Source organism: Vibrio nitrifigilis (assembly GCF_015686695.1).
Lineage (GTDB): Bacteria > Pseudomonadota > Gammaproteobacteria > Enterobacterales > Vibrionaceae > Vibrio > Vibrio nitrifigilis.
Window position 1 is genome coordinate 1 of sequence record NZ_JADPMR010000001.1, and the last position, 115,343, is coordinate 115,343.

The window sequence follows — 115,343 nt, forward strand, 5'->3', positions numbered from 1 at the left end:
ATGGGGAAAGTAAGCTTTAAGGGCTTCCGATAGCATAACCATTTCCCCAATACGCTTTATCAAAGAGGGGTAAGATAACTCCCCGCGTCACCGTTACGGTCAGTTTCAATGACAACATGCCCAAATGTATTCACGGTTATAGTATCTAAAACGGCCATAGAATGCATGTCAGGATCGTGGTAATACCGTTTTAAATAAACGTCGAGCAGAAGCAACGGTTTTAGGGCCATTCATTTGCGCTCGGTTTTTGGCGCAAAAATTTAGCATTAAAAATTCAGATTCTAATGCGTCGGTATAGGGCACTAATAGCGTCCATGCGGATCCACTATAGTTCACGGACTATCCTTCCTGTAGTGGATACAAAATGTTCTTAAGTGTTGAGCGATTCTCCCCTGTCATCCCACTCTGACCTGGGGAGGTCACATCATTAGAAGTCACCGACCACAGCGTTATCGCTTTCATCATTGTTTTAATCAATCGGTGCTTATATTGTCGTCTTTCTTAGTGCATAGTAAAGGCAGCTAGCATCAAACAACCAGCAGTTAACGGGGCTACATTACCCATGCCTTTAGGCTAAACACAAACCAAGAAAAGCCCGACACAAAAGTAGTCGGGGCTATGATTCTCAACTCGCAGCAGTCCGGCCACAAAAAAGCTCCATGCATCATCCATAATAGCGGCATTGCCCTTTGCCATATCCATCCATCGCCTTCCTAGCGGTGTCCTTTGCATCCATACTGCGACCTCAATCCGGAATCGCGCACATCACTTGTTCCTTGAGCGGTGTCCTTGCCATCATCCTGATGGTACTCCGCTAATCCTTAGGTGTGTCCATGCTCATCCCTGCAATCAACTTATCCATGTTGATTGAAAGTATCCGTACTGAGTCCTAATACTTCCTTGCTACGACAATTCCTGTTATCGATGCTTCATCCCAAAGCCGCCACTGTTCCGTAGCAATTTATCCTTGTCAGTATCCTTCCGACCCGTTCAATCTACCGCTCTGAGTATTTAAACAATGGACTCAGAGCACAAAATTCTGTGTCAGTTTTATTAAGTAGATATTAAACAAATAAAATCATATAGTTAAAGTAATATTCAGTTAAATTACCCTATTTAAAAATGATTTTTCTTACAACACATGTGAGAGATCTCTTACAAGTAAATACCTCTTTTGCTCTAAGCCATTCGTTTCACTCATATTAAAAACCTGTGCACACCTCACGAACTACCGAAGTTATTTGGGATTATGAGGCTTCACCGTTAGAATAACAGCTAGAGTTTTGGCTACGCTGGCCGCAAAATTACATCAAAGGGAACCATTATGCTCACAAAAGATATCTCCGATGAGCTTAAACAGATTTTTTCTAGTATTGAAGCGCAGGGAAAAACCCCTACGGTTGCTTTAGTAAAAGCTCGTCTTAGTAGTTCAGTGCCAATACCTGCAATTATCTCCGCTATAAAATCTTGGAAAAGCGCAGCCCGAATTCCCAAAGTCGAAATTGCGGCGCAAATAGAAAAAACGGCTGAAGAAAAAATCACCCAACTCGAGCAACAAGTCCAAGACTTAACCCAACGTGTCATCGCATTAGAAGCACAATTATCAGGAAACAAAGAATGAATATTTGGGTCGATGCAGACGCGTGTCCAAAAGTTATCCGTGACACGTTAATCCGTGCCGCAGAGCGAACAGGTATCGACTGTACGTTCGTAGCCAATCATGCAATCCCGTTACCGCAAAGACAAAACATCCACCGCCTACAAGTACAAAGTGGGTTTGATGTGGCTGATAATGAAATTGTGCAACGTTGTGAATCTGGTGATTTAATTATCACAGCTGATATTCCGTTAGCAGCGGAAGTCCTCGCCAAAGGTGCTCATGCACTTAACCCTCGAGGAGAGCTCTACACGAAAGAAACGATTGGCGCTCGTTTAAACATGCGCGATTTTATGGATACATTACGCTCGAGCGGCATTCAAACAGGGGGACCTGCAGGCCTGTCACAAACCGATCGTCGAGAATTTGCCAATCAACTCGATCGTTTTCTGGCGAAAGCCAAACGGTAATCTACAAGCTGTAAATTTAAAACAGATCGTATTTACATAAAATAGCCCTACAACGTCTTGTTGTAGGGCTATTTTTGGGCTTGTTATGGCATTAGCAAGTATTGCAAAAAGCCGATCATGAATCAGGTCTTCGAGTCGATTCATAGTCAGCAGTCATATTGGAATTAACGTTGCACTGCTTTAAAACGTGGATTCGTTTTGCAGATAACGTACATACGACCACGACGTTTTACGATTTGGCAATCTGGGTGACGATTTTTAGCACTTTTTAATGATTTTACGACTTTCATTGTGATCTCCTAAAATTTAGCTGCGCTAGCGTTGCACAGCCCAAAATTTATCTTCAACTTCAGATACACTTCGCTCTTCTGCATTCTTTACAGCGCAGCAAAAGCAGTAATTCGTCCTATCCCAAAGCGCATGCCAAATTCGCTAAATCGACATCACTATCAAAGGATAACTAAGGGATAGCACGTCACTCTTAACTAAATTGACCAAAACGTTTTTTGAATTTCGCAACACGGCCTTGTTGTTGAGCAACACGTTGTTTACCAGTGAAGAATGGGTGTGATTCAGAAGACACCTCAATAGTCACATATGGGTAAGTTTCACCTTCATACTCAATCGTTTCTTTAGTTTGTACTGTAGAACCCACAACAAAGTAATGATCAATGCTGGTATCGTGAAATACAACTTTACGGTATTCCGGATGAATGCCTTCTTTCATGGTATCCTCATCTGCGTTTCAAATTGTTATGTTATAACATATTAAGTGATAAGCATTATCAACAACTCTCAATTGATTGCAAGGGATTTATTAAAAAAATTGTGATATTTTTTCTGGCATTTCTATATTGATGATCGATCATATGTTCGAAGTACACCCCATAGCTTTCGTTGAAAGCCCTTACAAAGAGAAGTTTGCTGTTCCTCGTCAGCCGCGGTTAGTGCCAGCAGCAACCGCTCGCATCCGTTTGGTTGATGAACTTAACTGCGCAGAAGCAGTGCGTGGACTTGAACAATTTAGTCATTTATGGCTTTTATTTTTATTTGATCAAAATTTAGCTGCAGGATGGAAGCCAACCGTTCGCCCGCCTCGATTAGGTGGTAATGAAAGAATTGGAGTACTTGCCTCAAGAGCAACATTCCGCCCCAATGGCATTGGTATGTCGGCAGTCGAACTTAAAGGGGTAATAAAAGAAGGCAATCAATATTACATCGAAGTAGGCAGTGTCGATTTGGTCGACAACACCCCAATTGTCGATATCAAACCATATATTCCCTACTCGGATTCCATTCCAGAAGCCATTGGCGGTTACGCTTCACAACAGCCAAATACGATCAGTGTGGCCTGGAGTAACGAAGCAACGCTGTCTATTTTGGCTCGAACTAACGGTGTACAAGAGCAGCAAGTTATTGAACAAGTACTGGCGCAAGACCCGCGCCCCGCTTATAAGAAAAACAAACCTGACAGTAAAGAATATGCAGTAAATTTGTTCGATTTAAATGTGAAATTCACCGTTCAGGACAACTTAGTAACAGTTACTGCGATTGACCCCTTTTGACAAAAGCATTTGACTGATATTATTAGCGGCTAATAACCCATTTATCGTCGCTAGTAACACGATAAATCCCCTCAACTTTGATGAACGGATACCATAAATGCGTACCAGTAATTATCTTCTTTCTACTCTGAAGGAGACTCCAAACGACGCAGAAATCGTAAGCCACCAGCTTATGTTGCGTGCAGGTATGATCCGTAAGTTAGCTTCAGGTCTTTATACTTGGCTACCTACTGGTCTGCGCGTACTGCGTAAAGTCGAAACAATTGTTCGTGAAGAAATCGACAATGCCGGGGCAATCGAAACGTTAATGCCCGTAGTGCAGCCGTTTGAACTGTGGGAAGAAACTGGACGTTCTGAAAAGATGGGGCCAGAGCTATTACGCTTTACTGACCGTCACACTCGTCCTTTTGTACTCAGCCCAACAGCAGAAGAAGTGATCACTCACCTTGTTCGTAATGAAGTGAGTTCTTACAAACAACTTCCGCTGAACTTGTACCAAATCCAAACTAAATTCCGTGATGAACGCCGCCCACGTTTTGGTGTGATGCGTGCACGTGAATTCTGCATGATGGATGCCTACAGTTTTGATATTGACAAAGAAGGCCTACAAAAATCTTACGATGCTATGCATACCGCTTACTGTAATGCGTTCGATCGTATGGGTCTTGATTACCGTCCAGTATTAGCAGATAGCGGTGCTATCGGAGGTAATGGTTCACAAGAATTCCACGTGCTAGCAGAAAGCGGTGAAGATCTTATCGCCTTCTCAACTGAGTCAGACTACGCAGCAAACCTTGAAAAAGCAGAAGCAGTAGCTCCTGCAGCAGAAGCAGCAGCACCGACTCAAGAGATGACGCTAGTTGAAACTCCAAACGCGAAAACCATTGCAGAGTTGGTAGAACAACACGGCCTACCGATTGAAAAAACAGTGAAAACTCTGTTTGTTAAGGCATCTGACGCAATCGACGCACCGATCGTAGCGTTGATAATTCGTGGCGACCATGAATTAAATGAAATCAAAGCTGAGCACTTAGAAGAAGTCGCATCTCCGCTAGAAATGGCTGAAGAAGCAGAAATCCGCGCTCTAATCGGTGCAGGCCCAGGTTCTCTTGGCCCTGTAGGCCTAGAACTACCAGTGATTGTTGACCGCACTGTTGCAGTAATGAGCGATTTTGGCGCTGGCGCAAACATCGACGGTAAGCACTACTTCGGTATTAACTGGGGTCGCGACGTTGAGCTAGGCAAAGTAGCAGACCTACGTAACGTGGTAGAAGGTGATCCTAGCCCATGCGGTAAAGGCACACTGATGCTAAAACGTGGTATCGAAGTCGGTCACATCTTCCAGCTAGGTAAAAACTACTCTGAGAAAATGAACTGTGGCGTGCTTGGTCCTGATGGCAAAAACGTTATCCTAGAAATGGGGTGTTACGGTATCGGTGTTTCCCGTGTGGTTGCATCTGCTATCGAGCAAAATAACGATAAATACGGCATCATTTGGCCTGACGCTATCGCGCCATTCCAAGTGGCTATCGTACCAATGAACATGCACAAATCTGAGCGCGTAAAAGAAGCTGCAGAAAAACTGTATCAAGAACTGAAAGATCTTGGTGTTGATGTGCTGTTTGATGACCGTAAAGAACGTCCAGGTGTGATGTTCTCAGACATGGAATTGATTGGTGTACCTCACACTATCGTCATTGGCGATCGCAGTATGGATGAAGGTAACTTCGAATACAAAAATCGTCGCACTGGTGATAAAACACCAATCGCAATGACTGATATCGTTGAGCACATTAAAGCTCAATTGGCGTAATAATCTTTTAACGCCATACTGATAAAGGGCTGGGAGTTTCCGGCCCTTTTTTATACATATCACCTAACCCAATGGTGTCACCCTCTTCTCCACAGCTGAGCCTCTTAACATACAAACCTAACCCCCTCATTAATCCTAGGTTCAGGCTCCAATTGCTATATTACTGACATTAAATCAAACCTATTGTTTGATATAGCATGTATGGCATGAGGTGAACTATGGATTTAAAAAGTCTTCTTAATCAGGCACTCAATTCAGATCTTGTTAAACAAGGAAAGCAAAAAGCGGCTGAACTCAGTCATAAAACCGATACAAATCAATTAAAAACCTTTGGTCTAGGCGCAGCCAGTGGTGGCTTGGTTGGTGCATTACTTGGCTCAAAAAAGACCAAAAAAATGGGGAGTACTGCATTAAAAGTCGGTGGTGCGGCAGCTTTAGGCGCTCTGGCCTATAAAGTTTACAACGACTATCAAGCTAAACAAAAAATACCGAACCCAACGATTACTTTTGATGAGCACAACCCTCGACATGAGCTGATCATCCTCAAGGCTGTCATTGCTGCAGCAAAAGCCGATGGGCATATCGATGCCAGTGAACAAGAAAAAATCAATCAAGCCATGGATGAATTAGGCGCAGATGCTTCCGTACAAGCATTAGTTGAAGAAGAACTCAGTAAGCCGATTGATCCAGTAGAGATCGCTTCTTTGGCGCGTTCTCCAGCACAAGCGGCCGAAGTTTATTTAGCCTCCGTACTGGTTGCGGACGAACAAAACTTTATGGAAAAAAGTTATCTGGCAGAACTGGCGAATCAGCTTGAGTTAGATAAAGAGCTCATAACAGAACTGACCAACCAAGCTAAATCTCGCTAGGAGCGATGAAAATATCACCTAGCCATCTCAACGTGAAGGTTCTATCCTTGTCTTCACTGATGGCTCAGGTATAGTTGAGAGCAGTTATCATTTATTGATTTTTGTAAGGCGCTATCATGCAAGTTTATGATTGCTGTACATTAGTACGAGAGCTCTACGCTCAAATAGGCAGTGGTGAACAAGGCTACATTCCCAAGGCCATTGAATGTGCCGTTAGAGCACTCAATGATATAGCCGGCGATGATTCACTGCCACAACCTACCCGTGACAAAGCGGCTTTTGCCGCAGCAAACTTGCTTATTTCTGATTTTGAGGACCAGTAATGAACTTATCCAACTTTGAAAATATGGACCCAATCTTAGTGTTCAGTCTCATTAATACCAAATTACGAGATGATTTTGATGGAGACTTGGACAAACTAGCAAGCTACTACGATATTAACCGCGCTGCGTTAGAGGCAAAACTCTCCAAAGCAGGGTTTGATTTTATTCCAGAAGCTGGGCAATTTCGCTAATCTTCTGCACATAAAGAAAAGCCGCAAGTAAGCACATTTGCGGCTTTTCTATGTCAAGCTAGGTATATAATTGATTAAGAGACTTGTACATCATAGTCGGTAGCATAGCGACGCAACTTACAGTTATTCCCTTCTTTACAACCACAGCTTAGACAACGCTGAGACTCGTCGCTGACTTGAATAGGCGTAAACCCAGTTTCTACTTCATCAAAAGTGTTTAACCGTCGATTCATATCTATTTCTGGCATTTTTGCACGAAAAATTCCCTGCAACGCACGCTGATAGTTTGCTTCTTTCACTTGAGGATTATTACCTTGAGCGATGCTTTTCAAGCTTTCTTTCAAGCGTTCAACATGATCAGTACGGACTAGATTTTGGGTTCTTGGCACATTACGAGAACGGAACGAACGAGTATACAAACGTTCCATATCACCACCAAGAAACTCATCTATCCCTTGCGCGGCAGAACGAGCATCCGCGATAGCTTCTATCGCTGTTGCTGGTCCGCGGCGAAAATCACCAATACCAAAGATATTCCCTACGCCAGAGAACATATTCACTTCATCAACATTGATCGTATTCCAGCGGCTCATATTCAAATGGATATCTTCACCCTCAAGAAAACGTGTATCTGTTTGCTGTGATACCGCCGCAATCACTGTATCAAACGCTTCCGTAATGGTTTCACCTGTTGGTTCAGGTCGGCGACGACCACTGGCATCTGGCGCGCCTAGTTGCATTTTCTCCAAGACAACTTGTGTTACCCGCCCATTTTCATCCGCTATATTCTCCACGGGATTGGTGAGAAACTGGAACGTCACGCCCTCATGTTCCGCTTCATCCACTTCATAAGGTTCTGCAGGCATGGCATCACGTGTACGGCGATAAATGAGAGTCACCTCAGCACCACGACGCAATGCTGTTCTCGCACAGTCCATTGCCGTGTTACCGCCGCCGATTACTGCGACTTTCTTACCCACGTCTAACTTGCGGTCCATGACGTTATCTTTCAAAAAATCAACGCCTAAGAAACAGCCTTTTAAGTTGCTCCCCTTATAACGCATATCGCTGGCTTGTGACGCGCCAACCGCTAGACAAACCGCATCATAATCAGCACTTAAGGAAGAAAGCGTAAAATCGTCACCCAACGATTGGTTAGTGTGCAGGATAACGCCACCACGGCATAAAAGGTCAATTTCTTTATCAAGCACTGCTTTAGGTAAACGAAATTCTGGAATGCCATAACGTAACCATCCACCCGCTTTAGGCATAGATTCAAAAATATCTACGTTATAGCCTTCACGTGCTAAGAAATAGCCGCAGCTTAGTCCGCCGGGGCCGGCTCCCACAATGGCAATTCGTTTGTCTTTTAGCGCTTTGCGTTCTGGTTGATAAGTATCTTGCGTTGCGATGTCATAATCGGCGGCATAGCGTTTTAATTGTCGTATGGCGAGTGGTTGATCCACATTATTCCGTAGACACCCATGCTCGCAGAAAGCAGGACATACACGACCAATCGACATAGGCATCGGTAACGTATTTTTGATGATTTCAACCGCTTTATGAAATTCATTTTTGGCGATTAAAGAGAGATAAAGCTGCACATCCACTTTCGCTGGGCATGCTATTTGACAAGGAGGCAAACTACAAGTGATATCTGGGTTCGCGAGAATCGACTCAAGAATATGTTTGCGCCTTGCCTCTAATTGAGGGCTATTGGTTACGACAACCATACCCTCTGTAGGATGGAGTTCGCAAGCAGGAACAACACCTTGCCCCGATACTTCAACATCACATAGGCCGCAATGACCATGAATGCCTTCCGTGCCACATAGGCATGGAATCATCACACCACAATTCTGAGCCGCTTGGAGTAGCGACAGTTCCGCTTTAACTTGGTAAGGTTTTCCGTTAAGAGTAATACAGACCATAATTTCCTCTGACTAGACTGACAAAGGGGAAATACATCCGCAGTCCGTTTTATTTAAGATGGACTGTATGCGATATCCATTCGCCTCATTTTCTTTTCACCCTGACACCAAACTCTTTATGAGTGAATAAATGAAGTCTTCAGATACCCTCGTTTTTATGTAGTGGCACGCGTTCATCTCTGCTTAATGTCACCATTTAACGTTATTTTTACTGGTATTTCCCGATAATTACTGCACAGTGAGAAACTTGACTTGATTTTCTATGCAGGTAGACGCATTAATAAATAATTGCTTCATTCTTGCACAGCATTTACGGATTACTTTGACCTCGCTCAATAAACATTATCGACTCTTGTTCCCCCTTGCAGAAACAAGACCTAACTCATTGTTTTAAAACACCAAGCCCACTTTAATTTTCGATATTCCATATTGGTCTATCACCTATATATTTCATTTATATACATAACATCTCGGGAGCCTGTTAGCCACTTGCGGTAGCTGCAGAGAATGCCAATGCATCAATGACCACCAAACCAAACAGCATGCTCGATCAGGTCCTTCTCCTTCTAGGGGGAGTTAGAGGGGGTGTACAAACCGGGGACATACTTTACAAAATGATCTGGAGACTTCGTTTACATAAGTTAAAACTCATAGTTAGGAGGACTAACTATGGCTTGGAAAGAGACTTGTGTTATGGATTTAAAAATCAAATTTATATCCGACTGGCTATCTGGTAGATACACTAATACATTGTTATCAAGTAAGTATTCTATTAGTCGTCCAACTGTTGATAAATGGATTGCGCGTTATTCTCAATATGGCCCTTCTGGACTTTATGAGCGAAGTCGCCGTCCCGCTTCATCGCCTAATCAAACACCACCGGCTATATCAGACAAGTTATTGGCATTAAAAAGGTCGCATCCTCATTGGGGACCGAAAAAAATTAATGATCTCTTCAAGATAGAATACCCACGACTTCATTGCCCAGCAGATAGCACAACCGCACACATTTTTTCTCAAGCTGGTTTAGTCAAACCGAGACGGATAAAGCGTTCTGTCACTCCTTATTCTGCAAACCTGACTAAGTCGACTCAACCAAATGATGTTTGGAATATCGACTTTAAAGGGCAGTCTTTATTGGGAAACTCACAATGGTGTTATCCATTAACTATTACTGATGATTTCAGTCGATTTTTAATTGGTGTGGACGGTCTTATGAGTACAGGTTTCCAAGGCGTGCATGCGGTAATGGAAAGACACTTTCATGAATTTGGATTACCACTAGTCATTAAAAGTGATAATGGTGTTCCTTTTGCATCAAAAGCACTGGCAGGGTTAAGTTATCTTTCAATTTGGTTCATCAAATTGGGTATCACGCCAGAAAGAATCGCAGTAGGAAAACCAACACAGAACAGCAGGCATGAACGTATGCATCGTACATTAAAAGCAGAATCAATGAACCCGATGCAGCATACGTTAGAAAAGCAACAGATGAGTTTTAATCAATTTAGAGATAACTATAACTACCTGAGATCACATGAAGCTCTAGGCAGAACAAGACCTGCAGAACATTATGAATATTCACCAAGGATTTATGTTCCCAATAAGTATGAAATCAACTACGACCTTGATATAGAAATAAGAAAAGTCAGACATAGCGGGGAAATTAAATGGAAAGGTCAATTAGTGTACGTCCACTCTGCTTTAACCGGCGAATCAATTGGGCTTCGTCAGCTTAATAATGATGTCAGTGAAGTCTATTTTTCCTTCATGAAAATAGGATTATTGGATGAAAGACAGAAGAGAATTGTTCGACTAAGCTAGGGACAGGTGTAAACCATGTCCCCGGTTTAAAACGTAAACGATGTCCACTTTGTACAGGGTTACTTCAGCGATCTCTCAGAAAAATATATCTCTAAATCATCTAGTTAAAAAACACACTTCAACACTGTACTCACCTAAGCCACGGACTCGCTGTAATCCCCCTCCCCAACCCTCCCCAAAGGGAGGGAGCCAGTTCATCACTTGCTGTAACAACAACGAACACTGCAGCCCCACGACCAACCCTCCACTTGTTGTAACAGCAACGAACACCGCTGTATCAACGATCAGCAAACACAAAAAAGCCCCGCTAATTAGCGGGGCCTACTTTGTCTCTTACTTAATGAATATTGGAATTAACCAAGATTCTTACGTGCGTTTTGGAACATACGCATCCAAGCACCGTTTTCACCCCAGTTATCTGGGTGCCATGAGTTCGCGACAGTACGGAATACACGTTCTGGGTGCGGCATCATGATAGTCACACGACCATCTTGAGTCGTTAGACCTGTGATAGCGTTTGGTGAACCGTTCGGGTTGTTTGGATATTGTTGCGTTGCGTTACCGAAGTTATCCACGTAACGAACTGCTACTGTGCCTGATTGTTCAATCGCCGTTAGGTGCGCATCATCACGAACTTCTACACGACCTTCACCGTGAGAAACTGCGATAGGTAGTCGAGAACCTGCCATGCCATCGAAGAAGACAGAATCAGATTTCTGTACTTCAACAAGTGCGAAGCGAGCTTCAAAACGCTCTGATTCGTTGCGAACGAAACGAGGCCATAGGTCAGCACCTGGGATAAGATCTTTCAGGTTCGACAGCATTTGACAACCGTTACATACACCTAAAGAGAACGTATCTTCACGGTGGAAGAAGTTTTGGAACTGTTCACGCGCTTGTGCGTTAAATAGAACAGACTTCGCCCAGCCTTCGCCAGCGCCTAGTACGTCACCGTAAGAGAAGCCACCACAAGCCACAAGACCGTTGTACTCATCCAATACCGCTTTACCAGTCAGGATGTCGCTCATGTGAACGTCGACAGCATCGAAGCCAGCACGGTCGAATGCGGCTGCCATTTCAACGTGAGAGTTCACGCCTTGCTCACGCAAGATAGCCATGCGAGGTTTCGCACCAGTCGCAATGTATGGTGCAGCAATATCTTCGTTTACGTCAAAGCTTAGTGACACGTTCAGACCTGGGTCTGTGTTGTCTTTCTTCGCTGCGAATTCTTGGTCTGCACACGCTGGGTTATCGCGTAGTGCTTGCATTTTGTGCGTCGTTTCCGCCCAGATAGTACGTAGCTCTGTACGTGAACGGTCAATCACAACGTCGCTGCCAGATTTGATAACGAAGGCGTCAGTTGCTTCTACTTGGCCAATCACGTGTGAACACGCTTCTAGACCAAATTGCGCTAGAGTTGCCAATACATCATCAAGTTCAGTGTTGGCTACTTGAACCACTGCACCCAACTCTTCGTTGAATAGCGCAGCCAGTGCATCATCACCCAGTTTCGCGATATCCGCTTGGATACCACAGTGACCTGCGAACGCCATTTCAGCTAGAGTCACAAACAAGCCGCCGTCGCCTTTATCGTGGTAAGCAATCAGTTTGTCGTTGCGAACCAAGGTTTGGATAGCATTGAAGAAGCCTTTTAACTGTTCTGCGCTGTCTACGTCAGCAGGTTTGTCACCAAGTTGTTTGTAAACTTGAGCAAGCGCTGTTGCACCTAGACGGTTTTTACCGTTACCAAGGTCGATAGCGATTAGGCTGGTTTCGCCTTTGTCAGTGCGAAGTTGTGGTGTCACAGTCTTACGCACATCTTCAACACGACCAAATGCAGTAATCACAAGAGATAGCGGAGAAGTCACTTCTTTCTGTTCGCCATTCTCTTCCCACTTGGTCTTCATAGACATCGAGTCTTTACCTACAGGAATCGTTAGACCCAGTGCAGGACATAGCTCTTCACCGACTGCTTTCACTGCTTCGTACAAACCAGCATCTTCACCAGGGTGACCTGCTGGAGACATCCAGTTTGCAGAAAGCTTAATGCGTTTTAGATCGCCAATATCAGTCGCTGCCATGTTGGTTAGCGATTCAGCTACAGCTAGACGAGCAGAAGCACCGAAGTCTAGCAGAGCAACAGGAGTACGTTCACCCATTGACATCGCTTCGCCGTGGTAAGTGTCGTAACTTGCTGCAGTCACAGCACAGTTCGCCACTGGTACCTGCCAAGGGCCAACCATTTGGTCACGAGCAACCAAGCCCGTTACGCTGCGGTCACCAATGGTGATAAGGAAGGTTTTCTCAGCGACAGCAGGAAGACGAAGTACACGATCAATCGCTTCGTTGATTTCGATACCAGAACGATCAACTGCCGTACCAGTCACTTTCGCCGTCGTTGCTTCACGAGACATTTTTGGCGGCTTGCCAAGTAGAATGTCCATTGGCATGTCGATTGGTGTGTTGTCGAAGTGTGAGTCTTCTAGAGTTAGATGACGCTCCTCCGTTGCCGTACCAACGACTGCGTATGGTGCACGTTCACGTTTACAAATCGCATCGAAACGCTCCATGTTTTCTGGCGCAACAGCCAAAACATAACGTTCTTGAGATTCGTTACACCAAATTTCTAGAGGGCTCATACCCGGTTCGTCGTTTGGTACGTCACGTAGTTGGAATTTACCACCACGGCCGCCATCATCGACAAGCTCTGGTAATGCGTTAGAGATACCGCCTGCGCCCACATCGTGGATAAACGCGATAGGGTTCGCTTCACCCATCTGCCAACAACGGTCGATCACTTCCTGACAACGACGTTCCATTTCTGGGTTTTCACGTTGAACAGAAGCAAAATCCAAATCTTCAGCTGATTGGCCAGACGCCATTGAAGACGCAGCACCACCGCCAAGACCGATGTTCATTGCAGGTCCACCCAGTACGATTAGGCTAGCGCCAACTGGGATCTCTTTTTTCTGTACGTGTTCATCACGGATGTTACCCATACCACCAGCAATCATGATTGGCTTGTGGTAACCACGGATTTCGTCACCAGCGTGAGAGGTGACTTTTTCTTCGTAAGTACGGAAGTAACCCAGTAAGTTTGGACGACCAAATTCGTTGTTAAATGCCGCGCCGCCAAGAGGGCCTTCTAGCATGATGTCTAGCGCATTAACGATACGACCTGGTTTACCAAAATCGGTTTCCCAAGGTTGAACAAATTCAGGAATACGTAGGTTAGATACCGAGAAACCAACCAGACCAGCTTTCGGTTTACCACCGATACCAGTCGCGCCTTCATCACGGATTTCGCCGCCTGAACCTGTCGATGCGCCCGGCCATGGAGAGATAGCGGTTGGGTGGTTGTGCGTTTCCACTTTCATCAAGATATGCGCATCTTCATGGTGGTAACCGTATTCGTTGCTGTCTGGGTTCGGGAAGAAACGACCCACTTTAGAACCTTCCATTACTGCCGCGTTATCTTTGTATGCAGATAGCACGTAATCTGGGTGAGTTTCCATGGTGTTCTTGATCATCTTGAACAGCGACTTATCTTGCTTCACGCCATCGATAGTCCAATCTGCATTAAAGATCTTGTGACGACAGTGCTCTGAGTTTGCTTGAGCAAACATCATCAGTTCAATGTCGTTCGGGTTACGACCAAGCTTAGTGAAGTTCTCAACTAGGTAGTCAATTTCGTCTTCTGCAAGAGCAAGACCAAGGGAAACGTTTGCTTCTTCAAGCGCAACACGACCACCATTTAAAATATCAACTGGAGTCAATGGTGCTGGTTCTGCGTGGCTAAATAAAGCTTCTGCGGCTTCAAGTTCAGTAAACACCACTTCCATCATACGATCGTGGATAAGCGCTTTAACCGCTTGAACTTGTTCGTTAGTCAGAGGTTGCTCTGATTGAATATAGTAAGCCGTACCGCGTTCTAAACGTAATACAGCATCTAGACCACAGTTGTGTGCAATATCTGTTGATTTAGAAGACCAAGGAGAAATAGTGCCTGGACGAGGAGTCACAAGAAGTAGCTGACCTTGAGACTCGTGTTCTTGAATTGTTGGGCCGTAAGTTAACAGCTTTTCAAGCTTTTCAATTTCCTGACTGTTCAGTTCAGTGCTAAGGTCAGCAAAGTGCATAAACTCAGCATAGATATCTGTCACAGGTAGGTTTTGTTCACGGCAAGTCTCAAGCAATTTTTGAACTCGAAACTCTGAAAGAGCTGGGGAACCACGCAAAATTCTCATGTGCTTAGGTCTCTATTAACTAGTGAATGAGATAGAAATTGGAATAAATTTAATTTAAACAGTAAGTTAAAGATTAAAAACTAAACATATACCAATTTCATCTCTGCTATGCGTGCGCATTATAGAGGATTTTTTTTTGTGACGTAACACCAAAAGCAACCGTTTGCGTCATTTTTTTTATGAATTTTGAAATTTGCCCGTTTTGACGACAAATCGTACACCCTTTCACCAATCCACAAAGAATGCACAAAAATAGGAGGGGTCTCTATCCCTTTAAGTCATTAAAAAAACTGACTAATTAGAGGTATTTTAAATCGGTGGTGCGTGATCTTACATCATATTTAACGCGACAATATGACAAAAACTCTGCGTTAATGGGTATACTTACCGAACACAACATACATGGCGTATTGGTGTGTCAGAACTTTGCCAAAAGAGCCGCCTTTGATATAAAGGCCACAATAGCAGTAAAGAGATACCGAATTAATGACAAAGCTTTCTTCCGATACACTGAGCCGCACCCTGCTTCTCATTTTCATCACCCTTTTGTTAGCAGGTTGCCAGATCGACTCAGATCCGAAAAGCGAACTCGACCAAATTCGTGAGCGTGGCGTTTTACGAGTGGGAACACTTAACAACCAACTCTCCTACTATATTGGTACAGATGGTCCAGCCGGGTTAGATTACGAGCTTACCCGTGAATTCGCACGTGAATTAGGTGTGAAATTAGAAATAAAACCAGCCTATCGCCTTTCTAGTTTGTTCCCCGCATTAAAAAACGGCGAAATCGACATCATCGCGGCGGGATTAAGCCAATCGCCCGAGCGCGTTAACGAATTTCGAGCAGGCCCAGCTTACTACTATGTGTCGCAGCAATTGGTGTATCAAAAAAATCAGTGGCGACCACGAACGATTGAGCAATTGATCGATCACCAAGACGAATTAGACAAAGAAACCGATGGTAAGCCTATTTTAAGTGTCGTTGAGGATTCTCATTTTGAGAGCACCTTATCGATGCTCAAACACACCTATCCCAATTTTCGCTTTAATGTCGATAAGAACTCAGACATTAATGATCTTCTTAAGCAAGTCTCCCAAGGTGACCTAATGTTCACCATGGCCGACTCGGTACAGGTCTCTCTCGCGCAACGTGTTTATCCCGATCTGGCCGTTGCCTTTGAAATGACAGAAGACCAACCTATCTCTTGGTTTATGCGTAAATCTGATGACGAAAGCCTTTACGCATTGATGATCGAGTTTTTCGGCAACTTAAAGCAGTCGGGGTATCTTGCCTCTTTGGAAGAAAAATATATTGGCCATATCGGTACGTTCGATTACGTGGATACGCGAGCATTTATTCGCGCCTTAGATACACGCCTGCTGAAGTGGGCTCCACTATTTCAAAAATATTCCGGAGAATTTGATTGGCGTTTAATCGCGGCAGTTGCCTACCAAGAATCACATTGGAACCCGCGAGCAAAATCACCAACAGGCGTACGCGGTATGATGATGCTAACCCTACCAACAGCACGCAGCGTGGGTGTTGTTAATCGCTTAAATCCAGAACAATCGGTGCGAGGTGGCGTATCCTATTTGCATCGGATGGTCAGTCGAATCCCAGATACGATTCCTGAACACGAAAAAATTTGGTTTGCGCTAGCTTCATACAATGTTGGTTACGGCCATATGATGGATGCTCGCCGCCTCACCAAACTACAAGGTGGCGATCCTAACTCATGGACAGACGTAAAAGACCGCTTACCTCAATTGCGCCAAAAACGCTATTTCCGTGAGACACAATACGGTTACGCACGGGGTGATGAAGCACTTGTCTATGTGGAGAATATTCGCCGTTATTACCAAAGTATTATTGGTCATTTGGAACAGAAACAGATTCTTCCGACCGATGCGAGCACTGATGATTTAACGGTCATTTCCGTTGCCCCGATTACTGATGATGAAACAGTGCTAGGTGACGACCAAACGGATCAAAATGATACTCAACAAGATGAAGATGTGACCACATCCGAAAAAGCCCAATAAAAACCAGAGTTGTCACATAATTATCACTTGATCTTTAGCAATAAAAGCCATACAAAGGTATTGAGCTCGCAAGAAATTGCCCCCATATAGGACATAGCTTGCGAGCCTTTTTGTATCGATATCTATAACTTTGATACATATTCATTATTAACAGATAGCAATATAAACAGATAATAATAAGCCAGTTCAGAATCTCTTCTTTTTGAACATTTCGGAAGCACGACAGATTACGCGCCTCAAGATGGAATACCATTATTTGAGCAACGACGTAGTGCGTGTAAGGAATGAACAAATCTGACTTAGTATTCATCACTGATAATACGGCAAACATCAGCCCACACGAGATGTAACGCGTGGGTGCCATACCAGAAAAGAACGGTAACCGTATCACTGATAAATCTGTCTTAGGGAGTATCGCAAGTAAAAGTGCAAAAAGGCGCGTTCAACCCTAAAGGATAGATAAACAACAGCTGGTACACCGATGAATGTTGTACAGAAAGACACTAGGCCAGTGGGAGGTCTGAAACGATAGAGTTTTATATCTGTGCTTAAACATAGGAGGTTGTTATATGCTTAAACGTAGACAACAATCAAAACTCTTTAAAAAAGCCGTATCAGCCAATCGTCGTCGTCGCATGTTAGCGAACAATAAGAAAAAAGTGATTGCTCGTCATAGAGCGTTCGTACAATTTGTCTGCTGATACTTATAGACCCGCAAACATCTACCTTTGAGTAGATGTTTGCTCACTACCCTTCTTTTTCATTACCTTGTTTATTTTCCTGTTCTACTAAACGCAATTTCTCTGCCTGTCTTTTCGCTTTAATCTCTTTACGACGACGTTTAAAGAACTGTTGTAATTGTGCTCGACACTCTTCTTCTAATAACCCAGACTCAATAGTGGCGTAATGGTAAGAGGCTTGACTATCAAATAGGTTAAGCACCGTTCCAGCTGCACCCGCTTTTAGATCAGGCGCGCCATACACAATACGTTTAACCCGGCTATGCAACAGAGCCCCTGCACACATCGGGCAAGGCTCAAGCGTGACATAGAGCGTCGTATCCAACAGACGATAATTTTGCAAGGCTTGTCCCGCGGCGCGAATGACCTGAATTTCTGCATGTCCAGATGCATCATGACTGCCTACAGACTGGTTTCGTCCTTCAGCGATAATGTTACCATCTTTGACCAACACAGCCCCCACCGGCACTTCTCCCTCCAGTTCCGCTTGATGAGCTAGCTCCATGGCTCGGCGCATAAAAGCGACATCTTGTTGTGAAAATGGGCTAACATCTTGTGTCATAGTGGTCTCTCTTCATTTGGGAGCGCGATTATACCGATTCCCCAACATTTTAACCAAACCGTTTTCATTCTGGTTTCTTGCGCTTAAGCATCGGTTAAATGCTCAGCTAAATAATCGAGCATTAAGCGAATCTTAGGAGATAATAACCGATTCTCGGGATATAACGCCCACACTCCTTCCCGGTCATCTTTTAAATTACTGAGCACCTCTTGTAAACGCCCGCTTTGTAAGTAGTCACTTACATAATAATCGGGCAATTGGGCTAACCCCATGCCTTTAAGAGTGGCATCAAGCAACACGTAGCCGCTATTACAGTTAACTCGCCCACTGACTTTCAGATTTCGTGGATAACCATTCACCTTAAACCGCCAATGATCGTAAGTGCCCACTAAGCACTGATGATAATTCAGCTCAGATAAAGTATGAGGAGTACCGCTGTGCGCTAAATATTCTGGAGTAGCACAGACATATAACTGGCGATTACATAACTTACGTGCAATAAAGCTAGAATCCTCGAGTTGACCAAGGCGTATTGCCACATCAACTCCCTGCTCAATTAAATCGAGCTTTTTATTGGTGAGAATCAGTTCAAGTTGTAACTCGGGATAACTCAAAAGAAAGTCATGCAAAATTGGGGCGACTTTACGTTCACCATAGGTGACCGGAGCGGTCACTTTAATTTTTCCTTTCGGCGTTGCTTGCATTTGCGTGACTGCAAATTCTGCTTGTGCCAACCCTTCAACCAATGAGCGACACTGCAAATAATATAACTGCCCAGCTTCACTCAAAGAGACTTTGCGGGTTGTTCTTTGCAACAGCTTAACCCCCAGCCTTTGCTCTAATGCATTCACACGCCGACTAACATTCGCCACAGACGTCGATAATCGATTTGCTGCCTGAGTAAAACTCCCAGTATCAGCCACAGTGACAAACTCATTTACCCCTTCCCAACTTGCCATAATCCCATTCATTATTACTAATATGTAAAAGTTATTCTCATTTTGCCCTAATTATCATTCAAATTGGAATAACTATACTGATATCTATCCAAAGTAAGATGCATTCGTCGCATCACGTCACATTATATCAATGAGGGATTACACCATGTCTGAGGATAAATTCATTAAATCACGAGCGGCCGTCGCTTGGGGGCCAAACCAGCCACTCAAAATTGAAGAAGTCGACGTAATGCTGCCGCGCAAAGGCGAAGTATTAGTAAAAATCATTGCTACCGGCGTATGTCACACCGATGCATTTACTTTATCTGGTGATGATCCTGAAGGCGTATTCCCAGCGATCCTTGGTCATGAAGGTGGCGGTATTGTTGAAATGGTCGGTGAAGGCGTGACTAGCGTCGAAGTAGGCGATCACGTAATCCCACTTTACACCGCAGAATGTGGTGAATGTAAATTCTGTAAATCAGGCAAAACCAACCTTTGTTCTGCAGTGCGCGAAACTCAAGGTAAAGGCCTAATGCCAGATGGAACAACTCGTTTTTATAAAGATGGTGAGCCTATTTTCCACTATATGGGCTGTTCAACATTTTCTGAATACACCGTTCTACCTGAAATTTCACTCGCTAAAGTAAACAAAGCTGCACCACTTGAAGAAGTGTGTCTGCTTGGCTGTGGTGTAACAACAGGTATGGGTGCGGTGCTAAACACAGCAAAAGTTCAAAAAGGTGATACAGTCGCTATCTTCGGTCTTGGCGGCATCGGTCTTTCTGCCATCATCGGTGCAAAAATGGCTGGCGCAAGCCGCATCATCGGTATCGATATCAATGAAAGCAAATTTGAACTAGCGAAAAAGCTAGGCGCAACCGACTGCATCAACTCTAAAAACTACGATAAACCAATCCAAGAGGTAATCGTTGAAATGACTGATGGGGGTGTAGATTTCTCCTTTGAATGTATCGGTAACGTTAACGTGATGCGTTCTGCTCTTGAGTGCTGTCACAAAGGCTGGGGGGAATCCGTTGTCATTGGTGTCGCTGGCGCAGGCCAAGAGATCTCAACTCGCCCATTCCAATTGGTAACGGGTCGGGTATGGCGCGGTAGTGCATTTGGTGGCGTGAAAGGTCGTTCACAACTACCAGGAATCGTAGACCAATACCTAAACGGTGAATTTGGTCTGCAAGAATTCATCACTCACACCATGAGCCTTGATGAAATTAACGATGCCTTTGACCTAATGCACAAAGGCGAAAGTATTCGCTCAGTGATCCACTTAGTAGAACAGCAATAAAGCTTAAGCCATACCGTCAATGCGGTATGGCTAATTTGCTTACCGCTCAACTTCAGCAACGAATAGGATTGGATTATGGATTTAACCAATTTAAGCCAAGCGAAAGTGTTTGGCGGCTGGCACAAACAATATCAACACCATTCAGCTGTGCTCAACTGTGACATGCGCTTTGCCGTATTTCTTCCTCTTAAAGCCACATCTTCATCCCCTGTTCCCGTTTTATATTGGTTATCAGGCTTAACCTGTACTGATGAAAACTTTATGCAAAAGGCCGCGGCATTCCATAAAGCGGCAGAACTTGGTATCGCTATCGTGGCACCGGATACTAGCCCGCGCGGTGAAGGTGTACCCGATGATCCCGAAGGCAGTTACGACTTTGGTTTAGGCGCAGGTTTCTATCTTAATGCCACTCAAGAACCATGGAAGAAAAACTACCAAATGTATTCTTATGTGGTGGACGAGTTACCTAAGCTTATCGAAGCCAATTTCCCAATTACCGACAAACGTGCCATTGCTGGCCACAGCATGGGCGGACATGGGGCATTAACTATCGGCATACGTAATCCAGAACGTTATGTGTCCATTTCAGCATTCAGTCCAATTTGTCATCCAACAACGGTTCCTTGGGGTGAAAAGGCATTTCGTCACTATCTAGGAGAAGATAAATCAACGTGGCAACAATACGATGCCGTTGAATTACTCAAACACGCTTCGACTAAACTGCCTATTTTGGTAGACCAAGGTGATGCTGATGGCTTTTTAGAAGAACAGCTAAAACCACAAACATTAGTTGACGTTGCCCAAAAGCAACAAGTACCGCTGACGCTGCGGATGCAGCCAGGGTATGACCATAGCTATTTCTTTATTCAAACTTTTATTGGCGAGCACTTAGAATTTCACGCAGCTCGTTTGCTCGCTGAAGATTAACCATCTTGAGATAAAGTAGGACGATATATCGGCAAAACACCTCGTTGATATATCGTTTTTATTTCTATTGATTGTTCGCCAAACTGTTTATCGTTCCAACTTACCTTCAACTCGACTAACTTAAGATGAGCGTTCATCAAAGGGCTGACTCGCCAGTTCATCGTGTAAGTATCCACGACTGAATGGCCCGAATGTAACCGTTCATCAAACCATGTTTCTGAATAACTTTGCCGTTGCCACTCAGACAACTGTTCGTGAGCAACTTGGTACGCCTGCTGCTTAACCAGTGCCGCATCCTGATGTTGCAACAAATAAAGATGACTCTTCATTAAGCCCAGCACACTAAGTGAAATGAGCAACATCGTCACTAATACTTCGATTAGTCCTATTCCTTGATGGCGTTTAATATTCATAAAAGCCACCTTGGATTTGATACGCGATATCATTATGCCAATGTATCTGCTGCTCAACACGATAGTGTCCAACCAGACTTTCAAGTTGGCTATCTTGCCAATGTAACGACCCCTCTAGACCATATGATTGGCACACATCCAAATTGAAGTTTCTCCCCTGCTGCTTCAAGCCCTCTTTAGCACAGTTGACCATTCCTAAAGCCTGCCAGCGAGAATTCATCAATTGACCATAATTTTTAGCCTGCTTTAAGTGAAACAATTGCGTTTGGTAAGCCGTTGCAGTCAGAGCAAGTAATGCCATTAAAAGCAGGCTCACCACCAAAAGTAATGCTGCGCCACTCTGTTTCGATAAATATCCGGTCCTTGCTACCACGACCTTACCCCTTCTGGCGTAACAAAATATCCGTTCGTCACCCATTGGCTCCAATGGTTTGAAAACGCTATGTCAGGGTGTGACGTCAATGATGCTCGGTAATTAACTGTTATCGATTGACGAATCTCCATGCCTTGAGAAATAGCCTGACTATCGACGACAAAATCTTTTAATTTTATGTAGCTACCGTCGAATATTTGGTAACAAGGAGCGGTGCGGGTAGATTGAACGACTTCGCTGAAACTCAATAAAATGGCAGATTCCCGTTCACAAACGAGCAAGTTCTGATTTTCGGGATCATAACGATAAACAACATGAAAATAGGCAGCGGTGGTTACTTCATCAGGTTGAAAGTAGACCACACCAAAAGAGCGATGATCATTGCTGACCGCTACAACATGTGTGACATCTGTAAACGTGGCAGCTTTCCCCTCCTGCGAATTGTAACCCGCTCTATGCAGATCAATCGTTAAAGAGTGCAATGATTGCTCAACATGCTGTTGCAATACGAGAGGTTGTTGAAGAGTCAGTAACGAATGATGAGTTTGAAGAAAATAAGCGGATAAACTGGTTAACGCGAGTGAAGAAAGGGCAAGAGCCACCAAAATTTCCAATAATGAAAAGCCTTGAGATTTAGCAACTAGGATAACCATATACGGATTCCTCTTTACCACAAATTCGTAATCGGCCACCACCGTAAGAAGTAATAAGTTTCAATGCCTTATCTGAACTAATGAAAAACTCAAAGTGGCCATTACTTAGCTTTCCTCTTTGACCAAATAGTAATAGCTGCGCCTCAGCATATCGGGCATTAAGCGCCACATGAGGATACCTTGCACCATCTAAAATCAGTAATGGCTTACTGTTGAGGTTAGGGTTTTGCTCCGTTAATTCCAGCAACCATGCAGAGGTTCCATTAGTTCGAATTATCGAAATAGTGAGCGTTTGCCGTTGCTTTATCGACATGGCTTTTGCCGTATTAACAAATGCCGCTAGATCATGGGCTACGGACGTCATTCTCGTCTGTTGTAATAGATACCCCGAGCCCAGCCCACCAAGTAGCATTAATAAACTCACCACACATAGGCCAATCAATAGTTCCAATAAAGTAAACCCGCGACGCATTTCTCAGAAATCCTCACCACAACTAAAACGCAATCCACTAAAGTATCAGCCTATCAATAATGGTCTGGTTTAACGGCAGGTAAGAAAAAGGGCTGGAGATGATTCGTAAAAATGGCTGTAACGACGTATCCAATCAATCTCAGGGCATGACGCTGATCGAATTGTTGATTGTTGTGATCATTATCGGTGTATTAACCTCGGTGGCTTATCCAAGCTATAGCCAATATGTAAAGAAAAGCTACCGGCAACAAGTCATAAACGATATGGCAAGAATTCAGCTGTATATCGAGCAAAATAGGGAAAATCCAGATGCGATTATGGACAGCGGAATCTGCAACCAATTCTGCCGCACATCACCAGAACGTTATCGTATTGAAATAACAATATCACCTGATGACTACCTTATTTCTGCCATTCCTCAGGAAAGTAGCGGCCAACGTACAGATCGTTGTAATGGTGATACATACACTAGGTTAAGCCTTGCGGAATCTGGTGAGATTCACCCAGAAAAATGCTGGCAATAGCCAGGAAAGTCACCAAGATCAAAAAAGACCAGAGCGTTGCCGCACCTGGTCTTTTAGTATCGGATGGATACGATATCAATATTTAGCTAGTTAGGTCATCGAAGAATTTCTTCACACCTTTGAAGAAGCCTTCCGACTTGGGTTTGTGCTTATTGCCGTCCTCCCCCAAGCAAGAATCCTCCAATTCACGAAGCAATTCTTTCTGGCGAGCACTTAGCTTCACTGGGGTTTCAACTACCAGCTTCACAATCAAGTCACCTTGAGCTCCACCACGTACACTCTTAACCCCTTTACCACGCATACGGAACATACGGCCAGTTTGCGTTTCTTCAGGCACTTTCAAGTTAACTCGACCATCAAGAGTAGGTACTTCCACTTCACCACCTAATGCTGCCATACCAAAGCTAATTGGCACTTCACAATGTAGGTTGTTACCGTCACGTTCAAAAATCGCATGTTCTTTTACATGAACTTGAACATACAGGTCACCGGCTGGTGCGCCGTGTTCTCCAGCTTCACCTTCGCCTGATAAACGAATACGGTCGCCAGTGTCCACACCTGCTGGAATTTTAACGTTAAGTGTTTTCGTTTTTTGTACGCGACCTTCACCATGACAAGCATCACAAGGGTCTTTAATGATACTGCCTTTACCATGACAAGTTGGACAGGTTTGCTGCACAGTAAAGAAGCCTTGGCGCATCTGCACTTGACCATGACCATGACAAGTTGGACACGTTTGCGGTTGAGAGCCTTTTTTAGCGCCCGAGCCATGACATACTTCACACTCAACGAGCGTAGGAACTTCGATCTCTTTTGTGCAACCACGTACAGCTTCTTCGAGAGTGAGTTCCATATTGTAACGAAGATCTGCGCCACGTTGAGCACGGAAACCACCGCCGCCACCGCGACGACCACCGCCAAAAATATCACCAAATACATCGCCAAAGATGTCGCCAAAGTCCGCGCCACCGCCACCGAAGCCGCCGCCAAAGCCACCAGCACCACCACCGCCTTGTTCAAAGGCTGCATGGCCGTATTGGTCATACGCTGCTTTTTTCTGTGGATCGGTCAGAATTTCATACGCTTCTTTTACTTCTTTAAACTTATCCGCAGCACTTTCATCACCCGGATTACGGTCTGGGTGGTACTTCATCGCTAGACGTTTGTACGCCTTTTTAAGATCGCGCTCTGAGGCATCACGGCTAACGCCTAATACTTCGTAAAAATCACGTTTCGACATATTCTTAGTCACCAATTATTACTGCAAACGGGCTGAGCCGCTCGGTGTTTGTATTGATATAGATAAAGCATCTTGTCGGTCAATCCGACATACTTTTGCTCACATTTGCCTTATCTATAGCCACACTATGTGGACAAACATACGGGCGTAAGAGTTACCTCAAACGCCCGCATCAAACTTCATCACTCTTCATAAATCATAAAGAGTTATCGAAGTAGAAGCCTGTTTTAGAGGGTAAGTCCAGTCATAAAATCATGAACTTACCTAAACAAGCGCCTCGTTACTAACGATTATTTTTTATCGTCGTTAACTTCTTCGAATTCAGCATCAACAACGTCGTCATCAGAAGATGCAGATTGTTGTTCGCCTGCTTCAGCGCCTTGCTCTGCTTGAGCTTTTTGCTGAGCGATTTCCATTAATTTTTGAGATGCAGTCATCAGCGCTTGAACTTTCGCATCGATTTCAGCTTTGTCTGAACCGTTACGAGCTGTTTCAAGTTCTTTTACAGCTGCTTCAATTTTTTCTTTGTCTTCTGCTGGTAGAGCATCGCCTGCTTCAGCAACTTGTTTGTTTGTTGCGTGAATCATTTGGTCAGCTTGGTTACGTGCAGTCGCTAACTCTTCGAATTTTTTATCTTCTTCTTTGTTAGCTTCTGCTTCTTGAACCATTTTTTCGATGTCTTCATCACTTAGGCCACCGGAAGCTTGGATAGTGATGTTTTGTTCTTTACCAGTTTGTTTGTCTTTTGCAGACACGTGCAAGATACCATCCGCATCAAGGTCGAAAGTCACTTCGATTTGAGGCATACCACGTGGTGCAGGGTTAATGCCTTCTAGGTTGAACTGACCAAGAGACTTGTTGTAAGTCGCCTGCTTACGTTCACCTTGCAGTACGTGGATAGTCACTGCGCTTTGGTTGTCTTCTGCAGTTGAGAACACTTGGTGCGCTTTTGTTGGGATAGTTGTGTTTTTCTCAATCAGTTTAGTCATCACACCGCCCATGGTTTCGATACCAAGAGACAGAGGAGTTACGTCAAGAAGAAGAACGTCTTTTACGTCACCAGCAAGTACACCACCTTGAACTGCAGCACCCATTGCTACTGCTTCATCAGGGTTCACATCACGGCGAGCTTCTTTACCGAAGAATTCAGCAACCGCTTTACCAACCATAGGCATACGTGTTTGACCGCCAACCAAGATTACGTCAGTCACGTCACCTACAGATAGCTCTGCATCTGCTAGAGCTACTTTCATAGGCTCTAGAGAACGTTGTACTAGGTCTTCAACAAGAGACTCAAGTTTTGCACGAGTCACTTTGATATTCATGTGTTTTGGACCTGTTGCATCAGCAGTGATGTAAGGTAGGTTTACATCAGTTTGTTGTGCTGAAGACAGTTCAATTTTCGCTTTTTCTGCAGCTTCTTTAAGACGTTGCATTGCAAGCGGATCGTGTTTAAGTTCGATACCTTGCTCAGCTTTGAACTGCTCGGCCAAGTAGTTGATCAAGCGAGTATCAAAGTCTTCACCACCTAAGTGAGTGTCACCGTTGGTTGAAAGAACTTCGAATGTTTTCTCGCCATCTACTTCATCGATTTCGATGATTGAGATATCGAATGTACCACCACCAAGGTCGTATACAGCGATAGTGCGGTCACCGCCTTTTTGGTCAAGACCATAAGCAAGAGCAGCTGCTGTAGGTTCGTTGATGATACGTTTAACTTCTAGACCAGCGATACGGCCAGCATCTTTTGTTGCTTGACGTTGAGCATCGTTAAAGTAAGCAGGTACAGTGATTACTGCGCCAGTCACTTCTTCACCTAGGAAATCTTCTGCAGTTTTCTTCATTTTTTTCAAAACTTCTGCAGAAACTTGAGGTGCAGCCATTTTTTCACCGCGAGCTTCAACCCATGCATCGCCATTGTCAGCTTTAACAATTTTGTAAGGCATGATTTCGATGTCACGTTGAACTTCTTTATCTTCAAAGCGACGACCGATCAAACGCTTAATTGCGAATAGCGTGTTTTCAGGGTTTGTAACAGCTTGGCGTTTTGCAGGTTGACCAACCAGAGTTTCACCGTCTGTGTACGCGATGATAGAAGGAGTTGTACGTTCACCTTCTGCATTTTCAATTACGCGAGGTTTGTCGCCGTCTAGTACAGCAACACACGAGTTAGTAGTACCTAAGTCAATACCAATGATTTTACCCATCAGGCTATCTCCGAATAATTCAATTGTTCGTTTGGCTATATCCCCTTATGTGGGGATGGAGAATGGGCTTTCAACCCTTACTCACAAACTAAACTTTTAAGTTTGCTTCTCTATGCCCACATAGATAAGGGCATAAATATCCTTTTCAAGGGAACCAATGAAAAAAAAACCAATTTCTTCGTTTTTTTTCGCCAGATTCTCCGTGAAAGATGAATAATTCATCAATCTTAATCATTAAATGGAGGCTAATTGCTTTTTTTAAAGGATCTTTGAATGATAAAAATGAAATAAATGGCTAGGTTTTCCTCTAAAAATAATGAATCAAAAAACAATAGATACCCTCCTTTATTTATCACGTAACAAATTTTTTCATCCCTAATTTAGGTAAGACACATCCCTAATTTACCCCTACCTTATGTTGCCTTAGTACAAAAATTCGATTTTGTTCCACGCAAAATCGTGATCCAAACCGATTCTTTATTATCAAAAAACTGACTTTTCTATCATTTAAATGATTTTGATATTGATAATAATTCTCATTGCATTTATCGTTCAAAAATTGTCTATTCAATATCACTAATAAGGAAAGTCAGTAATGAACGATCAGTTCACCTCTCCAGCTTTCGGTAAACCGAGTTATCTTAAGTGGATCATCGCATCTGTATTAGGAACAGCGCCTCTCTTTTATGCTCCCCTCGCTGTCTCTGCAGAAAACACCAATTCGGTAGAAGCGATGGACACCATCACCGTTACTGGCGAAAAAACCAACAAAGATTTAAAACACACCACAACTGCCGTAACCGTTATTGATTCAGACCAACTTGCAAATGGTCAATACAAACAAATTAACGACATCGTCACTTTGGCACCAAACGTGGTTTCAGAGGGATTTGGTAACATTACCATTCGCGGTATTTCTGGTACTGGCGCAGCGACTGGTCAATATGCTTACCTAACTGGTAGCCGTTCACGAGTTGCTACTATTGTTGATGGCGTAACTCAACGTTGGACAGGTTATAGCTACTCTCCATCAGGTCTTTGGGATGCCAAAAGTGTTGAAGTATTGCGTGGTCCACAATCCACTTCACAAGGGACTAACGCGATTGGTGGTGCACTGGTTCAAACCACTAACGATCCAACTTATGAATACGAAGCCGCAGTTCGTGGCGGTTTAGAAAACTACGAAAATGGCAACTTTAAAAAGAACATGGCAGTCATGTTCAATGCGCCTATTATCGATAATGAATTGGCATGGCGTGTTGCTGTCGATGGTTCAACTGGTGAAGGCTGGTTAAACTACGCTCAAAATGATGATGAGCTAGACACTGGCCCGGATGTCAATGATGCTAAAAACTTAAATGTTCGCTCTAAGTTACTTTGGGAACCTAGCGCGATCCCTGGTCTATCCGCCAAACTGACTTACAACTACCATAAGTATAAAGGTGAATTCCTGACTTGGGTAAATGACAGTGATGACGATTACGGCTCTCAAACTCAAACTTTAGCCAGCACCCAAAACGGTAACACTCGTATTCAGGATACGTCCATCCATACAATTGCCACCGATATCAATTATGATTTTGATAATGGTATTTCTAACTTACTGCACATGGATTACCAGTTAGATCATATTACGTTCTACCAATATCCATTAAATAAAACTCAGTTAGATAACAAACTATATACCTTCACGTTGGATGACCGTGTTAACTTTGCAGTACCTGGTTCAGCATGGTCTGGCATGACTGGTTTGTATTTCCAACATGAGAAAAATAATTTTACTGTTGATAATGCGATGAGTTCCTACACCAGTTTTGATAGCTCGGCGAAAAACCAAGTATCTGCTATTTACGGAGAAGCAACTTACGCACTTACTCCTGTATGGAATTTGATTGGTGGTGGTCGTTTAGAGCACAACACCACTGACCGTGACATGGTGTACAACCCAAGAGGAACATCTGCGCACGATATTGATCAAGATGACAGCGACACCATATTCCTGCCTAAAGTCGGTATGACTTACGATGTCACCGACAGCACCACAGTGGGTGGTAACATTCGTCGTGGTTATAACGCAGGTGGAGCAGGTGCGACTATGTCCACTGGTGTTTACTATCAATATTCAAAAGAAACGGTTTGGGCTTATGAGTTAACCTCTAAAACTCAGTTTGGTAACCGCGCAAGCTTAGCAACAAACTTGTTCTATAACGATTACAGTGATTACCAAGCACAATCAAACTCAATCATCACTAACGTTGATTCATCACACACATACGGTATCGAACTAGAAGGGACGTATTGGGCAACCGATAACCTAATGCTGCGTACTGGTGCCGGTTTGATGAACTCTAAAATCGACAATAACAACGCAGGTGACGGTGACGAACTACCATATGCACCACACACTAACGTAAGTGTTGGTTTCACTCAGTACATTGGCGAAAACTTCTCGTTCGGAGCTGATGCGAAATACGTAGGTGAATACTACTCAGATCTAGATAACGACAGCGACTACAAAGCTGGCGATTACATGACTGCTGATGCACGCCTAAGTTACACTTGGGGTAATTTAACTATCGATAGCTACATTAAAAACCTTGCTAACGCAGATATTATCCTACTTAAATCAAGTAGCCCTGTACGCGCTTCTGTAGGCCAAACCCGTACTTACGGCTTGAACCTTACTTACAAAATGTAATTAATTGACTGCCTGTCAATAAAACTAAAGGCGACTGCATTCATTGCAGTCGCCTTTCTTGTTGGTATTCATACCCATTTCACTGTTTTCAGCCAATAAAAAAGGCTAGGTAATTTTCCTAGCCCTTTCCGTCAGCTCAGTGTTTGTTCGAACAAAAAGTTATTTAGACACCATAACCATTGCTGGACGAATCACACGACCATTCAATTCGTAGCCTTTTTGCATCACAAACATCACTGTATTTGGTTCATGATCTGGGCTTTCTTGAATCGACATTGCCTGATGAAATTCAGGATTAAAGGTTTCACCTTCAGGGTTGATCTCTTTAACGCCAAATTTAGCGATAGTATCAACGAAAGTTTTGTGTGTTAGTTCAACACCTTCAAGTAGTGGCTTCACTACTTCATTTTCAGCGTCAGCGGCTTGAATCGCACGCTCTAGGTTATCGACAATCGGCAGTAACTCTTCTGCAAAACGATTCAACGCATATTTACGTGCTTTATCGATTTCTTGCTCTGTACGACGACGCATGTTTTCCACGTCCGCCTTCGCACGAAGTACAGACTCTTGCTGTTCCTTCACACGATCTTCACTAGCCAATAACGCCGCTTCTAACTGAGCAATTTTATCTTCTTGCTCATCAACGACTTCACCTTCTTGGGCAGCCTCTTCATTCCAATCGATATCAGCATCAGTACCTACGGCTTCAGCTTCAACCTCAACCGCTTGCTCTTGCTGCAGCTCTTCTTCTTGGATTTTGTTTTCTTCGTTGCTCATGATATCTCCAGAATTCCACTCTCTATGTGGTTAGGAATTGAATTCTCGTACGTTTCGTGACACAAAAATTCGCATAAAAGTATGACTTGCCTTTATTATGGGGATGAAGATTTCTGATTCAAGCCTAAATAGGTTGGAAAACACATGAAAAAACCATTTGAAGTGATCGCCATCATTGGTAAACCACGAGATCAGCACGCAATTCAAACGCACAGTGAACTTTACCAGTGGTTAACTTCCCTTGGTTATCCTGTATTTATTGATGACCGTTTGGCCGATATATTACCGGACATACCAGAAAAGCAATTTGCGCCTATTTTAGATTTAGGGAAGAAGGCCGATTTAGCCATCGTGGTTGGTGGCGATGGAAACATGTTAGGCGCTGCCCGAGTGCTCTCTCGTTTCGATATATCCGTTATTGGTGTAAACCGAGGTAATCTTGGTTTCTTAACCGACCTTAATCCCGATGAAGTATGTGAAGGTCTAAAAAATGTGCTTGATGGCGAATACCTTGAAGAAGATCGCTTCTTGCTCGAAGCCGAAGTACATCGCCACGGACAAATTAAAAGTCATAATTCAGCGTTGAACGAAGCCGTGTTACATCCGGGTAAAATTGCCCGCATGATTGAATTTGAAGTGTACATTGATAATAACTTTGCATTTTCACAACGTTCTGATGGATTGATTGTCTCAACACCTACAGGTTCAACCGCTTATTCACTCTCCGGCGGTGGCCCTATTTTATCGCCAAGCTTAAATGCGATCACATTGGTGCCAATGTTTCCACACACCTTGTCGTGTCGCCCGTTAGTCGTGGATGGTAATCGCCGAATTAAATTGGTCGTTTCGCCGAACAACTCTCTCAATCAAGAAGTGAGCTGTGATGGGCAAGTGACACTTCCTGTTTCACCGGGTGATGAAGTACACGTCTATCAAAGCCCCAATGTATTAAAATTGATTCATCCAAAAGATTACAACTACTACCACGTGTTGCGAAACAAACTGGGTTGGTCAAGCAAACTGTTTTAACAACCACATTCGCCGCTCATTAAAACAAAAGAAGGACTTTGGTCCTTCTTTTGTCATTTTGAGCCAGTTCACACTTTTATAATCCGTGTGATTTCTCTGCTCAATAAACCAGAAAAATTTCATCTGATCATCTTTACTGTATAAAGAAACAGTATATACTGTTTTCTTATACAGTATTGTTCAACTATACAGGTGCAATAAAATGCTGGCTCATCTAAGTGTAAATAACTTCGCAATTGTGAAATCTTTGCAACTTGAACTCGCATCAGGCATGACCACCATTACAGGTGAAACCGGTGCGGGTAAATCTATCGCTATTGATGCTTTAGGCTTATGTCTTGGCGCACGCGCCGAAGCCAGCATTGTCCGACAAGGTGAAGACAAAACTGAAGTCTGCGCCACCTTTATTCTCGATAACAACGTCAACGCTACCCGCTGGCTTGAGGATAACGACCTTCTTGACGGTAACGAATGTATTTTACGTCGCACCATTACCAAAGAAGGACGTTCTCGTGCGTTTGTTAACGGCAGCCCAGTGCCACTTTCGCAACTGAAAGCACTTGGCCAGCTACTGATCAATATTCATGGTCAACATGCTCACCAGCAATTGATGAAAAATGAATATCAGCTCACCATGCTTGATCAATATGCAGGCCACACTGAACTGTTGAAAAAAACACGCCTCAACTACCAAGATTGGCGCCAAGCCAACAACCAATTAAAACAACTCAAAGAGAATAGCCAGCAAAACCTAGCTCAGCTACAACTCCTCGAATACCAAATTAAAGAGCTCAATGAACTTGCCATTGGTGAAGAGGAGTTTGCTGAACTGGAACAAGAATATAAACGCTTATCTAATAGCGGCGATCTTGCGATTAACTGTCAGAAAGCCATAGAGCTGATTTATGAAGGTGAAGAGGTCAATGCCTTAAGCATTCTCCAATCAGCCAGTAGCACCCTGATAGAGCTCGCAGAATTGGACAATACACTTGCGTCTCTACCTAATATGGTGGCAGAGGCAATGATTCAGCTTGAAGAAGCCAACAACGAACTACGTAACTATCTAGATGGCATCGATGTCGATCCCGAACGTATGGCATATGTTGAGCAACGCTATTCACGCATTATGTCTCTCGCTCGCAAACATCATGTGCAACCGGAAGAGCTGTATAACCACCATCAAGATTTACTCAACCAAATTTCTGCCTTGGATTGCTCCGATGAAAAAATGGCGCAATACGAAGAAGAAGTAGAAGAAAAGTACCAACGTTTTATCAAGCAAGCGGAAAAACTGCATAAATCACGTTGTCGCTATGCTAAAGAGCTCGATAAATTGATTTCGCAGAGTATGCATGAACTGAGTATGGAAAAAGCTCAATTTAAAATTGAAGTGAATAACCAAGGGCACCCATCTCCGTTAGGATTTGATGCCGTCACATTCTTGGTTTCCACCAACCCAGGACAACCTGTTCAACCTATTGCGAAAGTAGCATCTGGAGGTGAGCTATCACGTATGTCACTAGCAATCCAAGTGATTACTGCACAAAAAGTGGACACCCCTAGTCTAATTTTCGATGAAGTTGACGTGGGCATTTCCGGTCCAACTGCCGCAGTTGTTGGGCGAATGCTGCGTAAACTGGGCGAATCAACCCAAGTATTATGTGTCACTCACCTTCCTCAAGTTGCAGGTTGTGGTCATAACCAGATGTTTGTCGCCAAACAGACCAAAGGTGGAATGACGGAAACTCAAATGCTCAAACTCAACGAAGAGCAGCGTATTGAAGAATTAGCACGCTTATTAGGTGGCAGCCAAATTACAGAAACCACCTTAGCAAACGCTAAAGAACTATTGATTGCTGCATAATTCTGCGCATCTTGTTTGAGAAACATGACTAATCAATAAGTAACCATCTTTAAAAGAGCAGGTTTATCCTGCTCTTATCTTCGCTTTACGCTTGTATACCCCCACCTTTTTCTTTAAAAAAAGCGAGTTTTTTTGTCATTCTTTGCAACCAAACGCAAAATTCGCAGTCTTAAATTGCTCAGGGAACGTTTGAAGTTTTTACTTCTGCTTCAAGCTTGTTTATTATCAGCCAAGTTTTTGAGTCCAATAAATACAGAATTTTGAATATGCAGTTTACCAAGTGGCTTATCGCCCTCCCTTTAGCCGTGACAGCATTGTCTGGCTGCTCAGTTGTAGAACGTTTGGTTTACCGAATCGACATCAACCAAGGAAACTATATTGAACAAAGCGAAGTGAATCAGCTGAAGTTTGGTATGTCTAAAGAACAAGTGCGTTACGTGTTAGGTTCACCAATGTTGGTAGAAAACGGCTACCCAAATACTTGGTACTACATTTATCACCACAAACCAGGACACGGTGACGTGGTGCAGAAAAACCTCATCGTAAACTTTAACAACTCAGGAAAGTTGGTGAAAATCGCGGGAGACTATAAAACTGGCGACAACTTTTTCGAGGGAATCAACTAGAAGTCAAAAACAGCAACGCACGCTGTTATCTTGATTGGACTGCCTGCACGTTTGGGCAGTGTGCTCAAAAGCCAATACCAACAAAAAGCTCGCTTCAATCAGCGAGCTTTTTTAGTATTTGAAAATTGGTATTACTATTTATTATTCGCTTGCGCTTTGGCTTGTTCAGCTCGTTTGCGGCGAATTTCTTTAGGGTCGGCGATTAGCGGCCGATAAATTTCAATCCGATCTCTATCACGTACAGTGGCATCTAGCTTCACATTACGAGAAAAGACCCCAACCTTATTTTTCGATAAATCAATCTCAGGGTACATCTCTAGCAGTCCAGATTTATTAATAATCTCTTCTACCGTCAGATCACTTTTCACAACTAAGTTGATGACTCGCTGCTCATGAGGCAACGCATAAACCACTTCTACATGAATCATGTCACTATCGCTGTTCACGATTAATACACCTGTTTTGCTCGTTGGGTAAACGCATTCACCATATTATTGGTCAATTCATTAAAAATCTTACCAAAGACCATCTCAATCATTTTGCTAGAGAACTCAAATTCTAACTTGAGTTCCACTTTGCATGCATGCTCATCAAGCGGGGTAAAATACCAACCGCCCTTTAACGATTTAAATGGACCATCCACCAAATCCATGAGGATCGCTTCGCCGTCACGTAATTCATTACGTGTCACAAAGGTCTTTTTAATACCTGCCTTCGATACATCGACCGACGCCACCATCTTTTCATTGGTGGACTCAATAACCCGCGACCCAGAACACCCCGGAAGAAACTCAGGATAGCTCGCGACATCGTTGACCAGATGAAACATCTGCTCTGCACTGAAAGAGACTAACGCAGAACGACTTACTTGATTCATCTATACTCCTCATGATTTTCCCAGACAGTCCGGCGCAGCGATTGTACTGGCATCCCTCACATTGCTCAAGTTTCTGCCATAAATACCTCAATCAAGATGCTGCGCCCCTTGAAAAGAAAAAAATTGCCCTCAACTTAAAGGTAAGCCGAAAAGCGCACTGAACAAGGTCGCTTCATAAAATCAAAGAACGAAACCTACACCGTTTCCAATGCTTGTATTAGTTGTTACGTAAACAGGCAAAAAGAGTTCATTGACAGAATGAGACACCAAGTATCAAGATAAAGAAAAGCGTTTTCATCACCTTAACTAATCCGTATAATGCGCCCACTATGGCAAAGAAGAAATCAAAAGATAAAGCGGGTAGCAATACTATCGCGCTAAACAAAAAAGCTCGTCACGAGTATTTCATCGAAGATGAAATCGAAGCGGGAATCGAGCTTCAAGGCTGGGAAGTTAAGTCACTTCGCCAGGGCAAAGCGAATATCGCAGAAAGTTATGTCTATCTGCGTGACGGAGAAGCATTTATCTCTGGTATGAGTATCATTCCATTGCAACAAGCTTCAACTCACGTAGTCGCTAACCCAACGCGCATTCGTAAACTGTTATTATCACGTCGCGAACTAGACAATCTGTTTGGTCGAGTTAACCGCGAAGGGATGACACTGGTTGCCACAGCAATGTATTGGTCTCGCTCTTGGGCAAAAATCAAGATCGGTGTGGCGAAGGGTAAAAAACTTCACGACAAACGTGACACCCTGAAAGAACAAGATTGGCAACGTCAAAAAGCACGAATTATGAAAAGTGGATTGCGTTAATTGTAACCACTTGAACTTAGGGAGCTAGACAGAAATTTAGATTCTGTTAGTATGCTCCTTAACAACCTGGGGCTGATTTAGGATTCGACGGGAATTTTGCAGTCTGAGGTGCATGCCGAGGTGCGGTAGGCCTCGTTAACAAACCGCAAAAAAATAGTCGCAAACGACGAAAACTACGCACTAGCAGCTTAATAACCTGCTAAGAGCCCATCTGCCCTAGCCTCCGCTTGTAGGACGGGGAGTTCAGATGGTCAAACCCAAACAAGCTGGCGTGGATTCCCCCACCTGAGGGATGAAGCGTAAGATATAATTCAGGTTAGCCATTCGTTAGCGTGTCGGTTCGCAGGCGGTGGTGAAATTAAAGATCGACTAAGCATGTAGTACCAAAGATGAATGATTTTCGGACGCGGGTTCAACTCCCGCCAGCTCCACCAATCGATTGGAAGGCCGCTAACTCAATGAGTTAGCGGCCTTTTGTTTTCTTGCCATTTGTAGTTCAAATAAATTTAGGTCACTAACGATCCTGTAACAGCCAGTATCAGCTGTTTAATTGAATGGTAGTTTCATACCATGACGCGCTCTAACGAGGCGTCAAGCGCTCGCTGGGAGGAAATAGGCCTACTATCAATCACTGTTGTACTTCACTTTGGACCCAAGCCACTGCACGTGCGCCTAACGAAATGGATTGAGGAAAGTATCCTTGCCCTATCAATTGGTACACATACGAGCGACTAAGCCCCGTCATCGCCATGACTTCTTTTAATCGAATCAAACAGATTGGTTGGTATTGCATATCATCACCTTTCGCTATTGGATTAGTTCGGGGTGATGATATATATGTGAGATTATTTAAACTCTAGAAACAACAAAGCCGCTATTAAGCGGCTTTGATAAATGATGTTTGATTTTAACGACAAACGCGCTGATCAGCTTTTGCAATCATTTCTTGCTGTTCTTTGATCGTTTCTCTTACCACTTTATCGAAGAGTTTACGTTTCTCACTTGATGAAGCATGACGAATAAAATCAGAGAAAGGTGTGGATTTAACCTTTTCACGTTTAGTACCGATCATCCTTTCCTCCTTATGATTGTTGTAATCCGACGATGGTTTCTAAAGATTGGCGATTGTACTTTTTGCGTAACAATGCGTCAATATCAGTCACATTAAAATGAGGCCTTTCGTTCTTGCCGTCAATATTTTTTTCAATGAACATAATATCGATATCAGAACCAAATATGTTCTTCAATTCACTAACCACTTGTTGTGATTGCATAAATTGAGTCACAAACACTTCTTCTGGAACTCTTCGCCCTTCAACTTTCTCTCGAGCTTTCACCAAGCGCCATGCTTGCTCTGGTTCCTGGTAGACAAAGATAATTTGCACAAACCTTCCACGCTTTAAAGAACGTTCGATATTGACCTTTGCTTTTTCAAAGCTAGACAATGTTGAATCCAAGATAAAGCTAACGTCTTTGTGTAACGCACGATCGTGAATCGCTTCAACCAGAAGAGTAGCAGCTCTTTGGAATAATGGTGAATTCTCACCATGATAATCCTCGAACTCTTTGCGAAGCTCATCATTTTCGATATGAACTAGCGACATACCACTTTGAGTTTTAAACATACTCAAAATATTACGCGCTGTTTCAGTTTTTCCAGCTCCAGGAGAACCCGCCATAAAAACAGATACCGCAGACTCTTCCTGAGGCAAATGGTCCACCATCTTTTTAGCTAGAGCCTTTTTCATTTTTTTAGCTTCAGCGATTGCCTTATCGATAATCTCTTGATCATTCATTGCGTGTATCCCATGACAAATTACTGGTTAGCTCTCTGCATAAACAAACGTACAGAATTAATAACTCCAATCTTCATACACCAATGGTAAGCTGTTAAGCAAGCTACGAGGTTCTCTCCAGTTAAGCATAAATCGCTCCATCGGATGTTTGAATCGATCATTATGGTTACGTTCCAGTAAATGGACCATCTCATGAACCAAAATGTATTCTAAACATTCAGGCGGTTTCTTTGCCAACTCTGAATTGAGCCAAAGACGCTTGGCTTGAATGTTACAGCTCCACCAGCAACAAATGTACCGTAGTTAATCCCACCAGTTCGGCTAACCATAGCAAAATGCGCTAACGATTCCATATTTGGAACGATGAGCGACGAGATTTACATGTTCATACTGGCGCTGTCCGAACAACTAAAACGTTGTTTGGCTATATAAAAACAACTCATAAGTTGTTTATCTCGACAAATACAACTCCTAGGTTGTTTTAACCTCAAATTCCCATCCACACTTTCCTGCCTTTTCTTTTCTCACAGACTGCTTTCTCTCTTCATGTGCAGCGCTATAATGCTACTTGTTGCACCTATGTCACCATATCTGTTCAGCGTATTGTTTCCCTTCCATAACCAAGGAATTTGTTTTGCATAAATTACAGTTTCCACCGGAACCATTCGGCACCGTGCTTGGGCACGCTCCGGGAGGCGTAGCGATCTTTTCTAGCGATTATAAAAGTGCTGACCCTACCCAGTTTCAACACAATTCTGATTACCGCAGCTATATCGGCAATGAATATATGGGCCACAAATGGCAATGTGTCGAATTTGCTCGCCGTTGGCTTTACCTTAATCGAGGGCTTGTTTTTACCGACGTTCCCATGGCTTATGACATCTTTGCTTTACGCTATTTACGTCGAGTTGAAGATGATGCTTTACTGCCCTTCCAAGCTTTCAAAAATGGCGGCATGAAGAAGCCAGAAGCAGGCGCCCTACTTATTTGGGCAGCGGGTGGAGACTTTGAAGTCACTGGTCATGTAGCCGTGATCACTGAGGTGTTTGACAATAAAATTCGTATCGCTGAACAGAATCTTGAGCACTGCAAACTGCCTGCAGGCCAGCAATGGTGCCGTGAACTGCAACTCGAACACAGCAACGATGGTCACTACCGAATTATCGAAGGGTTTAGCTCGACAAAAATTCTGGGCTGGATGATTCAAACCGCAGAGACTGAGCATGCAGAGCCTGACAATACCACTGAATCCAGACTATTCGAGCTAAATAGTCGAGTAATTCAGGACAACGGACAATTTGCCCAAGCCTGGTTAGATCATAATGATGAATTGCTCGCCACTTTCTCACATGCTATGGAAAGCGATTTTTTAACTGAATCCCCCACGGAGCAGCTGCGCTATTTTAGAATGTCGGCCACTGCAGAGCGTGAATTGATTCGTGCGACAAACGAGCTGCACCTAATGTATTTGCATGCCACAGATAAAGTACTTCGCGACGATACCCTGCTTGCGAATTTCAATATTCCTCAAGTGCTTTGGCCTCGTTTAAGGCGTTCATGGCAAACCCGTCGTAATCAAATGATCAATGGTCGGTTTGACTTTTGCCTGACTCACAAAGGGCTCAAAGTTTATGAATACAATGCTGATTCCGCCTCATGCCATACCGAGGCTGGTTTGATTCAAGGATTGTGGGCCAAACAAGCAAGATGTGAAGAAGGCGAAGATGCTGGTGAAGATTTACTTGCCATGCTGGCTGAAGAATGGCGTCATAGCGATGCCAAAGGCACAGTCCATATCCTGCAAGACGAAGATAAAGAAGAAAATTATCATGCACTCTTTATGCAAAGAGCTATGGCAAAAGCAGGAATACACAGCAAAATTATTCGAGGTCTAACGCAACTTCATTGGAATGATGCGGGTGAAGTCGTTGATAGGGAAGAAGAAGCCATTCATTGCGTTTGGAAAACTTGGGCATGGGAAACCGCACTCGATCAAATCCGTCATGAATGTGAAGATGATGCGCTCGCTCCACCTATTCGTACTGGCTCACCTGATGCGCCTGTTCGACTGGTTGATTTGTTATTGCGTCCAAGGGTTAAAGTGTTTGAGCCCCTATGGACACTCATTCCAAGCAACAAAGCCATTTTGCCTGTTTTGTGGAATTTATTTCCCAACCATCGTTACCTACTCGATTGTTCCTTTGAATTAACCGACGATCTAAAGCAACGTGGCTATGTGATTAAACCGATTGCTGGCCGCTGTGGCGATAATATTCAGTTAGTCGATAAACACCAACAGCAACTAGGGCAAACTGAAGGACGTTTTTCTCACCAACAAAATATCTATCAAGAGTTATGGCGCTTGCCTCAAATCGATGGCTATCGCGTACAGATATGTACCTTTGCGGTTGGAGGAAGCTATGGCGGCAGCTGTATCCGAGTGGATCAATCATTAATTATCACGACTGATAGCGACGTTCTGCCATTGAGAGTGGTTCCAGATAACTCCCTTTAAGATTAATCACCCACAGTATCAGTGAACGACACAAGCCGTTCACTGATAGACAAGCATCGACACATTCCAAATCCAGTCCCCCAGCTTTTGTGAAATGCATCTCTGCTCTTATCCCTCATATTGGCTAACACACATATCTGTTACTAAGCTAATTAAATATAAAAAATCAAACATGTCTATTCCTATATTAGCAAGTGAGGGTCCAATGAGAGTTCACTCCATTCGGTTGAAAATGATGCTACCAATTCTCTTATTGGGCATTGTATTACTTGGTATTTTTGCCTTTATGCAGATCATGGTGAAATATGAAGCTAAAGCCATGGAAAAGCAGACGCAATCCTATTTTGAAGCCATAGCAGTTGTGCTAAATGCTGATAGAGATATCTACCAAGCTCGTTTGGCACAAGCAGAAATGCTGACAGACTATGGCGATAAAGCATCGCAACAAAAAGATTTTGATGAAAACGCCAAGCAAGTGTACGACCGTTTTCAAAAATTCCGTGAATACCTTAAAGATGAGCCCGAACTGCTCACCCCTTTCCAAAATTTTGATCAGCTTTACGCGGATTGGATGAAGAGCAGTAAAAACATCACAACAAGCTACAAAGCAAAATTGGTGGTCGATAACAAACTTCAAGCATTAGACAAAGACTTTTATACACTACGTGACATGCTCGATACGATAGAAGCCGAGTTACGTAAAGAAGTCACCACTTGGACTGATGAGCAAGCCACACAAGAGCACCTCCAACTCTACCTCAATGCCATCGCAAAAATATTAAACGCCGACCGAGATATGTACCAAGCTCGACTTGCTGAACAGAAAATACTGGCAGGACTTGGTGACTATGCGCAAAACAAAAAAGATTTTGAAGAAAATACTCTGCAAACATTAAATCGCTTTCAGGGCTATTTAACCTTAATGGAAAACGAACCGAACTTTGTTCAGCCATACCAACGCTTTATTCCCCTTTTTGCTGAATGGTTTAAAACCAGTTTATCTATGCTCGAATCTGATGATGTGAAACAGATGACATCACATCAAGATATTCTTGCCCAAGCCGATAAAAACTTTAGTCTTATCCGCGATGTATTAGATCAAGCCGGAGAAATGGTGCGCACCCATGGTCGCGAAATGGAACAGGAAATAGCGCAAGATATCGCTCATTACCAAAAAATCGCCATCGTCATTATCGTTGCTGGCTTTATTGCCGCCTTTTTAATGGGTTACTTGATTCCCAAATCAATAACCAAAAATGTCACCGACATTTCACAACGGATTAAAGAGATCTCCGAAGGAGATGGGGATCTAACGGCTCGCATTAACTCAAAATCCAAAGATGAGTTGGGTGACTTAGCCCATGAATTCGATGGTTTCCTCACGAAATTACAATCGATCATGCGGGTTATCCAAGATAAAAGTTCAGCCTTAGGCTCATCCACGGAACAACTCGATCAGGTTGCAAACACGGTAAATAGCATTACCCATGTTTTGGTCGATTCATGTAACTCCATTGTGAGCGCAGCAAGTGAAATGTCGATGTCTAATGAGCAAATGTCGAGCGTGGCCCACAACACCTCGTCCGAATCAGGCAAAGCCGCCGATCACATTGAGCAAGGCCGTGGCGTGGTTGGCTCTTCACATCGCACGATCGATTCATTAGTAGATAATATTGATATCACCATGACCAAAGCTGAAGAGTTAGAAAAAGACTCACAATCTATCTCCTCTGTGTTGGAAGTGATTCGTGGGATTGCGGAACAAACCAATTTGCTGGCTCTCAACGCGGCTATCGAAGCAGCTCGCGCCGGAGAATATGGCCGAGGTTTTGCGGTGGTAGCTGATGAAGTGCGGACTCTAGCAACCCAAACAGGCGAGAGTACAAATCAGATTGAAACCATGATTAATCAGCTCACAGATAGCGTTAACGAAGCCTTTAACGCCATTAAAATGAGTAAGAATAATGCGACAGAAGCGGTTAGTAATTTTGATAGTGTGATAGCCGTTTTCGATGCATTAAACGCCTCATTTAATACCGTTCATGAACTTTCAGAACAAACAGCGCAAGCCACCAACGAGCAATCCACGGTTTCTCAAGAGATCAGTCAAAACCTTGTTTCAATGAAAGAACAAACCGATGGTGTAGATCAAGCATCACAAGAAATACGTTCACAATTCAATTCATTAAACGCGCTTTATCAAGAATTGGATGCACAGGTATCGCAATTTAAAGTGTAACAAGTACAACGCTTCCTATTAAAAGCTACAGTGTTTACTGTAGCTTTTTTTGTGCAAATTTTACCTATTTAAATCGCACCAAAACCGTTACCAAACGTTTACAATTTGTGCAAAAAAACTACTCACCTTCTATTTCCCCTCTCCTCTAAAACACAGCCAAATTTATTTAAAATTAATAATTTTCAATCAATTACCTACAACCATAGTATGCACATTTAATGTAAACAAATGGTTTCATACCAGTGGCATAAAAGTTGAATATTCAATTAATTTGTAAAGTAATTATTAATACTAAGTCGCTGACCAGATTGGTCAGTTTTTCAAGGAAGAAACGTTCAACAAGGAGAAACGTATGCCTTCGCAGCTCAACATAAAACGGGCACTGTGCTCACTCTCAATACTTATCGCTTGTTCAAGTTATGCGGCAAGTCCTGCTCGTTTAGAAATTCAAAGCGCTTGGCCTCTATCATTACCTGCAAGTGGAGAAAGCGCTCAGCATTTTGTCGATGAACTCAATGCCACATCCGATCACAGTATGCGCGTAAAACTATACTCGGCGGGTAAATTGGTCCCCGCTATGCAAATTTTTGATGCCGTGCGGGAAGGCACTCTTGACGCTGGCTACACCTCTCCTTTGTATGTCGCCGGACGCTTCCCCGCAGTACAGCTATTCGGCGGAGTTCCGTTTGGCCCTCAGCCTATGGATTACCTTGGTTGGCTATACAATGGCGGTGGCCTAAAAATTTGGCGCGATATCTACGCCAAACAGGGAGTAATGACCATTCCATGTGGCTTGATGGATTCAGAATCAGGCGGGTGGTACACCTTCCCTATCAATTCCATGAAAGATCTCGATGGAAAAAAAATACGCTTTGCCGGTCTTGCAGGGGAAGTCATGAAAAAAGCTGGAGCCTCTGTCGTACTGCTCAGCAGTGGCGACATTTTCCCGAACTTAGAACGTGGTGTCATTGATGGCACTGAATTTTCGATGCCAGCCATTGATGCGGACATGGGCTTTGAAAAGGCCGCGAAATACTATTACGTTCCTGGATGGCACCAGCCTGCGGCGATTAACGAGCTGATCATCAATATGAAAAAATGGCAATCTCTATCCAAAACTCAGCAAAGCCTTATTGAAACCACCTGTAAAGAAACTGAACTTTGGACCGTCACCTCAACCTCAGTGGCCAATGCACGAGCCATTAAGAAATTTGAAGATGCAGGCGTCAAAGTTCAGCCCTTCCCACCTAAGGTATTAGCCTCATTTAAAAAAGCGACTGATGACATGTTAGCAGAACAGGCGAAGAAAGATAAAGATTTTGATCGCGTTCTGAAATCGTTAAACGACTATCGCCAAAAAACAGCGCTATGGAGCCAACACAAAGCGCTTTAAGCCCAGGCTCTGAATAGGCCATTCACACCTGTTCAGAGTTGCTATTCTGGCTCTCACCATTAAGGAGATGTGATGAATATTTTTTCTTCCACCGCAGATCTCATCGATAAAGTGTCGATGGCGACCGGTAAGCTGGGAGCACTCGTGTTACCTCTGCTGATTATCACCATCTTAGTTAACGTTTGCCTGCGTTATATATTCGACATCGGTTTGATTGAACTTGAAGAACTGCAATGGCACCTCAATGCGCTAGTGGTGCTCTCATGCTTGAGCATGACTTACTTGCACGATGAACATGTTCGAGTCGATCTATTCCATAATAACTTCAAAACCAAGACCAAATTGATCGTTGAGATCTGTGGCGTCCTGTTCCTCTTCTTGCCATTTTGCGTGTTAATCACCATGCACGCATGGAACATGGCAGAATATTCTTGGTCACTCAAAGAAGGCTCACCGATGCCCTCAGGTTTGCCTGCGCGCTACATCATTAAATTCGTCATGGCCCTTTGTTTAACTTTGTTGACTCTACAAGGCGTATCGGTACTGCTGCGTAATTGTTTAGCACTATTTGGCGTTAAACAGCACAGCAACACCGCCACCAGCCAAAGCATTAACGAGGAAGTCGCACTATGAGCATTTTGTTTGTCTTCCTCTTGTTTAGTGTTTTTATGGTGGTGTTATTTTCCGGATATCCCGTGGCATTTGTACTGGGTGGCGTGGGCGTGTTATTCGCGATTGTCGGCCAAATCTGTACCAATTTTGGGTATTACGACGTAGCCGAACTGCGCACCATTGGTTTTGTGGCTAACCGAGTATTTGCCACGTTAGCCAACTATTCTCTCATCCCCATGTCGATGTTTATTTTCATGGGTTTTATGCTCGAACGCTCCGGTGTTGCCGAACGTCTTATCATCGCAATGCGCAATTTATTGGGTAAAACCCCTGGAGGATTAGCGATTGCCGTTGTGTTGATTGGTGTTATTTTAGCTGCATCGACCGGCATTATTGGCGCCTCTGTGATCCTGCTCTCTGCCATTGCTCTGCCTACCATGTCGAAAGCGGGATACTCTCCTTCGTTAAGTGCCGGTACCGTCGGTGCTACAGGCTGTTTAGGCATTCTGGTCCCGCCCTCAATTATGTTGGTTGTGATGGGCGACCAACTTCGTATTCCGGTTGGCGATCTCTTTATTGGGGCCATCATTCCTGGTTTATTATTAGCGACCTGTTTTGTCTTGTTCTTATTTCTCTATGCGTTATATAAGCCCGAATTAATGCCTAAACTTGCCGATGATGAGCGGGTACCCGGCATACACTACGCCGAAATTATTAAGGCATTAATCGCGCCACTGCTTTTGGTCGGGGTCGTACTTGGTACAATTGTGGCAGGTATCGCCTCGCCTACCGAAGCATCTGGTATTGGCGCAGCAGGGGCAACCTTACTGGCTTGGTTTGCCAAGCAATTAACTTGGAAAGATGTGCAAGAGGTCTGTTATCGCACCGGACGTTCCGTCGCAACGCTCTACGCATTAATGTTCGGCGCTGCGTGTTTCTCTGTGGTCCTACGCGGCTATGGCGGGGATGATGTGATCGCCGAAGCGTTACATTCAATTCCTCTTCCGCCCCATGGTGTATTACTGCTGGTAATATTTATTGTTTTTCTACTGGGATTTTTCTTGGACTGGATGGAAATCGTATTAATCATCGCTCCACTAGTCATGCCTGTGCTGGTCGATTTTGGCTTTAGTCCAGTATGGGTAGCAATATTAATCGCGCTTTGTCTTCAAACTTCGTTTCTCACGCCACCGGTGGGTATGGCGCTGTTTTATATTCGCAATGCTGCTGGTCATTTAGCAATGAAAGAAATTTACCAAGGAGCAATTCCGTTCGTGCTACTTCAATTGCTAACGCTAGTAATCGTATTGATGTGCCCCATACTGGTCACAGAATTTATTCATTAATCACCAAACTCAGCGAAAAGTAATAAGGTTGCCAATCGGCAACCTTATTTTATTGGGTCTTAATGCTGAGCTGCATTGGCGAGCTTTTTCGCCAGAGCGACACGGTTATCCATATCTGAACGAAAGCGATTCAGTGGACGAAATAGCTCGCGACGAGCCTGAAAATATTCGTTTTTGTTTATTGCGCCAAATTTATAAGCGGCCCGTAATTGAAAATGGGCTGAATCACATAACATGTTAACGCGGATATAAGCGATCACGACAGGGAAAGATGGAATATGAACGGAGCTACGATATTTTTTTATCGCACTATCAGACAACGATTCTAACCCAACCGAAAGCCTCTTGTTATGCGTCGTTAAACGGTCCAATTCATCGCTATAAAATTCACTCAAATATTCAATTTCATCGCGAACGGTTGGCATGAGTTCCGCATAGAACTGCGAATACAAATAATGGCTTCGACTAGAATGATCAGGATGGCTAGCAAACGCCGCCCCTCGTGATAACCAATTGGCCACCGTCAAACCACAAGGAATCCGGTTTTCACTTTGATTGAAAATATCATCCCACATCATCGCGGTATTGATGTCGTGAAAGGTGATATCGATATTTACTGTATTACTACTTACAACATTACAATTACTAGCCATTATTCTTCACCACATAGAGGGTCTCATTGAGCTCATGGTTCAAATAGTCAGACGTTGGGCAATGCCAATAATAAACAAGCAAGCCATTATTTTATTATTGTCAGTCATCTCAATGAACTAAATGGTGGAAACAACAATTCAGCCACCATAAATCGACCATTCGAGATTCTGCATAATTATTTATTACGGCCATAATATGAATGTTGATGTGCATTCTCAAACCACACTTTCGATTTACGAATTGATATCACAAAAAGGAGTGATAGAACGAAAACATGACATAGTGATTCAGCTATCTTCTACCACAGGGCTAACCACTCGAAACATATTGAATAGAATGGATTCAATTCAGAGTGCTCATGGCAGCGATTGTTCGACCATCAAAGAAACTACAGCGAAATAAAAGAAAAACTAACGGTTTTCCGATTACAAAGCTCAATCGACAGCGTTAAGCTACATCCAACTCAAAGTTCTATCGTATTAAACAGCGGAAAAAACATAACGTCGTATCGATACCCAAATGATCTCCAGATGCAGAGCTCAGCGCTTTACCACCGAGTAGGTTCCCCTATGACAAATAATCACCATAGGGGAACGCGTTTTTATTCTTTACTGCTCAAAACCATTCTCATTAATAATCAATTTCGAATTCTAGCTGAGTGCTATCTTCCCCATGAGATGTAAATACATGGCCTAACCAAACGCGAATTTGAGGCATAAACCAATAGTAGATTTGTGGTGTTAATTGGTCGCTAAACTCATCATGTGAAATAGATACAGCAGGCCCCCAACCATGAATATTCTCAGGGAAGTATTGATAGGTTGTTGATGCAGAGAAACCCAAACCGCCAGTCGTATATCCTCTTGCTCTTATTTGTTTTTTAGTCTCATCATTAGCGCGATCAGAGTAGGCCAAAATCGCCCCTAAACGTCCACTGTTACCAAACTGTTTATAGCCAGAAAGAGAGTAAGTTAATAAATCGCGGCTATGACGGTTATAGTCTGAATCTGATTTGATATTTTTACTTGTATCGACGTTACCAATAATGGTGTCGTTATATCCATTATTTAATGTTGGCTGGCCATTATTCACCGAAACATAAACCCCATAAGAGTCAGGAACAAACGGATAAATATTGGCAGTTTGATACCCTAAATCTAAGCCCATAATATGCGAGTTACGATCCCAACTTGCATGGACAAATACATTATTTTGGAACCAACTTTTATAGATGAACTTCCCTGCATTTTTACCGCCGGCTTCACCTTGAATATTCGCTTGCCCGCGCATACCAATATCGGTCGCAAATACGGCCCAGTTTGACGTGTGCTTAGCGTAAGCAAATGCGCCGTATTGGGTAGATTCAACCCCAAAGATAAGGTTTTCCCAGAACGCATCATCATCTAAATCATCATAGTGATTGATTGTCGTCCCATTTTGCTGGTTATAGGTTTCTCGTTCTTTTAACCAAAAGTCACCGAAAAAGCCAAGATCATCAGTAAACATACTTTTACCACGCAAGCGCAAGCTAGCTTCTAGTTTACTTGAGTTATTATCGATCGATTCACCAGCCGAGGTGGTCCCTTGCAAACGTAAGTTGTAATACCAACGAGAGCCTTTTTCTATATCCGTAAATTGAGTGAGCGTGCTTCCGTAGTTAGGGTTAAGGTAACTTTCTATCCAGTTACCATCGTCATGAGGGGATGAGAACGCTTGAGAGCTAAAACCAGCTATAGCAGTCAGAATTGATGCAGAGAGTATTTTATTCATACGATTGCCTATGTTCACGATTTTTATGTTTATATGAAAGATTGGCACTCTATTTTTTATTTTTTGTGTCTATCTCAGTGGTTATATCGATCCCTTTATCATTACTAAGCCAGAAACGAAAAAGACCCGATACCCATTCCCCATTAAATAATGAGAAATCGATATCAGGTCTTGCCTGCGCACGCAGTAACAATCCAAAGATCGAGCTAAAAATAAGACGAAAAAATAGCTAAAACAACACGCGACAATAGAGTTTGTGATGAAGTTCCCCAAGCAAGATAGAATATGCAATAAAAATCACACTAACCGTCACAATTTTAACTAAATCTATTTTTAAAATTTCTATATAACGCACTAAACAATTTAGAGACATCTAAATTAATGATTAAAAAATTATTCTAATTAGGTAGGAATGGTAACGAATACAAGAGATATTCAGTGCAGCATAATCAGTAACACCATGACCAATAATGTTACTGATTCGGTAAATAGGAAGGATTAAGCTAACGCTTGTTCTAATTGAGAGGCTAACGCTAATAACTCAGAATCTTGACCACTTGGCATGGTCAATAAAATACCTCCCAATGTAGAAGCAAACTGATGCGGTAGAGAAATACTGCAACCATCGAGTACATTGGCAACCGTGGTGTTTCTTAAGCACAGCAAGTTAATACGATCATATTCAGCATCTTGAGCCAGTGAAGATAGGCTTGGAGGGCTAATGACAACGGTCGGCATCAAGATGACCTTGTTCGAAAAGCACTGCGCATATTCTGCTGCCAGTTCATTTCTGGCCTGCTCAGTGGCAGCAAAGACCTCATCAGTCACGTTTTCGCCTTTTTTGATGCGAGAACGAACTCGAGGATCGAGTTTTACACTCTCTAAATCGAATTTATCTTGGTAAAAACGACGACTTTCAACCGCTGAAAAATGCCATACCGGAAGGGTTTGATAACGCTCAAGCAAATCTAAGTGCGCATAACTCACTTTAAAGCCAGCACCTTGAATTTTCGCCACTGCATGGTCAAACAGATCTTGGATACCCGCTTCAATATCAGCAAAACCAAAGTTGGTTGGAATAACAAACTCAATCTCTTCCGGAGCCGTATCTAAGGCTTTTTTATCCGCTAATACTTCCCAAGCGCTCTGACATTCCGCCACTGTTTTTGCCATAGGCCCAACACTATCTAGAGCAAATGAAAGCGGTAAGCACCCTTCACGTGGCGTTGATGATTGCGATGGTTTAAACCCAGTTAACCCACAAAAAGCGGCAGGAATACGCAGCGACCCACCAGTATCGGTGCCGAGCGCAATATCCGCATACCCTTTTGCGACAGAAACAGCCCCACCACTGGTCGAACCGCCCGGAATGCATCCTGCGAAAAGAGGATTTTCAGGCGTACCAAAGTGAGGATTCATCCCCAATCCAGAATAGGCCAGCTCCGTCATATTGGTATGGCCGACTAAGGTTGCACCGGATGCTTTTAAACGCTGCACAGCCACCGCATCTTGAGACGCAGGTTCTAAACCCAGTAACTTTGAGCCGCCCGAGGTTCCATAACCACAGACATCAAAGGTCGATTTAATCGAAACAAGAGCTCCAGATAAAGCGCCAGACTCATCACTGGCTACCCCTTTATCTCCAAATAATTGGGTAAAAATAGGACTAGATTCGCTCGCGAGTTCAGCTTGCACTTTTTCAAAGTGTGGAGCAAAGGGCCGATCGGCCCAAGATACTTTTGCCATATCAAACTCCTTAGATGACGACGGCAAGTTCAGTCGAGTCATACGTTTTAATAATGGAGCGATCTAATACTGGATCGTACGCTTCCATCTTAAACTTCGGAGTTCTGCGCACACCACCAATCGCCGCGAAAGTACCGCATAACATCGCCGCACCTTCAGGCAAACCCGATTTTTCAATGAGTTCAAACAGAGAACGAATCGCGGATAAATCCCCCTGTTGATATAGGGTCCAACCTTCACCTTCATCCAACCAAGATTTCAGTTGAATTTGTTCTAGGTGATCTTCAATCTCAGAAAACGCCCACAATTCAGAACTGACTGGCTTAGGACAAACTTGCTTAGAGTGCGCCACTGAAAACGCTTCCAAATCACGGTCGGTATGGTCAGAGGCAATACCAAACCACAATTTACCTTCTGCGTTAATCAATAAAGGCTCGACTTCACCTGATGTACCTTGGCTTAGTACTTCAATGGTATCGGCTTGAGTCAGCATTTGCTGCGCAACCTGATAAAACAGAGGAACGGTTGATGGGGGAGCAATGCCTAATTCAGCAAGTTCATCAATATGCTCTTGCACTGCGTCCATATTGCGCCCAGTCCATCCCGCTACAATCAGCTTGTTAAGCGCTAAATTGACTGTCTTTCCGTTGACTAAAAAATCCATAGTACACCTTAGTAATTATTCGGTAGATAAAGAGAGATAGAAGGGAACGCGATTAATAGCGCGACCATCAAAATCATGACGGCGACATAAGGCATACTGCCAATAATGACATCGCCCATTTTGCCGTTCTTTCTGGCGGAGTTAACCACGTAGAGGTTCAGGCCGACAGGTGGCGTGATCAGTGCCATTTCTACTAGCACTATCATCAAAATGCCAAACCAGATTTTGTCGTAGCCCATCTGAGTGATAATAGGGACAACGATAGGAATCGTCGCAACCATTAAAGATAGGGTTTCGATAAAGAAGCCCAAAATAACGTACATCAACACAATCACGAGTAAGGTCAATAATGGCGTCATGCCAAGGCCAGTAATGGTGCTTTGTAGTACACGGCCGACGCCTGCCGCCGTCATAGCAAAGTTCAACACATAAGCACCAGAGACAACCAACATGATCATTGACGATATTTTAATCGTGCCTTTTAACGCATCGATGAGCATGTCGTGTGAATAACGGCGCGTCCATTTAGAAATGAGCAGAGAAAATAACACCCCGACAGACGCCGCTTCAGTGGGCGTTGCCCACCCAGCGTAAATCGACCCAACAATACTAAATAGCAAAGCAAGAATTGGGAGTAATTCCACTAAAGAAGCCAGCTTTTCACCCATTGAGCAATGCTGTTTAGGACCACCCAATTTAGGCCAAATTGAACAGAGAATAATGGTCACGAGCATAAACATCAGTGCCATCCCCATTCCGGGGACAATCCCTGCTAAGAACAATTTGGGAATAGAGCTTTCGGTTAAAAAGCCATACACGATCAGGTTGATGGAAGGAGGGATTAAAATCCCTAATGTCCCGCCGGCCGCAATGGAGCCGGTAAATAACTTTTGGTCATAACCCAGCTTTTCCGCTTGAGGCGTCGCCACGGTTGCCACGGTTGCTGCCGTCGCCACTGATGAGCCCGATGTAGCTGAGAACATGGTCGATGTAGCGATATTGGCGTGAATCAACCCACCAGGTAACCACGCTACCCATTTGTTCAACGCCATATAGGTACGCTCTGCAATACCGCTACGCAGTAAGATTTCACCAATCAGAACAAACAGAGGAACCGCAATTAATGTCGCGTTATTTGATGAAGACCAAAGCACCTGCCCCAGGCCACGCATCAAAGGAAAGAAACTAAAGAATTGGTCGATACCAAAAGCGAGTAAGAAGAGCACAATCCCAACGGGAATACTTAAAGCCAGAAGCCCTAACAGCCCTGCGGTTGTAAAGAAAATCATACTTCGGACTCCGTTCCGATAACATCATCGAGCTTGGTGAACTGTTTGGTGAACACCAAATAGATGCCATAAATACTCAATATCGAAGAAGAGATAGCAAGCCAAACCCATCCAGCAAACCAAATGGATTGAGGAATAATTAATGGCGTCGCCAATGCGGTATTCGCTAACGAATGAGCAAGACCCGTTTTTGCCACCACAGTTTCAACCTTAGTCGCCACAAAAATGGCGACATAAGATAAAGACATAATGGCTAACAGATCGAACACGGCACGAAGGGCTTTCGGCGCCTGATTCCGTAAAATATCGATGCGTACATGGGCTTTGGTTAAAAGCCCATAACTTAATCCCCAACTGGAGATCGCGGCCATCAAATATCCTGAAATCTCATCAGATCCGGTAAATGGCACCTTGCACGCTCGCAACACAATTTCTGCGCAAATCAGCAGCACGCCAGCAAGCAAAACTAACCCAGCAACTACCGCGACACCTTGATTAATGCGCTTTAAGTAATGAACGAGACGATCCATGGTATTAACCTTTTGTCGCCGTTAGGTGAGTCAGTTTACCGACCGAATCATTCCACTCTTTTGTCCATTTAGAACCGGCACGAGCAGCCCAATCTGGTAGTACTTTATTTTCTACAATGTCACGTGCTTTTTTCTTATCAGCGTCACTTGGAACCACAAGTGTCATATTACGTGTTGGGCCTTTACTGCATTTACCATTACCGGTTAAACACGCCACATCTTCTTTCACTGATACCTTGGCATCATCCCAAACCGGTTTTTCAAATTTCTCAGTCACTTCTTTTTGCAAGAAGGCTTGCTGCTTAGCTGATAGCGCATTCCATTTATCCATATTGATAGCGGTCACCACTGGATCCCAGCCACCGACAGGCAAAGTCACTAGGTGTGAAGCCACTTCCCACCAACCCGCGCTATAACCAGAACCGGCACCTGTCACGGCACAATCTAAAACGCCACGTTGCAATGCTCCGGGAACTTCACCAAACGCGATATTGACGCTTTGTGCGCCCAAGGCTTCCAAGAAGTTTGCTGTCATACGACCAGAAGCACGAATTTTTTTACCTTTCAGATCAGCAAGAGAGCTCACAGGTGTCTTACAGAAAATCACTTGGGGTGGATAAGGCACAATGGCCAGAACTTTAGAGTTAAAGGTTTTCTTAAATACCTCTTCCACCATCGGACGGGCCGCATCGACAACTTTATGCGCTTCATCGACAGTGGTGGCAATCAACGGCACATCTAACGCTTCTAGGGCTGGCGCGTCAGAAACCGCGTAATCGGCAACCGTCATACCCACATCAAATACACCATCACCAAGCATGCGGAATACATCCCCACCACCTACACCCATTTGGTCATGAGTTGTCATTTGTGCCACAAACTCGTTATTGCTGTCTTTCTCAAGAGTTTGAGTCCAGAACGGATTTTCGAATTGCTTGTTTAATGGCAAGCTACTCCAACTACCGACAACCGCCAACGTGGTTGATGCAAGTACAGAAGTAGAACATAGTGCGGTCGCGACCAATAGGCCGAGCGATTTTTTACTAAACATACATTGAGTCCTTTCAATCATGGTGTTTATCCTTTTACTGATTCTTTTATCAAGAATTCAGTCTTTTTCCAGTGTTTATTTTCTAAGCGATAAAGTCAAATAGTCATTTTTTTGCAATAGTGATAAAAATAAGTTATCACCTTAAGGACAGAAATGAAGGCAAAGTAAGACAAGGAGTTACAATGACATTTGAACAACTAAGGACCTTTGCCCGCGTTGTAAAGCTCGGGGGAATACGTAAAGCCGCACTTGAAATGAACATTTCTCAGCCGGCGATATCAGCCAGAATCAGTGCATTAGAGGAAGAACTCGGAATCCCGTTGCTACACCGTTTAACATCCGGCATCTCACCAACCAAAGAAGGCTTACGTTTACTGGCCCATGCCCAAAAAATCGAAGCAGATATGGCCAATATCAAAACGGAAATGACCCAAAACGAAAATATAGTGGGTATCTTGCGCATTGGTGTCGCAGAAACTATTGCACATTCATGGCTATCGCCATTTTTAAAAAAGTTACGCCAAATTTATCCCAAACTTGTCGTCGAACTTTCCGTTGATGTTTCCAATAACCTGCGGGATCATTTGTTAAATCGCCAATTAGATTTGGCGGTATTAATGGGGCCATTAGTGGAAGGAAACGTGGAAAACCGCCTATTACCCACTTTCGCATTAGACTGGTATTGCAGTGCTGCCGAGAACATAACGTCTCTACTGGATTCGCCAATTATCTCTTTTGCGCGAGCCTCTCGTCCCTATCAAGAACTGAACGCAGAGCTTCTGAGCCGTTATGGCGACAGCGGTCAGATATTCTCGTCAACATCACTTTCCGCTAGCTTAGAAATGGTCGCGAACGGCATCGGCGTAGGCACGCTTCCCGTTTGCCTAGCGACCTCTTTACTGCAATCAGGAAAAATAAAAACCTACGACCCAGGCTGGACACTCACCAACCTGCAATTCACGGCATCATACCTCAACGATCCCCGCGATGATACCGTGATAAAAATCGCCGACATGATGGAAGCCACAGCTCAAGAATATGCTGAAAATCAGTAGGTTCAGGTAAAGCCGATAACGCTCCCCTTCACCCCAACATTGGCAAGGTTGAAGCCACCAGCAAACTTGCCATTGACCAATTAAACCAACGCACATGATGATCATGTTTAAGAAACTGGCTGATTTTCTTACCTGCATAAACCCAACTTGAACAGCAAGGAATGTTAATCAACATGAAAGTCACAGTAATCACACCCAGTCCCCATAAACTCGCTGTAGGGTTATATAAACTGACTGCAGAAAGCGCCATCGACCAACCTTTGGGATTCACCCATTGAAACAGCATCGCTGAGAAAAAGGTCATTGGCCTATAGGTTTGGGTCTCTAATGCTGGTTTACTGCGCGCGATTTTGACCGCTAAATAAAGCAAGAAAAGAACGCTCAACACCTGCAATACTTGGTGCGTGATAGGAAAGCGAGTAAACACGCCAGACATACCAACGCCCACCAAAAACACCATCAAGCCAAACCCCAGAGCGACACCCAAGATGTGAGGAATACTGCGGGCAAAACCGATGTTCGCCCCAGAAGTCATCAACATCATGTTATTAGGGCCCGGGGTAAAGGTAGAAACAAAAGCAAACAGAACTAATGCCAACAGCTGATCATTCATTTTTAATCCTTAAATAACATCATTCGATAAACAAAAGGATACGTAGAATGCAGCGCAATTTTGTGCTTATATTGTGTTCATTAGCCTTAATTAAACAATAATATTGCCCATGGATAAATTTAACGAAAGAATCTTGCTCGAGCTACGCAAAAACGGCAGATTATCGAATGTTGAGCTTGCAGAACGCGTGGGGCTCTCTCCTTCCGCGACATTGCGCCGTGTACAAGATCTTGAACGCACAGGAGTGATCAAAGGCTATCGCGCGATACTCGATCGCGATCAGCTTAATATCGGTGTGGTCGCTTATGTCTCGGTTGGACTCAACAACCACAGCAGGCAATCGCAGCTCGCCTTCCAGCATCATATTATGGCCGTACCGGAAATTGTCGAATGTCATAACATTACTGGTATTTACGAGTACCTACTGCGTATTGAAGCCCGCGATTTAAAACACTTTCAACGCATTCATGCCGATGTGCTTGGCGAATCAAAACAAGTGCGCGAACTCAATACCACCGTGGTGATGGATTCCCCTAAAGACGAAAGACAGTAAAGCAAAATAGTCATTTAGAGCCCCACCTTCTCACGCCGAATTACACTTTTATGCGCATAAAAATGTAAAATTACGCACTTTTATGCGCATAAAAAAGTTTGAACCTACACTTTTCTGCGCCTAAAATAGTGACACAGTGGGTAATTTCTCAGTAAACAGGTCTAACGGGGTTGGTATGATCAAACGTTCAATATTAGATAAGTTATTAAAATGGAAACATAAAGAACAGCGAAAGCCACTTCTTATCGATGGTGCACGTCAAACGGGAAAAACGTATCTATTACAAACCTTGCTGGGTGAAACTTTCCCAAATGTATTACGTATCGATTTTCTCGAATCTCCAGAGATGGCTGAAGCGTTTGCCGATTCATTAACGCCAGAGAATATCCTATCCAACCTTGAGCTTTTGACTGGGCAACGATTCAACCCTGAAACCGATCTCCTTATTTTTGATGAAATTGGAGAATGTCCGGAGGCGGTTACTTCATTAAAGTTCTTTGCAGAAAAAGCCCCGACTATGTATGTGGCCGCAAGTGGTTCTAATATTGGCTTATTGAACTCATTCCCTGTCGGAAAAGTTGAGCAACATAATCTGCGTCCTCTCACTTTTCGAGAGTTTTTAACCGCATCACAAGAACTTCCGTTAATTAAAGCGTTTGAGCAACAGAAAAACTCGAGTGCGGTGCATACCAAGTTATTCGATAAGTTAACCGATTATTACTTTACTGGTGGTATGCCTGAAGCGGTACAAGCTTGGTTTTCTCTTTCGGATCAAAGCATTCTTGAGCGTATCGAAGCAGTAAACGACATTCATCGCAACTTAGTGGCTGGATATCAACGAGATTTCGGCAAATACTCAGGGAAAGTAGATGCCACCTTAATTGAATCGGTATTTATGAACATTCCATCTCAGTTGGCATCGGTGATGGATGAATCTGTAAAGCGTTTCAAATTCAAGGGCGTGCATGAGCGTAAATCCCGCTACAGCGATTTTGAGAGCGCAATTATTTGGTTAGACAAGTGTCGGCTCGCTTTAAAAAATTATCCTATCGACGGAACCCCCCGCAGCCCGCTTGCCGCATATAGAAAAGATAACATGGTGAAGCTCTTCCTATTTGATGTTGGGCTTCTTAATCACATGTTAGGCATCAACTATAAAGAGATTAAGCAGCAAGATTACGAATATAAAGGGTTTATTGCTGAAAACTTTGTGCAGCAAGAATTTGTTGCTCAAGGCGTTGATCCTACATTTTCATGGGGAGACGCCAGAGCAGAAATAGAGTTCATCGCATCCGACACAGCGGGCAATATCATCCCTATTGAAGTCAAAAGCGGCAAAAGAACCAAAGCACGCTCACTTGAGTCGTACAAACAAAAATGCGCTCCGATAAAAACCATTAAGCTAACTGGCACCCAAGGCTCATCACCATTAGAAAAAGAGAATCTTGTTTTGCCTCTTTACTACAGTGAATATGTGGTGACTCAGCACTTAGAAAATTTATCGTAGCAAGTAAAACCAACGTGGCTGTATTCCGACCACGTTGGTTTTATCCCCTAGTGGGGATAATTGAATCGTTATCCCCACTAAGGGATAACTTATTTATGAAACTTGGAATTTGGTAAGGACTGTTTCATGATTTATAGCCCGCAACAATTGGCCAATCAATTAAAGCTTATTCGCACTAAACATTCGCTGAGCCAATCTGAGCTTGCGGAAAGGGTCGGCATCAAGCAATCCACCTTATCCAATTTTGAAAATCACCCAGACACAACGCAGTTAAAGACAGTCTTCAAAATCATTCAGGCATTGGAGTTACAACTCACTGTTAGTGATAAAGAACAAAAACATACCATTACAGATCCTTCTGGTGAGGTTTGGTAATGGCTTCTCTTATTGCCTATATAAATGGATTACTGGTTAGTGAATAAAACAAAGCCTCCCAGCAGATTTTCTAGAATATGTCTCAGAGGTCATTTTTACCCACTCTTTAAAAATGATTAAAAAATTAGATTTTGTATCATAATCACCAAATATAAATATCCCCACTAAGGGATAAATCTAAAAGTATAACAAGATAGACTTTTAGAGCACACGCCCACATAAAAAGGTTAAAAGTTCATTTAAATGGACTTTTAACCTCAAAGAACACAGAGTACTACCGATGAGTCGTTCCTCAACCATCACATAAACCTATCACTTACCACAGATTTTCATTAATCATCCTGTGTTTTTCATGTATCTTTAGTGCAAAGCAAAATGCATAAAGATGAGTATGAACCCGAACTACTACAACCAAAACGCCCAAGAGTTTTTCGACAACACTGTTGCAGTGGATATGTCTTCGTTATATCAAGCGTTTGAAGCCCATTTACCTAAACACGCTAACGTGGTGGATGCAGGGTGTGGTTCGGGTCGTGATACCGGTTATTTTCTAAGCCAAGGCTACAATGTCACCTCATTTGATGCATCAAAAGAGATGGTTAAACTCGCCAGTGAACACACGGGGCATGCTATCTCACACAGCACCTTTATTGATTTTCAGTTACCACCAGAAAGCCAACATGGTATTTGGGCTTGTGCTACCCTTTTGCATATTCCGCAACATGACTTAGAAAAAACCTTCGCTCATTTAGCCACTTGGCTTAAACCTAACGGCATTCTCTATTGTTCATTTAAATATGGCGACGATGAAGTAGAACGTGGTGGCCGCCGCTTTACCAACCTCACCGAATCCTCGTTAAAACAAGTGATCAGCGGATTGGAATTAGAGGCGAAAGAGCTTTGGGTCACCCATGATCTCAGAGCTGGCAGAGCTGATGAAAAATGGCTGAATGCCATCTTGGTGAAGTAATCCTATGCCAACGTCACTACTTACTCTCGACCACGACATTCTCACTACGGGTGATAACGATCCGTTATTAACTCAGTTGCTGCACGCCATCAATCACGCGAGCGAAATCGAAATTTCCGTGTCATTTATTCGTCAATCAGGCTTTGAGCTGATCAAGCAGGCGTTGCTAGATGCATTGGAGCTACAACCGGGAAAGCCACCAGTCAAACTGCGCATTCTGACGTCTGATTATCTCGGCATTACCGAACCTGTCGCCCTGCGTGGTTTGCTCGCCCTCGAAGGCGATGATGTGCAAATCAAAGTATTTGAGACGGATAAGCAAAGCTTTCACATGAAATCATATCTGTTTGTGCGCACTAATGATCAAGGCACTATTACTGAAGGCTCGGCTTTTATTGGTTCGAACAACATCAGTCGCCCAGCGCTGACCAATGCCCATGAATGGACGCTACGCTACGACTATCAGGCCGATAGCGACCATCACACCAAGCAGCAGTTCTTTAATATTCGCAAGCAGTTCAATGCAATTTTTGAGCATCCCAATGCCAAGATATTGAGTGATGAATGGATTGACGCCTACATTCCGCGTCGTCAACAACCGGCACTTAAAGCGATTACCACTGCTCTAACCGAAGAAGAAACTACCGAATACTTACCCAATTCAGCACAAGAAGAGGCGCTTGCTGCATTAAATACGACTCGCTTGGATGGGTTTACTCGTGGCTTAGTGGTGATGGGTACAGGCATGGGAAAAACCTTTCTCGCCGCCTTTGATGCTCAGCAGATGAAAGCAAAACGTATGTTGTTTATTGCTCATCGCGAAGAAATTCTTTCCCAAGCATTAAGCACCTTTGCCAAGGTACATCCCGATAAATCATCGGGTTACTATCACGGCAAAGCAAAAGAGGCGGAGAAAGATCTGCTATTTGCTTCAGTGCAAACCATCGGCAAAGAGTCGCATCTGAGTCAGTTCGCGCCAGATCATTTTGATTATGTGGTGATTGATGAATTTCATCACGCCAGCGCATCAACCTATCAAAACGTATTGAACTACTTTGAGCCAAAATTCTTATTGGGTTTAACCGCAACGCCAGAACGAACCGACCAAGCTAACATCTTGGCGCTGTGTCATAACAATTTGGTCTTTGAGCGTAACCTAGTGCATGGCATCGACGAGAAGATTTTGGTGCCATTTCACTACTACGGTATTTGGGATGACAGCGTCGATTACCAAGCCATCCCATGGCGTAACGGTAAGTTTGATCCTGAGGCCTTAGAGAACCAATTCGCCACGCAAAAAAGAGCGGCGCATATCTTCAAGCATTGGCAAATTCACCAGCAGAAACGCACCTTAGCGTTTTGTATGTCGAAACGTCACGCTGACTACATGGCAGACTATTTCAACGCGCATTTTGCTCAGCAAAACAAACGAGCGATTGCAGTCTACAGCGGCTCAAAAGTTCTGCGTAATGAAGCATTAACTCAGCTCGATAATGGCGACATCGACGTTATTTTTTCCGTCGATCTATTTAATGAAGGAACAGACTTACCTTCTATTGATACCGTCATGATGCTGCGCCCTACCGAATCCAATATTGTGTTCTTGCAACAACTTGGTCGTGGTTTACGCCGCCATCAAGATAAAACGCATCTCGTAGTGATCGACTTTATCGGTAACCACAATAGCTTTTTCAGCAAACAAAGCTGGCTAGGCATTGATATTAAAGGAGCAAAAGGTGGCGAGCCGATTGAACGCCCTGCCCCAGAATTAGGCGAAGGCACTTATATCAATATCGACCCGCAAGCCGTGGACTTTTGGCAACGCTTAGCAAGACAACTGCGCACCAGCGCCAAAGAAGATTTTACCGATCTCACTGCCTATTTAGGACACCGCCCGAGCGCATCGGAGTTCTATATCGCCAACAAAGAAGATCGCTTTGCTAAGGTCAATAAACAACACGGCAGTTGGTGTGAATTGGTCGCCGAAATGAGTGACGATGCGTTACTCCAAGAAGTCGTAACTGAACACCGAGATTTTCTTTTCTACGCAGTGCAAACCACCAAATTACAAAAATCATTTAAGGCCATTTTGCTGGAAGCATTTCTGAGCTTAGATGGTTTTCGCACTCCGCCAACAATAGATGCGCTCTGCCAACGCAGCCGAAAAATTATCGACGGTTATCCAAGCATTAAGCAGAAGGACTTTACAGGTAAAGAAGCACAAGTCGCCATTGCCGATACCACGGGCGTTAAATGGCAAAAATACTGGGAGAAAAACCCCGTGCATTTTTCCATGCAAGCCGATAAGAAAACCAACATTGCTTGGTTTACACAAGTGGGTGACAGCTACCAAGCAAACTTTACTGTGAAAGAACAGCATGTGGATTTGTTGAGTCAGTTGGTGAAAGAGTTAGTGGATTATCGGTTGGTTGGGTATTTGGGGGAGTGACGAGATTTGTAGATTAAAGACGGGAACATCTCTAAATCGTTTAGAGAGCTTCGTGATGCAATCAAAAATTGTTCTAATGAAAAATGTTGGAAATTAAGCTTGCGGATATAGCCCAGTGCTAACAAGGCGCTACTGTCGGACAAATTTTCCGCAGAGCACGGCGTTACTAAACTTCAGTTTTTCATCTTTGTCTGGCTGAAACTTTTTTGCCTCATTAAGCTAGTAGTTACCTTGTTTAAACCTGTTTCGCATAACACTTTCGTATACTCTGTTTGACGTTATGAAAGCCCCAAATGTATTGTTGTTCTTAACCTATTGTTGCTATTGATTTTATTTTCCTTTCTGATGAAAGGTTTGGTTTAAATCACTTTTGAGTAAAACAAATGGAATTACGAAGTGTTCTAACTGATTTGAGAAAGTTTGTTGAAGATGAACATAGAGCAAACTATGAAAAGCTGTATGAAATCTGGGAGAAACCGCTCACCCAAAAACTTACAAAAGGTGAGTCTCAACAAATTCGTTATGTCCGAAAAGAAGGTAAAAATCACCTGTTTGTTACTTTGGGCCAAAATGAGTCGAGATTTCGTGAAGGGGACATGATATGCCTTCATTTGGGAGAGCCGAGCAGAAAGAGGCATGTACAGCAAGGTACCATCGAAGCAGAAAATGAAGATGAGTGGTTGGTTCGAGTTCATCAAATAGATGATGAAATGCTTCAGGAGATTAGTTCCGGTTGTTATGCTGATCCAGACACGATGGATCTAAAACCATTTTATGATAAGGCATTGGATGAAATAGCCGAATCCAAGCGAGGAAGGGAAATAGTACTACCGTTGCTGGCAGATAAGTTGGATACAGGTTTGATCTTTGAAGAGGATTACGATGAAGCCGCTGACTTTGCCGAAGAGTGTGGTTTAAATGAGCATCAAGCGGATGCTGTGGGTAAGGCTGTTGCCGCTAAGTACCTAGCTTGTATACAAGGGCCTCCCGGGACCGGAAAAACGAAAGTAATCAGTCTGATTGCAAAGCTATTGGTAGAGCGAGGTCAACGAGTATTTATGACGTCACATACTCACATGGCAATAAACAATGCCCTTAATAAGATTGCTGGTGAAAACGTTCCAGTGATCAAAGTAGGAGCAAGAGGGTGTACTAAGGGCCTTGATAAGAGTGTTAAGCATTTTGAATATGGCGATGATTGGAAGAACAAACCGGATTCTGGGTACGTAATTGGTGCAACTCCTTTTGCAACGTGTAGTGCAAGGTTAGAGCAATATGACTTCGATACAGTCATTTTCGATGAAGCAAGTCAAATCACTCTTCCATTAGCAATTATGGCAATGAGAAAAGCGAAGCGATTTATATTTGTTGGTGACCACAAGCAATTACCTCCAGTAGTACTTTCGGCCTCCGTTCTGGATGATTGCTCCATCTTTTCGCGGATGGTATCTGGTAACCCCGATGTTTCAGTGATGCTTAGTCAAACATACCGTATGTGTCACGCGCTATCTAGATGGCCTAGTCAAATTTATTATTCTGGGCGTTTAGTCTCGGCTGGCCCCAATGCTACACGCACTTTCAATCTGCCTAGTCAGCCTCAAAAGTATGCTGAAGTCTTATCTACTGAATCTCCTTTTGTGTTTATTAAGTCTCCCGCAATAAATGCGCGAAATGTCAATAGGCTTGAAGCTGAACTAGTAGTTGAGCTTATTGAAACTGCAATTGAATCAGGATTGAGTGCTAGTGATATAGGTGTAGTAACGCCATTTAGGAGCCATGCTAAAGCTTTGAAATCTCAACTAGCAGATAGGAAAGGTATTTTTTCTTCGAAGACTATTGTTACTGATACAGTTGAAAGAATGCAGGGGCAAGAAAGAGAAATGATCATTATTTCTCTTTGTTCCACAGATCCTCAGTATATAAGTGCTATCGCTGAATTCTTTTTTCAAGCTGAACGTTTAAATGTAGCGATAACTCGTCCACAAACAAAACTAATATTAGTTGGTCCTGAAATCTCCAGTTCTTTTCTCCAAGAGTCAAATGATGAGCTCTTACTCAAAAGAGTTGAGGAATATCGTTCTTTAATTAACTCAGGATATAAATATAATAACTAGGAAATGTTATGGCAAAGATGGAATCAATTACGGGCTTAGATCGTAAGGTTAGAAGGCATTTTAAAAAAGTTCTAAGTAGATTGTCAGACGAATTCATTGTCCGAGAACCATTACTGGATGAATCAAAAATTGCATCAATCGTACTGGAAGGGCCTTGTAGAAGTTGGTTGATGATTGGTTGGCACGAAAAGCGGCCAAATGAAACTGAGCTTGCTAAATGGAGGCGATTCAATTCAGCTTTACTGTCTAAGGGATATCAATCAATCAAGTATCTTGCAGTAGTTGAAGAAGATTTGAAACACAAGACAACAAGTGAGAAACAGGCTGATAGATTCATCCATATCCTCGACCAAAAGAGCTTTTACATAGACGGTGAGAAGAATATTGTTGACCTTTTGACAGAATCTCCGGTTGAACAGTACAACTGGGTAAAAAAGACAATTTTCCCTGAGTCAGCAATCCATTCGCAATGTACGACGAGGAGGAGCGTTTCAAAAGTAGATAATAGAGCTAGTCTACAACAGTTTTTCTTAGATTATGATCAAGAATTGGCAACTCGTTTTGACATGCTTGAACAAGTTGATTCTAGCGAAGAACGTCAAGATGATGTCTCTGTAAGACTGATTAATGGGGTTGCTGGTAGTGGGAAAACATTGATCTTGATAAATCGTGCTATAGCATTTTGTAAAAAGCACCCCGATAAGAAAGCATTACTCGTTATTCATAACAAGCCGGTCACTTCAGATATTAAGCATAGATTTGAAGAATGGTTAGGCGGAGCCCCTTCGAACCTGAAGATCGAGACATTTCATCAATTTGCGCTCAATCAACAGAAGAAAGTTTCTAACAATTGGAGGCTCACCCCATTATTTGGCGACAAAGCTATAGAGCCCCTTCGTGCCCAAATCCTTTGTGATACCAATGAGAGTTACACTCAATTGAAGTTAACTGATGGGCAGATCTGGTCTGAGTTAGAGTACATCAATGAATATCTGATAAAAGATGAGAATGAATATTTAGAGTATGAAAGACAAGGCAGAGGATTTGCTCTTCAGAAGTCCCAGCGTGTGCATATTTGGAAACTCTACGAGATGGTAGTTCAGACAATGTCTAGTCCTAAAGGATATTTACCAAGCCTTTATGTTAAGGACTTAGCTTTACTCAAAGATACCACTGGGTTGGCAAAGTTTGATCATATTTTGGTCGATGAGGCTCAGTTCTTTGCGCCTTCTTGGCTCCAACTAGTTAAGATGTCGTTAATTTCAAACGGTGCAATATTTCTGTGTGCAGACCCTAACCAAGGCTTTCTAAAGAGTCGATTGAGCTGGAAAAGTGTTGGTTTCAATGTTCGAGGTCGAACAAAACGGCTCAATTATTCATATCGCACCACTTATGAAATTATGGTCGCAGCGAATACATTGATCGAAGGTATTGAAGATGACACTGATGATTTTGTAAAGCCGGATTTAGAAAAAATGGATAGAGGGGTAAAACCTCAGATAATCTATAGTCATACTCTTCAAGATGAAAAGACACGTTTTTTAAATGAGTTAAGTGAATGTTGTAGATCCGACGATATACCTCTTCAGCAAGTCATGGTGCTTTGCAGTGGTAGCTATAGTCCTTGGAGCCTTAAACGCGATATTGAGAACACTCTAGGTAAAGGAACTGTGGTTAATTACAATGACTGGAAAGATATTAAAGATAATATTGGTGGGAAAATCCGACTTATGAGTATTAACAGCTGTACAGGAATGGAATCAGGAGTGACATTCGTTCTTGGGGCAGGTGAGCTGATGAATCAAGCCAAGAATATTGATTTAGATGATACTGAAAGAGAGCTCGTTCAACAAGAGTCCCTAAGAAAACTTTATGTCGCAATGACTCGAGCTGGACAAAGACTGGCCTTATTTAGTACCGAAAAACTTCCTGAACGGGTACATGAACATGTAGAGGTTTCTGGTGCATCATTAGATTGATTAGTAAGGCGGATTCAATCAGGTCTAATGGCCTGCAAACGCCGGTTATATAGATGAGCACTGTTAAATGGTTAGTAAAGGAATGGGGGTCTATGCGTCCCACTCCTCTCTTTTTATAACTCAACGGGAAACTGTCATGTAGTGGCATAGTAAATTGGGTCACTAGAATAGATATTTTGTAATACTATTGATAACCCATAGAGTGCTAATTTAGGAAAAGGTGCAACTAAGAAATATCCAAAAGTAAGTTAACCCTTTAATGACCGGATACTTATGCTCTCAGCTATGAGATGCAGCAATAATAGTGGACTGCTTAAGTCCACTACCCCATTGCCAACTTAGCCGCTTGCTGCCACATAAAGTTTGGCATTAGGGTGTGTAGTTCCCATGTGATATTCATGGGCTGCGATCCGGAGTGGGAGACGTAGCTGACTTCCCCAAAGTTAACAAAACCCATGGTTCTGCCGTATTCATCTTTGCTTTGCTCACGCACAAAGAGGAACAGGCGCTTACCGATGTTCTGGTGTTCGATGTACTCTTTACCTCGGCCTCGATCTGGGCGTGAGCTATTTTGTGATTGCCAGTGGAACAACTGTTCATTAATCGCGTAATCGTGATACATGGTGGTAGGGGAAAACTGCTTTTCATTCTTATCGAGAGTGACAAACATCAGTTCGATGTTGCGATCTTTGAGTACAAAAATCCCCTCTCGTGCTGGCGGCTGATAATCAAACGTTGTAGCACCAAATCCCACTAAAATCTGCTCACGGGCGTAACGTGCGTGGAGTTTAAGTGGTACATCCACCAGCGCAGGCATAGCGGGTTGTTCATGCTTTGTTTGGGCTAATTGTTGGTTCAGTACATCCACTAACTCTTGTTTAAAATCGAATCTTTTTAATGCCTGCAAGCTCTCTTTCAGCGTTGCAAATCCGACTTTAGAGCCGGGTTGTTGCCAAAAGTCGTAATGGCACATCAGAGCATAACGAGAGTCGCTGTCCGCCTGCTCAAATTCGTTCAAACACAAATGACGCATTGCGAGCAGATACTCACGATCATCACAGGTCAGCACGCGATTTTTGATACCATTAACAATGTGTTTGGGTAATGCGTTAACATCGTTATCAAACGCTTTATTGACTAAGTTCGTCCAAGCATCTCGTTTGTAGAGATCGTGAATATCGACCTGCGGATTCAATCCTAAAAAGTTGCCCAAGGTCAGCGGCAAATCGGAGTTCATAGAGAACTGGCGAATCATGGTTTGCAACCGCTTGGAAGTTAAAACTGCTTGCTGAATATTGCGCAGCACCATCTCTTGCGTCTGTTTAGTTAATTCGATTCGACACCCCAAAGGCGCATGCGGAAAGCCCTGTTTAATTTCATCGCCAATCGCGCGATTGCTCTTACCAATCAAGGCGCGGAATTTATTGGCAAAATCGTATTCGGGACGAGAATTCCCAACAAAGTCGAGTACGGTACAACACTCTTTCTCATCGGATAAACGCAAACCACGCCCAAGTTGCTGGAGGAAAATCGTCAAGCTTTCAGTCGGACGTAAAAAGAGCAAGGTATCCACTTCGGGGATATCGACCCCTTCGTTAAAAATATCGACCACGCACAATACGTTAATGGTACCGGAGCGAATCGCTTGCTGCTTTTGTTGCCGCTCTTGACTGTTTTTACTGGTCAGAACATCCGCTTTTATACCCTTGAGGATAAATTGCTTAGCCATAAAGTGGGCATGCTCTTGGCTAACACAAAACGCCAAGGCTTTCATGCAGCTGAGATCAGTAATGATCTCCTGCATGCTTTGCATAATTTTATTTAAGCGGCTGTGGTTATGGGTATAAAGGTTAGTCAGTTCCGCAACTTCATAACGCCCACGCGACCAAGAAATCGTGCGTAGATCGATATCATCATCGATGCCGAAATATTGAAATGGACACAGATTCCTGAGGTTAATCGCTTCAGGTAAGCGAATTTCAGCGGCAATCACGCCACCAAAATCTTGCAAAATATCGCCACCATCATGCCGCTCTGGGGTTGCTGTTAACCCTAGTAAAATCTGAGGGGTAAAGTGATTCAATACGCTGCGATAACTGCTCGCGGTAATGTGGTGCACTTCATCTATCACAATGTAATCGTAAAAGTCAGCCGTGAGCCTCAGCTGTTCCAACTGATTGTTTAATGTTTGAATCGAGACAAACAGTTGGCGATAGTGATCCGGTGTATGACTACCGACCCAAAGTTCACCAAAACTGCCATTGCGTAACACGCCACGATAAGCCGCGCGGGCTTGTTTTAGAATTTCTTCTCGATGGGCAACAAACAAGAATGTGGCATTGGGCTTTTGCTTCGCGAATCGCGCAAAATCGAATGCCGAGATTAAGGTTTTCCCTGTTCCTGTTGCTGCAACAACGAGGTTTCGAAAACGCTGATGTATTTCGCGCTCAACGCTTAACTGTTCGAGAATATCGCTTTGATGCGCAAAGGGCTTGATATCAAAGAAGTGCGTTGGCTCATCACTGCCCTCGCCTCGTTGCTGCTTCAATGCTTGCTTGAGCTTGCCGCAACTGCTGGCATCGCCATTGAAAGTCTCAAATTCATTAGAAGCCCAATAGGTTTCAAAGGTACTAAATGACTTTTGAATGATATGGGGAATTTCTTGCGCGGTGATTTTTAAGTTCCACTCTAAACCATTGGTAAGTGCTGAGCGGGACAAATTAGAAGAACCAATATAACCAGTATGAAAGCCTGTATCACGTAAGAATAGATAGCTTTTGGCGTGCAGACGCTCACGGTCGCTGTTGTAACTGAGCTTCACTTCGGTATTGGGTAAACTTGCCAAGTATTCAACCGCTTTGGCATCCGTTGCGCCCATATACGAAGTGGTGATCACTTTGAGCTGCTTGCCACTGTGGGTAAATTCTTCCAGCTCTTTACGAAAAATCCGAATACCAGCCCATTTGATAAAAGAAACCAACCAATAAATTTTATCGGCGGAGCGAATTTCTCGTTTCAGCTCTGATTCCAGCGATAACCCAGCGTTACTGCCACTGAATAGTTCGCTTTGAGTTAAACCCGTTAATGGCGTGATCTCTTCAACGTACTTTTTCAGCTCAGCCGCGACGGGATTCTCTAAGTCATACAAAGCTGTAAGGATTTTACCTTGGCTCTGAATGAGGTTGTCTTCAAAGAAACCATCATCAGCAACTTGGTCTTTAAACCAGAGAATCAGTTGGTTAGAAAGCTCGATTTGCTTTTGAAGTTGGTCTTCACCAGAAGGAACCGCACCGATGGCGAATTCGAGAATATGGGTCAGAAAACGGGATAACCAAACCGTGGCCTCTGCACTGGTGAGTTCTCGCTCCCCAACATAGAAATGGTCTCGGTCTAGCTGGCTGTCTATTAACTGAGTGATCAGTTGTTCGTAAATCCCTAACTGCTGCATCTGATTCCATTATGTTTAATCATCACAGCAAGAGTATACGGACTTTATAAATTAAATAAGAGATCAGTTTTATAATTAATAACTTCCCACCGCGACTCGATAACACTCATCTTGATGTTGCTCGACAAAATGCACGATGCTTTGGTCGAGTTTTCCTTCTGTCACCATGTCATGAAGAATGGTTACAATTTTATTCACATCAAGTCCTTTTCGGTATGGTCGCGCTTGTGCAAGAGCTTGAAAGACATCACTCACAGCGATAATTCTTGCTTCGGTAGAAAGGCTCAAGGCCGTTTTGTGGAATGGATACCCTTTACCATTAATACTTTCGTGGTGAAATGCAGCCCACTGGGCGATGTCTTCCAACCCAGCAATATGACGCAAAATTTCGTAGGTCTCGTAACTGTGGTGGAACATGATGGCTCGTTCGTCGTCGTTCAACTTGCCGGGTTTATCCAGTATTTCATCCGGAATATTAAGCTTTCCTAAATCATGCAGTAACCCAGCAATTTCAATTTTTTTACACTGCTCTTCGTCTAAGCCGTAGTTCTTTGCAATATAAAGAGAAAGTTCACCGACACGCAGTGAGTGTTCCGCAGTAAACGGGCTTTTTTGGTCAACGATATAGGCCATAATTTGGGAAAGCTGTTTAATTTCATCCAAACTCAATTCATGCGTTTGTGTTTTGCGCGCGGCCATTTCCCACGTAAAACGGTAAATATGTTGACCTTGTAACATGATCCAAAAAGCTTCAGATTTAGAAAGTTCCAAATACGCATCAACTAAAGTGGGCTCAAAATAGCGCGCCTGCTGGCGAACAATCTCGTTATCAATATCTTTTCGTGCTAATAAAATATCGTGTTCATAATGGGTTGCAGCAAGAACATCAATCCTATCCGCGAGGAAAATGAGATTCGCCATCAGTGCGACATACTGTGGAATATCCAGATTTTTGAGCGGCTGCCAAGCAGTGTGATGATAAAGGATCGGCAAAGCAAAATGGGCTAATGGCGAAAATGATTTTAGTAAGTCATAACCAATTTGACAGTGTTCTTGCGCATTATCCCAATCAAACTCTGTGACCAATTTTTGGTGAGTCGCATTGGTAGAAACGCCAATATCATGCAACATGCCGAATTCAAACGCGTACTCGATATCTTCTCTGCTGTATCCAAGCTGCTGAGCGATAGACGATGCGATGTAGCCAACACGCTTGCCATGATTAGTATCATCAATACCAACGAGAGAAACGGCTGTTTCAATGGCAATAATCATGTCCCGAAGTCGGATTGATAACGCATCCTTAGCAATATCCATGGCACACTCCCATTAATTATTAGCACTTGCTAATAATTAACCTAGTCTAATTCTACCGTACCAAGTGAGACTCCGGTTGGATTACTGAGGCTTGAGCGTTAGCAATACCTCACTTTTCGCCGAGTTGTTTTTACGCCCACTGAGTAAGAAGATGCGATCAGGGTCAATCTCTTGTTGATTCACTAAAAAGGCTTTGACTGCTTGTGCTCTCGCTACCGATAGTTGACGTAGCGCTTCAGGAGAAACCTGTTCAGCATTGAGTAATTGATTGTATAAACTCGCGTAAAGGCGCGTATCAATGTCTTCGTCACTGACTTTATCACTCGCTTGCTTTAACTTCTCTTCGATAGCGTCCCGTTGATCACTGATCGATTTACCGATTTTGTCTTCATAAAAATCTTCGACTGCATCTACCGCCTCGTCATCTGAAGAAACATAGCTTGCGGTTAAAGTTGGGGCATTTTTCACTCCCATCTTAAACAGCGTTTTACGTAGTTGCAGTTCAGCTAATGCGTTCGCATCCGCTGTGGGGTTAATACTGCCGGCAACGTCTACATTCAGTTGTGGACGCTGTTTTAATGCCTTACCTAACGTGGTTAAACGCTCTTGTTCCTCTTGCGTCAATTGCGATTGTCCTGCCGCGAAATTCACCACATTAAGTTCTTCATCACTCCCCACTAGATTAGATAACAATGAAAATGGCGCAGTCACGGCTTTAGTGATGATGTTTTTCACTGCGGTCCAGATAACACTGCCAATACCAAAACTTGGGTCATCGACATCACCACTCACTTGAACGCCCAAATCAATCACACCATTACGATCTTGCAGCAGTGCAATCGCCAACTTCACCGGTAAACTGGTTGCGAGATCCGAATCGCTCGGTTTACCCAATGTAAGCTGGTCGATATAGACATGGTTTTCACCTTTTAGCTTGCCCTGATCCAAATGGTAATTAAGCCCTAACGAAAGCTGCCCTTTATCAATAAAGTATCCCGCATAAGTGCCTGAATAAGAGTTGATAGAAGTTAACTCCGCACTTTTAATATTCAGGTCTAAATCTAAATAGGGCTTTTCAAGCAGAGGGTTCACCTTACCTGTGAGGCTAATTGGGGCATACTGGTCGATTTTCCCTTTTAAGTTCACGTTAGCAACCGTATTTCCTTGAGAACTTAAATCGGTAATCGCGCCATCCAAACTACGGATACCGGATGAAAAATTTGGGGTGAGAGACAAATCAGAAAAATACGCTGAGCCATCAACCACTTTAATTCGTTTTAAAGTCAATGCGATAGGAAGAGCAGACTGGGAGGCAGGGGTTGCCTTTTGATTAGTAGAGTCAGCCTGATCCTCCTTATTCGCAGGTGCGGTGCTCGATTCATCGACTTTTGACGTATCAGTGGCAGTTTTCGCAATATCACTAAGGTTAGTGGTTCTATCTTTATGAATAATGACTTTGGCATAAGGCTTAGTCAGGGTGACTTGGTTAATCGCGAGACGATTCTCAGCTTGCGAAAAAGACAGCTTATCTACTTGCAGGGATTGCCAAGAGACTAACGGCTCTGCACTGCGTTGATCGTCCAATTGCAATTGATCCACGGCTAAGCTTCCCTGATATGTTGCTTTGCCTTGCGTCCACTGGCTAGACACATCGCCTTCAGTGGTGAAGCGGCCTTGTTTTAACGATAAATTCATATACTGCTGTAGATAAGGTTGTAGCGAGCTTAAATTAAAATCTTTAAACGCTACATGAGTGTTAAGCTCGGACGTTGCGAGGTTAACTTGCCCTTTACCGCTGAACTCACCGCCAGTGCCCACATTATCTTTAGCCGCATTCGCGACTGAATTATTTAGGAGTAGCGACCAAGAATAGTGAATCGGCCGACTAAAATCACTCCAAATATGCGATAACTGCACAGCAATGGATGAGATATTCCAGGTCACCGCATGATTAGTATCATCCCCTGAATACGCTTTATCTTGCAGAGCGATATCACCCGCTAAATGCACATTTTTCACCTGCACGACCCATGACGGATTCTCAGCTTGAGGTTCGGTACTTCCAGTCTTATGTCGATTGTTAGCCGCGTTGTTATTCGCCACACTGGCTGATTGGCTGGTCGTCGGTTTGTGCGGTGTGATCGGGGTGAATAAACGCTGCAAGTCCACACCTTGTTTATCGAGAACGCCTCGAACGTCTAACCCCGTTAAATCGACACTGCCAATGGTGACTTTTTGCGTTTTCGAATCCAGCGCAATCTCATCAACAATAAAATTTTGGAGCCCAACGTGAGAACGCGGACTCTCCTTATTGGCATCAGCTTGCTTGATGCTATTTGTTGTTGGCTGAACGAACAACACATCACTTAACGCAACTCGCCCTTGAGTTAAGGAATAGGTCGGGGTGTGCCCCTGCATCGCAAAAGAGGCTTCACCATTGGTACTTAAAGAACCTTGTTGTAACTGAGCGGTAACCTGATGGCGAACAAAAGGCCAAAAATCGGTTAAATCAATATTATCGAGAGCAAAACTTGCTTTGGCTTGGAGGGGCTGAACTTGGAACTGCCCCTGAATAGAAATATCTTGTCCATCATGGCCTTGCGCCATCACATGCAATTGGTTCTGAACTTTGTCACTATTATCAGCAGCCTGCATCAAGGCTTGTAGATCAAGGTGCGTTAGTTCAAATGACACGCCTTGATAAGCTATGTCCGCGTTAGACATATGATCTTGGTAGTTCACCGTACCGCCCACTAACGCAATACGGTTAGCTCGAAATGCGGCCCCACCACTCTGTGATTCACTTGATTCTTCTTTGTCATCAGCTGAATTTTCAGCCAGCTTATCGACAATGCTAGTAAAGTTAAATTCTGGCTGCGAGTCCTCACCTTTCTGACGGGTTACGTGCAAATTGGGTTTGGTTAACACCACATCTTTTACGGTTGGCGTAAGTGTGAATAGACTTTGCCAAAACTGAAACTGAGCTTGAAACTGTTCAAAGCTAAACAAGTTGGGTTGGGCACTATCGTGCTGCCAGTTCGCGATGTTGCCGTGGTTAATGGTGACTCGTAATAAAAAGGGATTGATATGGATTTCACTAATGGACACGGTTCGACCAAGCATCGCACTGGCTTTTTCGGGCAACTGGCGCTGCAATACCGCGGGAATAATCCCACCCAGCAAAATTAGGTAAACCCCGTAAACTAAGACCAAATAGGTCAATACGCGCTGATATTTTGGCCGTGCTTTAAAACGCTGTAACCACTTTTTTAGTGAGATTGTCATTGTCGCCTCGCGAGAGAATACCCCTCGAAAATATGAATACTCCTTTAGTATTAAACACTTTTCCCTAATATTCACACCATGAACAGCAACTCTTTGAGAAATTTGACATTGAGGTTGATCGCGAGCCAAAAAAATACCCGCTAATAAGCGGGCATTAATCACTGTGTTAGGCAGAAAAACAGTATCTTGGCATAAGCATGATGACTATTCGTTAATAGGATGATTATTCGCTAATAGAAACTGCAAACGTCCCTTGTGGCTTCACAGGCAAATACTTTTTATAGAAGTTAAGGTAATCCTGCTCAGGTTTTAAATCCTTAAATAGCTCGGGATACAGCGCTTTGGCTAAATATTCTGACATGGTGTAATCCAAAATAGAGCGCGATGCGCCTTGATAGATACCATACACACGTTGCTCTTTCACCGCAGGAAGCTGCGACCAACCGGCACGCTGCGTGAATCCTTTTAAGCGATCAACTGCATCTTGACGCTTCACGCCTTCCCCCATCAGCATCGAACCTTGCACTTTGGTCGATTCAGTACCTGCAATAAAGATCACTTCAGGCTTCGCTGCTAACACTTGTTCTGGGTTAATCGGCCCCCACCATTTTACATATGGCGCAGCAATATTATCGGCATGCACCTGTTCTAACATGGCTCCCCACATGTTTTTACCGTAGGTAAAGCTGTATTGGCTTGGCCCTTTGTTACCAAATTCCACATACGCTTTTGGCTTAGGTAACTTGGCCTCTTTAATGCGTTTTTCAATCAAATCCATCGCGTGCGAGTAACCCGTTACGATCTCATCTGCTCGCTTGTTCTGCCCTGTTAACTGGCCAATGATCTGCGTGCTTTTAATGTGTCTCTGCCGTGTTTGGGCATTGTAATCCACAACCACCACGGGAATATTGGCTTGTTCTAAATGTTTCACATCCACGCCTAATCCCTGATATTGCCAATCGGCTAACACCACCACATCAGGGCGTAAGCTAAGGACTTTTTCAATCGAAAAAGTTTGCGCTTCTACTTCACCAACATCTGGGATCTGTGCCAGTTTAGGATCGTGTTTGGTATAAAGTTGCCAACTGGTTGGACGCCATACTTTCCAAGTATCACGCGATAACCCCACCACATGGTCAAAAGCTTGTTCGCCACCAATGGCCATGTAATCTTCGGCATAAAAGCCAAGTACGACACGCTTAGCGGGCACATCAACTTGGACGTTGCGATCTAATACGTCATGAATGGTTTGCACTTCGGCATGTGCCGAAGAAACGACCACTCCCATGGTCAGTAACGAGGTAATTAAGGCTGATTTAAAGGTCATGTTGAGCTCTCATTATTTTTATTGCGTTACCCAGTCACTAATAACTAGGTGAATGTTTTGAGAGCATAAATATAACAACGACAAATGATAATCAATATCATTTTTACTTATATGATAAGTGATTAACATTTATAAGGATTATTTAATTAACCAACCTATTAAATCAGAAAATACTGATAAAATAGCTCGATGTTTTTAGCCAAAGAAAGGCGGTTTGAATCGAGCTGCATTTGCGGTGTTTTTGACTTCCTACTCCAACGCTTTACAATCGGGACTTTTCAAGGAGGCCACCATGCTCAAAATTTCTAACACTGTGACACTTGCCGATTGGGAGATCCAACTCAGTGCTATTCGCGCAGCGGGAAATGGCGGGCAAAATGTGAATAAGGTGTCGTCTGCAATTCACTTACGCTTCGATGTCCCTCATTCCACGCTTCCCGCTGTTTATAAAGAGCGGCTGTTGGCATTGAATGACTCGCGAATATCGAAAGATGGCGTCATCGTGATCAAAGCACAAACGCATCGTACACAAGAGAAAAATCGTGAAGATGCACTGGCTCGATTAGTCGAACTGATACAATCAGCGATGGTGGTACAGAAGAAACGTCGCCCGACGCGCCCTACCCGAGCATCGCAGGTGCGCCGTGTGGATACCAAGAAAAAACAAGGACAAAAGAAAACCATGCGCAGTAAAGTTAGCTTTTAGATCATGGGTAACCCAAAGCTAAAAAAGCAAAAAGATCATGGGTGTCCTCATACTCCAAAAGCATAAAGAACACGGTAACCCAAAAGCCACTGATATGACTACGCTAATAGCCCCGAAACGCTTTGCCATAAAGCGATACAGCCAAATGCCAAGATGGTAAAACATGGCACAATCGTCAATACTTTTTGCCCCGATTTCCACTGAAATATCTTATTTGCTAACACGCTATACATCAGCATGATAGAGATATCTATCGCCAGCCAAATCAACATCAAACAGATGGCATGCACAGTGAATTGGTCGTTAACCGCAATGAACGAAGGTAAAAAGGCAACAAGAAACAGAATGTCTTTGGGATTAGACAATCCCAGCTTAAGCGCCATCCAGAAATCGACGCTCTCCTCCACACTACTCTCTTCCTCTTTTGCTTGATGGATTTCATAAAATGAATGAGCGGCAATATAAAGCAAGTACAAGCCGCCAAGACCTTGCAAAATATTCAAAGCTTGACCGTTGATATTAATTGCGTACATCAAGAGCAAGAAACTGATGGCCAAGAGAATTTGCGCAGATATCACTGTGCCAGCAATGATGCGTTTGGGAATCGAATATTGAGATTGAGAAATAACTAAACTGACTATCGGGCCAGGTGAAATAATCAGCAAAAATACAGCACATGCAAAAGCAAGATAAGACATAAGTTCCTCACATATCAGAGTCACTATTCTGTCTTATTATGCTTTTAATGGGAATAAAAATTCATTTGAATTTAAATAAATTATCCCACAGACGTGATATTCACGATTGGCAAACTATCGTCCACCACACTATGGCAGTTCAGTGCGCGGATATCAGTATTGCGTAACAGTTTTTGTGGATAACGATAAAATGCGTTCATGGCACGATTATACGTTTTGGGTTCTAACGCGGGTAAACTTTCGTTGTTGTACCCAGCCATCGCTTTCGCTTCCAGATCAATCACAATAAGCTCATCACCCACTTTTAGAGACGCGGGATCAGCTTGATATCTTGGATTGAGTTCTAACAATCGCTTAGGAGACACACCGTGTTTCATCGCAATCGAATTCCAACTTTCACGTTTAGAGCTACCCAGTTGACGTTGCACGAAGTAAGTCGTGTCGCCACGTTCTGAGTAATCATCAAGCCACTGCTCTTGATTCGCTGTGACCATCGACTCTTTGGTCGTTTTAAGTAAGCTAGGAATATCAATCACTACGCTGTGTTGATCAAGCCATTGGTCGTTCAGATTATCTAATTGTTCTCGGGTTATCTGCTGCTTAAGATAAACCAAGCGCTGATTTTTAATCATACGACCACGCAATTTCCAAAACAGTAATATCGCATTTTGGTAGCGATTAAAGCCTTGGCGGTCGTCAAGAGCACGGTGAGTGGAACGAGTGGCGTAAAAACTCCACTTTCCTTCACCTAAAATCTTATACTCCTGCACCAAATGGCGATTACAAATATGGTAGTAATAACCTTCGGTCGGTAATCCCAAACGTCCCCCTGTTTGCACAGCAGGAATCACAGGGATAAATGAATCACGAATGCTGTCTACGGCACCGATTTCGTCCAGTTTAACGCTATCGGCCAAAGTCACTCCCATTGGCACACTTCCGACCTGCACCATCAACTGTTTTGGCTCATTAAAGGCCGTATGAATCGTGAATTTAGTACCAAAACGGGTATGTGATTTATGCCAATTGCCCAGCATAGGTTCACGAACTGTTTTACCTAATGAGAAATGACACCCAACATTGTTTATCAACGCTTGCTCTGAACACGCGACTTCAAAACTGTACTCATGACGTAATGGGTGAATGGTATCACTGAAATCAGGACGAACATCAGCCAGCGATTGAACATCATGAATAGAATGAGGGTGGCGAGAAAACGGTGTGACATCACCATAACCTGGGCGGTGAGGTTTCGTACTTTTATTTGAAGAAGAGGGTTGTTTTAACGCAGACAACACTCTTTCTAGCGACTCAGGTAAAGCATGACGAACTCCGGGCTCTTTGGGCTCCTTTGAGGTCTTTGCTAGTTCTTGAGCGGCACTATTGATTGCCGACATTTGGTGTTTTAATGTCGGATTCTTTATCGCTTGCTGTAACAGCCAAAGATGACCCTCTCTCAGCTTATCCTCAAAACTCTCCAAAGCCATGCCCTCGGGAACGAGAGCGTTGAGTTCTTCACGGGATAGCTGATCCAGCCCACCTTCGACCTGATTAAACTCAGAGTTGGTTAACTCTGCAAATCGTGTCATTCGGTAAGTCATTATTTGTGTATTGCCTAGCCATGTTGCATTATTTTTATGCTCGCTATAATACTGTTATGACTGAATAAAAACTAATCCATATGGTCAAATCATTGTCAGAACCACAGAGCTTAGACTCAAGATCACATTTTTGGCCAAACACTTAATATCCCCAAGTGACCTCACCGCTATTCACGACGGTAAGATGATTTACATCCCTAAATGTTTAATTGTTGCACAGTGAAATCAATAGGATTATGCGTAATCTATTTGGTTGAAAAATAAGCTTTTATACGCTTTTATATTCGATTATGGTGATGTATCCAAGTTTAGACATTATCTTGTTAGGATACTCTTTCATTATGAAAACGTTGACTTCACGTTGGACACGCCAACGCCTTTGGGCAGGCGTGTTAAGTGGTATTAGTTTGTTGTCTCTTTCTGCTCATGCAGCAACCAAAGATCCCCTGGTTGTGCACACTCAAGCGGGCGAGATTCAGGGAAAATCGCTGCCATATACTCGCACTTGGCAAGGCATCCCTTATGCCCAACCTCCCGTTGGAAATCTGCGCTGGAAGGCACCGCAGCCAGTGAAACATTGGCAAGGCATCAAAACCGCAATGAAATTTGGCGCTTCCTGTATGCAAACACCTCCACCGAAAGGCCCTGAAGCGGTGTTAAGTCAACGTCCAATGAGTGAAGATTGCCTAACGTTAAATATTTGGCAACCCAAACGCCGCTTCGAGGAACATAAATACCCGGTCATGGTTTGGATCCACGGTGGCGCATTCCGCATGGGTGGAACATCGCTTAAGTTATATGACGGTGCTAAGTTAGCGCAAAAAGGTGTGTTGGTCGTCACTCTAAATTATCGTCTTGGTCCATTGAGTGTTTTCCCTCACCCAGCTCTAGATAAAGAAGAGCATGGCAAAGCACTGAACTTTGGTTTGCTTGATCAAATTGCTGCCCTTAAATGGATAAAACATAATATCGCCCAGTTTGGCGGTGATCCGAACAATGTTACGATTTGGGGCGAATCCGCTGGCGGTGCCTCTGTCGGATATTTGATGACGTCACCACAAACCAAAGGACTTTTTAACAAAGCCATTATGGAATCTGGTGCGCTGGCGCTACCTGAATTTACCCGTCAGCAAGCGGTAGAAGGGATTCAAAAACAACTCCCCAAAACGATAGCGAAGATGACACCGAAACAATTGCGTGCCATTCCAGCTAAGCAACTGTTGACCTTACCGCTAGCTAAAACGACTACCATGCCAATTATTGATGGCGTCTCGTTAACAGAAAAGACCCAAGTTGCGATGGCAAAAGGTGATTATCAACACGTGCCTCTAGTTATCGGCAGCAACAGTGATGAAGCAGGGTTCTTCCCACCAGCATGGGCGGCATCAGTCAAAGAAAAATTGGGTAAACTCTGGCCTCAAGCGGAGCAATTGACCGATGGTTACGGCACTCATTCGATAAAAAATAAAGAGTTTCAATTAGCGACTGATATTTTTGCGACGATGAACACTCGCCGTTTCGCCACCAGCTCAGTGAATGCTAAACAGCCGACTTGGCGTTATTACTTTAGCTACATAAGCCCTGGCGACAATCGTGGTTTCCCAGGGGCAATTCATACCGGAGAAATTCCGTATGTGTTTGGCAATATTGATCAACTACCATTCCAAGCCGTACCAGAAGATAAAGCCCTAGCAAACAATATGATGGAACGCTGGGTGCATTTTGCTAAGCATGGTAATCCTAACCCCATCGCTTTTGGTACTTGGCCGCAATACAATCCACAACAAAAAGAGACCTTGTGGAAAATCGATGTGCATGGCGAGCAACCAATAAATGAACCCGGTAAAGCGCGTTTGGATTTTTTACAGCAACATCCTGAAGTGCAATTGAATTAAAATTCCAGCCCGTGAATGATATTAAGCGAGCCTATGAGCTCGCTTTTTTATGCTCGAAGGCTTTAGGGATAAGTGCCATTGATTATGCGTTTTAAAGCTCGATTTCAGTAAAATACACTCATTGTTACTTTTAATAGATGAAAGTACGCGACATCACATACGAACAGCGATAAATTAACCACCTCTTTAAGCGCTAATCAGTTTTTAATCATGTTATCTGCTCAACAATCTTCACCAATATTCCCAATTGGTGTGCGTTTTATGTTTCTTTCTGCCATGGGATTTGCCTTGATGACTGCCTTTGTTAAAGGGGTCAGCAATTATGGCATTCCTGTCTTTGAAATTGTCGCCGCGCGCGCACTGGTTTCTCTGATCATCAGCTATGTTGATGTCAAAAGAAAACGCATCTCCATTTGGGGTAATAATAAGAAACTCTTGTTCGCTCGTGGCGCTTTCGGCACGGCATCATTGATGTGTGTGTATTATGCGGTTACCTCGCTGCCTTTGGCAGAAGCGACCATTCTGCAATACGTTCACCCCGTTTTTACTGCCCTATTGGCCGTACTGTTTTTGAAAGAACGTGTTCAACCCGCAACATTAGTCTGTATCGTGTTGTGTTTACTCGGGCTTTACACCATGTTGCATCCCGATTTGGCAACGAATGGGCCATCCAATATTTCTCTGTTTAGCGTCGTTATCGCGCTATGCGGCGCATTTGGTAGCTCTATCGCTTATGTGATTGTGAAGAAACTGAGCCGCACAGAAGACAGCTCAGTGATCATTTTCTACTTCCCAATGGTGGCACTGCCGGTATCGATTATTTTGGCTGGACAAAATTTTGTAATGCCAGAATGGAACGTCACCATCATGATGATTTTCATTGGTATTTTTACCCAAATTGGTCAATACGGTTTAACCAAAGCCATGCAAACACAAGATGCGGGAAGAGCCTCCGCGTTTTCTTACATCCAAATTGTGTTCTCGATTCTTATCGGCGTTATTTGGTTCAAAGAAGTACCATCCGTGTGGACGTACCTCGGGGGGATTTTCATTGTGTCTGGCGCATTGATTAACGTATTTGGTCAGCATATTCCGTTACTCAGACGACGCTAATCACTACGATAATTCAATAAAAAAGGCGCTTCTTTAATCATAAAGAAGCGCCTTTTTTGTCTGTTTAAATCAGAGAATCTCTTAGCTTTTAGGCAAAGTGAGTAATGCTTGTGTTGCTGCTTGCGCAATATGCTCTACAGACTCAGCACTACCATAAGTCCAGCAAGGTTCAACCGTAAGGAAGTGCCCCTTATTTACAAAAGGTAGGTGCTGCCAAAGCACGGAAGAAAACAGCTTTTTCTCTTGAGTAAATGGACGAATGTAGATCACGACACCTTCGTTTACTTGAGCTAACCGCTGTAAAGGTAAGGTTGTCATCCCCCAGGCCGTTTGTTTTGATGGTAACGCTGGTTTAATGCCTAGTTGCGATAATGCGTATTCGATGGTGGAGTTTTTACCATAGGCGGAAACATGACTGGTGTCGGAAAAATGTACCATCACAACTTTGGGAATATGATGGTTGAAATGCGCCTCTAATTGCTCACGCCACTGGGCTATTTTTTTCGTCCTCTGAGCCAAAAATGCTTTTGCTTCAGGTTCTTTCCCCACCGCTTTCGCCATATTTAAAAATGCTTGGTCAACGGCTGGGCCATTTTGATGATCAACGCGAAAGGTATCAAAACTTAAAACAGGCGAGATTTGCGCTAAAGATTGATAGGCACTGCCCTGTTCGGCTCCACTGATGATGACATCGGGTTTAAGCTGATGAATACGCTCTAAGTTAGGTTCACCACGCATACCAATATTGGTCATGTTAGTCGGACGCTTAGGTAATTTAACCCAATCATCATACCCATTAGGATCCGCCATCCCAACAGGAGTTACACCAAGGGTGAACATCGCTTCAGCCGCAGACCAATTTAAAACCACCACTCGCTTCGCAGGCTGTTGCCACTCATGGGTACCTTTAGCATCTTTGACCTCAAACGCATTGGCACAAAAACTGGCCATGCTCCCAACCAACAATGCGCTTTGGATTAATTGCTTAAATGTCATCATAATCATCACTGCTATCTATCAATGTCTACCTTCCCATAAAAATGGGAATAAGAATTATTGTCATTTTTCCTGATTATACATAAAAACCCGCTTTGCGATAGAACCCATCTTTATCAATACCTTATCGAACTCGGTTCGCCATCAATAGTAATAACGGTGTTTACCCTGCTTTTACGACGCCACGATAATTGCGTTTTATTTGCATCTTTTCCAATACGTGATAAATTCAAAACTATACACACCAATGGTTATAGAAGAAGTACTTACTAACTAGTGTACTAGCACACTGACATTATCAGCAGTGTTAACCATGGTGCAAATCATTAAGGAACAACAGCCGTTATCGCTGAGATTTCATCAACAAGGAAATAAGCAAAATGAAACTTTGTATTGCTGGCGCAGGCGCCATTGGATGTACGCTTGCCGCTCTACTGGCAAAAGCAGGGAACACTGTTAACGTACTCGCTCGCGGTGCAACACTCGATGCCTTACAAACCAACGGCATTGCACTTAAAGATCTCGAAGGACAGCATCACGTTAACGTTGTCGCTAAACAGAATGCTGAAGAGTTTGGTGTACAAGATGTCATTTTCCTATGTACTAAAACGACGGCTCTAGAAGCGATAGCCGAAAAAGTTCAGCCCATGATTGGCGAAAACACCATCATCGTTCCGATGGTCAATGGTCTGCCTTGGTGGTACTTCCAAGGGATCGATAACCCCAATAATCAATCGATTGAGCGTCTCGATCCAACAGGAAAATTAGCTCAATTACTCCCAGCCAAACACATTATTGGTTGTGTGACCTTTATGACTGCGTTTCGTAAAGCGCCAGCGGATGTTGTTTCGGAAAACCCACATCTATTAATTTTGGGTGAGATCAACAACGATCTCAGCGATCGTCTACAACGGCTCCGTGAAGTGCTCGAAGCGGCCGATATTGAAGCGCGTGCCGTGGATAACATTCGTGACCAAATCTGGACCAAAGTCGCCGCCAACTTAACGTCTAACCCGCTTTCAGTGGTGACTAAAGGCACTCTTGAGCAGCTCTATGCTGATCCACGCGTTAGTCCGTTAGTCCGCCATATTCTTGATGAAGTGCTCCTTACCGCAGCCGCTTACAGCGCACGCATTCGCTTTAATCCATTGCAAATTATGGAGATGGGCGCAGGTATGGGGAATATTCAAACCTCAATGCTGCAAGATTTCTTAGCGGGGCAACGCTTGGAATTAGATGCCATCGGCTACTCTGTGATTGAGCTAGCAGAGAAAGTGGGTATAGAGATGCCGCATACTAAGCAAGTGTTGGATATGACCGCCTTTATTTCTGAGCAGAGCCTTAACGCCAAATAAGCACTCGGTTAGCGCTAAACAGACGACAAAGGACAGCCTCGGCTGTCCTTTCTATTGGGTCTAAAATAACGGATAAGCGGGCGTTTATTTAGTCATTACTGTATTAAGCACCCAGCTTGCATGCGCTAAAAGCGCATCATCATCGTGAGCTTGGCCGACAAGCTGTAAACCAAGCGGTAAACCAGATTGATCGCTAAATCCCGGAATGGTGACTGTTGGCAATCCAAGCACCTGCCAAGGGCGGCTCATATGGGGTGATCCTGTGCCATCGGTTTTGAGCGGTGCAACCCCGGGAGCAGCAGGGGTTAGAATCACATCCACTTGTGCGAGTGCTTGATTAAGCCACCCACCCAATTCTTGTACCTGACGTAATGCATTCAAATACTCACTGCGTTCCATTGCCAACCCATTGGCTAACAACGCTTGTAATGGTTCACTCAATTGCTCAGGAAATTGAGATTCATACGCGAGGTTTCGGCACACTTCCCACGCCATGATCTGTTCATGACAACGCACTAACTGACGGACTTGCTCTGTTTGCCCCAGACGTTCTATCGCAACGCCCTGTTTTTCAAGTTTTTCCGCTAAACTAGCGAGTGCTTCTTGCATATCAATGGAGACATCACCGACCAAACTGCCATCACACACTAATACGCGTTTTAGCTCTGACGTATTCAGGGTACTTTGCCAATTTTCAGGTGTTGCTTGGCGCAATAACACCGATCGTAGCAACTGAATATCTGCCACTTCACGGCCATATAATCCTAGCGAATCTAACGATTGAGCCAGTGGCTGACCACCACGCAGTGATAATTCACCGCGGCTTGCAACATAACCAATAGTGCCACAATAAGCCGCAGGTCGAATAACGGAGGCAGCCGTTTGCGATCCTACACTCACTGGAACCATATTATCGGCCACAGCCGCTGCAGAGCCGCTCGATGAACCACCTGGTGTGCGCTCAGTATCGACCGGATTACCTGTTTTTCCCGCTTTAAAGTAAGCAAACTCTGTGGTGACGGTTTTCCCTAAAATAATGCCACCCGCTTGTTTAATGAGCTCAACACAGGTCGCGTCATCGGCAGGGATACGACCTTGATGAATGCTAGACCCCATCTCGGTTGGCATCTCTTTGGTATCAATAATATCTTTGATCCCTACAGGCAGACCTTTAAGCACACTGGTGGTAAAAAAGTCCTGCTGCGCCTGATAACGCGTTAAATATTCATCTCGTGTTAAACGGTGCTGCCACGCACCCACCGCATCTTCGCGTGCTTCTATGCGATCGAAGCAAGCATTAATCCATTGTTCAGCGGTTTGTTCTCCAGCCGCAATGCTACGTAACATGCTGACTAAGCTTTGAGGTTGCAATGTGAGATCACTATCCATGTTCTTTCTCTTTTGTTCGTGATTATTGGCGCCAGACTCGTTGACTGACATAACGCAGAAGAAGGTCTAACTGGCTTTTTGCAGCGAAGACTCTCCATTCAAAGAATGGTAATTGCGGTTGAAATAGACCAAACCTGAACCTTCTTCACTGACTCGAGCCGCCTTCACTTGGCAATAAAATACCGTGTGTGTCCCCACTTCATGAACCTCATCAATCACACAATCAAACCCCACAAGCGCTTGTTCTAATATCGGTGCACCGGTTTCCAGTGTTAACCAATCGTGTTTAGCAAAACGCTGCTCTGAAGTGAGATCGCGGTTAGCAAAATCCCACGAGATATCTTGGTGATGGCTGCGTAATACGTTTACGCATAACACCCCATTTTTCTTAAAGTGCGGATTCGCAAATGAGTGTCGGTTCATGCACACTAACAGTGTTGGCGGCTCATCGGTCACGCTGGTAACTGCGGTCGCGGTAAAGCCAAATCGGCCGGCTTCACCATCGGTGGTAATCACATTCACTGCGCCGCCCAATAACGACATTCCGTTACGAAATAGATCTTTATCAATCATGCTGTATCACTCCTTTGAGGTGGTTCTATGCGTCTCGTTCGTTAAGGTTGGACGGCTTAAATATCGAGGACCAATTTTGCACTGCGCGCTCTTGAGCAGCATAAGGTAATTTGGTCGTTGTCTTCTTTTTCTTCATCAGTTAAATACACGTCACGATGATCGGGCGTGCCTTCGAGCACATCACACAAGCAAGTGCCGCAAGTGCCTTGTTCGCACGCAACCTGCACTTTAATTCCGGCTTCTTTCAATGCTTGTGCAATGGTTTGGTCTTCGAGCACGGTTACGCTAATGCCACTTTGTGCCGCCACCACTTCAAAGGTATTGCCGGAGGTTTCGACTTCCACATTGAAATATTCACGATGAATGTGCGCATCGTCGTACCCCATATCCACTGCCGTATCGATAACGCACTGCATGAAATGTTCAGGGCCACACACATAGAGGTGTGTACCCGTGGCGGGATCTGGCAAGGTGGTATGAAAATCCAACCGTTGACCACTGTGTTCAGCAGTAAAATAAGGATGAACCTTAGCCGCAAACGGCGCAGCAATTAGCTCATCGATAAAGCCGCAATGTGACCGTTCTCGGGCGCAATACCATAGATCAAAATCCTGTTGCAGATTGTGCAAACGATGCGCCATCGAAATCATTGGCGTGACACCGATTCCCCCACCGATCAAAACTGAGCGTGGGCTTTTTTCAGTCAATGGAAATAAGTTGCGCGGCATACTAATTTCCAACTCAACGCCCGGCATCAAGGTATCAAATACCGCTTGAGAACCACCGCGAGAATTCGGATCTTTTAGTACGCCTAAGCGGTAATAATCTTGTTGGTCAGGGTCGCTACATAATGAATATTGGCGAACCAAACCGTTAGCAAGGTGCAAATCAATATGCGCCCCAGCTTCGTAAGCAGGCAGCGGCTGTCCAGCCGGATCGGTCAACTCTAGGACCACAACGTCACTGCCCTGCACTTCGCGTTTATTTACCTTCACCGTTAATGTTTGTTCAGACATCACTGCCTCCTTGCAAATATGCGCTTAGCGCATAAATAGACCACCGTTCACATCCCATGTGGTCCCTGTTGTAAAGTAAGCTTCAGGGCGAGCCAACTGCTCCACCACATCACCAATAAAATCCGCATTACCCAGTTTGCCAACCGGAATAGCACTCAGTAAGCCAGGTAAACGCTCAGCGGGAACCAGCTCTTTAACCATCGGTGAGTCAATGGGCCCCGGAGCCACGGCATTGACGGTTACGCCACTTGCAGCCAGCTCTTTGGCGAATACTTTGGTTAACGTGATGATGCCACCTTTCGATGCCGCGTAGTGTGCCCCTGTTGAGGTGCCACCATTTTGTCCTGCCAGCGATGCCATATTGATAATACGACCGTAGCCTTGTTCCGCCAGATAACGTCCAATCACCTGACAACCGGTAAACGTGCCACCTAAGTTAATACTGACTAACTGTTTAAAATCGTCTGGTTTAAGTTCCATGGTACTAACGGCTTTGGTCATGGCAGCATTGTTAACCAGCACATGCAGTTCACCCCAAAACGTTAATGCTTGGTCCAGCGCCGCAGAAAAATCACTCTCTTGCGCTACATCGAGCACGCATGATTTAGCACGCTCACCCGTTGGGTCGAGACTCAATGCGGCCTCTTTCACTCCAGCTTCATTAATGTCCGTCAGCAGCACTCGGTAACCCGCAGCAAATAAACGAGAGGCGATATGAAAGCCCACTCCTTGCGCTGCGCCTGTGACCATTGCCACTTGACCTTTTGCTTGTTCAGCCATGATCAATCTCCTTAGAAAATGAAGCTAACGGTGCGCAGATATCCCTCGGCGTGCAGCAGTTTGACGACCTTTTGTTCCATCAAGAAGCTATCGCCATCAGGCACTAAAGTGAATTCCACATCGGCCGGATAGGTAATTAAATTGCCGTGACGCAATTCATTAATTGTGGTGGCGCAGCGTGCCAGAATACGGTCAGAACCGGCATCTAAAATACGCACGCGAGAGACCATTCGCACTGTCACCGTTGCATCAGCGGCAGAAACGGATTCGCCATTTTCCAAGCGCGCAATACGCATTTCACGCATGGCGTGATCATCGTAGGCAAGGTTAAGCGTCGCAGCGTAATCGGTGGTTTCACGATCAGTCGGCACAATGTAATGGCCTTTTTCAGTCCAGAGTTTCAACCAACTTTGGTATTCGCGGTGATCTAACATATCCGCTTCGGCCCACAAGAAAGCGCTCACTTTATTGATTAACTCTACATTCATATCCAAGCTCATGATTATGCCTCCTTCCCTGCTGCCATCATCTCTTTGTATTTACGATACGCACCGCGCATACCTGTTTCTGAACAGACGGCGCCCGCCACATTGCCATCCACAGACGTGCGTAATTTACCCATACCTCGGTTGACCAAAATCCAACCATCTGTGCCGGCTGCCGCACCTTTTTGTACCCGTTCCCATGCTTCACCATCATCCGGTGTACCGAAGCCCATTGGGCCTTGGAAGTGTTCGTGTAAACGCATGCGTTTTTGGTTGAATGGTGCCGGTGCACCCTGTCCGCCAATCGCAACGTGTTGAATTTCTGTTTCACCGACAGACACCGGACGTAACACTCGGAAAAAGGCCATTGAGCAAGACACATTAGGGAATAGGTTCAAGTTAAAGCCGGTACCGTGAGCCGCGCGAACGAGACGGCGTACCATGCCCTCTTCGTGACCTTCTTCGCGCAATGCTTGCGCCAGTTCTTCAAAACGCTCAGGGATGGGTTGATCTAAATTGGCTTCCAGATCCACCAGCTCAGGAATCATCACCATGACACTATGGCCGTGACCTAAATCTTCTACGAACCCTTCACCATCTAAGAAATCGAAAATATCTGCGGTTGAGTCATCTAATGAAGAGATGAAAGATTTATGCACGATAGGGAAATGGTAGGCATCAGTGGTGTTTTCGAGCTGAATTTTCCAGTTACCAGGGAAAGTAAAGCGATGTTCACCCAGCACTTGAACAGGGAAACCGCCCGCTTGTTTAACAAATAGGTCGATCCATTTTTTAGCACCACCGAGGTAGTCATCTAACGATTCAATGTCGTTATTAAACGTTGCAAACACTAACCCTTGATAGGTTTCATGACGTAAGCTTTCCAGTGGTAGCTCTTTTTTATCGAGCACACCTTCATACTCTTCCATTTTTGGCACACCACGCAGCTCGCCATCCAGAGCGTAACCCCAGCCATGGTAAGGACAAGTAAATGATTTGGTTTTGCCACGATGCTTTTCACATACTGTTGCACCGCGGTGACGACAGCGGTTTTGCAACACGTGTAAATTCATTTTACGGTCGCGACTTAAAATCACAGGGTGATGGCCGACATAACTGGTTTTAAAACTACCTGCTTCAGGCACTTCACTTTCATGGCCCACATAAACCCAAGTTTTAGTAAAAATCTTGTCGAGCTCTTCATTAAAGATCTCTGGATTGGAATAAAGGCTTTTGTGAACACGTCCTTCTTCAACCAGATCAGCGGCGCTGACTGGGACATTGCGTACTTTGATATCTTCCATTTGAATAATCTCTTCCATGCTTGCTCACTGCCTGTCATAAACAGACGGCTTTATCAGTTATTTCACGACATTAGGCTGCGTATTGGCGGAATTAACGACCTAATGATGCGGTGTTATTGCTGTAGTTCTGAGGTGTCCGGTACTGGTAACTCGGCATCACTGTTCCAGGTAGAAACAGGGCGGCTCAAACGATTTTCGGTTTGAAAATGGGCGATACGCCATATTCCTTCCTCACGTTCAAAGCGGATCGACAAACGCGCACTATTAAGGTTGGAACCACCTGCACTGAAGGTCGACACTTGCAACATGTTCCAGCTTCCGCTCGCTTGATTGCCATCAACCGACACACACTCAGAAGTTAGATAGTGCACGTTCAATGCAAAATGTGGTGGAAACGTGGCATATTTACCCAACATCGCCACAATATTGTCTCGACCGTGATAACCACCAAAGCTTTTGGCATACCGTGATCCTTTTCCTTCCCATACCGCTTGCTCGGTAAAGAGTTCACCGAGTTCGTCCCATGGTGTCTCTGGTGTCAGTTCGTCACACAGATCCATGTAGCGATGCAGACAGGCGCGGATCGCATTGACGCTCTCCAGCTGATCGACTCGGTGTTGCAATTGCTCCAGTTCCGTCATATCCACCTCTTAAGCGCGTTGCACAATCAATTCACGACCAATGCGCGCTTCTATTTTCACGTAACGCCATAATTTGTATGGGGTATCACCGACTTGAGTGGTACGCAGCAAGTTACAACATTGCGTGACCGTTTCGTAATCAGCCACATCGGCGAGTAGATAAGTGGTCCAAGGGGATTCTGTTGATGGCCCCACCATGGTTTGGTCATCATCCATATTGCCGATCACTTCTACGCCAGAGGTGTCGTGAATGCCATTCCACATCGCACCGAATGCCGCCCAAACGTCTAACTGCTCTTCACGTGGTGCATCAAAAAAGTTCTGGTTGATGCCCAGGCAAAATAGAACGCGTAGTGGTTTTGTATCTGACATAACTGTCTCCTTGTTATGAAGGGGAAATTTAAATTGCTTAAGAATTTGTTTAACGAATAAATAAGTATCTGATGACGCTTACAAATACCCGGGAGTCGGTTCTTGTCCGAAGAACACCGCGCCGGCGTTTTGCCAAGTTAAATCGCCCATAAAGGCATGTTGTGTGACCACTTGAGCATCATTCACAAAACGAGAAAGTGGGCTGGTGTTATACACCCCTGTCATTCCTGACAGCATTTGTGCTTTTCGCGTCACTTCGGCACATGTTCTCGACGCATGAGTAGAAGATAAACGCAGGTTGCTAATCTGTTGAGTCGTTGGCTGTTGGCCATTTTCGAGCGTCTCCCACGCTTCTTCCATCGCTTGATAGAAGAAACAACGCGCGGCGTTAAAATCGGCTTGTGCTTTAGCCACTTCCATCTGAGTTAATGGACGTTGACCAAGATTTGGTGCACCAGTAACAGAGGCGCGGCCAGCCGCCATATCGCGTAGCTCTTGCAGTGCCGCCCCAGCAATGCCAATGCCGACCACGGTCAGAACTTGAGTCGCGAAAGATAGCGCTGGATAACGGAACATGGTTTCTTGCAGTGTTGATGGACCACCGCGAACAAACGTCCAATCTTCACGGACTTCAACGTCTTTGACGACGATGTCGTGACTGCCTGTACCGGCAAGACCAGAGACATCCCAGTTCTTCTCAATGTGCGCCGCGCCTTGAGGTAACACAGCCATACGAGGCAAGCCCAATTTGTCACCTTCTTTCGGAGCGATACCAACCCCAAGCACATCAGCGCCCATGCAACCACTAGAGAATCTCCAGCGACCATTGACGATAAATCCATGTTCAGTTTGATCCGCCGCTTGCGCAGGGAAAATACCACCAGCGAATACAATGTCTGGCGTGTCGTTATAAAGGGTTTGCAACGTTTCCTCTGGTAACGCGGATAAATACACCACCCCCATCCCGAAGCTAGCCACCCACCCCGCCGAGCCATCCGCTTGGGAGATGGTTTCGATCACTTGGCAAAATTGAGAGGCCGTTAATTCATTACCACCTAGGCGCTGAGGCACTAAGGCGCGGTAAATACCGAACTCACGAAAACGTTCGATCACGTCAGGGCTGATAAATTGTTGTTGGTCGAATTCGCCAGAACGCGCACGTTCACGAATTTCATCCAAAAACACCTTAAAGTCAGCGCTTGATAACGCATCAAATGCTGATGGAGGTGTGGTTAACAACGGTGTTGCTAGAGAGTTCTGTTGAATCATCTTGGTGTCCTCATCAATGAGTTTATCTATCCAGTCATTGGGGGTGACTGCTGCACTCAGACTCCTTCCAACTTAGGTGGCATATTCCATGTCACATCCAAGCGATAGAGTGCAGTCGATGACACCTTGTGTCTGACTGAATGGGTCACATCCTGTACAAAGCACGTGTTAAGAAAACGTGAGCTTTTATTTAAAATGGAATGAATTTAGTTGAATTGTCAATTAAATTTTCAATTATTTTTAGTTTATTTTTTATGCACAAAAATGATGCTAAAAATTTGTTAATTGCACCAATTTTAGTCACACGCCTTTTCTAGGCTACAACGATAATCGCCCTAACAATCAAAATTAAATTATTGAATTATATTTATTTTATAATTTAACAAAAGCAAAACACCACAAACAAACTGGAAACAATCATTAACACGAACAAAGTATAAAAATTGCAATATTCAAAAAATTTTTTCACTATTTTTTAATGTTAAAAAATGACTTTTTTAATAACATTTGAACGTTATGCAACACCATGTATTACGCGGGTTTCACGCTCATTTGGTCGCACAAAAAAACAGCACCATTTCTCCGGTTTTTTCAGCTCATATCCAAATGTCCAACTTGATGCACCAACAAGATGTGGCACACAACGTGCACGATAAACCACCAATGTCATAAAGTCGGGCCAACTCAAATCGCCCATTGGTGATCAACCAAAAGGTTTGAGTTGAACAGGATGTATGCCCATTTCCAATGAACGGAGATCGTTATGCTTACGAGAAAATCGTTGCTATCCCTCGCTATCGGTACATCACTGCTAGCAAGTTCTTATTCCAGCTTTGCCGAGATTAAAATTGGGGTGGTCACGTCGAGTACAGGCCCTATTGCACTCGTCGGAATTCCACAGAAAAACTCTATCGATTTACTACCCAAATCGGTGGCGGGCGAAAAAATTACCTACCTGCCTTTAGATGATGGCAGCGACCCTACCGCGACAGTGAAAGCGTTCAAGAAACTCATCAGTGAAGAACATGTCGACGCCATCATTGGCCCAAGTGGCTCTGGCAATGCAATGGGCGTGATTCAATTTGCGGCTGAGTCGAAAACGCCTATGTTGGCGCCAGTAGGCACCGCAGCCGTGGTATTGCCCATGAACGAGCAGAAGAAATGGGTGTTTAAGACCACCCAAAATGATGACTTAATTGCATCAGCGCTCGTGGATCAAATGAAAGCTTCCGGCATCAAAACACTCGGGATGATCGGCACTGCGGATACCTACGGGGAAAACTGGTCCAAAGTCATGAAAGGCCTAACCGAGAAGGCAGGAATCAAAATCGTCGCCGATGAACACTTCCAACGTCAAGACACCTCGATCACCGGACAAGCACTCAAAGTGTTAATGGCCAATCCAGATGCAACTCTTATCGCCGCACCAGGCAGCTCTTCAGTGATGCCTGAAACAACGTTGAAAGAACAAGGCTATACCGGTCAGATGTATCAAACTCATGGCGCAGCTTTGGATTCCTTCTTGAAGTTAGGTGGTAAAGAAGTTAACGGAACCATTCTTGCTGCGAGCCTCATGTTGGTTTTGGATCAAGTTCCAGACAGCCCAGAAAAGCAAGTCGCGCAAAAATATGTCGATGCGTACAAAGCCAAATATCAAGTGACGCCACCTACGTTTGGTAGCAACGTTTATGACGCGGGATTACTGCTACAAAACGCAATTCCTACTGCACTGAAAACCGCAAAACCGGGGACGGAAGCCTTTCGCGTTGCGCTGCGCACAGCGTTAGAAAACACCAAAAATCTACCGGGTACGCAAGGGGTATATAACATGAGCCCAGCAGACCACAGCGGTTTTGATGAACGTGGCCGAGAATTGATTCAAGTGAAAAATGATCACTGGGTCCTGCTGAAATAATACGTCGCAAAGACACCAGCAACCGAGTTGAGTGAGCACAGGAACGCTCAATCCATTGTACTCTTAAAACCCACACTGAATGAACAATAACAGAAGGATGCGTGCAATCCACGACATCCTCAACACTGAAGTGCACTACTTCAGCGTCACACTTCAAGGAAGATACCGAGGAAATCAGGCGTATGAATTTTCAGATTGCTGTACTGCTCGGACAAGATGGAATAACCAATGGCGCGATCTACGCGTTACTCGCAATGTCGATCTTACTGGTTTTTACCGTCACCCGAGTTTTACTTATCCCATTAGGGGAGTTTGTCACCTATGGCGCACTCACCATGGCGATGATTCAAGCCAATAACACACCAATGACGGTTTGGTTATTGGTGACCTTTACTGTGATTACTTGTGTGATGGAGCTCTACACTATGAAATCACAAGGATTTAACCCCAAAGCACTGCCTTTCATGGTGGTCAAGTTATCGTACGCCGGCTTAATGCTGCTTGGCGCTTACACTCTGCCGCTCGCCAATATGCCAATGTTTATCCAAGGCGTTTTGACTCTGGGGCTGATTGTTCCGCTAGGGCCGATGATTTATCGCGTCTGTTTTCAGCCGCTGGCTTCTGCTCCCTCACTGGTATTGCTGATTGTTTCTATTGCGCTGCATGTGGCGATGGTTGGGGTTGGACTGCTAATGTTTGGTCCCGAAGGTGCCCGCACCGAACCGTTCTCCAGCAGTGTATTTCGCCTAGGTAATATCATGCTTAAAAGCCAAACCCTTTGGGTTATCGCGGCGTCACTTTGTTTGATTGTAATGCTGTTTATCGCCTTTGATCGCACCTTGTATGGCAAAGCGTTAAAAGCGACAGCGATTAACCGCACTGGCGCACGATTGATTGGCATTTCTCCTGATTTTGCTGGCAAAGCCACGTTTGGGTTAGCCACCTTTATTGGCGTTGCTTCCGGCATCCTTATCGCTCCAATTACCACTCTTTATTACGACTCCGGTTTCGTGATTAGCCTGAAAGGATTCGTTGGCGCCATCATTGGCGGCTTAGTCAGTTACCCACTGGCGGCCTTTGGATCAATTGCCGTTGGCTTGGTCGAAGCCTTATCGATGTTTTGGGCAAGTAACTACAAAGAAATCATCGTGTTTATGTTGATTATTCCGTTCTTAGTTTGGCGCTCAATGCACGGCCAACAACTCGAGGAGAACGACGGATGAAATTGCGTTTAATCATTGGCACCTTATTGGTTGTCGCTATTGTAGCGCCGCTGGCGCTGCCAAGTTATCAAGTCACGCTGTTGAACTACATCGGTCTTTATAGCTTAGTCGTATTGGGTTTAGTGCTACTCACTGGAGTAGCGGGCATGACAAGCTTTGGCCAAGCAGCCTTTGTTGGCTTGGGCGCGTATACCACCGCTTACCTGACCACCAGCGAGCAATTACCCGCTTGGCTTTCATGGACAGCGGGATCACCATGGATCGCTCTGATCGTCGGTTTGGTTCTAACTGCGGTTGTGGCACTACTCATTGGTAGCATCACATTAAAACTCTCTGGGCACTATTTACCTCTCGGTACGATTGCTTGGGGCATATCCCTCTATTACCTATTCGGTACGTTACCTGCCATGGGCGGCCACACCGGGCTTAGCGGTATTCCATCCCTAACCCTGTTTGGCATCAGTTTGAAAAGCAGTGAAGATATGTTTTATCTGATCTGGGCCCTGCTGCTGGCGGCTGTACTAATTACCGCTAACTTGCTTAACTCCCGTGAAGGTCGCGCTATTCGTGCTTTGAAAAATGGTCAGCTGATGGCTGAATCCATGGGTATTAATACCTTTCGCTCGAAAATGATTATCTTCTTAATCTCTGCCCTGTTCGCAGCAACGTCTGGCTGGCTCTACGCGCATATGCAACGTTTCGTGAACCCTACACCATTTGGATTAGGCATGGGGATAGACTATTTATTTATGGCTCTCGTGGGCGGTGTAGGTCATGTTTGGGGCGCGATTTTAGGTGCAGGCATTCTCACCATGCTCAAACAATGGCTGCAAGATTGGTTGCCAAGTATTTTGGGCAGTGATGGTCAATATGAAACCATTATTCTTGGTTTATTGATTGTACTCTTGATGCAAAAAAGCCCCGAAGGGCTCTGGCCAAATCTGCTCAAACGCTTACCTGCAAGCTGGAAACCACACACCAAAAAAGCTCAGCCTACCGCCAAAACAGATTTATCCAACGCCGCGCCTCTAGATAAACGCTCACTGCCAACCAAAGGCACCAAGGTCCTCGAAGCGAAGAACATCACCCGTCGCTTTGGTGGCTTAGTCGCAAACAACCAAGTGAGTTTCACCCTTTATTCTGGCGAAGTATTGGCCTTAATCGGCCCGAATGGCGCAGGCAAAAGCACTATGTTTAATCAGCTTTCTGCGGTCGATACGCCAAGCGATGGTGACGTGTATTTTCTTGGTGAAAGCCTCAAAGGAAAAACAGCTCGTGAAGTCTCCCATATGGGGATGAGCCGTACCTTCCAGCACGTCAAACTGATTCCAAGCATGACGGTACTAGAAAACGTGGCTCTCGGTGCGCACCAACGCGGACAAAAAGGCGTATTAAGTGCTGCATTTCACTCTGAACGGCAAGAAGAACAGCAGATTTTAGCCGAAGCCAAATACCAACTTGAACGAGTCGGGTTAGGTGAATACCTCTACCACGAAGCGGGTAGTTTAGCCCTTGGCCAGCAACGGATTTTGGAAATTGCACGGGCGCTATGTAGCGACCCATGCGTGCTGCTGCTCGATGAACCAGCTGCGGGGCTGCGCTTGCAAGAGAAACAAGCACTGAGTGAATTGCTTAATAAACTGCGCCAAGAAGGCATGGCGATTTTACTGGTCGAACACGATATGGATTTTGTGATGAATTTGGTCGATCGCATTGTGGTGATGGAGTTTGGCGAAAAAATCGCAGAAGGATTACCTGAAGAGATTCAAACCAACCCTGCCGTTTTAGAAGCTTACTTAGGAGGTGCCGCATGAGCCTAGTTACTCCACTCAACACTCAACCGGCCTTATTAAGCGTATCGGATTTATGCGTTTCGTATGGCCAAGTGGATGCGTTGCACAATATCGATTTGTCACTCAAAAAAGGCCAATTGGTGACGGTGATTGGCCCTAACGGCGCAGGTAAAACCACCCTACTTTCCGCCATTATGGGCATGCTCCCGTCGCGCGGCACGATTCGCTTTGACGGCGAGAATCATGGTCATGCATCCGTAGAAGGGTTAGTCAGCAAAGGCCTTGGCCTCGTACCTGAAAAACGCGAACTGTTTTCCTCGATGGCCGTGGAAGACAACCTCAAACTCGGCGCGTTTCTGCGTTATCGCAAAGGGGATGGCAGCTACAAAATCACTCTGGAAGAGATCTACAGCTTGTTTCCTCGATTATGGGAACGCCGCCACCAACAAGCGGGCACTTTATCGGGTGGTGAACGACAAATGCTCGCGATTGGTCGTGCCATGATGAGCCAACCTAAGTTATTGATGCTCGATGAGCCTAGCTTAGGTTTAGCACCACTGATTACTCGCGAGATATTCAAAATATTTAACGATTTACGCAATCAAGGCGTATCGATTTTGCTGGTCGAGCAAAACGCTCGTGCTGCGTTAAATGTCGCGGACTACGCCTACGTTCTAGAAGGGGGCAAAGCCTCATTGCAAGGCCCAGCCCATGAACTCGCCAACGATTCACGCGTGATTGATGCTTACTTGGGTATTGCCAGTAAACACCAAGAACGCTTAACCGGTTAATCCCCTACTCGCATTATCCGATTAACCCATACTTTATCGAGCACGGTTGGTCTTCGTGCTCCTACATCACACATCTACATAACAAGGAAGATACGATGAGTAATGTCACACGCCCTGAACATATTTCTCAAGCTGAATGGGATCTACGCATTAAACTCGCTTATTGCTACCATTTGGTCGACTTTTTTGGTTGGACCGAAACCATCTTTAACCATATTTCTGCTCGCCGCCCTGAAGTGGAAGGAGAATATCTCGTGAATCCATTCGGTTTAAACTACACCGAAATCACGCCAGCTAATCTCATCAAAGTGGATGTAAACGGTAATAAACTCGACGACTCACCATACGATGGTAACCCTGCAGGTTTTGCACTGCATGGTGCTATTCATGGGGCTCGCGAAGACGTTCACTGTGTCATTCACACCCATACCAATGAAGTCTCTGCCGTAGCAATGAAAGAAGATGGTTTCTCGCACGATAACTTTTATGGAGCACAGCTCTATGGTCGCGTCGGCTATCACACCTTTGAAGGGATCACGCTATTTGCTGAAGAAAAATCTCGTATGTTGGCTAGCCTGGGGGATAAACACGTTTTAGTCCTGCGTAACCATGGTATTGCCGTAGGTGAATACGATATTGAACGTTGTATGTTCCTACTTTGGACAGTGCAACGCGCAGCAGAAATCCAACTTGCCGCCGGTGCGATGGGCGGCAAAGATGTCATTCTTCCTGAAGCGATTGGCGAAAAATGCGCGGGATTAACCAAAATGCTGGTGGACGAAAGTGGCTTTGCGGATAAATGGTTTGCCGCCATGGTACGTAAAATGGAAGCAGAACGGGGCGCCTGCTGGTAAGCTCCAACACCATTAAACAGTATATAATCGCGTAATATATCTTCTCTGGAGTGATTCTGCGTTACGTACCACTCTGGAGGAGTTTTGTTCGCTTAGCGACCTGGTTTTGTGTATTATTTTGACCGGTTTCAACGCTGTTGATACGACATTACGGATCACGATATTTTACAAGGCTGTTTAATGACTCAAAAACCTCGTCTGCCAAGAAGTCAGCGCTACAATCCGTCTAGTGACGATTTTCATAAAGAAGACTTTCCTTTTTACTGGCTTGCTCAAGTTCATGGTCGCTACTCACAAGCGATGGAAAAAGCGCTTAAAAAAGTAAACCTAGATATTCCTCGCTGGCGCATTCTCGCCACTTTGAACCAAGAAGGTCATTGCAGCATTTCTCAAATCGCAATGCATTCCATTGCCAAGCTTCCTACCGTAACAAAAATCGTGCAACGCATGAAAGATGAAGGCTTAGTCGAAAGCCAAATCAGCAGCGACGATGGCCGAGTGACTGAAGTGATGATCACTGAAAAAGGCATCCACGCTCTCAACGAAATCCAAGATACCACCGCCCCACTATTCAAACAAAGCTTCAAAGGCATGACAGAAGCACAAATCAAACGCTTAAATAAATTGCTCGAACAGCTGTTTCATAATTTGCCGGAGTAGATATCCCCAAATAGCACCGCGTTAGCAACTTTAGGTCTAATAGTGATAAAATCTTCGCATCAGAATTAACGAGTAACTCTATGTTTATCCATCATGTTAACGGCATCGACTGGCTGGTGATTACCGCCTTCGAAGAGCTAAAACCTTTATTTATCGAAGATGCCGGTGCGATCCCTTCATGCTTCTCTATCACCAGCGAATTGAGTCTGATCGATCAAGCCAAGCGCACTTATGGATATTTGCCTGCTCTCAGCGGCATAATCACTGACACCGGAACGTTCCAAAGCCAACAACTCGAAGAAGATTTGAACCCACAACTGGCCTGCTTAGTTGAAGGCCGTGGCCGGATATTTATCTATCACGGCGGCTATGTCGCGTTTGTCGATGATGAGCAGACATTTATTACCCGCATGAACTGACATAGTTCAGGCCAATTGAGTAGAGCATGAGATATTTAGTGTAAATAAAGTTACTGTAAAAAAAATTACAGTAACTTTTTTTACACTAATTAAAACCATAAGGCAGTCTTCCGGTATTAAAGATTGTCGATTTTTACTAGCTGCCAATTTCGAATATTGATTCTGCTAGGTTTGAATACTCCAACACCAGCCAACAAAAAAAGCACACAGTGGATGCCATCTGTGTGCTTTGTTTTAGAGATATTGTGTTTGCGAAAATCGCTAGGTTTTGATTAGTTAACGCTTACATCAAAACCGGTGAAGTATTTCTTAGCAAGACGAGTAACGGTGCCGTCGTCTTGGACTTCTTTGATAGCTTTGTTGAGTTTTGCTTTTAGCTCATCGCTGCCTTTACGCAAACCAAAACCGATGCCGCTACCAAGGATTTTTTCATCGTTCAGTGCACCGCCAACGAACTCGTAATCTTTACCTGCTGGTTTACTTAGAAAACCAGATTGACCCGCAGCAGCCATAACCAGTGTGCCATCAACACGGCCCATTGCCATGTCTGAGTACACCATGTTTTGGTCTTTATAAGCGGTGATAGTCACGCCTTTTGGTTCCCAGTGAGCTTTGGCATACACTTCTTGGATTGAACCTTGTAAAACACCGATGTTTTTACCACGTAGTGATTCTGCGGTTGGTTTTAAGTTTTGACCTTTACGCGCAATCAGCTGAGTAGGAATACGGTAGATTGGGTTTGTAAAATCAATCGCTTTACCACGTTTTTCTGTGATGTTCATTGCGGAGTTGATTACATCAAATTTTTTCGCATTCAACGCTGGAATCAATGAGTCAAAGCTGTTTTCTTTCCAAACACATTTTTCATTCATGCGCTCACAAATCGCTTTACCTAATTCAATATCAAAACCGACCAATTGGCCTTGAGCATTTTTACTTTCAAACGGTGGATATTCAGCTTCCAAGCCATAACGCAGCGTGGCAGCAAAAGAAGAAGTCGTTGCCAACAAGCCTAGAGCAAGCATCACTAAACGTGCTTTTTTCATAAGTATTCCCTTGATATCAATAATGATAAAAATTAATAAAATATCCGGTTTTTTAATGCCGGTAATTGTTGTCGACTTTGATTTAATACGGCGAAATCAATGTCTGCTTTTATAACACCTTCACCGTCTTCTTGTACTGCCAATACTTTGCCCCATGGGTCAATGATCATGCTATGACCAAAGGTTTGATTGCCATTTGGATGAAAACCCGTTTGGGCTGCAGCAATCACAAAGCATTGGTTTTCAATAGCGCGAGTGCGTAATAACAGTTCCCAGTGTGCCTCACCTGTGGTGTAGGTAAAAGCAGCAGGAACCGTGATCAGTTCATACCCAGACTGGTGTCGATAAAGCTCTGGAAAGCGTAAATCGTAACACACAGAGGGTCTGACTTTAGCAAAAGGTAATTCAAACGTTTGAATCTCTTTGCCCGCAAGCAGCGTATCCGACTCTTTGTAACTTTCTTGGCCGTTATCGAAGCCAAAGAGGTGTACTTTGTCGTAACGTCCAACCTGCTCTCCTTGAGGATTAAACAGTAAGTTGGCGTTATAGATTTTGTCTGACGTTGAGCTTAAAAGAGGCACAGTACCTGCAGATAACCATACCTGTGCTTCTTTTGCTATTGCTTGTAACTCTTTTTGAATAGGACCTAGTTCTGCTAACTCTGCATGGCTCAAGCGCTCTTCATCACTTGCGCCAACAAAGCAGAAGTATTCGGGCAATACCACAAACTGACAACCTTGTGATGCCGCCTCAAGCACCCACATACGTGCGCGTGCAAGATTCTGCTCAACCTGATCGCCACTGTTCATTTGAATGGCTGCTACCGATACTTTCATGAAGCGTTATCCCTAATCAAATCGAGCCTGACAAAGCGCAGCTGCGCCAGACTTAATCGTTGCGTCGTCTTTTGCGAATGAAAGACGAATCATTTTATTATCAGTGCTATCAGTGTAAAACGCTGATAGCGGGATAGTTGCCACACCTTGTTCTTTTATGAGTCGGGTGACAACATCACTGTCTTTCTCTTGGCTAAGATGGCCATAGCTGGCCAACAAGAAGAAAGAACCACTGCTAGGTATAATGTGAAACGGACTGTCTGCCAAAGACTCTATCATCAGATCGCGTTTATGCTGATAAAACTGACCGAGGTGAAGATAAGTCTGGGGATCTTTCATGTATTCAGCAAACGCATATTGCATCGGGGTATCGGCAGCAAACATTAAGAATTGGTACACTTTCACCACTTCATCCATCAACCCTTGCGGTGCAACGCAGTAACCTACACGCCAGCCAGTGACGTGAAACGTTTTACCAAACGAAGAGATAATGACACTGCGTGCAGCCAGTTCTTCATGACTAGCCATACCACAGTGAGGTTGCTGATCGAAAACGATGTGTTCGTATACTTCATCAGAAAGAATCGCGATATCCGTGTTTCTGGTAATTGCAGCAAGCTCATCAAGATCTTGTTTTGATAACACCTGACCCGTTGGGTTATGCGGTGTATTTATGATGATCATTTTGGTCTTGCTACTGATGGTCGCTCTTACTTCATCCCAATTTATTTTAAATTCTGGTGCAACCAGTTTGAGTGGGATTGGCGTCGCCCCCTGTAGACGCACAATAGGTGCGTAACTATCAAAAGACGGCTCGAAATAAATCACTTCATCACCAGGATGAACTAAAGCAGAGATGGTTGAGTAAATCGCTTGGCTTGCACTTGCAGTGACCAATACTTCACTGTCTACGTCATAACAACGCCCGTAAACATTCTGTACTTTTTCTGCAATACGTTGGCGCAGCAGCTCATAACCCGTCATAACAGCATACTGGTTATGATTGTTTTCCATAGCTCGCGTTACCCCTTTGATTAACTCTGAATCACAAGCAAAATTAGGAGCGCCCTGTGAAAGATTAATCGCATCGTGACGACGAGATAACTCACCAATAACAGAAAATATAGTGGTACCGACGTTATCCAGTTTAGTGCGCGATGTTACGGGTGTTTGAATCATGAAAACCTCTTAACAATAACCATCATCTGATAGTTCAGAATGGGATAATTTACCGTGTTCACCGTTGTCACGAGTAACGAAATCTTGTCATAATAGGCATGAGAAAAACACATAGCTGGTGAAATGACCATGTCACGACGAACTCCTCCCTTTAATGCTCTCTATGCTTTTGTTATTACGGCAAAACATTTGAACTTCACCCATGCAGCTAACGAACTGTGTGTGACGCAAGGTGCGGTGAGTCGCCAAATTGCCACCTTAGAAGAGTATTTGGGCTTTACGGTATTTCATCGGCATGCGCGTGGTTTATCTTTGACAACGCAAGGGCAAGAGATTTTACCTGAGTTACAAAAGGCTTATGAGCGCTTACTCGCAGTGACCGAAAAGGCGTGCATGCAGCGCAGTGAAATTCGCCTCAAAGCACCAACTTGCTCAATGCGCTGGCTAGTACCAAAACTCATGGCTTTCCAAAATGAGAAACCACATATTCATGTTTCTCTGACCACAACGACTGATCACGATGTGAATTTTCGTACCGAGAATTTTGATGCGGGCATTGTGTTTCGTACTGCTCATGGAGAGCAAGGTCATGCGGTAAAATTATTTGATGAGTCAATCGGCCCTGTGATAGCGCCACATATTGTGCCAGCAGGACGTTCGATTAACTTAGATGACTATACGCTCCTTCACCCGACTCAAGATCAAACGGATTGGTCGTTATGGTTTAAAGAAACCCAACATGAAAAGCCACAATCTCATAAACATCAATACTTTACGACCATGGATTTAGCGATCAGTGCAGCGGTGCAAGGCTTTGGTATCGCGATGGCCGATGTTCATCTTGTGGCGGATGACATTCGGATGAAACGCTTAATTGCTCCGTTCGATACGCAAATAAAAACCGGTGCCAGCTATTATCTGGTACACCGGTCTTCTCATCAATCATCACAAGTACTAGATGAATTTATTGAATGGTTTCAAAGTGATGAAGCAAGTTTAGACACATGATGCATTGCTGCAATAGTTTGCTCAGTTGACACACTCATTGGCATGTTATCCATGTCGCTGGTTGCAACGGCAGCGGCACACACTTGAGTAAGTTCTTCTTCAGTAAGATCAGCAATTTCATTTAGTGTCACTGGCACACCACATTTTTTAGCCAGTTTGATTTCTTCAATGATCTCTTCGTCTGAGCGTTCTTCTAGTGAAAGTAAACACAGGTTACCAAAGCCCACCAATAGACCATGACCAAAGTGGCGCGTTTTATCAATCACAGTGAAACCATCATAGATCGCATGAGCGGCAGCAACGTGATCGCCTACTCCCATCGTTGATGTTAGAGCCGCAAAAATAAAGATGGCATCCATCACTTGCTCTAAAGCAAATCCCGCTTCTTTACGATTGACTTCAGCGACCGCTTCTTCGCCATATTTCGCAATCACATCGTAACACAATTTGCCGTTACTGAAAGCAGACATGTTCAAGCTACAATCAGGGGCTTTTGATGCAATGGCGCGGAATTCATAAAGCTTCGCTAACGTATCGCCAAGACCCGCCGATAACCAACGCACAGGAGCATCAGCAATCAGTTCGCTATCTAATACAACAAATTCTGGCGCGTTACTTAACATGTAAATGTAATCGTAATGGCCATTATCGTGATATACCACAGAGACTGATGAGTTAGCTGCGCAGGTTGCGGCAATCGTTGGAATGGTTGCGGCTGGGCAACCTACACTTTCCGCTACTGCTTTGCCCATATCGATCGCTTTACCACCACCCACACCGATGATGACATCCGCTTTAAAATCACGCGCTTTCGCTGTCAGTTGATCAATATTGGTTTGTGATACTTCGCCGCCATGCCAATGCTGTTCAACCACAAAGTTGTGTTCAGAATGTTGCGCTAGGCATAAATCAAATTTAGGCATAAAGCTTGAGAGTGCACGCTCACCACCAATGATAAATAGGCGTTGACCACGTGTAGCAACCGCAGGCAAAAAATCGTTCAAGGCACCTTTACCACGCAATACATGGGCAGTAAAAGGCAATTTCATTGTTGTGTATGACATTTATTATATTCTCAATTTATTCGTGGTTAATTTACTGCTGGGCGGTGCTGCTTGATGATCTCACAGCTTTGCGTCATCAACGCTTGTTCTTCTTGAGTTAAGTTAAGCTCAAGGATAGTTTGCACGCCATCTTTGCCGATAACACAAGGAGTGCTTGCATACACATCACTTTGGCCATATTGACCTTTTAACATGGTAGAGCAAGGGAGAACACGCGCATCATCATGGAAAATAGCGTCAATCAATTCACAAGCTGCGGTACTGATACCAAATTCAGTAGCTAATTTGCCTCGATAGATATCCCATCCGGCACCAATCACTTCTTTTTGCAACGCAGCGAAATCTAGCCCTTCAAAACGACCAGAACCATCTTGCAAGCATTCTTCAAGTGATACTCCCATAAAAGAAATATGACTTTTTGCGACAAATTGACTATTGCCGTGTTCACCTAAGCAATACGCTTGAATATAACGAGGAGAGATGCCCGTTTCTCGAGACAATGCAGCTCTTAAACGTGCAGAATCAATCAATGTACCGGTACCAATCACAGACAACCCCGTTAACGCATGCATGTATTGGGCAATCACATCACATGGATTGGTTATGGAAATCACAATACCATTGAACTGAGTGGCTTTAAGCTTAGCCGCGACATCGCTAACGATACTAAGGTTATTATCCAACTCTAACAAACGTTCTTCTTCTACAATTGGACCGCTGGCACTTATCACCACAATGTCGGCATCATCCAAATCGGCATAATCACCACATGTTACGGTTAAACGGTGCGCACCAAATGCTGCACAGTCTCGCAAATCAATGCGATGACTCTCAGCTTTTTGTACATCGGTATCAATCAAAACCAATTCATCACAAAGTCCTTTCGTAACAAGGTGACTCGCAACGTGAGAACCAACACGCCCTACCCCAATCACTGCTACTTTTCTGGTTTTGATACTCATATTCTTTCCCTGCCTTATATATACAGTTGTACGGCAACTTAGATGATCACTCTCTGGCTGAGTAGCGAATTGTTATCATAGTAGCCATGAGAAAAAGTCAGACCTACCTCAACGGCTTGAAGTAGGTACAAAAAAGCCTGACAACATGGTCAGGCTTTTAGAGAAACAGCTGTCGGCAATATCGATTGTATTACTTCAGCGCCCCTGATAGGAATTGTTGTAAACGTTCACTTTTCGGATTGACGAGCACATCATCAGGATTGCCTTGCTCTTCAATCTTACCTTGGTGTAAGAAAACAACGTGGTTCGATACGTGACGCGCGAAACCCATTTCGTGAGTCACAACAACCATGGTTTTTCCTTCTTCCGCTAATTGCTGCATAATTTTTAGTACTTCACCCACAAGCTCAGGATCAAGTGCTGATGTTGGTTCGTCAAACAGTAGTACTTCAGGCTCCATCGTCAACGCGCGAGCAATCGATACACGTTGTTGTTGACCACCAGAAAGTTGTGCTGGGTATTTTTGGCGAGCGTCTTTATCAATACCAACCTTATCTAAATAGGCTTCGGCACGCTTAATTGCTTCGGCTTTTGGCATTTTTAATACATTAACCGGAGCAGCAATTACGTTCTCTAACACTGTCATGTGTTCCCATAGATTGAAGTGTTGGAACACCATAGTCAACTGTGTGCGTAACTTTTGTAGCTCTTTGTTGTTAATGACTTTTAGCTCACCATTGCTGTCCTTCTCCATTTTGATTTCTTCACCATTCACAAAGATCTCGCCTTTGTATGGTTTTTCTAAGAAATTCAAACAACGTAGGAAGGTACTTTTACCTGAACCAGACGAACCAATAATACTGATCACATCGCCCGCTTTCGCTTCTAAAGAAACGCCTTTCAGTACTTCGTGATTACCATATTTTTTATGCAGACCGTTTACGGCAAGTTTTGTGTTATTCATCATGGGCCTCACTATGCATTCTGTGACGAGGGAGCTAAATGCTTCAACCAGCGTTTTTCTGCTCGTTTAAACAAGCTAATTAAAATTAGAGAAATCATTAAATAGATAACCGCAGCAATACCAAATGCGTGGAATGGCATGTAGGTTGCGGCGTTAACATCACGAGCTACTTTTAGAATATCTGGAACAGTTGCAGCGAACGCCAGAGATGTCGAGTGAAGCATCATGATCACTTCGTTACTATAGGCAGGCATTGCGCGGCGTAGCGCTGATGGAATAATGATTTTTGTATACATCGACCAGGTGCTAAAACCGTAAGCACGCGCAGCTTCTACTTCACCCGCTTTGGTTTCACGAATCGAACCAGCAAAGATCTCTGTGGTATAAGCACAAGTATTTAAAACCAGCGCTAACAAGGTACAGTTGTAACCACTGCGGAAAAACCAGTTAAGGAACTCACTCGCGCGCACAAAATCCAGCGTGTAAACACCTGTGTAGAAAATCAGAAGTTGCACATACAGTGGCGTACCACGAAAGACATACGAGAAAATCCATACAGGTACAGAAATCACTTTGTATTTAGAAACGCGTGCAACAGAAAGTGGAATCGAGATACAAAAACCGATCGATACGGATAGAACCAGTAACCATAACGTAACCGCAACACCACTCCATTTGTATCCATCAGTCCACAGGAAGGCTATTCCATATTGTTGAAGAATATCGATCATAACTGCGCCTTCTTATGTCCAGTTGAAAATACTTTAGCTAACCACCAGAACACAACGTTGGATACAGTAGTAAACAGCAAATACAACACACCCGCTACGCAGGTAAAGAAAAAGAAGTGATAGGTCCCTTTACCAGCATCTTGGGTGACTTTAACAATATCAATTAAACCGATAATCGACACCAAGGCAGTCGCTTTCATGGTAACCAACCAGTTATTGGATAAGCCGGGCAACGCAAAGCGCATCATTTGTGGGAAGATAATTTTGATAAAGACTTGCCACGGAGTGAAACCGTAAGCAACACCCGCTTCGATCTGACCTTTAGAAACAGTCATAAATGCGCCGCGGAAGGTTTCAGTGAAATATGCACCGTAAATAAAACCGATGGTGATCACGCCGGCGGAGAATGGGTCAATGTCTATTTGATCCCAACCAAGCGATTCTGTCACGCTATTCAATGCCATCTGCAGGCCATAAAAAATCACCAACATTAATACCAAATCCGGGACTCCGCGGATTAAGGTGGTATAACAATCAGCGATCACGCCTAAAGGCTTTGAACCGAAAAGTTTAGCAATTGCAGAGACAAGCCCCAATACGATCGCAACCACAACAGAAAGCAGTGCGAGTTGAATTGTGACTAATGAACTCTGCCAAATTATGCTTTGATAGTCATGTAATATGCTTACATACTCGTGTAGCATCTGGAAAGCTCCTGACTAAAAAGTGTGTTTCCTCTTGATATACAACCAAGCGCTCAACATCACTAAAAATCGAATAAAAGTGCAATAAATTGCAAAATAGTAATAAGAGACGCAGAGTCTATCACACTTATTTTCAATGATTAAACACTATAAAAAGGTGGATTCTCTATTAATCTGGCATATTCCAGCTGAATATCTATGCATGATATTAAAAATTCACATTAGACTCTGTAACTTAGCTAATGTTTTTCCATAAAAAAGCCGCCAAAAATTTTGGCGGCTAGAATTGCATAAATATTTGATATGTTCGATAGAGTAAGGCATCACTCATTTACCACCTCGACCCTGTATGCAACATAACGCTCAAACAGTATGATGATTTCTCTTGATTTACCTAAAAATTACGACACAACGCCTGTTTACCAAACAAATCGAGTTCGTTAGGCATCACATAAACTTTGTCTAAACCACAGTTAATACGAATGGCTTGCATTGAATGACGAGCATCTGCTGTCGAGTATTGGTGATTAGACACAAAAGTCACAACGCCTCCGCAAATCAAACTCGCCGCTAACACCATCTGAGTAACACCGTAGCGCAGATAAATCCAACGCGGCATATCCGGCCATAAAGATTCACCTTGAGTAAGCTTGCAGTAGTAATCAAAATTCGCAAGCTGAGCACTGAGTAACGATGGGATCACCCAGTAGAATACTAATGGAATGCGAATCCCTAGTAGGTACTCCACTCCAGCCAATAAAGCACACCATATCGCCGTTGCAGAAAACAATACGCCCGCTTTTTCAGTCATACCTTTAAACAGGTAATAAATGAATCCGCCGAAAAATGCCAAGGGATTGAAAGACAGAATATAACGCTCTTTAATACTTAAACTTTTATAAGCAACTGATTTAAAAACGTCATTACGAGGTCGTTCTTGAGCACTGAGTGAATCAAACAGCTCAAAACGTCGTTTCCAAATGTCACTTATTTCAAGACTCATCGAATTGATGATCTGATTATTCATGTTTTACCTAGCCAATTATTTTATATTTTTTGATTCCCGAGTCACTTTGCTCAGGTTTATTTTGAGGAAAGAATTTTCCCATAAGGCTAGGAGAGAATTAACAAAGAATTGAACAAAAAATAGTTAGTCTGGGTAAAGATCACAGTTTATTTTTACATTATTCAGACTTTAACAATAGAAGTTCAGTTATTAAAAAATATCAAGCGGCTACGGGGATGATTATGATACCCAAATAACTCTAAGATAATGTTTTGCGAGATTACTATTCACTCTTATACAAAGTGCTGATTTTAAGATAGAGTAATTCTACATAGAAAATCAACCAAGTAGCACAAGAGAGAATAAAATCCGACCTTTAGTAGATCATCAACAAGCCCATTTATTCGCCCTAACACGGTGAAAGCGAATGCCATTCCTTCAGCTATTGAGCTGCTCTGTGCTCGTTGATGTAGATCTAAATCCTGCATCTTGAGGTCATTTGATTATTGATATAGCCGCTTAACTCAGGAGCTAATGAAAATTAGAAAATATACCGGTTAACAATATTTTCTAAATACTCCTGACGCCCAGACTCTTTCACAGGTTGAATATTATTATCCACTGCATAGCTTGCTAAAGATTCTAATGAGTAATCACCATTTAAGATACCTTTACCCAGAGGCTCATTCCATCCGGCGTAACGTTGAGCTATATTCTTCGCTAATTGATCGTTTTCAATCATGGCAGCAGCTTTTTCCAGTGCGAGAGCCATCGTATCCATACCACCGATATGACCATAGAAAAGATCTTCCGGTGCAATAGATGGACGACGTAAACGAGCATCAAAGTTAAATCCACCCGTTGTTAATCCCCCAGCTTTGAGGATTTCATATAGCACCAAGCTGTTTTCTTCTACGCTGTTAGGAAATTGGTCAGTATCCCATCCTAATTGAGGATCGCCACGGTTAGCGTCAATCGAACCTAGAATTCCCAAAGAAACTGCAGTAGCAACCTCATGTTGGAAACTATGACCAGCAAGAGTGGCATGGTTTGCTTCAATATTGACTTTAATTTCATCTTCTAAACCGAACTGTTTCAAGAACCCATAAACTGCTGAAACATCATAATCGTATTGGTGTTTAGTTGGCTCTTGAGGTTTAGGCTCAATCAAGATAGTGCCTTTGAAACCGATTTTATGCTTATTTTCAACAACCATTTGCATCAAACGTCCCAGCTGTTGACGTTCTTGACGTAAATCAGTATTGAGCAACGTTTCGTATCCTTCACGTCCTCCCCAAAGCACATAATTTTGACCACCTAATGTTTTCGTCGCTTTCATCGCATTAAAAATTTGAGTAGCAGCATAGGCAAAGACTTTAGGATCGGGGTTACTTGCAGCTCCAGCCATATAACGCGGATTTGAGAAAGCATTAGCGGTCCCCCACAACAGTTTCACACCGGTTTGCTCTTGTTTATTCCCTAAAATATCAACCATTTGCGCTAGATTATTCACATATTCACGAACATTAGCCCCTTCAGGAGACACATCAACATCATGGAAACAGTAATAAGGCACATTCAATTTTGAGAAAAATTCAAATGCGACATCAGCTTTGAGATGTGCCAGTTCCATCGCATTACCGGGTTGCATCCAAGGTCGCTCAAATGTTCCTTGTCCAAAAATGTCCACACCTGGCCAAGTGAGACTATGCCAGTATGCTGCAGCAAAACGTAGATGATCTTTCATTGGTTTTCCCAAGATCATTTTGTCTGCATCGTAGTATCGAAATGCGAGTGGGTTGTCGGTATTTTTTCCTTCAAATTGAATAGGTTTCACGTTGGAAAAGAACTCAGTCATGATTTTATCCTCTTATCGTTTTTGTCCTCTGCTAACTATCTTTGTACCTCACAGAAAATTGAACAATTACGATTTTTCACACCAATTTTTCTATATTTATCTTGTGTGAATTAGGACCCAAATTGACGTTTTTTACGTTACACAACCCGATTTATTGTTCGATTTATAGCCACACTCACAATAGCGAAATATCGTAATCATGAAGTCTTTTTAAGTAATTTATAAATTGCTGTGGGTTTCCAGAATAGATAGTGCCCTATAAAAAATAACGAGGTATAAATCATGGAAACTAAACTAAGTGTTATTAGACTAACGCTAGTTGTCGCATTAGGAGGACTGCTGTTCGGCTACGATACAGCCGTTATCTCTGGGGCGACAGAAGCACTACAAAATTACTTTCAGTTAACTTCAACTGAGCTAGGTTTTGCCGCATCCTCGGCTCTTATCGGTTGTGTCATCGGTGCATTAATTTCTGGTGATTCCAGTACGCGTTTTGGCCGTCGAGGAGCACTTTTTATTGCTGCTTTACTGTTCTTAATTTCTGCTATCGGATCTGCGATTCCACAAAACTATTGGACCTTTGTTGTCTATCGCATTATCGGAGGGATTGGTGTTGGGATCGCATCAATGGTATCCCCCATGTATATTGCCGAAGTAGCACCACCAGCCCGTCGAGGTGGTTTGGTCGCGTGTAACCAATTTGCAATAATTTTTGGCATGTTAGTGGTCTATTTTGTCAACTACGGCATCGCACTTATTGGCACTGAGCAATGGCTAAATCATACTGGCTGGCGTTACATGTTCGCCTCTGAAACCATCCCTGCGGGCCTGTTCCTTGTTCTGCTATTTTTTATTCCAGAAACACCTCGTTGGCTCGCAATGAAAGGCCGTGATGAACAAGCTCAAAAGCTATTGCAAGCGCTCAGTCCTGGTGAAAATGTTTCAAACCAATGGCATGAAATTCAAGCTTCTTTAAGTCACAAAGACAAACCGTCAATTGTAGCTGCAGGGATGCTAGGAGTACTCATCATTGGGATTATGTTGAGTGTTTTACAACAAGTTACCGGTATTAACGTCTTCTTGTATTATGCTCCTACTATCTTGAAAGGCTTTAGTTCTTCTTCAATAGATATAGCATTACTGCAAACTATTTTGGTTGGTGCGGTCAACCTGAGCTTTACCGCCGTGGCGATTTTTACCGTGGACAAATTTGGTCGCCGTCCTCTCATGATGATTGGTGCATTTTTAATGGCAATTAGTATGATAGCCATTGGTACTGCTGCATATATGGATGCCATTGGTGGCTACCTTCTCGTGTTTGTGTTGCTCTATATTGCTGCTTTTGCTTTATCTCTTGGCCCTGTTGTTTGGGTACTTTTAGCAGAGATCTTTCCTAACAACATCCGTTCTAAAGCATTATCAATTGCTGTTTTTGCTCAATGGGCTGCAAACTTCTTGGTATCACAAACCTTCCCGATGATGAATGACCATCAAAGCACTATTTATCAGACCTTTAATGGTGGTTTCCCATTCTGGCTTTATGGGATTTTTGGCTTATTTACAGTATTTTTTATTTATCGGTGGGTTCCCGAAACAAAAGGTCGTTCTTTAGAACAACTAGAGCAGCTCTGGCACAAAAAACAACACATTCATGGTGAAGCTGCCCTTCACTAAATTACCTTTCGCTTCTTTGCAGCGATCTACACTCTAGATCGCTGTCAGTTACGTTCAGTTCTATACTCTTTAGGCGTTTGATTAAACGCCTTTTTAAAAACCGAGTACATATATTGTATTGATGGGTAGCCACACACCTCAGCCACATCGGCAATAGTTAGCTCACTACTTGCCAGCAAATAACTCGCTCTATTTAATTTGACTTGATGAATTTCATGATGAATTGAGTGACCTCTTTCTTGTTTAAAACGGGCCTCCAAATTGGTTCGAGAAATACCAATATGATCTAAAACTTGTTCAACCTTTATTCCCTTACAAGCATTTTGACGAATGTAATGCATAGCCTGAACTACATAAGGATCATCAACGCCTTGATAGTCGGAGCTTTGACGTTCATATACCCGAGTAGCAGGGATAAGAATACGAGGAAAAGATTTCCCAACCCATCGCTCTCCTTCAAGCATCTTTTGTAACAACTTTGCAGCTGAATACCCCATGGTTCTGGTCCCTTGACCAACAGAACTAAGGGAAACTCGAGTTAAATATCGAGTCACTTCTTCATTATCAATACCGATTACGGCAATTTTATCTGGCACAACAAGATTAAGTGCATCACAAGCTTGTAATAAATGGCGTGCTCTGGCATCCGTCACAGCGATAATACCGATTGGTGTTGGTAACTGCTGTAACCAATCAGATAATCTATTCATGTCGAATTGCCATGTTTCAGAATTAGTTTCACTACCGCGAAAAATAGAATGGTAATACCCTTCTCTACTAACCAAATTAACGAAGGCTTTTTCTCTTTCACATGCCCAACGCTCCCAAGAATCATGAGGTATTCCATAAAAAGCAAAACGTTGTAAACCTTTTTGCTTAAGGTGAACGAAAGCCGCCTCAATTAAAGATGCATTATCCGTCGCAACATAAGGAACAGCAGGATAATCTTCTAAATTGTCATAGGAACCGCCAATTCCAACGACAGGAATATCAGATTGTGCAAGTAATGTTGCTATGTGAGGATTATCAAAATCGGCAATAACGCCATCTCCTTTCCAATTTTGGAACTGCTTTATATCAGTCGTAAAATCTTCTTGAATAAAAATATTCCAATGACACTGAGATGCTTGCAAATATTCACCAATGCCTTCTATGACCTGACGGTCATAAGCTTTATTGGCATTAAACAATAACGAGATCTGATAGTTCTTATTCATGGCCAACTTTAGCACTCCCTTATTGAAACACAGGATTTTAACAACCGCTGTTCCCTATCAATGTGATCCTTAACTCAGTCGTTAAATCCGTTAATTTGGTTGCTAAAAAACGTAATTGAGGTCATGAATTTACGAGTTAAAATCGAAACAAAAGGATAAAAACTCATAACAAATTTAGTGAAACAAAAGGGGTACAACGATGTATATCGGTATTGATTTAGGCACCTCAGGCGTTAAAAGTATTCTAATGACTGAAGAAGGAGAGGTAGTGCAGTCTGCTACGGTTTCTATGTCTGTCTCTCGTCCACAACCACTTTGGTCAGAACAAGATCCAAATCAATGGTGGAAAGCAACTTGCCAATCTATTCAAGAATTGGGACAAAAGCATTCGTTAACAAACGTAAAAGCTATTGGTTTGTCGGGACAAATGCATGGTGTGACATTACTTGATAGCCACAACAACATCCTACGGCCTGCAATTCTTTGGAACGACGGTCGCTGCGCTAAAGAATGCCAATGGTTGGAAGAAGCCGTTCCCGATAGTAGAGAAATAACCGGCAACTTAATGATGTCTGGATTTAGTGCACCTAAAATTAAGTGGGTACAAAATAGTGAACCGGAAGTATTTACCAAGATTGCTAAGGTTCTGCTACCTAAAGACTATTTACGCTTTCGATTAACCGGACAATATGCATCTGACATGTCTGATGCAGCAGGCACCATGTGGCTCGATATAGATCAAAGAGATTGGAGCGATAAGTTGCTAGCGGCGACCGGATTAAACCGCTCAAATATGCCAAAGCTATATGAAGGTTCTGAGGTGACTGGCACTTTACTTCCTAACGTGGCCCAAGAGCTTGGATTGTCTAAAGTTCCCGTTATAGCTGGTGGTGGTGACAATGCTGCAGGAGCGATCGGAGTAGGTATTATTGAACCAGGACAAGCAATGATATCACTGGGTACTTCTGGGGTTTATTTCGCTGTCAGTAATGGTGTAGTGACCAACCCTGAAGCAGCACTGCACAGCTTTTGTCACGCACTTCCTAACACTTGGCACACAATGTCGGTGATTTTAAGTGCAGCTTCTTGTTTGAATTGGGTAGCTAATCTGATTAATTTCAATGATGTACCAAGTATGATGAAAGAACTTGAACAAAGAAACCCCACCACTGACATTGTATTTTTACCTTACTTATCGGGGGAAAGAACGCCACACAATAATCCTGATGCAAAGGGCGTTTTTTTTGGAATGACTCATACCACTGACCGTTATCAATTAGCACAATCAGTATTAGAAGGTGTCGGATTTGCACTTGCTGATGGCTTAGATGCGATGCATACCAAAGGCAAACATCCTAATGAGATATCTTTAATTGGTGGAGGTGCTCGAAGCCCATATTGGCGCCAGATGTTAGCAAATATCTTTAATCAAACTCTTGTTTACCGTCAAGGTGGTGATGTTGGCCCTGCCTTAGGTGCTGCACGTTTAGCCCAATTAGCACTCGCCACTCCGGGAACTAACACGAGAGATATTTGCCCTCAACCACCAGTATTGGCAGAACATCATCCAGATTTAGAACAACACCAAGGATATGCAGCAAAACGCCAGCTATATAAAGCCTTATACGACCAACTGAAATCCTTATTTTAATCACAACATCAACAAAGGCCTAGCTCATAGAGCTGGCCTTTGTATTAGCTACAGTCAAAGCCATATCAACCGCCTGATTGATCAACGTATTATTACGTATACTTTCGCTTGAGTTTAAATAGGTCACGGTAAAATTCAGCGGGTTGGGCTGCCAATCGGCATTAATGACAGCCAGTTGTCCGTTATCTAATTGCTGCTGAACCACTTCCTTAGGTAAGGAAGCAATCCCTACCCCATTTTCAACCAACTTCAAACTTGCGGATAAAGAAGCGGAAGAATAAAAGCGAATATTGTGAATATTATTCAGCTTAAAATAATGAGCAATTTCATGGTATGGCGATGTATTTCGTCCGTAAGTGATAATTGGCCAACTCACAAAATTACTTACTTTATGTTCTATTTGTTCGGCAATATCAGGACGAGCAACCCAAAACAGTTCATAACTACTGAGCGGTTTATTGACCGCAGATGGCTCATTAACCGGCCCCATCATCATCGCAATATCCAAGTTGCGGGCTAATAAATCTTTGGTTAGGTTAACGGTGGCATCAACTGACAGTTCCACTTCAACTTGAGGTAACAGTTGATGGAACTGTTCCAAAAAATGCGGAATCCAAGTATGAACTAAGGTTTCAGACACTCCTATTTTCAATAAGCCGGAGAGTTCTATCTCTCGATTCGCTTTTTGTAATAAATTCTGACTGCCCGATACGATACTCTCTGCCAATGGCAATAATTCTCGACCTTTCGCCGTTAAAGAGACCTTGCCACCATCGCGGTGAAATAACACGGTATTCAATGAATTCTCTAAATTGACAATCCGGGTCGAAATAGCAGGTTGAGTGGTACATAGCTGTTCAGCTGTTTGGCGAAAACTCCCCAAATTAGCAATACAAACAAACGTTTCCAACTGTTTAAGGTTTAGCATTTAATCTCCCTATTCATGCCAAGACCAATGTGATAAATCGTTATTCAGACACTTCATAAAAAATATTTATCAGAATAACTAAATATTCATTAATAGACATTATCACCATAACCGTTATTTTGTATATAACGAATAAATAAACCAAGGACTGGTTAT

100 protein-coding genes, 1 other RNA gene and 1 pseudogene are annotated in these 115,343 nt (G+C 43.7%); 46 read left to right on the forward strand and 56 right to left on the reverse strand.

The features are described 5' to 3' along the window. Positions 1 to 336 (reverse strand): annotated as a pseudogene (locus I1A42_RS24615) (GNAT family N-acetyltransferase); the annotation flags it as partial. A 988-nt stretch (positions 337 to 1,324) separates the two neighbouring features. On the opposite strand from I1A42_RS24615, the gene I1A42_RS00005 reads away from it, so the two are divergent. Together I1A42_RS00005 and I1A42_RS00010 are read left to right on the forward strand one after the other, a co-directional pair. Then, positions 1,325 to 1,621 (forward strand): hypothetical protein, encoded by a 297-nt coding sequence (locus I1A42_RS00005; RefSeq protein WP_196122140.1) that lies wholly within the window; start codon positions 1,325 to 1,327, stop codon positions 1,619 to 1,621. Beyond that, entirely contained in the window at positions 1,618 to 2,067 is a 450-nt protein-coding gene (locus I1A42_RS00010; RefSeq protein ID WP_161154990.1) for a YaiI/YqxD family protein, read from the forward strand. The genes I1A42_RS00005 and I1A42_RS00010 overlap by 4 nt, the downstream gene beginning before the upstream one ends. 164 nt (positions 2,068 to 2,231) lie before the next feature. On the opposite strand, the gene ykgO is transcribed toward I1A42_RS00010, so the two are convergent. Further along, positions 2,232 to 2,357 carry a type B 50S ribosomal protein L36 gene (ykgO, locus tag I1A42_RS00015; RefSeq protein ID WP_161154989.1) on the reverse strand — a complete coding sequence of 42 codons (126 nt, stop codon included), beginning with the start codon at positions 2,355 to 2,357 and terminating at the stop codon, positions 2,232 to 2,234. Between the two features lie 191 nt (positions 2,358 to 2,548). Further along, complete coding sequence (locus I1A42_RS00020) at positions 2,549 to 2,794, reverse strand: type B 50S ribosomal protein L31 (RefSeq protein WP_161154988.1); 246 nt, start codon at positions 2,792 to 2,794, stop codon at positions 2,549 to 2,551. Positions 2,795 to 2,936: 142 nt separating this feature from the next. Between I1A42_RS00020 and tsaA the strand changes: the two genes are divergently transcribed. From tsaA to I1A42_RS00045, 5 genes are all read left to right on the forward strand, one after another. Beyond that, positions 2,937 to 3,632, forward strand: a complete 696-nt coding sequence (gene tsaA, locus I1A42_RS00025) for a tRNA (N6-threonylcarbamoyladenosine(37)-N6)-methyltransferase TrmO (RefSeq protein WP_196122153.1) — start codon at positions 2,937 to 2,939, stop codon at positions 3,630 to 3,632. A 97-nt stretch (positions 3,633 to 3,729) separates the two neighbouring features. Next, positions 3,730 to 5,445: a proline--tRNA ligase gene (locus tag I1A42_RS00030; RefSeq protein ID WP_196122155.1), complete on the forward strand. Its 1,716-nt coding sequence runs from the start codon at positions 3,730 to 3,732 to the stop codon at positions 5,443 to 5,445. Positions 5,446 to 5,663: 218 nt separating this feature from the next. Next, entirely contained in the window at positions 5,664 to 6,314 is a 651-nt protein-coding gene (locus tag I1A42_RS00035) for a tellurite resistance TerB family protein (protein WP_161154978.1), read from the forward strand. 116 nt (positions 6,315 to 6,430) lie between these two features. Continuing rightward, complete coding sequence (locus I1A42_RS00040) at positions 6,431 to 6,637, forward strand: YaeP family protein (protein ID WP_161154976.1); 207 nt, start codon at positions 6,431 to 6,433, stop codon at positions 6,635 to 6,637. Then, positions 6,637 to 6,828 (forward strand): DUF4250 domain-containing protein, encoded by a 192-nt coding sequence (locus tag I1A42_RS00045; protein WP_161154974.1) that lies wholly within the window; start codon positions 6,637 to 6,639, stop codon positions 6,826 to 6,828. Before I1A42_RS00040 ends, I1A42_RS00045 begins: the two co-directional genes overlap by 1 nt. A 74-nt stretch (positions 6,829 to 6,902) precedes the next feature. On the opposite strand, the gene I1A42_RS00050 is transcribed toward I1A42_RS00045, so the two are convergent. Beyond that, positions 6,903 to 8,759, reverse strand: coding sequence for an FAD-dependent oxidoreductase (locus I1A42_RS00050; protein WP_196122157.1), 1,857 nt, complete (start codon positions 8,757 to 8,759; stop codon positions 6,903 to 6,905). Positions 8,760 to 9,428: 669 nt separating this feature from the next. Here I1A42_RS00050 and I1A42_RS00055 point away from each other — a divergent pair. Next, entirely contained in the window at positions 9,429 to 10,583 is a 1,155-nt protein-coding gene (locus I1A42_RS00055; protein ID WP_196122159.1) for an integrase core domain-containing protein, read from the forward strand. Positions 10,584 to 10,936: 353 nt separating this feature from the next. Here the strand turns inward: I1A42_RS00055 and purL are convergent, their stop codons facing one another. Further along, positions 10,937 to 14,830 carry a phosphoribosylformylglycinamidine synthase gene (purL, locus tag I1A42_RS00060; RefSeq protein WP_196122161.1) on the reverse strand — a complete coding sequence of 1,298 codons (3,894 nt, stop codon included), beginning with the start codon at positions 14,828 to 14,830 and terminating at the stop codon, positions 10,937 to 10,939. A gap of 486 nt (positions 14,831 to 15,316) precedes the next feature. Here purL and mltF point away from each other — a divergent pair, with 486 nt between their 5' ends. Then, entirely contained in the window at positions 15,317 to 16,873 is a 1,557-nt protein-coding gene (mltF, locus tag I1A42_RS00065) for a membrane-bound lytic murein transglycosylase MltF (RefSeq protein WP_196122163.1), read from the forward strand. 569 nt (positions 16,874 to 17,442) lie between these two features. Continuing rightward, entirely contained in the window at positions 17,443 to 17,574 is a 132-nt protein-coding gene (locus tag I1A42_RS24955; RefSeq protein ID WP_268982039.1) for a hypothetical protein, read from the forward strand. Positions 17,575 to 17,620: 46 nt separating this feature from the next. On the opposite strand, the gene tadA is transcribed toward I1A42_RS24955, so the two are convergent. Together tadA and I1A42_RS00075 are read right to left on the reverse strand one after the other, a co-directional pair. Next, the gene (tadA, locus tag I1A42_RS00070) at positions 17,621 to 18,175 is read right to left on the reverse strand and encodes a tRNA adenosine(34) deaminase TadA (protein WP_196122165.1); all 555 of its coding nucleotides are present in this window, start codon (positions 18,173 to 18,175) and stop codon (positions 17,621 to 17,623) included. 83 nt (positions 18,176 to 18,258) lie between these two features. Further along, a complete protein-coding gene (locus I1A42_RS00075) occupies positions 18,259 to 19,134 on the reverse strand; it encodes a LysR family transcriptional regulator (protein WP_161157300.1) in 876 nt (291 codons plus the stop codon). Positions 19,135 to 19,279: 145 nt separating this feature from the next. Here I1A42_RS00075 and I1A42_RS00080 point away from each other — a divergent pair, with 145 nt between their 5' ends. Together I1A42_RS00080 and fghA are read left to right on the forward strand one after the other, a co-directional pair. Next, positions 19,280 to 20,419 carry an S-(hydroxymethyl)glutathione dehydrogenase/class III alcohol dehydrogenase gene (locus I1A42_RS00080; RefSeq protein WP_161157301.1) on the forward strand — a complete coding sequence of 380 codons (1,140 nt, stop codon included), beginning with the start codon at positions 19,280 to 19,282 and terminating at the stop codon, positions 20,417 to 20,419. Positions 20,420 to 20,494: 75 nt separating this feature from the next. Continuing rightward, the gene (gene fghA, locus I1A42_RS00085; RefSeq protein ID WP_196122167.1) at positions 20,495 to 21,346 is read left to right on the forward strand and encodes an S-formylglutathione hydrolase; all 852 of its coding nucleotides are present in this window, start codon (positions 20,495 to 20,497) and stop codon (positions 21,344 to 21,346) included. On the opposite strand, the gene I1A42_RS00090 is transcribed toward fghA, so the two are convergent. Genes I1A42_RS00090 through I1A42_RS00105 form a run of 4 tightly spaced genes read right to left on the reverse strand, consistent with a single transcriptional unit; the run spans position 21,343 to position 23,257 of the window. Beyond that, the gene (locus I1A42_RS00090; protein ID WP_196122169.1) at positions 21,343 to 21,759 is read right to left on the reverse strand and encodes a type IV pilus modification PilV family protein; all 417 of its coding nucleotides are present in this window, start codon (positions 21,757 to 21,759) and stop codon (positions 21,343 to 21,345) included. The two genes, fghA and I1A42_RS00090, sit on opposite strands and share 4 nt — an antisense overlap. Continuing rightward, the gene (locus tag I1A42_RS00095) at positions 21,749 to 22,132 is read right to left on the reverse strand and encodes a hypothetical protein (RefSeq protein WP_196122171.1); all 384 of its coding nucleotides are present in this window, start codon (positions 22,130 to 22,132) and stop codon (positions 21,749 to 21,751) included. The genes I1A42_RS00090 and I1A42_RS00095 overlap by 11 nt, the downstream gene beginning before the upstream one ends. After that, positions 22,126 to 22,785 (reverse strand): prepilin-type N-terminal cleavage/methylation domain-containing protein, encoded by a 660-nt coding sequence (locus I1A42_RS00100; RefSeq protein ID WP_196122173.1) that lies wholly within the window; start codon positions 22,783 to 22,785, stop codon positions 22,126 to 22,128. The genes I1A42_RS00095 and I1A42_RS00100 overlap by 7 nt, the downstream gene beginning before the upstream one ends. After that, entirely contained in the window at positions 22,766 to 23,257 is a 492-nt protein-coding gene (locus I1A42_RS00105; RefSeq protein WP_196122175.1) for a GspH/FimT family pseudopilin, read from the reverse strand. The genes I1A42_RS00100 and I1A42_RS00105 overlap by 20 nt, the downstream gene beginning before the upstream one ends. A gap of 98 nt (positions 23,258 to 23,355) precedes the next feature. Here I1A42_RS00105 and I1A42_RS00110 point away from each other — a divergent pair, with 98 nt between their 5' ends. Beyond that, entirely contained in the window at positions 23,356 to 23,781 is a 426-nt protein-coding gene (locus tag I1A42_RS00110; protein ID WP_230389315.1) for a type IV pilin protein, read from the forward strand. A gap of 82 nt (positions 23,782 to 23,863) precedes the next feature. Here I1A42_RS00110 and dnaJ read toward each other — a convergent pair whose 3' ends face one another. Then, positions 23,864 to 25,021, reverse strand: a complete 1,158-nt coding sequence (dnaJ, locus tag I1A42_RS00115) for a molecular chaperone DnaJ (RefSeq protein ID WP_161157306.1) — start codon at positions 25,019 to 25,021, stop codon at positions 23,864 to 23,866. 290 nt (positions 25,022 to 25,311) lie between these two features. Next, a complete protein-coding gene (dnaK, locus tag I1A42_RS00120; RefSeq protein WP_161157307.1) occupies positions 25,312 to 27,228 on the reverse strand; it encodes a molecular chaperone DnaK in 1,917 nt (638 codons plus the stop codon). Between the two features lie 595 nt (positions 27,229 to 27,823). Between dnaK and I1A42_RS00125 the strand changes: the two genes are divergently transcribed. Continuing rightward, a complete protein-coding gene (locus I1A42_RS00125; protein ID WP_196122177.1) occupies positions 27,824 to 29,926 on the forward strand; it encodes a TonB-dependent receptor in 2,103 nt (700 codons plus the stop codon). Positions 29,927 to 30,085: 159 nt separating this feature from the next. Here I1A42_RS00125 and grpE read toward each other — a convergent pair whose 3' ends face one another. Further along, positions 30,086 to 30,703 (reverse strand): nucleotide exchange factor GrpE, encoded by a 618-nt coding sequence (grpE, locus tag I1A42_RS00130; protein WP_161157309.1) that lies wholly within the window; start codon positions 30,701 to 30,703, stop codon positions 30,086 to 30,088. A 144-nt stretch (positions 30,704 to 30,847) separates the two neighbouring features. Between grpE and nadK the strand changes: the two genes are divergently transcribed. From nadK to bamE, 3 genes are all read left to right on the forward strand, one after another. Then, on the forward strand, positions 30,848 to 31,732 hold the full coding sequence (gene nadK / locus I1A42_RS00135) for an NAD(+) kinase (protein ID WP_161157310.1): 885 nt from the start codon (positions 30,848 to 30,850) through the stop codon (positions 31,730 to 31,732). 202 nt (positions 31,733 to 31,934) lie between these two features. Next, the gene (recN, locus tag I1A42_RS00140) at positions 31,935 to 33,596 is read left to right on the forward strand and encodes a DNA repair protein RecN (RefSeq protein WP_196122179.1); all 1,662 of its coding nucleotides are present in this window, start codon (positions 31,935 to 31,937) and stop codon (positions 33,594 to 33,596) included. A 266-nt stretch (positions 33,597 to 33,862) separates the two neighbouring features. After that, positions 33,863 to 34,222 (forward strand): outer membrane protein assembly factor BamE, encoded by a 360-nt coding sequence (gene bamE, locus I1A42_RS00145; RefSeq protein ID WP_196122182.1) that lies wholly within the window; start codon positions 33,863 to 33,865, stop codon positions 34,220 to 34,222. 134 nt (positions 34,223 to 34,356) lie between these two features. Here bamE and I1A42_RS00150 read toward each other — a convergent pair whose 3' ends face one another. Together I1A42_RS00150 and I1A42_RS00155 are read right to left on the reverse strand one after the other, a co-directional pair. Next, the gene (locus I1A42_RS00150; protein WP_196122184.1) at positions 34,357 to 34,668 is read right to left on the reverse strand and encodes an RnfH family protein; all 312 of its coding nucleotides are present in this window, start codon (positions 34,666 to 34,668) and stop codon (positions 34,357 to 34,359) included. Between the two features lie 2 nt (positions 34,669 to 34,670). Further along, on the reverse strand, positions 34,671 to 35,099 hold the full coding sequence (locus I1A42_RS00155; protein ID WP_161157314.1) for an SRPBCC family protein: 429 nt from the start codon (positions 35,097 to 35,099) through the stop codon (positions 34,671 to 34,673). A 329-nt stretch (positions 35,100 to 35,428) separates the two neighbouring features. Between I1A42_RS00155 and smpB the strand changes: the two genes are divergently transcribed. Together smpB and ssrA are read left to right on the forward strand one after the other, a co-directional pair. Beyond that, entirely contained in the window at positions 35,429 to 35,914 is a 486-nt protein-coding gene (smpB, locus tag I1A42_RS00160; RefSeq protein ID WP_161157315.1) for an SsrA-binding protein SmpB, read from the forward strand. Between the two features lie 68 nt (positions 35,915 to 35,982). Next, positions 35,983 to 36,348, forward strand: a transfer-messenger RNA (tmRNA) gene (ssrA, locus tag I1A42_RS00165). Positions 36,349 to 36,542: 194 nt separating this feature from the next. On the opposite strand, the gene I1A42_RS00170 is transcribed toward ssrA, so the two are convergent. The 4 genes from I1A42_RS00170 to I1A42_RS00185 all read right to left on the reverse strand — a co-directional run bounded on the left by I1A42_RS00170 (position 36,543) and on the right by I1A42_RS00185 (position 38,004). Continuing rightward, positions 36,543 to 36,707: a helix-turn-helix transcriptional regulator gene (locus I1A42_RS00170; RefSeq protein WP_230389316.1), complete on the reverse strand. Its 165-nt coding sequence runs from the start codon at positions 36,705 to 36,707 to the stop codon at positions 36,543 to 36,545. 114 nt (positions 36,708 to 36,821) lie between these two features. Then, the gene (locus I1A42_RS00175; RefSeq protein ID WP_162841936.1) at positions 36,822 to 36,986 is read right to left on the reverse strand and encodes a hypothetical protein; all 165 of its coding nucleotides are present in this window, start codon (positions 36,984 to 36,986) and stop codon (positions 36,822 to 36,824) included. A gap of 10 nt (positions 36,987 to 36,996) precedes the next feature. After that, positions 36,997 to 37,710 carry a zeta toxin family protein gene (locus tag I1A42_RS00180; protein WP_196122186.1) on the reverse strand — a complete coding sequence of 238 codons (714 nt, stop codon included), beginning with the start codon at positions 37,708 to 37,710 and terminating at the stop codon, positions 36,997 to 36,999. A 57-nt stretch (positions 37,711 to 37,767) separates the two neighbouring features. After that, positions 37,768 to 38,004, reverse strand: coding sequence for a YgjP-like metallopeptidase domain-containing protein (locus I1A42_RS00185; protein WP_161158120.1), 237 nt, complete (start codon positions 38,002 to 38,004; stop codon positions 37,768 to 37,770). Between the two features lie 340 nt (positions 38,005 to 38,344). Between I1A42_RS00185 and gss the strand changes: the two genes are divergently transcribed. From gss to I1A42_RS00210, 5 genes are all read left to right on the forward strand, one after another. After that, entirely contained in the window at positions 38,345 to 40,225 is a 1,881-nt protein-coding gene (gene gss / locus I1A42_RS00190) for a bifunctional glutathionylspermidine amidase/synthase (protein WP_196122188.1), read from the forward strand. Positions 40,226 to 40,430: 205 nt separating this feature from the next. Then, positions 40,431 to 42,464, forward strand: coding sequence for a methyl-accepting chemotaxis protein (locus I1A42_RS00195; RefSeq protein WP_230389318.1), 2,034 nt, complete (start codon positions 40,431 to 40,433; stop codon positions 42,462 to 42,464). A 352-nt stretch (positions 42,465 to 42,816) separates the two neighbouring features. Beyond that, positions 42,817 to 43,857, forward strand: coding sequence for a TRAP transporter substrate-binding protein (locus I1A42_RS00200; protein ID WP_196122191.1), 1,041 nt, complete (start codon positions 42,817 to 42,819; stop codon positions 43,855 to 43,857). Between the two features lie 72 nt (positions 43,858 to 43,929). After that, positions 43,930 to 44,490 carry a TRAP transporter small permease subunit gene (locus I1A42_RS00205; protein ID WP_161158105.1) on the forward strand — a complete coding sequence of 187 codons (561 nt, stop codon included), beginning with the start codon at positions 43,930 to 43,932 and terminating at the stop codon, positions 44,488 to 44,490. Next, a complete protein-coding gene (locus tag I1A42_RS00210; RefSeq protein WP_196122193.1) occupies positions 44,487 to 45,815 on the forward strand; it encodes a TRAP transporter large permease in 1,329 nt (442 codons plus the stop codon). Before I1A42_RS00205 ends, I1A42_RS00210 begins: the two co-directional genes overlap by 4 nt. Positions 45,816 to 45,874: 59 nt before the next feature. Here the strand turns inward: I1A42_RS00210 and I1A42_RS00215 are convergent, their stop codons facing one another. The 7 genes from I1A42_RS00215 to I1A42_RS00245 form a co-directional block, all read right to left on the reverse strand. Beyond that, on the reverse strand, positions 45,875 to 46,468 hold the full coding sequence (locus tag I1A42_RS00215) for a hypothetical protein (protein ID WP_196122195.1): 594 nt from the start codon (positions 46,466 to 46,468) through the stop codon (positions 45,875 to 45,877). A 631-nt stretch (positions 46,469 to 47,099) separates the two neighbouring features. Then, on the reverse strand, positions 47,100 to 48,239 hold the full coding sequence (locus tag I1A42_RS00220) for a hypothetical protein (protein ID WP_161158108.1): 1,140 nt from the start codon (positions 48,237 to 48,239) through the stop codon (positions 47,100 to 47,102). Positions 48,240 to 48,737: 498 nt separating this feature from the next. Beyond that, positions 48,738 to 49,985, reverse strand: a complete 1,248-nt coding sequence (locus I1A42_RS00225; RefSeq protein WP_196122198.1) for an amidase family protein — start codon at positions 49,983 to 49,985, stop codon at positions 48,738 to 48,740. A gap of 10 nt (positions 49,986 to 49,995) precedes the next feature. Next, positions 49,996 to 50,649, reverse strand: coding sequence for a DUF2848 domain-containing protein (locus I1A42_RS00230; protein ID WP_196122200.1), 654 nt, complete (start codon positions 50,647 to 50,649; stop codon positions 49,996 to 49,998). Positions 50,650 to 50,657: 8 nt separating this feature from the next. Continuing rightward, positions 50,658 to 51,938, reverse strand: coding sequence for a TRAP transporter large permease (locus I1A42_RS00235; protein ID WP_161158111.1), 1,281 nt, complete (start codon positions 51,936 to 51,938; stop codon positions 50,658 to 50,660). Next, positions 51,935 to 52,468, reverse strand: coding sequence for a TRAP transporter small permease subunit (locus I1A42_RS00240; protein WP_196122202.1), 534 nt, complete (start codon positions 52,466 to 52,468; stop codon positions 51,935 to 51,937). The genes I1A42_RS00235 and I1A42_RS00240 overlap by 4 nt, the downstream gene beginning before the upstream one ends. 4 nt (positions 52,469 to 52,472) lie before the next feature. After that, positions 52,473 to 53,519 carry a TRAP transporter substrate-binding protein gene (locus tag I1A42_RS00245; protein ID WP_161158113.1) on the reverse strand — a complete coding sequence of 349 codons (1,047 nt, stop codon included), beginning with the start codon at positions 53,517 to 53,519 and terminating at the stop codon, positions 52,473 to 52,475. A 182-nt stretch (positions 53,520 to 53,701) separates the two neighbouring features. On the opposite strand from I1A42_RS00245, the gene I1A42_RS00250 reads away from it, so the two are divergent. Continuing rightward, entirely contained in the window at positions 53,702 to 54,574 is an 873-nt protein-coding gene (locus I1A42_RS00250; RefSeq protein ID WP_161158114.1) for a LysR family transcriptional regulator, read from the forward strand. Between the two features lie 28 nt (positions 54,575 to 54,602). Here the strand turns inward: I1A42_RS00250 and I1A42_RS00255 are convergent, their stop codons facing one another. Continuing rightward, a complete protein-coding gene (locus tag I1A42_RS00255) occupies positions 54,603 to 55,187 on the reverse strand; it encodes a LysE family translocator (RefSeq protein WP_196122204.1) in 585 nt (194 codons plus the stop codon). Positions 55,188 to 55,296: 109 nt separating this feature from the next. Between I1A42_RS00255 and I1A42_RS00260 the strand changes: the two genes are divergently transcribed. The 7 genes from I1A42_RS00260 (at position 55,297) to I1A42_RS00290 (ending at position 65,134) form a co-directional block, all read left to right on the forward strand. Further along, the gene (locus I1A42_RS00260; protein ID WP_196123750.1) at positions 55,297 to 55,740 is read left to right on the forward strand and encodes an Lrp/AsnC family transcriptional regulator; all 444 of its coding nucleotides are present in this window, start codon (positions 55,297 to 55,299) and stop codon (positions 55,738 to 55,740) included. A gap of 178 nt (positions 55,741 to 55,918) precedes the next feature. Next, positions 55,919 to 57,247: an ATP-binding protein gene (locus I1A42_RS00265; RefSeq protein WP_196123751.1), complete on the forward strand. Its 1,329-nt coding sequence runs from the start codon at positions 55,919 to 55,921 to the stop codon at positions 57,245 to 57,247. Between the two features lie 126 nt (positions 57,248 to 57,373). Next, positions 57,374 to 57,622, forward strand: coding sequence for a type II toxin-antitoxin system antitoxin HipB (hipB, locus tag I1A42_RS00270; protein WP_161158116.1), 249 nt, complete (start codon positions 57,374 to 57,376; stop codon positions 57,620 to 57,622). A gap of 391 nt (positions 57,623 to 58,013) precedes the next feature. Beyond that, positions 58,014 to 58,592 carry a class I SAM-dependent methyltransferase gene (locus tag I1A42_RS00275; protein ID WP_196123752.1) on the forward strand — a complete coding sequence of 193 codons (579 nt, stop codon included), beginning with the start codon at positions 58,014 to 58,016 and terminating at the stop codon, positions 58,590 to 58,592. Positions 58,593 to 58,596: 4 nt separating this feature from the next. Further along, positions 58,597 to 61,041: a DEAD/DEAH box helicase family protein gene (locus I1A42_RS00280; protein ID WP_196122206.1), complete on the forward strand. Its 2,445-nt coding sequence runs from the start codon at positions 58,597 to 58,599 to the stop codon at positions 61,039 to 61,041. 383 nt (positions 61,042 to 61,424) lie between these two features. Next, positions 61,425 to 63,155: an AAA domain-containing protein gene (locus I1A42_RS00285; RefSeq protein ID WP_196122208.1), complete on the forward strand. Its 1,731-nt coding sequence runs from the start codon at positions 61,425 to 61,427 to the stop codon at positions 63,153 to 63,155. Positions 63,156 to 63,163: 8 nt separating this feature from the next. Then, positions 63,164 to 65,134 (forward strand): UvrD-helicase domain-containing protein, encoded by a 1,971-nt coding sequence (locus I1A42_RS00290; RefSeq protein ID WP_196122210.1) that lies wholly within the window; start codon positions 63,164 to 63,166, stop codon positions 65,132 to 65,134. Between the two features lie 322 nt (positions 65,135 to 65,456). Here the strand turns inward: I1A42_RS00290 and I1A42_RS00295 are convergent, their stop codons facing one another. The 4 genes from I1A42_RS00295 to I1A42_RS00310 all read right to left on the reverse strand — a co-directional run bounded on the left by I1A42_RS00295 (position 65,457) and on the right by I1A42_RS00310 (position 74,511). Beyond that, complete coding sequence (locus I1A42_RS00295; RefSeq protein WP_196122212.1) at positions 65,457 to 68,582, reverse strand: DUF3427 domain-containing protein; 3,126 nt, start codon at positions 68,580 to 68,582, stop codon at positions 65,457 to 65,459. A 75-nt stretch (positions 68,583 to 68,657) separates the two neighbouring features. Further along, the gene (locus tag I1A42_RS00300) at positions 68,658 to 69,899 is read right to left on the reverse strand and encodes an HD-GYP domain-containing protein (RefSeq protein WP_161158083.1); all 1,242 of its coding nucleotides are present in this window, start codon (positions 69,897 to 69,899) and stop codon (positions 68,658 to 68,660) included. A gap of 81 nt (positions 69,900 to 69,980) precedes the next feature. Then, complete coding sequence (locus I1A42_RS00305) at positions 69,981 to 73,184, reverse strand: DUF748 domain-containing protein (RefSeq protein ID WP_196122214.1); 3,204 nt, start codon at positions 73,182 to 73,184, stop codon at positions 69,981 to 69,983. A 223-nt stretch (positions 73,185 to 73,407) separates the two neighbouring features. After that, complete coding sequence (locus I1A42_RS00310) at positions 73,408 to 74,511, reverse strand: ABC transporter substrate-binding protein (protein ID WP_196122216.1); 1,104 nt, start codon at positions 74,509 to 74,511, stop codon at positions 73,408 to 73,410. Positions 74,512 to 74,803: 292 nt separating this feature from the next. On the opposite strand from I1A42_RS00310, the gene arfB reads away from it, so the two are divergent. Beyond that, positions 74,804 to 75,217, forward strand: coding sequence for an alternative ribosome rescue aminoacyl-tRNA hydrolase ArfB (gene arfB / locus I1A42_RS00315; RefSeq protein WP_161158086.1), 414 nt, complete (start codon positions 74,804 to 74,806; stop codon positions 75,215 to 75,217). 98 nt (positions 75,218 to 75,315) lie between these two features. Here arfB and I1A42_RS00320 read toward each other — a convergent pair whose 3' ends face one another. Together I1A42_RS00320 and I1A42_RS00325 are read right to left on the reverse strand one after the other, a co-directional pair. Continuing rightward, a complete protein-coding gene (locus I1A42_RS00320) occupies positions 75,316 to 75,915 on the reverse strand; it encodes a LysE family transporter (RefSeq protein ID WP_196122218.1) in 600 nt (199 codons plus the stop codon). Positions 75,916 to 75,995: 80 nt separating this feature from the next. After that, positions 75,996 to 77,504 (reverse strand): LysM peptidoglycan-binding domain-containing protein, encoded by a 1,509-nt coding sequence (locus I1A42_RS00325; protein ID WP_196122220.1) that lies wholly within the window; start codon positions 77,502 to 77,504, stop codon positions 75,996 to 75,998. Positions 77,505 to 77,857: 353 nt separating this feature from the next. Between I1A42_RS00325 and I1A42_RS00330 the strand changes: the two genes are divergently transcribed. Beyond that, on the forward strand, positions 77,858 to 79,411 hold the full coding sequence (locus I1A42_RS00330) for a carboxylesterase/lipase family protein (protein ID WP_196122222.1): 1,554 nt from the start codon (positions 77,858 to 77,860) through the stop codon (positions 79,409 to 79,411). 210 nt (positions 79,412 to 79,621) lie between these two features. Next, positions 79,622 to 80,524, forward strand: coding sequence for a DMT family transporter (locus I1A42_RS00335; protein ID WP_196122224.1), 903 nt, complete (start codon positions 79,622 to 79,624; stop codon positions 80,522 to 80,524). An 81-nt stretch (positions 80,525 to 80,605) separates the two neighbouring features. On the opposite strand, the gene I1A42_RS00340 is transcribed toward I1A42_RS00335, so the two are convergent. Continuing rightward, the gene (locus I1A42_RS00340) at positions 80,606 to 81,523 is read right to left on the reverse strand and encodes an ABC transporter substrate-binding protein (protein WP_196122226.1); all 918 of its coding nucleotides are present in this window, start codon (positions 81,521 to 81,523) and stop codon (positions 80,606 to 80,608) included. A gap of 377 nt (positions 81,524 to 81,900) precedes the next feature. Here I1A42_RS00340 and I1A42_RS00345 point away from each other — a divergent pair, with 377 nt between their 5' ends. Further along, positions 81,901 to 82,875, forward strand: a complete 975-nt coding sequence (locus I1A42_RS00345) for a ketopantoate reductase family protein (RefSeq protein WP_196122228.1) — start codon at positions 81,901 to 81,903, stop codon at positions 82,873 to 82,875. An 84-nt stretch (positions 82,876 to 82,959) separates the two neighbouring features. On the opposite strand, the gene I1A42_RS00350 is transcribed toward I1A42_RS00345, so the two are convergent. From I1A42_RS00350 to I1A42_RS00390, 9 genes are all read right to left on the reverse strand, one after another. Beyond that, entirely contained in the window at positions 82,960 to 84,264 is a 1,305-nt protein-coding gene (locus I1A42_RS00350; RefSeq protein ID WP_196122231.1) for an amidase, read from the reverse strand. A gap of 66 nt (positions 84,265 to 84,330) precedes the next feature. Then, positions 84,331 to 84,837: a flavin reductase gene (locus I1A42_RS00355; RefSeq protein ID WP_161158094.1), complete on the reverse strand. Its 507-nt coding sequence runs from the start codon at positions 84,835 to 84,837 to the stop codon at positions 84,331 to 84,333. Between the two features lie 56 nt (positions 84,838 to 84,893). Beyond that, the gene (locus I1A42_RS00360) at positions 84,894 to 85,853 is read right to left on the reverse strand and encodes a PDR/VanB family oxidoreductase (protein ID WP_196122234.1); all 960 of its coding nucleotides are present in this window, start codon (positions 85,851 to 85,853) and stop codon (positions 84,894 to 84,896) included. Between the two features lie 24 nt (positions 85,854 to 85,877). Then, the gene (locus I1A42_RS00365) at positions 85,878 to 86,633 is read right to left on the reverse strand and encodes an SDR family NAD(P)-dependent oxidoreductase (protein ID WP_161158096.1); all 756 of its coding nucleotides are present in this window, start codon (positions 86,631 to 86,633) and stop codon (positions 85,878 to 85,880) included. An 11-nt stretch (positions 86,634 to 86,644) separates the two neighbouring features. Further along, a complete protein-coding gene (locus I1A42_RS00370; RefSeq protein ID WP_161158097.1) occupies positions 86,645 to 87,133 on the reverse strand; it encodes an aromatic-ring-hydroxylating dioxygenase subunit beta in 489 nt (162 codons plus the stop codon). Positions 87,134 to 87,135: 2 nt separating this feature from the next. After that, entirely contained in the window at positions 87,136 to 88,440 is a 1,305-nt protein-coding gene (locus I1A42_RS00375; RefSeq protein ID WP_196122236.1) for an aromatic ring-hydroxylating oxygenase subunit alpha, read from the reverse strand. A gap of 95 nt (positions 88,441 to 88,535) precedes the next feature. Next, positions 88,536 to 89,063, reverse strand: coding sequence for a nuclear transport factor 2 family protein (locus I1A42_RS00380; RefSeq protein WP_196122238.1), 528 nt, complete (start codon positions 89,061 to 89,063; stop codon positions 88,536 to 88,538). Between the two features lie 9 nt (positions 89,064 to 89,072). Next, entirely contained in the window at positions 89,073 to 89,435 is a 363-nt protein-coding gene (locus tag I1A42_RS00385; protein ID WP_161158100.1) for an IacB protein, read from the reverse strand. A gap of 78 nt (positions 89,436 to 89,513) precedes the next feature. Then, a complete protein-coding gene (locus tag I1A42_RS00390) occupies positions 89,514 to 90,704 on the reverse strand; it encodes an acyl-CoA dehydrogenase family protein (RefSeq protein WP_161158101.1) in 1,191 nt (396 codons plus the stop codon). A 763-nt stretch (positions 90,705 to 91,467) separates the two neighbouring features. On the opposite strand from I1A42_RS00390, the gene I1A42_RS00395 reads away from it, so the two are divergent. From I1A42_RS00395 to I1A42_RS00425, 7 genes are all read left to right on the forward strand, one after another. Continuing rightward, positions 91,468 to 92,619 carry an ABC transporter substrate-binding protein gene (locus I1A42_RS00395; RefSeq protein WP_161157532.1) on the forward strand — a complete coding sequence of 384 codons (1,152 nt, stop codon included), beginning with the start codon at positions 91,468 to 91,470 and terminating at the stop codon, positions 92,617 to 92,619. 182 nt (positions 92,620 to 92,801) lie between these two features. Next, positions 92,802 to 93,842 carry a branched-chain amino acid ABC transporter permease gene (locus I1A42_RS00400; protein WP_196122240.1) on the forward strand — a complete coding sequence of 347 codons (1,041 nt, stop codon included), beginning with the start codon at positions 92,802 to 92,804 and terminating at the stop codon, positions 93,840 to 93,842. Further along, positions 93,839 to 95,656 (forward strand): branched-chain amino acid ABC transporter ATP-binding protein/permease, encoded by a 1,818-nt coding sequence (locus tag I1A42_RS00405; RefSeq protein WP_196122242.1) that lies wholly within the window; start codon positions 93,839 to 93,841, stop codon positions 95,654 to 95,656. The genes I1A42_RS00400 and I1A42_RS00405 overlap by 4 nt, the downstream gene beginning before the upstream one ends. Next, a complete protein-coding gene (locus I1A42_RS00410) occupies positions 95,653 to 96,426 on the forward strand; it encodes an ABC transporter ATP-binding protein (protein ID WP_196122244.1) in 774 nt (257 codons plus the stop codon). The genes I1A42_RS00405 and I1A42_RS00410 overlap by 4 nt, the downstream gene beginning before the upstream one ends. Positions 96,427 to 96,521: 95 nt before the next feature. After that, complete coding sequence (locus tag I1A42_RS00415; protein WP_196122246.1) at positions 96,522 to 97,280, forward strand: class II aldolase/adducin family protein; 759 nt, start codon at positions 96,522 to 96,524, stop codon at positions 97,278 to 97,280. A 180-nt stretch (positions 97,281 to 97,460) separates the two neighbouring features. After that, on the forward strand, positions 97,461 to 97,940 hold the full coding sequence (locus I1A42_RS00420) for a MarR family winged helix-turn-helix transcriptional regulator (RefSeq protein ID WP_161157537.1): 480 nt from the start codon (positions 97,461 to 97,463) through the stop codon (positions 97,938 to 97,940). Positions 97,941 to 98,020: 80 nt separating this feature from the next. Then, positions 98,021 to 98,359 (forward strand): cytosolic protein, encoded by a 339-nt coding sequence (locus tag I1A42_RS00425; RefSeq protein WP_196122248.1) that lies wholly within the window; start codon positions 98,021 to 98,023, stop codon positions 98,357 to 98,359. A gap of 272 nt (positions 98,360 to 98,631) precedes the next feature. On the opposite strand, the gene I1A42_RS00430 is transcribed toward I1A42_RS00425, so the two are convergent. The 3 genes from I1A42_RS00430 to I1A42_RS00440 are packed head-to-tail and all read right to left on the reverse strand — an operon-like array spanning position 98,632 to position 101,420. Then, positions 98,632 to 99,405, reverse strand: a complete 774-nt coding sequence (locus I1A42_RS00430; RefSeq protein ID WP_161157539.1) for an ABC transporter substrate-binding protein — start codon at positions 99,403 to 99,405, stop codon at positions 98,632 to 98,634. 32 nt (positions 99,406 to 99,437) lie between these two features. Beyond that, on the reverse strand, positions 99,438 to 100,241 hold the full coding sequence (locus I1A42_RS00435) for a carbon-nitrogen hydrolase family protein (protein WP_161157540.1): 804 nt from the start codon (positions 100,239 to 100,241) through the stop codon (positions 99,438 to 99,440). A 12-nt stretch (positions 100,242 to 100,253) separates the two neighbouring features. Next, positions 100,254 to 101,420, reverse strand: a complete 1,167-nt coding sequence (locus tag I1A42_RS00440; RefSeq protein ID WP_196122250.1) for a methionine aminotransferase — start codon at positions 101,418 to 101,420, stop codon at positions 100,254 to 100,256. A 129-nt stretch (positions 101,421 to 101,549) separates the two neighbouring features. Here I1A42_RS00440 and I1A42_RS00445 point away from each other — a divergent pair, with 129 nt between their 5' ends. After that, positions 101,550 to 102,428: a LysR substrate-binding domain-containing protein gene (locus tag I1A42_RS00445; RefSeq protein WP_161157542.1), complete on the forward strand. Its 879-nt coding sequence runs from the start codon at positions 101,550 to 101,552 to the stop codon at positions 102,426 to 102,428. On the opposite strand, the gene I1A42_RS00450 is transcribed toward I1A42_RS00445, so the two are convergent. The 7 genes from I1A42_RS00450 to xylA form a co-directional block, all read right to left on the reverse strand. Then, a complete protein-coding gene (locus I1A42_RS00450; protein WP_196122253.1) occupies positions 102,398 to 103,492 on the reverse strand; it encodes an iron-containing alcohol dehydrogenase family protein in 1,095 nt (364 codons plus the stop codon). The genes I1A42_RS00445 and I1A42_RS00450 overlap by 31 nt on opposite strands. A 26-nt stretch (positions 103,493 to 103,518) precedes the next feature. After that, positions 103,519 to 104,454, reverse strand: coding sequence for an L-lactate dehydrogenase (locus tag I1A42_RS00455; protein WP_161157544.1), 936 nt, complete (start codon positions 104,452 to 104,454; stop codon positions 103,519 to 103,521). 190 nt (positions 104,455 to 104,644) lie between these two features. After that, the gene (gene hisP / locus I1A42_RS00460) at positions 104,645 to 105,421 is read right to left on the reverse strand and encodes a histidine ABC transporter ATP-binding protein HisP (RefSeq protein WP_427916722.1); all 777 of its coding nucleotides are present in this window, start codon (positions 105,419 to 105,421) and stop codon (positions 104,645 to 104,647) included. 8 nt (positions 105,422 to 105,429) lie between these two features. Beyond that, the gene (locus I1A42_RS00465) at positions 105,430 to 106,149 is read right to left on the reverse strand and encodes an ABC transporter permease (protein ID WP_196122255.1); all 720 of its coding nucleotides are present in this window, start codon (positions 106,147 to 106,149) and stop codon (positions 105,430 to 105,432) included. Further along, on the reverse strand, positions 106,146 to 106,853 hold the full coding sequence (locus I1A42_RS00470) for an ABC transporter permease (protein WP_196122257.1): 708 nt from the start codon (positions 106,851 to 106,853) through the stop codon (positions 106,146 to 106,148). The genes I1A42_RS00465 and I1A42_RS00470 overlap by 4 nt, the downstream gene beginning before the upstream one ends. A 394-nt stretch (positions 106,854 to 107,247) precedes the next feature. After that, positions 107,248 to 107,880: a hypothetical protein gene (locus tag I1A42_RS00475; protein ID WP_161157547.1), complete on the reverse strand. Its 633-nt coding sequence runs from the start codon at positions 107,878 to 107,880 to the stop codon at positions 107,248 to 107,250. A gap of 520 nt (positions 107,881 to 108,400) precedes the next feature. Then, complete coding sequence (xylA, locus tag I1A42_RS00480; RefSeq protein WP_161157548.1) at positions 108,401 to 109,717, reverse strand: xylose isomerase; 1,317 nt, start codon at positions 109,715 to 109,717, stop codon at positions 108,401 to 108,403. A gap of 282 nt (positions 109,718 to 109,999) precedes the next feature. On the opposite strand from xylA, the gene I1A42_RS00485 reads away from it, so the two are divergent. Further along, complete coding sequence (locus I1A42_RS00485) at positions 110,000 to 111,391, forward strand: sugar porter family MFS transporter (RefSeq protein ID WP_196122259.1); 1,392 nt, start codon at positions 110,000 to 110,002, stop codon at positions 111,389 to 111,391. 44 nt (positions 111,392 to 111,435) lie between these two features. Here I1A42_RS00485 and I1A42_RS00490 read toward each other — a convergent pair whose 3' ends face one another. After that, on the reverse strand, positions 111,436 to 112,608 hold the full coding sequence (locus I1A42_RS00490; RefSeq protein ID WP_161157550.1) for a XylR family transcriptional regulator: 1,173 nt from the start codon (positions 112,606 to 112,608) through the stop codon (positions 111,436 to 111,438). 199 nt (positions 112,609 to 112,807) lie between these two features. On the opposite strand from I1A42_RS00490, the gene xylB reads away from it, so the two are divergent. Continuing rightward, positions 112,808 to 114,259 carry a xylulokinase gene (xylB, locus tag I1A42_RS00495; RefSeq protein ID WP_196122261.1) on the forward strand — a complete coding sequence of 484 codons (1,452 nt, stop codon included), beginning with the start codon at positions 112,808 to 112,810 and terminating at the stop codon, positions 114,257 to 114,259. Between the two features lie 19 nt (positions 114,260 to 114,278). Here the strand turns inward: xylB and I1A42_RS00500 are convergent, their stop codons facing one another. Further along, entirely contained in the window at positions 114,279 to 115,187 is a 909-nt protein-coding gene (locus I1A42_RS00500) for a LysR family transcriptional regulator (protein WP_196122263.1), read from the reverse strand. Between the last annotated feature and the right edge of the window lie 156 nt (positions 115,188 to 115,343).

What these genes read in the sequence shown, in the direction of transcription:
- I1A42_RS00005 (WP_196122140.1), top strand. Translation starts at nt 1,325, where the DNA reads ATGCTCACAAAAGATATCTCCGATGAGCTTAAACAGATTTTTTCTAGT.
- I1A42_RS00010 (WP_161154990.1), top strand. Translation starts at nt 1,618, where the DNA reads ATGAATATTTGGGTCGATGCAGACGCGTGTCCAAAAGTTATCCGTGAC.
- ykgO (WP_161154989.1), bottom strand. Translation starts at nt 2,357, where the DNA reads ATGAAAGTCGTAAAATCATTAAAAAGTGCTAAAAATCGTCACCCAGAT.
- I1A42_RS00020 (WP_161154988.1), bottom strand. Translation starts at nt 2,794, where the DNA reads ATGAAAGAAGGCATTCATCCGGAATACCGTAAAGTTGTATTTCACGAT.
- tsaA (WP_196122153.1), top strand. Translation starts at nt 2,937, where the DNA reads ATGTTCGAAGTACACCCCATAGCTTTCGTTGAAAGCCCTTACAAAGAG.
- I1A42_RS00030 (WP_196122155.1), top strand. Translation starts at nt 3,730, where the DNA reads ATGCGTACCAGTAATTATCTTCTTTCTACTCTGAAGGAGACTCCAAAC.
- I1A42_RS00035 (WP_161154978.1), top strand. Translation starts at nt 5,664, where the DNA reads ATGGATTTAAAAAGTCTTCTTAATCAGGCACTCAATTCAGATCTTGTT.
- I1A42_RS00040 (WP_161154976.1), top strand. Translation starts at nt 6,431, where the DNA reads ATGCAAGTTTATGATTGCTGTACATTAGTACGAGAGCTCTACGCTCAA.
- I1A42_RS00045 (WP_161154974.1), top strand. Translation starts at nt 6,637, where the DNA reads ATGAACTTATCCAACTTTGAAAATATGGACCCAATCTTAGTGTTCAGT.
- I1A42_RS00050 (WP_196122157.1), bottom strand. Translation starts at nt 8,759, where the DNA reads ATGGTCTGTATTACTCTTAACGGAAAACCTTACCAAGTTAAAGCGGAA.
- I1A42_RS00055 (WP_196122159.1), top strand. Translation starts at nt 9,429, where the DNA reads ATGGCTTGGAAAGAGACTTGTGTTATGGATTTAAAAATCAAATTTATA.
- purL (WP_196122161.1), bottom strand. Translation starts at nt 14,830, where the DNA reads ATGAGAATTTTGCGTGGTTCCCCAGCTCTTTCAGAGTTTCGAGTTCAA.
- mltF (WP_196122163.1), top strand. Translation starts at nt 15,317, where the DNA reads ATGACAAAGCTTTCTTCCGATACACTGAGCCGCACCCTGCTTCTCATT.
- I1A42_RS24955 (WP_268982039.1), top strand. Translation starts at nt 17,443, where the DNA reads ATGCTTAAACGTAGACAACAATCAAAACTCTTTAAAAAAGCCGTATCA.
- tadA (WP_196122165.1), bottom strand. Translation starts at nt 18,175, where the DNA reads ATGACACAAGATGTTAGCCCATTTTCACAACAAGATGTCGCTTTTATG.
- I1A42_RS00075 (WP_161157300.1), bottom strand. Translation starts at nt 19,134, where the DNA reads ATGGCAAGTTGGGAAGGGGTAAATGAGTTTGTCACTGTGGCTGATACT.
- I1A42_RS00080 (WP_161157301.1), top strand. Translation starts at nt 19,280, where the DNA reads ATGTCTGAGGATAAATTCATTAAATCACGAGCGGCCGTCGCTTGGGGG.
- fghA (WP_196122167.1), top strand. Translation starts at nt 20,495, where the DNA reads ATGGATTTAACCAATTTAAGCCAAGCGAAAGTGTTTGGCGGCTGGCAC.
- I1A42_RS00090 (WP_196122169.1), bottom strand. Translation starts at nt 21,759, where the DNA reads ATGAATATTAAACGCCATCAAGGAATAGGACTAATCGAAGTATTAGTG.
- I1A42_RS00100 (WP_196122173.1), bottom strand. Translation starts at nt 22,785, where the DNA reads ATGGTTATCCTAGTTGCTAAATCTCAAGGCTTTTCATTATTGGAAATT.
- I1A42_RS00105 (WP_196122175.1), bottom strand. Translation starts at nt 23,257, where the DNA reads ATGCGTCGCGGGTTTACTTTATTGGAACTATTGATTGGCCTATGTGTG.
- I1A42_RS00110 (WP_230389315.1), top strand. Translation starts at nt 23,356, where the DNA reads ATGATTCGTAAAAATGGCTGTAACGACGTATCCAATCAATCTCAGGGC.
- dnaJ (WP_161157306.1), bottom strand. Translation starts at nt 25,021, where the DNA reads ATGTCGAAACGTGATTTTTACGAAGTATTAGGCGTTAGCCGTGATGCC.
- dnaK (WP_161157307.1), bottom strand. Translation starts at nt 27,228, where the DNA reads ATGGGTAAAATCATTGGTATTGACTTAGGTACTACTAACTCGTGTGTT.
- I1A42_RS00125 (WP_196122177.1), top strand. Translation starts at nt 27,824, where the DNA reads ATGAACGATCAGTTCACCTCTCCAGCTTTCGGTAAACCGAGTTATCTT.
- grpE (WP_161157309.1), bottom strand. Translation starts at nt 30,703, where the DNA reads ATGAGCAACGAAGAAAACAAAATCCAAGAAGAAGAGCTGCAGCAAGAG.
- nadK (WP_161157310.1), top strand. Translation starts at nt 30,848, where the DNA reads ATGAAAAAACCATTTGAAGTGATCGCCATCATTGGTAAACCACGAGAT.
- recN (WP_196122179.1), top strand. Translation starts at nt 31,935, where the DNA reads ATGCTGGCTCATCTAAGTGTAAATAACTTCGCAATTGTGAAATCTTTG.
- bamE (WP_196122182.1), top strand. Translation starts at nt 33,863, where the DNA reads ATGCAGTTTACCAAGTGGCTTATCGCCCTCCCTTTAGCCGTGACAGCA.
- I1A42_RS00155 (WP_161157314.1), bottom strand. Translation starts at nt 35,099, where the DNA reads ATGAATCAAGTAAGTCGTTCTGCGTTAGTCTCTTTCAGTGCAGAGCAG.
- smpB (WP_161157315.1), top strand. Translation starts at nt 35,429, where the DNA reads ATGGCAAAGAAGAAATCAAAAGATAAAGCGGGTAGCAATACTATCGCG.
- I1A42_RS00170 (WP_230389316.1), bottom strand. Translation starts at nt 36,707, where the DNA reads ATGCAATACCAACCAATCTGTTTGATTCGATTAAAAGAAGTCATGGCG.
- I1A42_RS00175 (WP_162841936.1), bottom strand. Translation starts at nt 36,986, where the DNA reads ATGATCGGTACTAAACGTGAAAAGGTTAAATCCACACCTTTCTCTGAT.
- I1A42_RS00180 (WP_196122186.1), bottom strand. Translation starts at nt 37,710, where the DNA reads ATGAATGATCAAGAGATTATCGATAAGGCAATCGCTGAAGCTAAAAAA.
- I1A42_RS00195 (WP_230389318.1), top strand. Translation starts at nt 40,431, where the DNA reads ATGAGAGTTCACTCCATTCGGTTGAAAATGATGCTACCAATTCTCTTA.
- I1A42_RS00200 (WP_196122191.1), top strand. Translation starts at nt 42,817, where the DNA reads ATGCCTTCGCAGCTCAACATAAAACGGGCACTGTGCTCACTCTCAATA.
- I1A42_RS00205 (WP_161158105.1), top strand. Translation starts at nt 43,930, where the DNA reads ATGAATATTTTTTCTTCCACCGCAGATCTCATCGATAAAGTGTCGATG.
- I1A42_RS00210 (WP_196122193.1), top strand. Translation starts at nt 44,487, where the DNA reads ATGAGCATTTTGTTTGTCTTCCTCTTGTTTAGTGTTTTTATGGTGGTG.
- I1A42_RS00215 (WP_196122195.1), bottom strand. Translation starts at nt 46,468, where the DNA reads ATGGCTAGTAATTGTAATGTTGTAAGTAGTAATACAGTAAATATCGAT.
- I1A42_RS00220 (WP_161158108.1), bottom strand. Translation starts at nt 48,239, where the DNA reads ATGAATAAAATACTCTCTGCATCAATTCTGACTGCTATAGCTGGTTTT.
- I1A42_RS00225 (WP_196122198.1), bottom strand. Translation starts at nt 49,985, where the DNA reads ATGGCAAAAGTATCTTGGGCCGATCGGCCCTTTGCTCCACACTTTGAA.
- I1A42_RS00230 (WP_196122200.1), bottom strand. Translation starts at nt 50,649, where the DNA reads ATGGATTTTTTAGTCAACGGAAAGACAGTCAATTTAGCGCTTAACAAG.
- I1A42_RS00235 (WP_161158111.1), bottom strand. Translation starts at nt 51,938, where the DNA reads ATGATTTTCTTTACAACCGCAGGGCTGTTAGGGCTTCTGGCTTTAAGT.
- I1A42_RS00240 (WP_196122202.1), bottom strand. Translation starts at nt 52,468, where the DNA reads ATGGATCGTCTCGTTCATTACTTAAAGCGCATTAATCAAGGTGTCGCG.
- I1A42_RS00245 (WP_161158113.1), bottom strand. Translation starts at nt 53,519, where the DNA reads ATGTTTAGTAAAAAATCGCTCGGCCTATTGGTCGCGACCGCACTATGT.
- I1A42_RS00250 (WP_161158114.1), top strand. Translation starts at nt 53,702, where the DNA reads ATGACATTTGAACAACTAAGGACCTTTGCCCGCGTTGTAAAGCTCGGG.
- I1A42_RS00255 (WP_196122204.1), bottom strand. Translation starts at nt 55,187, where the DNA reads ATGAATGATCAGCTGTTGGCATTAGTTCTGTTTGCTTTTGTTTCTACC.
- I1A42_RS00260 (WP_196123750.1), top strand. Translation starts at nt 55,297, where the DNA reads ATGGATAAATTTAACGAAAGAATCTTGCTCGAGCTACGCAAAAACGGC.
- hipB (WP_161158116.1), top strand. Translation starts at nt 57,374, where the DNA reads ATGATTTATAGCCCGCAACAATTGGCCAATCAATTAAAGCTTATTCGC.
- I1A42_RS00275 (WP_196123752.1), top strand. Translation starts at nt 58,014, where the DNA reads ATGAACCCGAACTACTACAACCAAAACGCCCAAGAGTTTTTCGACAAC.
- I1A42_RS00280 (WP_196122206.1), top strand. Translation starts at nt 58,597, where the DNA reads ATGCCAACGTCACTACTTACTCTCGACCACGACATTCTCACTACGGGT.
- I1A42_RS00285 (WP_196122208.1), top strand. Translation starts at nt 61,425, where the DNA reads ATGGAATTACGAAGTGTTCTAACTGATTTGAGAAAGTTTGTTGAAGAT.
- I1A42_RS00290 (WP_196122210.1), top strand. Translation starts at nt 63,164, where the DNA reads ATGGCAAAGATGGAATCAATTACGGGCTTAGATCGTAAGGTTAGAAGG.
- I1A42_RS00295 (WP_196122212.1), bottom strand. Translation starts at nt 68,582, where the DNA reads ATGCAGCAGTTAGGGATTTACGAACAACTGATCACTCAGTTAATAGAC.
- I1A42_RS00300 (WP_161158083.1), bottom strand. Translation starts at nt 69,899, where the DNA reads ATGGATATTGCTAAGGATGCGTTATCAATCCGACTTCGGGACATGATT.
- I1A42_RS00305 (WP_196122214.1), bottom strand. Translation starts at nt 73,184, where the DNA reads ATGACAATCTCACTAAAAAAGTGGTTACAGCGTTTTAAAGCACGGCCA.
- I1A42_RS00310 (WP_196122216.1), bottom strand. Translation starts at nt 74,511, where the DNA reads ATGACCTTTAAATCAGCCTTAATTACCTCGTTACTGACCATGGGAGTG.
- arfB (WP_161158086.1), top strand. Translation starts at nt 74,804, where the DNA reads ATGCTCAAAATTTCTAACACTGTGACACTTGCCGATTGGGAGATCCAA.
- I1A42_RS00320 (WP_196122218.1), bottom strand. Translation starts at nt 75,915, where the DNA reads ATGTCTTATCTTGCTTTTGCATGTGCTGTATTTTTGCTGATTATTTCA.
- I1A42_RS00325 (WP_196122220.1), bottom strand. Translation starts at nt 77,504, where the DNA reads ATGACACGATTTGCAGAGTTAACCAACTCTGAGTTTAATCAGGTCGAA.
- I1A42_RS00330 (WP_196122222.1), top strand. Translation starts at nt 77,858, where the DNA reads ATGAAAACGTTGACTTCACGTTGGACACGCCAACGCCTTTGGGCAGGC.
- I1A42_RS00335 (WP_196122224.1), top strand. Translation starts at nt 79,622, where the DNA reads ATGTTATCTGCTCAACAATCTTCACCAATATTCCCAATTGGTGTGCGT.
- I1A42_RS00340 (WP_196122226.1), bottom strand. Translation starts at nt 81,523, where the DNA reads ATGATGACATTTAAGCAATTAATCCAAAGCGCATTGTTGGTTGGGAGC.
- I1A42_RS00345 (WP_196122228.1), top strand. Translation starts at nt 81,901, where the DNA reads ATGAAACTTTGTATTGCTGGCGCAGGCGCCATTGGATGTACGCTTGCC.
- I1A42_RS00350 (WP_196122231.1), bottom strand. Translation starts at nt 84,264, where the DNA reads ATGGATAGTGATCTCACATTGCAACCTCAAAGCTTAGTCAGCATGTTA.
- I1A42_RS00355 (WP_161158094.1), bottom strand. Translation starts at nt 84,837, where the DNA reads ATGATTGATAAAGATCTATTTCGTAACGGAATGTCGTTATTGGGCGGC.
- I1A42_RS00360 (WP_196122234.1), bottom strand. Translation starts at nt 85,853, where the DNA reads ATGTCTGAACAAACATTAACGGTGAAGGTAAATAAACGCGAAGTGCAG.
- I1A42_RS00365 (WP_161158096.1), bottom strand. Translation starts at nt 86,633, where the DNA reads ATGGCTGAACAAGCAAAAGGTCAAGTGGCAATGGTCACAGGCGCAGCG.
- I1A42_RS00370 (WP_161158097.1), bottom strand. Translation starts at nt 87,133, where the DNA reads ATGAGCTTGGATATGAATGTAGAGTTAATCAATAAAGTGAGCGCTTTC.
- I1A42_RS00375 (WP_196122236.1), bottom strand. Translation starts at nt 88,440, where the DNA reads ATGGAAGAGATTATTCAAATGGAAGATATCAAAGTACGCAATGTCCCA.
- I1A42_RS00380 (WP_196122238.1), bottom strand. Translation starts at nt 89,063, where the DNA reads ATGACGGAACTGGAGCAATTGCAACACCGAGTCGATCAGCTGGAGAGC.
- I1A42_RS00385 (WP_161158100.1), bottom strand. Translation starts at nt 89,435, where the DNA reads ATGTCAGATACAAAACCACTACGCGTTCTATTTTGCCTGGGCATCAAC.
- I1A42_RS00390 (WP_161158101.1), bottom strand. Translation starts at nt 90,704, where the DNA reads ATGATTCAACAGAACTCTCTAGCAACACCGTTGTTAACCACACCTCCA.
- I1A42_RS00395 (WP_161157532.1), top strand. Translation starts at nt 91,468, where the DNA reads ATGCTTACGAGAAAATCGTTGCTATCCCTCGCTATCGGTACATCACTG.
- I1A42_RS00400 (WP_196122240.1), top strand. Translation starts at nt 92,802, where the DNA reads ATGAATTTTCAGATTGCTGTACTGCTCGGACAAGATGGAATAACCAAT.
- I1A42_RS00405 (WP_196122242.1), top strand. Translation starts at nt 93,839, where the DNA reads ATGAAATTGCGTTTAATCATTGGCACCTTATTGGTTGTCGCTATTGTA.
- I1A42_RS00410 (WP_196122244.1), top strand. Translation starts at nt 95,653, where the DNA reads ATGAGCCTAGTTACTCCACTCAACACTCAACCGGCCTTATTAAGCGTA.
- I1A42_RS00415 (WP_196122246.1), top strand. Translation starts at nt 96,522, where the DNA reads ATGAGTAATGTCACACGCCCTGAACATATTTCTCAAGCTGAATGGGAT.
- I1A42_RS00420 (WP_161157537.1), top strand. Translation starts at nt 97,461, where the DNA reads ATGACTCAAAAACCTCGTCTGCCAAGAAGTCAGCGCTACAATCCGTCT.
- I1A42_RS00425 (WP_196122248.1), top strand. Translation starts at nt 98,021, where the DNA reads ATGTTTATCCATCATGTTAACGGCATCGACTGGCTGGTGATTACCGCC.
- I1A42_RS00430 (WP_161157539.1), bottom strand. Translation starts at nt 99,405, where the DNA reads ATGAAAAAAGCACGTTTAGTGATGCTTGCTCTAGGCTTGTTGGCAACG.
- I1A42_RS00435 (WP_161157540.1), bottom strand. Translation starts at nt 100,241, where the DNA reads ATGAAAGTATCGGTAGCAGCCATTCAAATGAACAGTGGCGATCAGGTT.
- I1A42_RS00440 (WP_196122250.1), bottom strand. Translation starts at nt 101,420, where the DNA reads ATGATTCAAACACCCGTAACATCGCGCACTAAACTGGATAACGTCGGT.
- I1A42_RS00445 (WP_161157542.1), top strand. Translation starts at nt 101,550, where the DNA reads ATGTCACGACGAACTCCTCCCTTTAATGCTCTCTATGCTTTTGTTATT.
- I1A42_RS00450 (WP_196122253.1), bottom strand. Translation starts at nt 103,492, where the DNA reads ATGTCATACACAACAATGAAATTGCCTTTTACTGCCCATGTATTGCGT.
- I1A42_RS00455 (WP_161157544.1), bottom strand. Translation starts at nt 104,454, where the DNA reads ATGAGTATCAAAACCAGAAAAGTAGCAGTGATTGGGGTAGGGCGTGTT.
- hisP (WP_427916722.1), bottom strand. Translation starts at nt 105,421, where the DNA reads ATGATGAATAACACAAAACTTGCCGTAAACGGTCTGCATAAAAAATAT.
- I1A42_RS00465 (WP_196122255.1), bottom strand. Translation starts at nt 106,149, where the DNA reads ATGATCGATATTCTTCAACAATATGGAATAGCCTTCCTGTGGACTGAT.
- I1A42_RS00470 (WP_196122257.1), bottom strand. Translation starts at nt 106,853, where the DNA reads ATGCTACACGAGTATGTAAGCATATTACATGACTATCAAAGCATAATT.
- I1A42_RS00475 (WP_161157547.1), bottom strand. Translation starts at nt 107,880, where the DNA reads ATGAATAATCAGATCATCAATTCGATGAGTCTTGAAATAAGTGACATT.
- xylA (WP_161157548.1), bottom strand. Translation starts at nt 109,717, where the DNA reads ATGACTGAGTTCTTTTCCAACGTGAAACCTATTCAATTTGAAGGAAAA.
- I1A42_RS00485 (WP_196122259.1), top strand. Translation starts at nt 110,000, where the DNA reads ATGGAAACTAAACTAAGTGTTATTAGACTAACGCTAGTTGTCGCATTA.
- I1A42_RS00490 (WP_161157550.1), bottom strand. Translation starts at nt 112,608, where the DNA reads ATGAATAAGAACTATCAGATCTCGTTATTGTTTAATGCCAATAAAGCT.
- xylB (WP_196122261.1), top strand. Translation starts at nt 112,808, where the DNA reads ATGTATATCGGTATTGATTTAGGCACCTCAGGCGTTAAAAGTATTCTA.
- I1A42_RS00500 (WP_196122263.1), bottom strand. Translation starts at nt 115,187, where the DNA reads ATGCTAAACCTTAAACAGTTGGAAACGTTTGTTTGTATTGCTAATTTG.